This is a genomic window from Variovorax sp. Varisp41 (assembly GCF_047325085.1).
Classification (GTDB): domain Bacteria; phylum Pseudomonadota; class Gammaproteobacteria; order Burkholderiales; family Burkholderiaceae_C; genus Variovorax.
The window spans coordinates 3,958,197-4,067,529 of sequence record NZ_CP168540.1 but is presented as its reverse complement, the minus strand read 5'-3'; the positions used below and the strand labels follow the sequence as shown (position 1 = coordinate 4,067,529).

The 109,333-nt window shown below is 70.0% G+C and carries 108 protein-coding genes (2 of these 108 only partly in view); 71 read left to right on the top strand and 37 right to left on the bottom strand.

The features are described 5' to 3' along the window. The 4 genes from ACEN9J_RS18790 to ACEN9J_RS18775 all read left to right on the top strand — a co-directional run. Positions 1-1,025: the 3' portion of a GDSL-type esterase/lipase family protein gene (locus ACEN9J_RS18790; RefSeq protein ID WP_413761745.1), read on the top strand. Its footprint begins 445 nt before the window's first position; only the last 1,025 of its 1,470 coding nucleotides appear in the window; its start codon lies off the left edge, out of view; its stop codon occupies positions 1,023-1,025. A 60-nt stretch (positions 1,026-1,085) separates the two neighbouring features. Then, complete coding sequence (locus ACEN9J_RS18785) at positions 1,086-1,850, top strand: SDR family NAD(P)-dependent oxidoreductase (protein ID WP_057597807.1); 765 nt, start codon at positions 1,086-1,088, stop codon at positions 1,848-1,850. An 11-nt stretch (positions 1,851-1,861) separates the two neighbouring features. Beyond that, entirely contained in the window at positions 1,862-2,119 is a 258-nt protein-coding gene (locus ACEN9J_RS18780) for a hypothetical protein (protein WP_057597808.1), read from the top strand. A 173-nt stretch (positions 2,120-2,292) separates the two neighbouring features. Next, positions 2,293-2,691, top strand: a complete 399-nt coding sequence (locus ACEN9J_RS18775) for a hypothetical protein (RefSeq protein ID WP_413761744.1) — start codon at positions 2,293-2,295, stop codon at positions 2,689-2,691. A 15-nt stretch (positions 2,692-2,706) separates the two neighbouring features. On the opposite strand, the gene ACEN9J_RS18770 is transcribed toward ACEN9J_RS18775, so the two are convergent. Continuing rightward, on the bottom strand, positions 2,707-3,690 hold the full coding sequence (locus tag ACEN9J_RS18770) for a Bug family tripartite tricarboxylate transporter substrate binding protein (protein WP_261215100.1): 984 nt from the start codon (positions 3,688-3,690) through the stop codon (positions 2,707-2,709). A gap of 291 nt (positions 3,691-3,981) precedes the next feature. Here ACEN9J_RS18770 and ACEN9J_RS18765 point away from each other — a divergent pair, with 291 nt between their 5' ends. Beyond that, entirely contained in the window at positions 3,982-4,359 is a 378-nt protein-coding gene (locus tag ACEN9J_RS18765) for a VOC family protein (RefSeq protein WP_261215102.1), read from the top strand. A gap of 4 nt (positions 4,360-4,363) precedes the next feature. Here the strand turns inward: ACEN9J_RS18765 and ACEN9J_RS18760 are convergent, their stop codons facing one another. Genes ACEN9J_RS18760 through ACEN9J_RS18740 form a run of 5 tightly spaced genes read right to left on the bottom strand, consistent with a single transcriptional unit; the run spans position 4,364 to position 11,444 of the window. Next, on the bottom strand, positions 4,364-4,945 hold the full coding sequence (locus ACEN9J_RS18760) for a superoxide dismutase (RefSeq protein WP_413761743.1): 582 nt from the start codon (positions 4,943-4,945) through the stop codon (positions 4,364-4,366). Between the two features lie 49 nt (positions 4,946-4,994). Further along, a complete protein-coding gene (locus ACEN9J_RS18755) occupies positions 4,995-5,681 on the bottom strand; it encodes a helix-turn-helix transcriptional regulator (protein ID WP_413761742.1) in 687 nt (228 codons plus the stop codon). 50 nt (positions 5,682-5,731) lie between these two features. After that, on the bottom strand, positions 5,732-7,231 hold the full coding sequence (locus ACEN9J_RS18750; protein ID WP_412179429.1) for an efflux transporter outer membrane subunit: 1,500 nt from the start codon (positions 7,229-7,231) through the stop codon (positions 5,732-5,734). Continuing rightward, positions 7,228-10,338 carry a MexW/MexI family multidrug efflux RND transporter permease subunit gene (locus ACEN9J_RS18745; RefSeq protein ID WP_413761741.1) on the bottom strand — a complete coding sequence of 1,037 codons (3,111 nt, stop codon included), beginning with the start codon at positions 10,336-10,338 and terminating at the stop codon, positions 7,228-7,230. The genes ACEN9J_RS18750 and ACEN9J_RS18745 overlap by 4 nt, the downstream gene beginning before the upstream one ends. Then, on the bottom strand, positions 10,335-11,444 hold the full coding sequence (locus tag ACEN9J_RS18740; protein WP_057593589.1) for an efflux RND transporter periplasmic adaptor subunit: 1,110 nt from the start codon (positions 11,442-11,444) through the stop codon (positions 10,335-10,337). The genes ACEN9J_RS18745 and ACEN9J_RS18740 overlap by 4 nt, the downstream gene beginning before the upstream one ends. A 275-nt stretch (positions 11,445-11,719) precedes the next feature. Between ACEN9J_RS18740 and ACEN9J_RS18735 the strand changes: the two genes are divergently transcribed. After that, a complete protein-coding gene (locus ACEN9J_RS18735) occupies positions 11,720-12,046 on the top strand; it encodes an ArsR/SmtB family transcription factor (RefSeq protein ID WP_093355146.1) in 327 nt (108 codons plus the stop codon). Between the two features lie 22 nt (positions 12,047-12,068). On the opposite strand, the gene ACEN9J_RS18730 is transcribed toward ACEN9J_RS18735, so the two are convergent. Then, positions 12,069-12,485 (bottom strand): DsrE family protein, encoded by a 417-nt coding sequence (locus tag ACEN9J_RS18730; protein WP_261215120.1) that lies wholly within the window; start codon positions 12,483-12,485, stop codon positions 12,069-12,071. 124 nt (positions 12,486-12,609) lie between these two features. Here ACEN9J_RS18730 and ACEN9J_RS18725 point away from each other — a divergent pair, with 124 nt between their 5' ends. The 14 genes from ACEN9J_RS18725 (at position 12,610) to ACEN9J_RS18660 (ending at position 24,512) form a co-directional block, all read left to right on the top strand. Then, a complete protein-coding gene (locus tag ACEN9J_RS18725) occupies positions 12,610-13,563 on the top strand; it encodes an MBL fold metallo-hydrolase (RefSeq protein WP_413761740.1) in 954 nt (317 codons plus the stop codon). Next, positions 13,560-14,030, top strand: a complete 471-nt coding sequence (locus ACEN9J_RS18720) for a hypothetical protein (RefSeq protein WP_413761739.1) — start codon at positions 13,560-13,562, stop codon at positions 14,028-14,030. Before ACEN9J_RS18725 ends, ACEN9J_RS18720 begins: the two co-directional genes overlap by 4 nt. A gap of 155 nt (positions 14,031-14,185) precedes the next feature. Further along, a complete protein-coding gene (locus ACEN9J_RS18715; RefSeq protein WP_093355153.1) occupies positions 14,186-14,497 on the top strand; it encodes a c-type cytochrome in 312 nt (103 codons plus the stop codon). Positions 14,498-14,516: 19 nt separating this feature from the next. Next, positions 14,517-15,860 (top strand): sulfite dehydrogenase, encoded by a 1,344-nt coding sequence (soxC, locus tag ACEN9J_RS18710; RefSeq protein ID WP_413761738.1) that lies wholly within the window; start codon positions 14,517-14,519, stop codon positions 15,858-15,860. Continuing rightward, positions 15,844-16,902 carry a c-type cytochrome gene (locus tag ACEN9J_RS18705; protein ID WP_413761737.1) on the top strand — a complete coding sequence of 353 codons (1,059 nt, stop codon included), beginning with the start codon at positions 15,844-15,846 and terminating at the stop codon, positions 16,900-16,902. Before soxC ends, ACEN9J_RS18705 begins: the two co-directional genes overlap by 17 nt. Before the next feature lie 49 nt (positions 16,903-16,951). Further along, entirely contained in the window at positions 16,952-17,407 is a 456-nt protein-coding gene (gene soxY / locus ACEN9J_RS18700) for a thiosulfate oxidation carrier protein SoxY (RefSeq protein WP_057593578.1), read from the top strand. Between the two features lie 48 nt (positions 17,408-17,455). Further along, positions 17,456-17,767 (top strand): thiosulfate oxidation carrier complex protein SoxZ, encoded by a 312-nt coding sequence (gene soxZ, locus ACEN9J_RS18695; RefSeq protein WP_172705585.1) that lies wholly within the window; start codon positions 17,456-17,458, stop codon positions 17,765-17,767. A 9-nt stretch (positions 17,768-17,776) separates the two neighbouring features. Beyond that, a complete protein-coding gene (gene soxA, locus ACEN9J_RS18690) occupies positions 17,777-18,580 on the top strand; it encodes a sulfur oxidation c-type cytochrome SoxA (protein WP_057593576.1) in 804 nt (267 codons plus the stop codon). An 11-nt stretch (positions 18,581-18,591) separates the two neighbouring features. Further along, complete coding sequence (gene soxX / locus ACEN9J_RS18685; protein ID WP_057593575.1) at positions 18,592-19,257, top strand: sulfur oxidation c-type cytochrome SoxX; 666 nt, start codon at positions 18,592-18,594, stop codon at positions 19,255-19,257. A 22-nt stretch (positions 19,258-19,279) separates the two neighbouring features. Further along, positions 19,280-21,007 (top strand): thiosulfohydrolase SoxB, encoded by a 1,728-nt coding sequence (gene soxB / locus ACEN9J_RS18680; RefSeq protein ID WP_413761736.1) that lies wholly within the window; start codon positions 19,280-19,282, stop codon positions 21,005-21,007. Positions 21,008-21,057: 50 nt separating this feature from the next. Beyond that, on the top strand, positions 21,058-22,167 hold the full coding sequence (locus tag ACEN9J_RS18675) for a YeeE/YedE family protein (protein WP_093355170.1): 1,110 nt from the start codon (positions 21,058-21,060) through the stop codon (positions 22,165-22,167). An 82-nt stretch (positions 22,168-22,249) separates the two neighbouring features. Then, positions 22,250-23,290 (top strand): MerR family transcriptional regulator, encoded by a 1,041-nt coding sequence (locus ACEN9J_RS18670; RefSeq protein WP_413761735.1) that lies wholly within the window; start codon positions 22,250-22,252, stop codon positions 23,288-23,290. 50 nt (positions 23,291-23,340) lie between these two features. Then, the gene (locus tag ACEN9J_RS18665) at positions 23,341-24,048 is read left to right on the top strand and encodes a phytanoyl-CoA dioxygenase family protein (RefSeq protein ID WP_296732194.1); all 708 of its coding nucleotides are present in this window, start codon (positions 23,341-23,343) and stop codon (positions 24,046-24,048) included. 62 nt (positions 24,049-24,110) lie between these two features. Continuing rightward, positions 24,111-24,512 carry a PaaI family thioesterase gene (locus ACEN9J_RS18660; RefSeq protein ID WP_057593570.1) on the top strand — a complete coding sequence of 134 codons (402 nt, stop codon included), beginning with the start codon at positions 24,111-24,113 and terminating at the stop codon, positions 24,510-24,512. Positions 24,513-24,530: 18 nt separating this feature from the next. On the opposite strand, the gene ACEN9J_RS18655 is transcribed toward ACEN9J_RS18660, so the two are convergent. Beyond that, positions 24,531-26,672: a M14 family zinc carboxypeptidase gene (locus ACEN9J_RS18655; RefSeq protein ID WP_057598248.1), complete on the bottom strand. Its 2,142-nt coding sequence runs from the start codon at positions 26,670-26,672 to the stop codon at positions 24,531-24,533. Positions 26,673-26,806: 134 nt separating this feature from the next. On the opposite strand from ACEN9J_RS18655, the gene rrtA reads away from it, so the two are divergent. The 8 genes from rrtA to ACEN9J_RS18615 all read left to right on the top strand — a co-directional run bounded on the left by rrtA (position 26,807) and on the right by ACEN9J_RS18615 (position 32,874). Then, positions 26,807-27,403, top strand: coding sequence for a rhombosortase (gene rrtA, locus ACEN9J_RS18650; RefSeq protein ID WP_413761734.1), 597 nt, complete (start codon positions 26,807-26,809; stop codon positions 27,401-27,403). A gap of 122 nt (positions 27,404-27,525) precedes the next feature. Further along, entirely contained in the window at positions 27,526-27,648 is a 123-nt protein-coding gene (locus tag ACEN9J_RS18645) for a hypothetical protein (RefSeq protein ID WP_296732183.1), read from the top strand. Next, positions 27,645-27,743: a K(+)-transporting ATPase subunit F gene (gene kdpF / locus ACEN9J_RS18640; RefSeq protein WP_057593567.1), complete on the top strand. Its 99-nt coding sequence runs from the start codon at positions 27,645-27,647 to the stop codon at positions 27,741-27,743. Before ACEN9J_RS18645 ends, kdpF begins: the two co-directional genes overlap by 4 nt. Before the next feature lies 1 nt (position 27,744). Continuing rightward, positions 27,745-29,550 carry a potassium-transporting ATPase subunit KdpA gene (gene kdpA, locus ACEN9J_RS18635; protein ID WP_057593566.1) on the top strand — a complete coding sequence of 602 codons (1,806 nt, stop codon included), beginning with the start codon at positions 27,745-27,747 and terminating at the stop codon, positions 29,548-29,550. Between the two features lie 13 nt (positions 29,551-29,563). Next, positions 29,564-31,741, top strand: a complete 2,178-nt coding sequence (kdpB, locus tag ACEN9J_RS18630) for a potassium-transporting ATPase subunit KdpB (protein ID WP_296732176.1) — start codon at positions 29,564-29,566, stop codon at positions 31,739-31,741. A gap of 12 nt (positions 31,742-31,753) precedes the next feature. Then, complete coding sequence (gene kdpC / locus ACEN9J_RS18625; protein WP_057593564.1) at positions 31,754-32,335, top strand: potassium-transporting ATPase subunit KdpC; 582 nt, start codon at positions 31,754-31,756, stop codon at positions 32,333-32,335. Between the two features lie 28 nt (positions 32,336-32,363). Continuing rightward, positions 32,364-32,747: a hypothetical protein gene (locus tag ACEN9J_RS18620; RefSeq protein ID WP_057593563.1), complete on the top strand. Its 384-nt coding sequence runs from the start codon at positions 32,364-32,366 to the stop codon at positions 32,745-32,747. Continuing rightward, positions 32,737-32,874, top strand: coding sequence for a hypothetical protein (locus tag ACEN9J_RS18615; RefSeq protein WP_172705584.1), 138 nt, complete (start codon positions 32,737-32,739; stop codon positions 32,872-32,874). The genes ACEN9J_RS18620 and ACEN9J_RS18615 overlap by 11 nt, the downstream gene beginning before the upstream one ends. Before the next feature lie 35 nt (positions 32,875-32,909). On the opposite strand, the gene ACEN9J_RS18610 is transcribed toward ACEN9J_RS18615, so the two are convergent. After that, complete coding sequence (locus tag ACEN9J_RS18610; protein ID WP_413761733.1) at positions 32,910-34,274, bottom strand: MFS transporter; 1,365 nt, start codon at positions 34,272-34,274, stop codon at positions 32,910-32,912. A gap of 113 nt (positions 34,275-34,387) precedes the next feature. Between ACEN9J_RS18610 and ACEN9J_RS18605 the strand changes: the two genes are divergently transcribed. The 3 genes from ACEN9J_RS18605 to fusA (ACEN9J_RS18595) all read left to right on the top strand — a co-directional run bounded on the left by ACEN9J_RS18605 (position 34,388) and on the right by fusA (ACEN9J_RS18595) (position 40,407). Continuing rightward, the gene (locus ACEN9J_RS18605; protein ID WP_261215173.1) at positions 34,388-37,126 is read left to right on the top strand and encodes a DUF4118 domain-containing protein; all 2,739 of its coding nucleotides are present in this window, start codon (positions 34,388-34,390) and stop codon (positions 37,124-37,126) included. A 5-nt stretch (positions 37,127-37,131) separates the two neighbouring features. Next, a complete protein-coding gene (gene kdpE, locus ACEN9J_RS18600; RefSeq protein ID WP_093355193.1) occupies positions 37,132-37,824 on the top strand; it encodes a two-component system response regulator KdpE in 693 nt (230 codons plus the stop codon). A gap of 564 nt (positions 37,825-38,388) precedes the next feature. Beyond that, the gene (gene fusA, locus ACEN9J_RS18595) at positions 38,389-40,407 is read left to right on the top strand and encodes an elongation factor G (RefSeq protein ID WP_413761732.1); all 2,019 of its coding nucleotides are present in this window, start codon (positions 38,389-38,391) and stop codon (positions 40,405-40,407) included. Positions 40,408-40,488: 81 nt separating this feature from the next. Here fusA (ACEN9J_RS18595) and ACEN9J_RS18590 read toward each other — a convergent pair whose 3' ends face one another. The 7 genes from ACEN9J_RS18590 to ACEN9J_RS18560 all read right to left on the bottom strand — a co-directional run bounded on the left by ACEN9J_RS18590 (position 40,489) and on the right by ACEN9J_RS18560 (position 48,460). Next, the gene (locus tag ACEN9J_RS18590; RefSeq protein ID WP_413761731.1) at positions 40,489-41,958 is read right to left on the bottom strand and encodes an IS1182 family transposase; all 1,470 of its coding nucleotides are present in this window, start codon (positions 41,956-41,958) and stop codon (positions 40,489-40,491) included. Positions 41,959-42,058: 100 nt separating this feature from the next. Continuing rightward, entirely contained in the window at positions 42,059-43,189 is a 1,131-nt protein-coding gene (locus ACEN9J_RS18585) for a zinc-binding dehydrogenase (RefSeq protein WP_057593558.1), read from the bottom strand. 112 nt (positions 43,190-43,301) lie between these two features. Beyond that, a complete protein-coding gene (locus ACEN9J_RS18580; protein WP_413761730.1) occupies positions 43,302-43,904 on the bottom strand; it encodes a dual specificity protein phosphatase family protein in 603 nt (200 codons plus the stop codon). Continuing rightward, positions 43,901-44,392, bottom strand: a complete 492-nt coding sequence (locus tag ACEN9J_RS18575; protein WP_057593557.1) for a hypothetical protein — start codon at positions 44,390-44,392, stop codon at positions 43,901-43,903. Before ACEN9J_RS18575 ends, ACEN9J_RS18580 begins: the two co-directional genes overlap by 4 nt. Next, complete coding sequence (locus ACEN9J_RS18570; protein ID WP_093355200.1) at positions 44,389-45,537, bottom strand: MGDG synthase family glycosyltransferase; 1,149 nt, start codon at positions 45,535-45,537, stop codon at positions 44,389-44,391. Before ACEN9J_RS18570 ends, ACEN9J_RS18575 begins: the two co-directional genes overlap by 4 nt. 331 nt (positions 45,538-45,868) lie before the next feature. Next, positions 45,869-47,314: a nicotinate phosphoribosyltransferase gene (locus ACEN9J_RS18565; RefSeq protein ID WP_413761729.1), complete on the bottom strand. Its 1,446-nt coding sequence runs from the start codon at positions 47,312-47,314 to the stop codon at positions 45,869-45,871. Between the two features lie 72 nt (positions 47,315-47,386). Further along, positions 47,387-48,460, bottom strand: coding sequence for a bifunctional nicotinamide-nucleotide adenylyltransferase/Nudix hydroxylase (locus tag ACEN9J_RS18560; protein WP_057593554.1), 1,074 nt, complete (start codon positions 48,458-48,460; stop codon positions 47,387-47,389). A gap of 206 nt (positions 48,461-48,666) precedes the next feature. On the opposite strand from ACEN9J_RS18560, the gene ACEN9J_RS18555 reads away from it, so the two are divergent. From ACEN9J_RS18555 to ACEN9J_RS18530, 6 genes are all read left to right on the top strand, one after another. Next, positions 48,667-49,467 carry a pseudouridine synthase gene (locus ACEN9J_RS18555; protein WP_413764579.1) on the top strand — a complete coding sequence of 267 codons (801 nt, stop codon included), beginning with the start codon at positions 48,667-48,669 and terminating at the stop codon, positions 49,465-49,467. Beyond that, positions 49,434-50,573 carry a winged helix DNA-binding domain-containing protein gene (locus ACEN9J_RS18550; protein WP_413761728.1) on the top strand — a complete coding sequence of 380 codons (1,140 nt, stop codon included), beginning with the start codon at positions 49,434-49,436 and terminating at the stop codon, positions 50,571-50,573. Before ACEN9J_RS18555 ends, ACEN9J_RS18550 begins: the two co-directional genes overlap by 34 nt. A gap of 194 nt (positions 50,574-50,767) precedes the next feature. Then, complete coding sequence (locus tag ACEN9J_RS18545; RefSeq protein ID WP_057593551.1) at positions 50,768-51,424, top strand: response regulator transcription factor; 657 nt, start codon at positions 50,768-50,770, stop codon at positions 51,422-51,424. Beyond that, positions 51,421-52,806 (top strand): sensor histidine kinase, encoded by a 1,386-nt coding sequence (locus tag ACEN9J_RS18540; protein ID WP_057593550.1) that lies wholly within the window; start codon positions 51,421-51,423, stop codon positions 52,804-52,806. The genes ACEN9J_RS18545 and ACEN9J_RS18540 overlap by 4 nt, the downstream gene beginning before the upstream one ends. 124 nt (positions 52,807-52,930) lie before the next feature. Next, on the top strand, positions 52,931-53,263 hold the full coding sequence (locus ACEN9J_RS18535) for a hypothetical protein (protein ID WP_057593549.1): 333 nt from the start codon (positions 52,931-52,933) through the stop codon (positions 53,261-53,263). Positions 53,264-53,461: 198 nt separating this feature from the next. Beyond that, the gene (locus tag ACEN9J_RS18530; RefSeq protein WP_057593548.1) at positions 53,462-53,803 is read left to right on the top strand and encodes a hypothetical protein; all 342 of its coding nucleotides are present in this window, start codon (positions 53,462-53,464) and stop codon (positions 53,801-53,803) included. A gap of 82 nt (positions 53,804-53,885) precedes the next feature. On the opposite strand, the gene aqpZ is transcribed toward ACEN9J_RS18530, so the two are convergent. Together aqpZ and ACEN9J_RS18520 are read right to left on the bottom strand one after the other, a co-directional pair. Next, positions 53,886-54,629, bottom strand: a complete 744-nt coding sequence (gene aqpZ, locus ACEN9J_RS18525) for an aquaporin Z (protein WP_057593547.1) — start codon at positions 54,627-54,629, stop codon at positions 53,886-53,888. Positions 54,630-54,812: 183 nt separating this feature from the next. Further along, entirely contained in the window at positions 54,813-55,820 is a 1,008-nt protein-coding gene (locus ACEN9J_RS18520) for a zinc-dependent alcohol dehydrogenase family protein (RefSeq protein ID WP_413761727.1), read from the bottom strand. A gap of 98 nt (positions 55,821-55,918) precedes the next feature. On the opposite strand from ACEN9J_RS18520, the gene ACEN9J_RS18515 reads away from it, so the two are divergent. From ACEN9J_RS18515 to ACEN9J_RS18490, 6 genes are all read left to right on the top strand, one after another. Beyond that, positions 55,919-56,827, top strand: a complete 909-nt coding sequence (locus tag ACEN9J_RS18515) for a LysR family transcriptional regulator (RefSeq protein ID WP_413761726.1) — start codon at positions 55,919-55,921, stop codon at positions 56,825-56,827. Positions 56,828-56,881: 54 nt separating this feature from the next. Then, complete coding sequence (locus ACEN9J_RS18510; protein ID WP_413761725.1) at positions 56,882-57,922, top strand: ABC transporter substrate-binding protein; 1,041 nt, start codon at positions 56,882-56,884, stop codon at positions 57,920-57,922. Positions 57,923-58,069: 147 nt separating this feature from the next. Further along, positions 58,070-60,106: a molecular chaperone HtpG gene (htpG, locus tag ACEN9J_RS18505; RefSeq protein WP_057593543.1), complete on the top strand. Its 2,037-nt coding sequence runs from the start codon at positions 58,070-58,072 to the stop codon at positions 60,104-60,106. After that, the gene (locus tag ACEN9J_RS18500) at positions 60,103-60,795 is read left to right on the top strand and encodes a hypothetical protein (RefSeq protein WP_413761724.1); all 693 of its coding nucleotides are present in this window, start codon (positions 60,103-60,105) and stop codon (positions 60,793-60,795) included. Before htpG ends, ACEN9J_RS18500 begins: the two co-directional genes overlap by 4 nt. A gap of 4 nt (positions 60,796-60,799) precedes the next feature. Continuing rightward, the gene (locus ACEN9J_RS18495) at positions 60,800-61,843 is read left to right on the top strand and encodes a Bug family tripartite tricarboxylate transporter substrate binding protein (RefSeq protein ID WP_413761723.1); all 1,044 of its coding nucleotides are present in this window, start codon (positions 60,800-60,802) and stop codon (positions 61,841-61,843) included. 187 nt (positions 61,844-62,030) lie between these two features. Continuing rightward, positions 62,031-63,716 carry a hypothetical protein gene (locus ACEN9J_RS18490; protein WP_057595139.1) on the top strand — a complete coding sequence of 562 codons (1,686 nt, stop codon included), beginning with the start codon at positions 62,031-62,033 and terminating at the stop codon, positions 63,714-63,716. On the opposite strand, the gene ACEN9J_RS18485 is transcribed toward ACEN9J_RS18490, so the two are convergent. Genes ACEN9J_RS18485 through ACEN9J_RS18455 form a run of 7 tightly spaced genes read right to left on the bottom strand, consistent with a single transcriptional unit; the run spans position 63,713 to position 71,602 of the window. After that, on the bottom strand, positions 63,713-64,840 hold the full coding sequence (locus ACEN9J_RS18485; protein WP_413761722.1) for a hypothetical protein: 1,128 nt from the start codon (positions 64,838-64,840) through the stop codon (positions 63,713-63,715). The two genes, ACEN9J_RS18490 and ACEN9J_RS18485, sit on opposite strands and share 4 nt — an antisense overlap. 14 nt (positions 64,841-64,854) lie before the next feature. Next, complete coding sequence (locus ACEN9J_RS18480) at positions 64,855-65,613, bottom strand: hypothetical protein (RefSeq protein WP_413761721.1); 759 nt, start codon at positions 65,611-65,613, stop codon at positions 64,855-64,857. Then, on the bottom strand, positions 65,603-66,589 hold the full coding sequence (locus ACEN9J_RS18475; protein ID WP_057595136.1) for a hypothetical protein: 987 nt from the start codon (positions 66,587-66,589) through the stop codon (positions 65,603-65,605). Before ACEN9J_RS18475 ends, ACEN9J_RS18480 begins: the two co-directional genes overlap by 11 nt. 11 nt (positions 66,590-66,600) lie before the next feature. Further along, the gene (locus tag ACEN9J_RS18470; protein ID WP_413761720.1) at positions 66,601-67,659 is read right to left on the bottom strand and encodes a glycosyltransferase; all 1,059 of its coding nucleotides are present in this window, start codon (positions 67,657-67,659) and stop codon (positions 66,601-66,603) included. A gap of 37 nt (positions 67,660-67,696) precedes the next feature. Then, positions 67,697-68,833, bottom strand: a complete 1,137-nt coding sequence (locus ACEN9J_RS18465) for a CaiB/BaiF CoA transferase family protein (RefSeq protein ID WP_413761719.1) — start codon at positions 68,831-68,833, stop codon at positions 67,697-67,699. 58 nt (positions 68,834-68,891) lie between these two features. Next, on the bottom strand, positions 68,892-69,878 hold the full coding sequence (locus tag ACEN9J_RS18460) for a Bug family tripartite tricarboxylate transporter substrate binding protein (protein WP_413761718.1): 987 nt from the start codon (positions 69,876-69,878) through the stop codon (positions 68,892-68,894). Between the two features lie 35 nt (positions 69,879-69,913). Next, the gene (locus ACEN9J_RS18455; protein WP_413761717.1) at positions 69,914-71,602 is read right to left on the bottom strand and encodes an acyl-CoA dehydrogenase family protein; all 1,689 of its coding nucleotides are present in this window, start codon (positions 71,600-71,602) and stop codon (positions 69,914-69,916) included. 90 nt (positions 71,603-71,692) lie between these two features. Here ACEN9J_RS18455 and ACEN9J_RS18450 point away from each other — a divergent pair, with 90 nt between their 5' ends. From ACEN9J_RS18450 to ACEN9J_RS18440, 3 genes are all read left to right on the top strand, one after another. After that, positions 71,693-72,589, top strand: coding sequence for a LysR substrate-binding domain-containing protein (locus ACEN9J_RS18450; protein ID WP_057595131.1), 897 nt, complete (start codon positions 71,693-71,695; stop codon positions 72,587-72,589). A gap of 221 nt (positions 72,590-72,810) precedes the next feature. Beyond that, complete coding sequence (locus ACEN9J_RS18445; protein WP_413761716.1) at positions 72,811-73,554, top strand: AP2 domain-containing protein; 744 nt, start codon at positions 72,811-72,813, stop codon at positions 73,552-73,554. 55 nt (positions 73,555-73,609) lie between these two features. After that, positions 73,610-74,005, top strand: a complete 396-nt coding sequence (locus tag ACEN9J_RS18440) for a hypothetical protein (protein WP_057595129.1) — start codon at positions 73,610-73,612, stop codon at positions 74,003-74,005. On the opposite strand, the gene ACEN9J_RS18435 is transcribed toward ACEN9J_RS18440, so the two are convergent. The 7 genes from ACEN9J_RS18435 to ACEN9J_RS18405 all read right to left on the bottom strand — a co-directional run bounded on the left by ACEN9J_RS18435 (position 73,996) and on the right by ACEN9J_RS18405 (position 80,538). Continuing rightward, positions 73,996-75,045: a serine/threonine protein kinase gene (locus ACEN9J_RS18435; protein ID WP_413761715.1), complete on the bottom strand. Its 1,050-nt coding sequence runs from the start codon at positions 75,043-75,045 to the stop codon at positions 73,996-73,998. The genes ACEN9J_RS18440 and ACEN9J_RS18435 overlap by 10 nt on opposite strands. A gap of 35 nt (positions 75,046-75,080) precedes the next feature. Next, positions 75,081-76,199 (bottom strand): DUF2855 family protein, encoded by a 1,119-nt coding sequence (locus ACEN9J_RS18430; protein WP_413761714.1) that lies wholly within the window; start codon positions 76,197-76,199, stop codon positions 75,081-75,083. A 187-nt stretch (positions 76,200-76,386) separates the two neighbouring features. After that, positions 76,387-76,812, bottom strand: a complete 426-nt coding sequence (locus ACEN9J_RS18425; protein ID WP_057595126.1) for an organic hydroperoxide resistance protein — start codon at positions 76,810-76,812, stop codon at positions 76,387-76,389. A gap of 109 nt (positions 76,813-76,921) precedes the next feature. Beyond that, positions 76,922-77,371, bottom strand: coding sequence for a MarR family winged helix-turn-helix transcriptional regulator (locus tag ACEN9J_RS18420; RefSeq protein ID WP_057595125.1), 450 nt, complete (start codon positions 77,369-77,371; stop codon positions 76,922-76,924). A 94-nt stretch (positions 77,372-77,465) separates the two neighbouring features. Continuing rightward, on the bottom strand, positions 77,466-78,803 hold the full coding sequence (locus ACEN9J_RS18415) for a serine hydrolase domain-containing protein (RefSeq protein ID WP_413761713.1): 1,338 nt from the start codon (positions 78,801-78,803) through the stop codon (positions 77,466-77,468). A 39-nt stretch (positions 78,804-78,842) separates the two neighbouring features. Further along, positions 78,843-79,658: a crotonase/enoyl-CoA hydratase family protein gene (locus ACEN9J_RS18410; RefSeq protein WP_057595123.1), complete on the bottom strand. Its 816-nt coding sequence runs from the start codon at positions 79,656-79,658 to the stop codon at positions 78,843-78,845. A 31-nt stretch (positions 79,659-79,689) separates the two neighbouring features. Further along, complete coding sequence (locus tag ACEN9J_RS18405) at positions 79,690-80,538, bottom strand: 3-hydroxybutyryl-CoA dehydrogenase (RefSeq protein ID WP_057595122.1); 849 nt, start codon at positions 80,536-80,538, stop codon at positions 79,690-79,692. Positions 80,539-80,716: 178 nt separating this feature from the next. Here ACEN9J_RS18405 and purT point away from each other — a divergent pair, with 178 nt between their 5' ends. From purT to ACEN9J_RS18355, 10 genes are all read left to right on the top strand, one after another. Next, positions 80,717-81,919: a formate-dependent phosphoribosylglycinamide formyltransferase gene (gene purT, locus ACEN9J_RS18400; RefSeq protein ID WP_296737174.1), complete on the top strand. Its 1,203-nt coding sequence runs from the start codon at positions 80,717-80,719 to the stop codon at positions 81,917-81,919. A 190-nt stretch (positions 81,920-82,109) separates the two neighbouring features. Beyond that, on the top strand, positions 82,110-83,063 hold the full coding sequence (locus tag ACEN9J_RS18395; RefSeq protein ID WP_413761712.1) for an alpha/beta hydrolase: 954 nt from the start codon (positions 82,110-82,112) through the stop codon (positions 83,061-83,063). 122 nt (positions 83,064-83,185) lie between these two features. Next, positions 83,186-84,061 carry a helix-turn-helix domain-containing protein gene (locus tag ACEN9J_RS18390; protein ID WP_057595119.1) on the top strand — a complete coding sequence of 292 codons (876 nt, stop codon included), beginning with the start codon at positions 83,186-83,188 and terminating at the stop codon, positions 84,059-84,061. A 19-nt stretch (positions 84,062-84,080) separates the two neighbouring features. Continuing rightward, positions 84,081-84,956, top strand: coding sequence for a branched-chain amino acid ABC transporter permease (locus ACEN9J_RS18385; protein WP_057595118.1), 876 nt, complete (start codon positions 84,081-84,083; stop codon positions 84,954-84,956). 2 nt (positions 84,957-84,958) lie between these two features. Then, positions 84,959-86,035 carry a branched-chain amino acid ABC transporter permease gene (locus ACEN9J_RS18380; protein WP_413761711.1) on the top strand — a complete coding sequence of 359 codons (1,077 nt, stop codon included), beginning with the start codon at positions 84,959-84,961 and terminating at the stop codon, positions 86,033-86,035. Then, complete coding sequence (locus tag ACEN9J_RS18375; protein ID WP_203203899.1) at positions 86,032-86,853, top strand: ABC transporter ATP-binding protein; 822 nt, start codon at positions 86,032-86,034, stop codon at positions 86,851-86,853. The genes ACEN9J_RS18380 and ACEN9J_RS18375 overlap by 4 nt, the downstream gene beginning before the upstream one ends. Next, the gene (locus ACEN9J_RS18370) at positions 86,850-87,623 is read left to right on the top strand and encodes an ABC transporter ATP-binding protein (protein ID WP_093355294.1); all 774 of its coding nucleotides are present in this window, start codon (positions 86,850-86,852) and stop codon (positions 87,621-87,623) included. The genes ACEN9J_RS18375 and ACEN9J_RS18370 overlap by 4 nt, the downstream gene beginning before the upstream one ends. 5 nt (positions 87,624-87,628) lie before the next feature. After that, on the top strand, positions 87,629-89,512 hold the full coding sequence (locus tag ACEN9J_RS18365) for an AMP-dependent synthetase/ligase (RefSeq protein WP_413761710.1): 1,884 nt from the start codon (positions 87,629-87,631) through the stop codon (positions 89,510-89,512). Positions 89,513-89,574: 62 nt separating this feature from the next. Further along, a complete protein-coding gene (locus ACEN9J_RS18360; protein WP_057595113.1) occupies positions 89,575-90,735 on the top strand; it encodes an ABC transporter substrate-binding protein in 1,161 nt (386 codons plus the stop codon). Between the two features lie 64 nt (positions 90,736-90,799). Then, positions 90,800-91,261, top strand: a complete 462-nt coding sequence (locus ACEN9J_RS18355) for an EVE domain-containing protein (protein ID WP_057595112.1) — start codon at positions 90,800-90,802, stop codon at positions 91,259-91,261. 21 nt (positions 91,262-91,282) lie between these two features. Here ACEN9J_RS18355 and ACEN9J_RS18350 read toward each other — a convergent pair whose 3' ends face one another. Both ACEN9J_RS18350 and ACEN9J_RS18345 read right to left on the bottom strand, forming a co-directional pair. Next, the gene (locus ACEN9J_RS18350) at positions 91,283-91,930 is read right to left on the bottom strand and encodes a MarC family protein (protein WP_413761709.1); all 648 of its coding nucleotides are present in this window, start codon (positions 91,928-91,930) and stop codon (positions 91,283-91,285) included. Then, positions 91,930-92,679: an SDR family oxidoreductase gene (locus tag ACEN9J_RS18345; RefSeq protein WP_413761708.1), complete on the bottom strand. Its 750-nt coding sequence runs from the start codon at positions 92,677-92,679 to the stop codon at positions 91,930-91,932. The genes ACEN9J_RS18350 and ACEN9J_RS18345 overlap by 1 nt, the downstream gene beginning before the upstream one ends. A 139-nt stretch (positions 92,680-92,818) precedes the next feature. Here ACEN9J_RS18345 and ACEN9J_RS18340 point away from each other — a divergent pair, with 139 nt between their 5' ends. Beyond that, a complete protein-coding gene (locus ACEN9J_RS18340) occupies positions 92,819-93,430 on the top strand; it encodes a 2-hydroxychromene-2-carboxylate isomerase (RefSeq protein WP_413761707.1) in 612 nt (203 codons plus the stop codon). 69 nt (positions 93,431-93,499) lie between these two features. Then, the gene (locus ACEN9J_RS18335) at positions 93,500-94,183 is read left to right on the top strand and encodes a dienelactone hydrolase family protein (RefSeq protein WP_057595109.1); all 684 of its coding nucleotides are present in this window, start codon (positions 93,500-93,502) and stop codon (positions 94,181-94,183) included. A gap of 45 nt (positions 94,184-94,228) precedes the next feature. On the opposite strand, the gene ACEN9J_RS18330 is transcribed toward ACEN9J_RS18335, so the two are convergent. Then, positions 94,229-95,131, bottom strand: coding sequence for a LysR family transcriptional regulator (locus ACEN9J_RS18330; protein WP_057595108.1), 903 nt, complete (start codon positions 95,129-95,131; stop codon positions 94,229-94,231). Positions 95,132-95,246: 115 nt separating this feature from the next. Here ACEN9J_RS18330 and ACEN9J_RS18325 point away from each other — a divergent pair, with 115 nt between their 5' ends. Further along, the gene (locus tag ACEN9J_RS18325) at positions 95,247-95,621 is read left to right on the top strand and encodes an alpha/beta hydrolase (protein ID WP_261215248.1); all 375 of its coding nucleotides are present in this window, start codon (positions 95,247-95,249) and stop codon (positions 95,619-95,621) included. A gap of 204 nt (positions 95,622-95,825) precedes the next feature. Then, positions 95,826-96,194 carry a DUF4148 domain-containing protein gene (locus ACEN9J_RS18320; protein ID WP_057597508.1) on the top strand — a complete coding sequence of 123 codons (369 nt, stop codon included), beginning with the start codon at positions 95,826-95,828 and terminating at the stop codon, positions 96,192-96,194. A gap of 100 nt (positions 96,195-96,294) precedes the next feature. On the opposite strand, the gene ACEN9J_RS18315 is transcribed toward ACEN9J_RS18320, so the two are convergent. After that, positions 96,295-97,473: a magnesium transporter CorA family protein gene (locus ACEN9J_RS18315; protein ID WP_413761706.1), complete on the bottom strand. Its 1,179-nt coding sequence runs from the start codon at positions 97,471-97,473 to the stop codon at positions 96,295-96,297. A 59-nt stretch (positions 97,474-97,532) separates the two neighbouring features. Continuing rightward, entirely contained in the window at positions 97,533-98,549 is a 1,017-nt protein-coding gene (hemB, locus tag ACEN9J_RS18310; protein WP_413761705.1) for a porphobilinogen synthase, read from the bottom strand. A gap of 343 nt (positions 98,550-98,892) precedes the next feature. On the opposite strand from hemB, the gene ACEN9J_RS18305 reads away from it, so the two are divergent. From ACEN9J_RS18305 to ACEN9J_RS18255, 11 genes are all read left to right on the top strand, one after another. Further along, complete coding sequence (locus ACEN9J_RS18305) at positions 98,893-99,321, top strand: CopD family protein (protein ID WP_057597511.1); 429 nt, start codon at positions 98,893-98,895, stop codon at positions 99,319-99,321. Positions 99,322-99,326: 5 nt separating this feature from the next. Then, positions 99,327-100,445, top strand: coding sequence for a VanZ family protein (locus ACEN9J_RS18300; protein WP_057597512.1), 1,119 nt, complete (start codon positions 99,327-99,329; stop codon positions 100,443-100,445). Positions 100,446-100,488: 43 nt separating this feature from the next. Beyond that, on the top strand, positions 100,489-100,845 hold the full coding sequence (locus ACEN9J_RS18295) for a (2Fe-2S) ferredoxin domain-containing protein (protein ID WP_057597513.1): 357 nt from the start codon (positions 100,489-100,491) through the stop codon (positions 100,843-100,845). An 88-nt stretch (positions 100,846-100,933) separates the two neighbouring features. Continuing rightward, the gene (locus tag ACEN9J_RS18290) at positions 100,934-101,572 is read left to right on the top strand and encodes an alpha/beta hydrolase (RefSeq protein WP_413761704.1); all 639 of its coding nucleotides are present in this window, start codon (positions 100,934-100,936) and stop codon (positions 101,570-101,572) included. 45 nt (positions 101,573-101,617) lie between these two features. Next, positions 101,618-102,787, top strand: coding sequence for a D-alanyl-D-alanine carboxypeptidase family protein (locus tag ACEN9J_RS18285; RefSeq protein ID WP_057597515.1), 1,170 nt, complete (start codon positions 101,618-101,620; stop codon positions 102,785-102,787). Positions 102,788-103,007: 220 nt separating this feature from the next. Then, a complete protein-coding gene (gene rpsL, locus ACEN9J_RS18280; protein WP_057597516.1) occupies positions 103,008-103,385 on the top strand; it encodes a 30S ribosomal protein S12 in 378 nt (125 codons plus the stop codon). Positions 103,386-103,540: 155 nt separating this feature from the next. Beyond that, positions 103,541-104,014 carry a 30S ribosomal protein S7 gene (rpsG, locus tag ACEN9J_RS18275; RefSeq protein WP_007829591.1) on the top strand — a complete coding sequence of 158 codons (474 nt, stop codon included), beginning with the start codon at positions 103,541-103,543 and terminating at the stop codon, positions 104,012-104,014. 95 nt (positions 104,015-104,109) lie between these two features. After that, positions 104,110-106,209: an elongation factor G gene (gene fusA, locus ACEN9J_RS18270; RefSeq protein ID WP_057597517.1), complete on the top strand. Its 2,100-nt coding sequence runs from the start codon at positions 104,110-104,112 to the stop codon at positions 106,207-106,209. 142 nt (positions 106,210-106,351) lie between these two features. Then, positions 106,352-107,545: an elongation factor Tu gene (gene tuf, locus ACEN9J_RS18265; RefSeq protein WP_093356177.1), complete on the top strand. Its 1,194-nt coding sequence runs from the start codon at positions 106,352-106,354 to the stop codon at positions 107,543-107,545. Positions 107,546-107,566: 21 nt separating this feature from the next. Continuing rightward, positions 107,567-107,881 carry a 30S ribosomal protein S10 gene (rpsJ, locus tag ACEN9J_RS18260; protein WP_057596142.1) on the top strand — a complete coding sequence of 105 codons (315 nt, stop codon included), beginning with the start codon at positions 107,567-107,569 and terminating at the stop codon, positions 107,879-107,881. A gap of 331 nt (positions 107,882-108,212) precedes the next feature. Further along, positions 108,213-109,333, top strand: the 5' portion of a protein-coding gene (locus tag ACEN9J_RS18255; RefSeq protein ID WP_413761703.1) for a carboxypeptidase-like regulatory domain-containing protein. 289 nt of this gene lie beyond the right edge of the window; the window shows 1,121 of its 1,410 coding nt (coding positions 1-1,121); the start codon lies at positions 108,213-108,215; the stop codon falls past the right edge of the window.

The following is a 109,333-nucleotide window of genomic DNA, read 5'->3' as shown; positions in this document are numbered from 1 at the left end:
ACGGCGACGCCTCGGACCCGACGGCCATCGACCTCGGTACGCGCAAGGTCCTGACCTTCAACGGCAAGACGCTGGCCGAGGTTCCCGCGGGGACGGAGCTGCTGAGCGATCCCGTGTCGATGAACGTGCCGAAGCTTTCCGACCTGCTGATCACCCTGCATTTCCAGGGGAGCACCCAGTATGCGGACATGCACATGGAAAGTGCCGTCCCGCTTCCCAGGTACTTCGTGGTGAGGAAGCGCGATGTCTCGGGCGAAGCATCGATCAAGGCGGCGGCGCCGAACTATCAGACCTACGACGGGGCCTTCAGCCTCAGCGAGGTCAAGGTGCTCGCGCCCGCGCAAGCCCGGGTCGTGATTGCCATGAGCGAATCGATCACGGCCGGATTCGGCGCCAAGGACATTCAGGAGCCATGGCCCGCCGTCTTGTCGAAGCTGGCGAATTCCAATGGCGAACTGCTCGGCGTGGGCAATGCGGGCATCAGTGGCAATGCCATGATCAGCTTCGAAAACGGACCCTCCTTGCGCAGCCGGTTCGAGCGCGACGTGCTGTCCCGCGATCCGACCGACATCGTCATCCTGGCCGGCGACAACGACCTCAACCAGCGCAAGACGCCGGACCAGATCATCGAGCACTACAAGTATTTCGTTGAAACGGCCCGCGCCAGGAAGATCAAGGTCTATGGGGGCGTCAACACGCCGATCGGGAACATTCCCGGCATCGGGGAAGCGGGGAGGACCGGTTTTGTCGACGACCCCACCAACTACGGCAAGTGGCTCAAGATCAACGAATGGATCAAGACACCCGGAAACTTCGATGGCGTCATCGATTTCCCCGCGGTGGTGAGCAATCCCGCGAGCATGCCGCTCGCGCTCTCGAGCGATTGCTACATGCCGAGCAGTCCCATCCACCTGAACACGCGCGGTCTCGACGTGATGGGGACCCTGGCCTACGACGTCCTGTACGGAAAGAAGGAGAAGCCGGCCGCGCCTTGCAACGGGCTCGAATTCCCGCCATCCAACTGAACGGACCGGGCATGGAGGAGGGCGGCGGCGTCTCCTCGGCGCGATGACTATCATCGCCCCATGCCCACCTCCCACCTCTACCTCATCACCGGCGCATCGCGCGGCCTCGGCCGCGCCATGGCCGAACAGCTGCTGCAGCCCGGCCACGTCCTGCTGTGCATCTCGCGCCGCCAGAGCCCCGAGCTCGCCGAACAGGCGAAGGCGGCCGGCGTCGAACTCGTGCAATGGGAACAGGACCTGTCCGATCCCGTCGCCTCGGCCGCGCGCCTGCGCGAATGGCTGGCGGCGCAGGACGCCCAGCGCTTCGACGCCGTCACGCTGATCAACAACGCGGGCACGGTCGGCAATCCGGCGCCGCTCGCGGCCGCGGTCGATGCCGAGCTCTCGCAGGCGCTGCGCATCGGGCTCGAAGCGCCACTGCTGCTGACGGCGGCCTTCCTCGGCGGTACGCGCGGCTGGCGCGGCGCGCGCAAGGTGCTCAACATCTCCTCGGGCCTGGGCCGCAACGCGATGGGCAGCCAGGCACCGTACTGCGCGGCCAAGGCCGGCATGGACCACTACTCGCGCGCGGTCGCGCTCGAGGAGGCGAACCTGCCGAACGGCGCGCGCATCGTGTCGCTGGCGCCCGGCGTGATCGACACCGACATGCAGGTGCAACTGCGTGGCGCCTCGGCCGAGAACTTCCCCGACCGCACGCGCTTCGAGAAGCTCAAGAGCGAGGGCCTGCTCGACAGCCCCGCGAGCGCGGCCGCGAAGGTGCTCAAGTACCTCGCGCGCGCGGACTTCGGCGCCAAGCCGGTGGCCGACGTGCGCGATCCGGACTGAGCACCCGCGCCATGGCCACCGCCCAGGGCATCGACACCGGCGAGTACAAGCTCTTTCCCTCGCCGCGCAACCGGCACCGCGTCGTCTTCACGCACCAGGTCTTCGTGCCGTACCCGTACGCGCTGATCGTGATGGACGAATTCGGTTTCCAGGGCCGCTACAGCCTGTTCGCGGCCTGCCGCGCGAGCGACGGCAAGATGGGCCAGCTCGCGGCCTTCGAGCTCGAGTCGGACGTGGCGGTGTTCAACCGCAAGTTCGTGCCGGACTGAGACGGGCTCCGGATGACGAGAACGTAACCGGGCGGATAAGTCCGCGTCGGTTTGCTTTCCTAGTGTGTGGGCGTGGAGAGATCGACGCCCCGGATGGCACGCCCACGCACCTCGCCGTATCTCCACCCCCGCGCCTGACATCCAGCCGCGGGGAACAACCACAGGAGATATGCATGTCGAACAGAAAAATCCTCGCGCTCGCGGCCGCTTCTGCCCTGGCTGGCCTCGTGCCGGCCGTGGCCCTTGCCCAGCAGAGCGTGCAGCACGTCGATGCGCCTTCGCACTTCGCGGCCAACGAAGCGGGCATCAAGACCCATGCGGAACTGGCCGGCTCGGGCAAGTCGACGGACCAGGTCGGCCAGGAGCTGGCGACGGCGCGAAGCGATCCGAAATGGAAGAACTTCCTGGCCTACGGCACGCCGGTTCCGGCGACCAATGCCCAGCCGAAGACGCGCGCCGAAGTGACGGCCGAACTCGAGCGTGCGCAGCGGCACCCCGGATGGGACCGGGCTTCGCGCTCGGGCGCGCCGCTGGTGCTGCCCGCCGCGCCGATGCCCGTGTCGGCGCGCTGAGGTCCGGCGTCGCGCTTACTCGATGGTCGCGCCCGAGGCCTGCACGATGCCCTTCCACTTCTCGTAGTCGGTCTTGAGCAGCGTGCCGAACTGCTCGGGCGTCATGCTCTGCGGTTCGGCGCCCTGCGCGATGATCGCGGCCTGCATCTCGGGCGTGGCCAGCAGCTTGTTGACCTCGGCGTTCAGGGTGGCGATCACGTCCTTGGGCGTCTTGGCCGGCACGAACAGGCCGTACCAGGTGCTCACGTCGAAGCCCTTGTAGCCGAGCTCGGCCACGGTGGGCGTGTCGGGCAGCGAGCTGCTGCGCTTGGCCGAGGTCACGGCCAGCGGGCGCAGCTTGCCGGCCTTGATCTGGGCCATGGCCGAAGGCACCGACGACACCATCAGGTCGACGTTGCCCGCGAGCACGTCCATCATGGCTGCGTTCGAACCCTTGTAGGGCACGTGGCGCATCTTGATCTTGGCCGCGCCGTTGAAGATCTCGCCGGCCAGGTGGATGGTGGTGCCGTTGCCGGGCGAGCCGTAGGTGACGGTGTCGGGCGCGGCGCGCGCGGCCTTCACCACGTCGTCGAGCGTCTTGTACTTGGAGTTGGCCTGCGTGACGATCACCACGGGCGTGAAGGCCACGTGGGCCACCGCGGTCAGGTCCTTGGTCGGCTCGTAGCTGAGGTTCTTGTAGAGCCAGGGCGCGACGACCATGTTGTCCTTCTGGCCCATCACGATGTCGTAGCCCGTGGGCGCGGCGCGCGCGGCCTCGGCGATGCCGATGGTGCCGCCGGCGCCCGCGCGGTTGTCGGGCACCACGGTCCAGTGGTTGGTCTCGGTGAGCTTCTGGGCCACCAGGCGCGCCAGGATGTCGGTGCCGCCGCCGGGCGGGAAGGGCACGATCATGCGCACGGGTTTGGCGGGCCAGGCCTGGGCCTGGGCGGTGGAGGCGGCGCCGAAGGCCAGCGGAAGCGCCAGCGCGAGGGCCAGCGGACGAAGGAGTCTGCGGATCATGGGTGTTGTCTCTGCTCTAGGGGTTGGGGCCTGGCGCCGGCCACCGGGGCGGGTCTCGCCGCGCCGGGGATGCAGTGTGCCGGAAGCGCTCGGCGCGGGTTTTCGCGCTTCGCGATGGCCCTCGTCTCGGTGCGCGCTGGCCCGGGGACGGCGATTCTCTCCGATGAGCCCGCGCGGCGCCGCGGCAACGGCTTTGTGACGAGCCTTGACGCGGCTTGACAGGGCGCCCGGGGCGATCGAATACTTCACCGAACGGTTGAGTATTCATTGCTGCCCACAACAGGAGGCTCCATGCTCGGAAACATCGATGCCGTGGCCAATCTCGCGGTGAAGGACCTGGCGGCGGCGCGCCGCTTCTACGAGGACACGCTGGGCCTGGCCCAGGTCGACGCCGAGGGCGACGAGGTCATCGTCTACCGCAGCGGCAACACGCGCCTCAACGTGTACCGCTCGTCGTTCGCCGGCACCAACCAGGCGACGGCCGTCACCTGGCAGGTGGGGGCGGACATCGAGCGCCTCGTCGCCGCCCTCCGGGCCAAGGGCGTGCGCTTCGAGCGCTACGACATGCCCGGCACGCGGCACGAGGGCGACCTCCATGTCATGGGCGACATGAAGGTCGCGTGGTTCAAGGACCCCGACGGGAACATCCTGAACCTGATCAACGGCTGATCGATCAGCCGAAGTTCTTCTCGGCGAAGCCCCAGTTGACCAGCTTGGCCAGGAAGGTCTCGACGAACTTCGGACGCAGGTTGCGGTAGTCGATGTAGTAGGCGTGTTCCCAGACGTCGACCGTCAGCAGCGCCGTGTCGGCGGTCGTCAGCGGCGTGCCGGCGGCGCCGGTGTTCACGATGTCCACGCTGCCGTCGGCCTTCTTCACCAGCCAGGTCCAGCCCGAGCCGAAGTTGCCCACGGCCGACTTCACGAAGGCTTCCTTGAAAGCGTCGTAGCTGCCCCACTTGGCATCGATGGCCTTGGCCAGCGCGCCACTGGGAGCGCCGCCGCCTTGCGGCTTCATGCAGTTCCAGAAGAAGGTGTGGTTCCAGATCTGGGCCGAGTTGTTGTAGATGCCGCCGCTGGACTTCTTGACGATCTCCTCGAGCGTCATCGACTCGAACTCGGTGCCCTTCTGCAGGTTGTTGAGGTTCACCACGTAGGCGTTGTGGTGCTTGCCGTAGTGGTACTCGAGGGTCTCCTTCGAGTACTCGGGTGCCAGTGCGTCGAGGGCGTAGGGCAGGGGAGGCAGGGTGTGTTCCATCGTGGGGTCCTTCTGGTTGGTAAAAAAGAAAAAGATGCGGGTCGGGCGCTCAGCCGGCGCCCTTGCCCGCCTTGGGTACGACGCGGTACGCGCAGCGCCGCGCGCCCGCGAGCACGTGCTCGACGCGGCTCACGGCCACGTCGGGCCCGAGCACCTCGTCGAAGAGCTGCAGCTCGCTGCGGCAGAAGCCCGTGCAGGCGCGCGCCGCGGTACAGATCGGGCAGTGGTTCTCGATGAAGAGGAAGCCCTCGCCCTCGTCGTCGGGGCGGTACTCGGCCATGTAGCCCTCGCGGCTGCGCACCTCGGCCAGCCGCTCCAGCCGCGCGGCGATGCCGCGCGCGCCGCGCAGGGCCTCGCGGTAGCTGGCGCGCATGGCCTCCTCGCGCGCGCCGATCAGCTGGTCCATGCCCTTCTCGCCGAACACCTGGATCACGGCGCTGATCATCTGCACCGTCATCTCGGCATGCGTGTCGGGAAAGCGCGCGTGGCCCGAGGCCGTGAGCCGCCAGATCTGCGTCGGCCGGCCGCGCCCGGCGCTGCGGCTCTCGGCGTCGACCAGGCCCTCGGCCTGCAGCTTGGCCATCTGCTGGCGCACCGCCTCCACCGTGACCTGCAGCACCTTGGCGATGTCGGGGATGCCGAGCGCGCCGCGGGTCTTGAGCGTCGAGAGGATGCGGTCGGCCGGCTGGTGCGGGGTCCAGGCGGTCTTGGCGTCGGCGGTGTCGTTGGCGGACATGGCGCGGTCTTCGTGGGGAGCGGAACGTAAAGGCGGCAACCCTTGCATTGTCAGGTGCTCGGGGCGTCCTTCGCGGAAACGCCCGAAAGCCCCTTGGCCGCGCCCGCGTCGTGGCCCGCGGTCGGGGCGTCCGGCGCCTGCCATCCGCCGCCCACGGCCTTGTAGAGCGCGACCAGGCTGGTGTACGAGGCGGTCTCGGCCTCGGCCACCGCATCCTGCGCGCGCAGCAGCGTGCGCTGCGCATCGAGCACCGACAGGTAGGGCGCGGCGCCTTCGCGGTAGCGCACCTCGGCCAGCTCGGCCGCGCGCGCGCTCTGTTCCGAGGCCAGCACCAGGCTTTGCAGCCGCTGCTGGTTCTGGCCGTAGCCGGTGAGCGCGTTCTCCACGTCCTCGATGGCGCGCAGCACGGTCTGCTCGTAGGCCGCGCGCTCGCCCTGCGCGCGCGCCTGCGCGCCGCGCAGTTGCGCGCGCACCGAGCCCAGCCGCAGCGCGGGCCAGCTCAGGCCCGGCGTGAGGCTGAAGGCGCGGCTCGACCCGCTGCCCAGGTCCGAGCCGCGCAGCGCGATGAAGCCGAGGAAGCCACCGATGTCGAGCCGCGGGTACAGCGCGGCCGTGGCCGCGCCCACGTCGGCCGTGCTCGCTGCCAGGCCGCGCTCGGCGCGCAGCACGTCGGGCCGGCGGCGCAGCAGGTCGCCGAGGTCGCCCACCGGCAGCCGCTTGGCGAGCAGCCGCAGCGGGCGCGGCGCGAGCATCGGCTCGAGCTCGGCCGGCTGCAGTGCCGCGAGCACCGCCACGCGATGCGCGGCCTGGCGGCGCGCGGTCTCGAACAGCGGCAGCTGGGCCTCGGTGCTCGCGAGGTTGGCGCGCGCGCTCGCGAGGTCGCCCGCGAGGCCGCGGCCGATGCCGACCTGGGCCTCGGTCACGCGCAGGCTGTCGCGCAGACTCTGCAGCGTGCGCTGCGTCACCGCGAGCCGCTGCTCGGCACCGCGCATCTCGTAGTAGTTGCGCGCGAGCTCGGCCACCACCACGATGCGCGCCTGCTCGAGGTCGGCGGCCTGGGCCTCGGCGCGCGCGCTGGCGGCCTCGTCGAGCCGGCGCAGGCGGCCGAACAGGTCGATCTCCCAGCCGGCGTCGAAGCCCAGGCGGCTGCTCTCGGCCAGCGTGCGCGCCTCGGCCGGCACGCCGTTGCCCTGCGCGATGCCGCGGGTCTTGCTCGCACCCATCGTCACGGTGGGCCAGCGGTCGAGCTCGGCCTCGTCCTGCACGGCGCGGGCTTCGAGCAGCCGCGCCTGCGCGATGCGGATGTCGTGGTTGGCGGCCAGCGCGCGCTCGATCAGCGCGTCGAGCTGCGCATCCTCGAGCTGGCGCCACCAGTCGCGCTGCACCGCGTCGGGCGCGAACAGGTGGCGCTCGGGCGCGGCGATCGTCACCGGCGAGGTCTCGGGCGCCGCGTAGCGCGGGCCGACCGCGCAGCCGGCCAGCAGCAGTGCCGTGGCCAGCGTCGACAGGGAAAGGGTCAAGGCCTTCATGGTCGTTCTCCCGTGCTTCATGCGTGACTGCCCGCGGTGGCCGGTGTCGCCGGGCCGTCCTCGAGCGCCGCGAGCTCCGCCGCGCGCTTCGATTGCCCCGCGGCGCGGTGGTCGCGCGCGAGCAGCGTGTACATCGTGGGCAGCACGAACAGCGTGAACAGTGTGCCCACCAGCATGCCGACCACGATCACCAGCCCGATGCTGAAGCGGCTGTTGGCGCCCGCGCCGCTCGCGAACAGCAGCGGCACCAGGCCCACCACCATCGCGGCCGTGGTCATCAGGATCGGCCGCAGGCGGATGCGCGCGGCCTCCTCGATCGAGGCGCGGCGGTCGAAGCCCTTGCGCGTCTGGATCTCGTTGGCGAACTCCACCATCAGGATGCCGTGCTTGCTGATCAGCCCGATCAGCGTCACCAGCCCGATCTGGGTGTAGATGTTGATGGTCGCGAAGCCCAGCGCCAGCGGCACCAGCGCGCCGCAGATCGACATCGGCACGCTGACCAGGATGATCAGCGGGTCGCGCAGGCTCTCGTACTGCGCGGCCAGCACCAGGTAGATCACGACGATCGCGAACACGAAGGCCAGCACAAGCGCCGAGCCCTCCTGCGTGAACTGGCGCGCGTCGGATTGCCAGTCGTAGCTGAAGCCGGCCGGCAGCTTCTTCGCCTCGGCGCTCAGGAAGGCCACCGCGTCGCCCATGGTCACGCCGGGCATCGGAATGGCCTGGAAGGTGGCGGCGTTGAGCTGGTTGAACTGCGTGAGCTTGTTCGGGCCCACGCTGGTCGACAGCTGCACCAGGTTGGCCAGCGGCACCGGCTGGCCGCTCGCGCTCTTCACGAAGTAGCGCGACAGCGCCTCGGCCGTCAGCCGCTGCTCGCGCGGCGTCTGCGGGATCACGTCGTAGGAGCGGCCGTCCATGCCGAAGCGGTTGACGTAGTTCTCGCCCACCAGCACGGCCAGCGTGTCGCCGATGGACTTCATGGTCACGCCCAGGCTGTTGGCCTTGGCGCGGTCCACGCGCACCTCGACCACCGGGTTGTTGAACTCGAGGTCGCTGTCGACCACGGCGAACTTGCCGCTCTCGCGTGCCGCCTTCTTGAGCGCCTCCATGGCCTCGAACACGCTGCGGTGGTCGCCCGGGCTGCGGATCACCATCTGCACCGGCAGCCCGCCGGTGGAGCCCGGCAGCGAGGGCAGCTGGAAGGCGAAGATGTTGCTGCCTTCCACCGCGCCCATGCTTCCTTGCACCTCGTGCTGGATCTGGTCGGCGTTGCGCTGGCGGTCCTTCCAGTCGGACAGCTGCACGCCGCCGATCGAGTTCGACACGCCGTCGGAGCCGTTGATCAACCAGCGGCCGGTGTTCTCGGGCAGCGCGGCGAACACGTCGTCCCACTTCTTGCCGAACTTCTCGACGTAGTCGATGTTGGCGTGCTGCGGCGACTTGATCGCGGTCAGCACCATGGCCTGGTCCTCGCCGGGCGCGAGCTCGCGCTGCGCGGCGTTGTAGAGGAAGGGCAGGCTCGCGAGCACCACCGCGGCCAGCGCGCCCGTCACCCAGCGGTGGCGCAGCGACACGTCGAGCACGCGGCCGTAGCCGGTGGCCAGGCAGTGGAAGAAGCCCTCGGCCAGCCGCGCCATGCGCGTGCCGGTGGCGTCCTGCGGCAGCAGGAAGGAGCTCATCACCGGCGACAGCGTGAGCGCGATCACGCCCGACACCACCACCGCGCCCGCGAGCGTGAAGGCGAACTCCTTGAACAGCGAGCCGGTGAGTCCGCCCATCAGGCCGATCGGCGCGTACACCGCGGCCAGCGTGAGCGTCATCGCGATCACCGGGCCGGCCACCTCGCGCGCGCCGATCAGCGCCGCCTGCACGCGCGACTTGCCTTCCTCGATGTGGCGGTGCACGTTCTCCACCACCACGATCGCGTCGTCCACCACCAGCCCGATCGCCAGCACCATCGCCAGCAGGGTGAGCAGGTTGATCGAGAAGCCGAACAGCAGCATCAGCGCCGCGGCGCCCAGCATCGACAGCGGAATGGTCACCACCGGGATCAGCACCGCGCGTACCGAGCCCAGGCACAGGAAGATCACCAGCACCACGATCACCACCGCCTCGAGCAGCGTGTGGCGCACCTCGTCGATCGAGGCCTCGATGAAGCGCGCGAGCTCGAACGGCAGCTGCACCTCCACGCCCGCGGGCAGGTTTTGCTTGATGCCGGGCAGCAGTTCGCGGATGCGCTTCACGATCACCAGCGGATTGCCGTTGGGCGCGGCCTGCAGGCCGAGGTAGATGGCCTTGTCGCCGTCCATCATCGCGCTGACGTCGGCGCTCGCCGCGCCGAGCTCGACCGTGGCCACGTCGCCCAGGCGCACCAGCGCATCGCCGTCGCGCTTGATCACCATGTCGCGGAACTCGGCCACGTTCACCAGGTCGGTGTTGACGCGGATGTTCGACACCACGTACAGGCCCTTGACCTGGCCCGGCGCCGCCTGCACGTTGTTCTGGCGCAGCGCGTCGGCCAGCTCGCCGGCCGAGATGCCGCGCGCGGCCATGCGGTTGGCGTCGAGCCACACGCGCATCGCCAGCGTCTGGCCGCCCGAGACCTCCACGCCCGACACGCCCTCGATCGACGCGAACTGCGGCTGCACCACGCGCGAGAGGTAGTCGGTGAGCGCGGGCATGCCCATGGTCTTGCTCGAGAAGCCCACGTAGGCCACGGCCGTGGCCTCGCCCGAGGACTTGAGGATCACCGGGTCGAAGGCCTCCTGCGGCAGCCGGTACTTGACCTGGCTCACCTGCGCCATCGCCTGCGTGAGCGCCTGGTTGGCGTCGGCGTTGAGCTTCATGCGCACGGTGATCACGCTGCGGCCCAGCGTGGAGGAGGACGACAGGTAGTCGACGTTCTCGATCGTGGCCACCGCCTGCGCGATCGGCTGCGTGACGAAGCCCTGCATCAGCTCGGGCGAGGCGCCCGGGTACTGGGTGGTGATGGTCAGCGTGGTGCTCTCGGTCAGCGGGTACTGGCGCACCGGTAGCGAGCCGAGGGCACGCGCACCCAGCAGCAGGATCAGCGTGCTCACCACCAGCGCCAGCACGGGCCGGCGCACGAACAGGTCGGTGAATCTCATGACTTGCGCTCCCGCACGGCCAGCGTGTCCTTGTCCATCGGCTGCACCGCGGCGCCGCCGTACAGGCGCAGCTGGCCCGAGGTCACGACGCGCTCGCCGGCCTGCAGGCCCTTCTCGATCACCACCTGGCCGTCCTGCCGGTCGCCGGCCGTCACGAACAGCTGCTGCACCACGAAGCCCTCGCCCTTGTCGGCCGGGCGCACCACGTAGACCGAGTCGCCGTGCGTGCTGTAGGTGATCGCGGTCTCGGGCACGGTGATGGCGTCGGCGCGCGGCGGCAGCGCCACGCGCGCGCTCACGTACATGCCGGGCGCGAGCGCGCCGTCGGCGTTGTCGATCGCGGCCTGCAGCCGCACGGTGCGCGTGTCGCTGCCGATCTGCGGCTCGATCGCGCTGAGCCGGGCCTGGAAGGCGCGGCCGGGCCAGGCGTCGACGTTGAGCAGCACCTGCTGGTTGCGCTGGAGCGCGGGCAGGGCGGCCTCGGGCAGGGTGATGGTCGCGAGCAGCGTGCGGGCGTCGGTCAGCGAGACCAGTGCATCGCCGGCACGCACGAACTGCCCGAGGTTGACCTTGCGCAGGCCCAGCCGGCCGTCGAAGGGCGCCACGATGCGCTTCTGGGCGATCTGCGCCTGCACCCGCCGCAGCTCGCCGCTGGCCTGGTCGTAGCCGGCCTGCGCCTGGTCGAGCTGCTCCTGCGTGGCGGCCTGCTGCGGCAGCAGCCGGCGCGTGCGCTCGAGCAATGCCTTCGCATTGGCGCGCTGCGCCTGCAGCCGTTCGAGGTCGCCCTGCTCGGGCGCGTCGTTGAGCTGCACCAGCAACTGGCCCGCGCGCACCTCGGCACCCGCGGTGAAGAGGATCTTCGCGATCCGCCCCTCCACCTCGGCCGGCACCTCGACCTGCCGGTTCGCCTCCAGCGTGCCGATGCCGCTGAGGAAGCGCGGCAGTTCGGTCTGCCGCGCCGCGGCCACCGCCACCTGCGCCGGCGGCATGCCGCCGCCACCGCCGCCGTCGGCCGCTCTGGATTTCGCCACGAGGCCATAGCCGGCCCCTCCCACCACCACTGCCGCGAAGCCGGCACCGAGCCAGGCCCTTGATCGTGCGTTCATGATCATACCGTTATTAATCAAAGAAAGTACTTGGATTATTGGCGGGCTCGTGGCGGCCTGTCGAATAAAGGAAAGCAATGCCCCCGATGAAGGCGGGCTATCCGGGTCGTGTCGCGCATCTGGAATCTCCGAAGATCGAGCGGCACATGCCGCTGCAGCGAAGACGGGCGATGGGGAGGGTTTGTGACGCGCGCGATTCACCGGTCCGGCGGCCGTGCATTGCGCGCGGGGCCGGGGGCCGATGTACATTGCGGCCTGCTCAAAAATCTTTCAGCATGGCCACCAAGTCCCGAAAAAAGCCCGCGGCCGTCACCGAGGACGAGGTCTTCGACATCGCTGCCGAGCTGTTCCGGGCCATGGCCGCGCCCATGCGGCTGAAGATCGTCAGCCTGCTGTGCAACGGCGAGAAGAACGTGAGCGAGCTGCTGGCCGAGATCGACACCACGCAGCCCAACATGTCGCAGCACCTCAACACCCTCTACCAGGCGGGCGTGCTCGCGCGGCGCCGCGAGGGCGTGAGCATCTACTACAGCATCGCGAACGAGACCGTGGTGGCGCTGTGCCGCAGCATCTGCGTGCAGATCGCCATCGAGCAGGCCTGAGGCCCGTGGCGGGCCGCCGCCCTCAGGGCTTCAGGTAGACGTAGCCTTCCTGCGCCTGCAGCCGCGCCACCTCGGCCACGCCCGAGGGCACCACCTTCGCTTCCATCAGCAGCCGGCCCGCGTCGATGTTGCGCGTGGTCAGCGTGTTGTTGCAGACGTCGAACACCACGCCGCGCGCGGCCAGGGCGCTCACCGGGCCGCTGAACTCGCGGCCCTTGCTGTCCTTCGCGTCGCTCAGCAGGAAGTCGATGCCGGGGCCGTGCGTCACCACCACGATCTTCGCCTTCGGGTCGGCGTTGAGGTGGTTCGTGATGTTGGCGAGGATGGCCGCGCTGGTCTCGACGCCGGTGTTGACGTGATAGACCGCCTTGACCACCTGCTGCGCGCCGGCGAACGACGCCGCGATGGCCAGAAGGAACGCGATGAATGCCTGTCTCATGGGGAAACCCTCGGTTGTTGTTGTGGACCTCAAAATATCATCTTCTACTTATATTTACAGCCGGGCAAGTCCGGGGTCGCGCGGCGATGCATCGCGCGACGATGAAAAAAAGAGAGACGCCACGATGTTCCCGCTCCTTCTTCGCGCGCTTCTTCGCACGCTGTGGCCGCTGGCCTTCGGCCTCTTCGTGGCGAGCGCGGGTGCCGCGCCCGACATCGCGCCGCGCGCCGTCGCACCCGATGTCTACTACGTGCAGGGCGTGCCGGCACTGGGCTCGGCCGAGAACCAGAACTTCATCTCGAACGCGGGCTTCGTCGTCACGCGCGACAGCGTGGTGCTGATCGATGCGCTCGGTTCGCCGGCCGCGGCCGAGCGGCTGGTGCGGGAGATTCGACGCATCACGCCCAAGCCGATCAGCCACGTGATCCTCACGCACTACCACGCCGACCACATCTACGGCCTGCAGGTGTTCAAGGCGCTGGGCGCGCAGGTGATCGCGCATGCGCTGGCCAGGACCTACCTGTACTCCGACGCGGCGCGGCTGCGCCTCGAGGCCTCGCGCAAGGACCTGGCGCCATGGATCGACGACAGCACGCGGCTGGTGCCGGCCGATGTCTGGCTCGAGGGCCGCACCGAGATGACGATCGGCGGCACGCGCTTCGTGATCCAGCCCGCGGGCCCGGCCCACACGCCCGAGGACCTCGCGATCTACCTGCCGCAGCAGCAGGTGCTGTTCTCGGGCGACGTGGTGTTCCGCAACCGCATTCCCTACGTGGGCACGGCCGACAGCCGCCACTGGATCGCGGCGCTCGATGCGCTGCTCGCGCTCGATGCGCGCATCATCGTGCCGGGCCACGGGCCGGCCTCCTCCGATCCGAAGCAGGACCTGCAGCTCACGCGCGACTACCTCGTGTTCCTGCGCGAGGCCATGCGCAAGGCCGCGGCCGACATGACGCCCTTCGAGGAAGCCTATGCGGCCACCGACTGGTCGCGCTATGAAGCCATGCCGCTGTTCAAGGCCGCGAACCGCATGAACGCCTACAACACCTACCTGTTGATGGAGCAGGAGACGCGATGAACGCGCGCGGCCCCACGCGGCGCGGCGCCCTCGCTGGCATCGCGCTGTCGTGCGTCTGGCCCGTGGCGCATGCCGCCGAGTCGGCGCTGCCCGCGCCCGACTCTCTGGCCGATGCGCTCGCCAATGCGCTCGCGCGTTCGCAGCCGCTGGTCGTGATGGCCAGCCTGCGCGGCTGCCCCTTCTGCCGCATCGTGCGCGAGCACTACCTGATGCCCGAGCTGGCGACGGGCCTGCCCGTGGTGCAGATCGACCTGCGCGACCGCCGCATGGTGCGCGACTTCGACGGTGCGCCGCGCACGCACGAGGCCCTGCTCGCGGCCTGGGGCATCGCGGTCGCGCCCACGCTGCTGTTCTTCGGCCGCGGCGCGCGCGAGGTCGCCGAGCGGCTCGCGGGCGGGGCCTCGGATTTCTACGGTGCCTACCTCGAGCAGCGGCTGAACCAGGCCCGTACAGCCGTGCGCGCGTGATCGCGAGCTAGCGTTATGCATGAGCGTGCCGAGCGGGTTTCCCCCAGGCACGAAGCCCTTCCCATCGACGCGCGGACTCCTAAAATCAATACATAACGATTTACTTATTTAACGATGAAACTGGCAGCTTCGATGCGAGTTTCGAGGAGACGAAATTGAAGTTGTTGCCGTCGCTCGCGGTCGCCGCCGCATTGCTGATCTGCGTCCAGGCGCATGCGAGCAAGGAGCTGGCCCAGAAGAACGCCTGCCTCGCCTGCCACGCGACCGACAAGAAGCTCGTGGGTCCGGCCTACCAGGACGTCGCGAAGAAGTACGCGGGTCAGTCCGATGCGCTGGCCGTGCTCACCGCGAGCATCCAGAAGGGCAGCAGCGGCAAGTGGGGGCCGGTGCCGATGCCGGGCCAGCCGGCGTTGAGCGAGGCCGACGCCAAGTCGCTGGCCGCCTGGGTGCTGGGCGGCGCCAAGTAGGCAGTTGCGAAGGCCTGCGATGAGCAACATCCAGCAGCCCGGCCAGGTGCGCAAGGCGCCCGAGAACTTCGTCGACGCGCAGGGCGTGCGCACCGTGTTCTCGGAAGCGCGCAAGGGCCGCCGCGATTTCATCCGCGGCGCCTTCGCGGCCGCCGTCGCGGGCGGCGCGGCAACGGCGGCGCTCGCGCAGGCCGATGGCGATCCGGCGATTCTCCAGCTGCCAGCGCACAGCACCGGCCTCGGCCAGCCCGTGGTCACCGACGGCTACGGCAAGCCCTCGAAGTACGAGGCCAACGTGCAGCGCCGCCAGAGCCCCGGCCTCACGCCGACCGCGCAAGCCTCGGTCTCGTTCGCGCCGCTGCAGTCGCTGTTCGGCATCGTCACGCCCAGCGGCCTGCACTTCGAGCGCCATCACCAGGGCTGGTGGGACATCGATCCGTCCAAGCACCGCCTGATGGTCAACGGCCTCGTGAAGGCCGCCAAGGTCTTCACGCTCGACGAGCTGATGCGGCTGCCCTCGGTGTCGCGCTTCCACTTCATCGAATGCGGCGCCAACACCGGCATGGAGTGGGGCAACGTCGCCGTGCCCACCGCGCAGTACACGCACGGCATGCTGTCGTGCAGCGAGTTCACGGGCGTGCCGTTGATCACGCTGCTCGAGATGGCCGGCGCCGACCTCAAGGGCGAGCGCTTCGTGTTGGCCGAGGGCGCGGACGGCTCCTCGATGACGCGCACCATCCCGATGAGCCTGGTGCGCTCGGGCGAGGTGCTGGTGGCCTACGGCCAGAACGGCGAGATGCTGCGGCCCGAGCAGGGCTACCCGCTGCGCCTGGTGGTGCCGGGCGTGCAGGGCGTGAGCTGGGTCAAGTACCTGCGTCGCATCGAGCTCGGCGACATGCCCTACGGCACCAAGGACGAGACCGTGCACTACGTCGACCTGATGCCCGACGGCCAGCACCGCCAGTACACGAGCGTGCAGGAATGCAAGAGCGTGGTGACCACGCCCTCGGGCGGGCAGATGCTGCTGGACAAGGGCTTCTACAACATCACCGGCCTTGCCTGGTCGGGGCGCGGCAAGGTGAAGCGCGTCGACGTCAGCGTGGACGGCGGGCGCAACTGGCGCAGCGCGCGGCTCGAGTCGCCGGTGCTCTCGAAGTGCCTCACGCGCTTCAACATCGACTGGGTGTGGGACGGTTCGCCGGCCATCATCCAGAGCCGCGCGATGGACGACACCGGCTACGTGCAGCCCGGCTACCGCCAGCTGCGCGCGGTGCGCGGCACGCGATCGATCTATCACAACAACGCGATCCAGTCCTGGCAGGTGCAGGCGAGCGGGGAGGTGGCGAATGTCCAGCTCGGCTAGCCGCATCGTGCTGCGCGCGCTGCTGGCGCTCGCGGGCTGCGGCGTCTGCATCGCCACCTGGGCGCAGCCGAAGGCCGCCTACCCGGGCATCGGGCGCGACGCCACGCCGAAGGAAGTGGCGGCCTGGGACATCGACGTGCGTCCCGACTTCAAGGGCCTGCCCAAGGGCTCGGGCTCGGTCGCGCGCGGCCAGGACCTGTGGGAAAGCAAGTGCGCCTCGTGCCACGGCGTGTTCGGCGAATCGAACCAGGTGTTCAGCCCCATCGTCGGCGGCACCACGGCCGAGGACATCAAGACCGGCCACGTCGCGCGGCTCAAGGACCCGGCCTTCCCGGGCCGCACCACGCTGATGAAGGTGGCGAGCCTCTCGACCGTCTGGGACTACGTCTACCGCGCCATGCCCTGGAACCAGCCCAAGTCGCTGACGCCCGACGACGTGTTCGCCGTCACCGCCTACATGCTGAACCTCGGCGGCATCGTGCCCGACGACTTCACGCTGTCGGACCGCAACATCCGCGAGGTACAGGCGCGCATGCCGAACCGCGACGGCACCAGCACCGCGCACGCGATGTGGCCCGGCAACGAGTTCGGCCGCGCGGCGAAACCCGACGTGGCGGCGGTCGCCTGCATGCGCGACTGCGTGCCGGCCACGCAGACCGTGTCGCAGCTGCCGCCGCATGCGCGCGGCAGCCACGGCAACCTCGCCGAGCAGAACCGGCTGGTGGGCCCGCAGCGCGGCATCGACACCGCGCCGGCCGCGAAGGCCGGTGCCCCCGCCGCGGCGGCACCGGCCTCCAAGGCCCCGCTCGCCGTGCTCGAGAAGAACAGCTGCGTCGCCTGCCACGGCATGACGCAGAAGCTCGTCGGCCCCGCCTTCTCCGACATCGCGAAGAAATACCCGGGCCAGGTCGACCACCTGCTCGAGAAGATCAAGAGCGGCGGCAGCGGCGTATGGGGTGCGATCCCGATGCCGCCGCAGACCATCGGCGACGACGATGCCAGGGCCGTCGCGCGCTGGCTCGCCGAAAGCGCCGGGCCATGACGCGGCAGCCACGCACCCGGCCCACCATCGATTCGACAGGAGACACGCCATGAAGAACCGCAGACAGATCCTCCAGCAGTCCGCCGCGCTCGCGGGCCTCGCCGCCACCGGCGCCTGGCTGCCGGCCAGCGCGCTGGCCTACACCAAGGAAGCCTTCGAGGCCAAGAGCGTGGCCGACGCGCTCAAGGCCGTGGGCGCGGGCACGCCCACCGAGAGCAAGGAGGTCACGATCACCGGCCCCGACATCGCCGAGAACGGCGCCGTGGTGCCGCTCAGCGTCGCGACCTCGCTGGCCGGCGTGAAGCAGCTGATGCTGCTGGTCGAGAAGAACCCGAACGCGGTGGTCGCGATCTTCAACACCTCGGAGTTCGTCGAGCCGAACTTCACCACGCGCGCCAAGCTGGGCCAGTCCTCCGACGTGTACGCGATCGCCGTCATGAACGACGGCAAGGCGCTGTTCGCGAAGAAGGAAGTCAAGGTCACGCTGGGCGGCTGCGGCGGCTGACGCGCGCGCCGACCCCCACGAAGAAACAACGAGAGAAGGAGACCCACCATGGCAGATCCCATGCGCATCCGCGCCCAGGCCGCGGGCGACAAGACGACCGTCCGCATCCTGATGGCGCACGAGATGGAAACCGGCCAGCGCAAGGACGCCGCCGGCAAGACCATCCCGGCCTGGTTCATCCAGGAGGTCACGGCCTCGCTCAACGGCAAGACCGTGCTCACTGCCGACTGGGGCCCCGCGGTCTCGAAGAACCCGTTCATGCAGTTCACGCTCAAGGGCGCGAAGGCGGGCGACAAGATCTCGGTGACCTGGAAGGACAACCGCGGCGACACCCGCACCGACGAAGCCACCGTCAGCTAGGCGGCCGCCATGCGCAAGATCCCACTCCCGTGCCTGCTGCTGCTGGCGGGCAGCCTGTCGCTGCACGCCGCCGCGCAGAAGACCACCGCCGAAGGCATCGCCGAGTACCGCGCGCTGCTGCAGGACGGCAACCCGGCCGAGCTGTTCGAGGCCAAGGGCGAAGACCTCTGGAAGCAGAAGCGCGGGCCCAAGGGCGCCTCGCTCGAGAAGTGCGACCTCGGCAAGGGCCCGGGCGTGGTCAAGGGCGCGTTCGCCGAGCTGCCGCGCCACTTCGCCGACACCGGCCGCGTGCAGGACATGGAGTCGCGCCTGCTGACCTGCATGCAGACCCTGCAGGGCTTCGATGCCGCCGAGATCGCGAAGACGCCGTTCGGCAGCGGCGAGCAGAAGAACCTCGAGGCGCTGGTGGCCTGGATCTCGGCCGAGTCGAAGGGCATGGCGCTCAACCTGCCGCAGTCGCATGCGAGCGAGCGCCGCGCCTACGAGGTGGGCAAGCGCCTGTTCTTCCTGCGCGCCGGACCGCACGACTTCGCCTGCGCCACCTGCCACGGTGCCGACGACAAGCGCATCCGGCTGCAGGACCTGCCGAACCTCACGAAGAGCCCCGGCGCCGGCGACGGCTTCGGTGCCTGGCCGGCCTACCGCGTGTCCTCGGGCGAACTCTGGGGCATGCAGCGGCGGCTCAACGACTGCTTTCGCCAGCAGCGCTTTCCCTACCCGGGCTATGCCAGCGACGCGACCATCGCGCTGGCCGTGTACATGGGCGTCAACGGCAAGGGCGTGAAGACCACGGCCCCGGCCATCAAGCGCTGAAGGAACGCGACATGAATGCCGACCACATCCTGGGTGCCGTCGCGGCCGCCTGCGCGCTGGCCCTGTTCGGCTGCGCGAGCGCCGACAGCGCCGCCGACATCGACCGCTACACCGCCGAGGCTCTCAAGAGCTCGTTCCGCGACCAGGGCATCGCCAAGGTCGACCGCCTCGTGCAGGACCCGGCCAACCGCGCCTGCAGCGAGGCCGACGCCAGCGGCAAGCCGCTCGACGAGAAGACCGCCAAGGAGATCGAGGCGGCCAACATGAAGACCATCCGCTGGCCCGCCGACGGCAGGTTCGTCGGCGACTGGCGCGAGGGCGAGAAGATCGCGCAGAACGGACGCGGCCTGACCTGGACCGACGCGGCCGCCTCCGCCAAGGGGCCGGCCAACGGCGGCAACTGCTACAACTGCCACCAGATGTCGAAGGAGGAGATCTCCTTCGGCACCCTCGGTCCCAGCCTCTACCAGTACGGCAAGCTGCGCGGCGTGAGCGACCCGGCGGCCGCGGCCTCGAAGCCGATCGTCGAGTACACCTGGGGCAAGCTCTGGAACGCGCGCGCCTACAACGCCTGCTCGAACATGCCGCGCGTCGGCCACTCGGGCATCCTCGACGAAGCGCAGATCCGCGACGTGATGGGGCTGCTGCTCGATCCGAAGTCGCCGGTCAACCGATAGACGCAGAGGGCCCGCCGCTTCCATGAACCTTTCCAAGCGCGAGTTCCTGCAACTGCTGGGCGCCGGCAGCGTGGCCGGCCTGGGCCTGGGGCGCCACGACGGCGCCGGCGCGGCCGGTGCCGTCGATGCGATGTACGCGCTGCCGCGCTTCGGCAACGTGTCGTTGCTGCACATGACCGATTGCCATGCGCAGCTCAAGCCGCTGTACTTCCGCGAGCCCAGCGTGAACATCGGCCTGGGCAGCATGCGCGGCAAGGTGCCGCACCTGGTCGGCGAGCAGCTGCTCAAGGCCGCGGGCGTGGCACCGGGCACGCGCGTGGCGCATGCGCTCACGCACCTCGACTTCGATCGCGCGGCACAGCGCTACGGCAAGGTCGGCGGCTTCGCGCACCTCGCCACCCTGGTGAAGCAGCTCAAGGCCAGCCGGCCCGGCGCGCTGCTGCTCGACGGCGGCGACACCTGGCAGGGCTCGGCCACCTCGCTGTGGACCCAGGCGCAGGACATGGTCGATGCCTGCAAGCTGCTCGGCGTCGACGTGATGACCGGGCACTGGGAGTTCACCTACGGCATGGAGCGCGTGAAGGAGATCATCGACAAGGACTTCGCGGGCCGCGTCGAGTTCGTCGCGCAGAACGTCAAGACCGCCGACTTCGGCGACCCGGTCTTCAAGCCCTATGTGCTGCGCGAGATCAACGGCGTGCCCTGCGCCATCGTGGGCCAGGCCTTTCCTTACACGCCGATCGCCAACCCGCGCTACATGGTGGCCGACTGGACCTTCGGCATCCAGGACGACAACCTGCAGCGCGTGGTGGACGAGGCGCGTGCCAAGGGCGCGCAGGTGGTGGTCGTGCTCTCGCACAACGGCATGGACGTGGATCTCAAGATGGCCAGCCGCGTGCGCGGCGTCGACGCCATCCTCGGCGGCCACACGCACGACGGCACGCCCATGCCCACGCTGGTGAGCAATGCCGGCGGCCAGACCATCGTGGTCAACGGCGGCTCCAACGGCAAGTTCCTCGGCGTGCTCGATTTCGAGGTCAAGGGCAAGAAGGTCAGCGACTTCCGCTATCGCCTGCTGCCGGTGTTCTCCGACCTGATCCCGGCCGACCGCGAGATGGACGCGCTGATCGCGCGCATCCGCGCGCCCTACGAAGCCAAGCTGTCGGAGACGCTGGCGCACACCGACGGCACGCTGTACCGGCGCGGCAACTTCAACGGCACCGGCGACCAGCTGCTGCTCGACGCGCTGATGGAGGTGCAGGACGCGCCGATCGCCTTCTCGCCGGGCTTCCGCTGGGGCACCTCGCTGCTGCCGGGCCAGCCCATCACGCGCGAATGGCTGATGGACATGACCGCCACCACCTACTCGTACGCCACCGTCACGCCGATGAGCGGCGAGATGCTCAAGACCGTGCTCGAGGACGTCTGCGACAACCTGTTCAACCCCGACCCCTACTACCAGCAGGGCGGCGACATGGTGCGCGTGGGCGGCCTGCAGTACGCCTGCGACCCGACGGCCGCGATGGGGCAGCGCATCCAGGACATGCGCCTGGACGGCAAGCCCATCGAGGCCGGCCGCACCTACAAGGTGGCGGGATGGGCGCCGGTGAGCGAAGAGGCGCGCAGCGCCGGCAACAAGCCGGTGTGGGAGGTGATCGAGCCCTGGCTGAAGTCGCGCAAGGTGGTGGCCGCGCGCGCGCCCGAGGCGCCGGTGCTGAAGAACGTCGCGCCCAATCCGGGGCTGGCCTGAGGGCCGCGGGCGGGAGCGTGGCCGCACGCCGCGCTCCCTAGAATCGCCGCATGTCTGTCGAACAGGTCTCCCTCCTCACCTCGTTCGCGCTCGCGGCCGCCTTCGCGCTCTCGGCCGTGTTCGGCGCCGTGGCGCGCGCCACGCGCTTCTGCACCATGGGCGCGATCAGCGACGTGGTCAACCTCGGCGACTGGACGCGCGTGCGGCAATGGGCCGCGGCCGGCGGCGTCGCGCTGATCGGTTTCTCGGCGCTGGTGTTCGCGGGCTGGGTCGACGCCGACCGCACGCTCTATGCATCGAACCGCATCCTCTGGCTCTCGGCGCTGGTCGGCGGCCTGCTGTTCGGCTTCGGCATGGTGCTGGCCTCGGGCTGCGGCAACAAGACGCTGGTGCGCGTCGGCGGCGGCAGCCTCAAGGCGCTGGTCGTGCTGCTGGTGATGGGCATCGCGGCCTTCGCCACGCTCAAGGGCATCACCGCCGTGCTGCGCGTGGCCACCGTCGACGCGGTGCACCTGGAGCTGGCCGTCAATGCCTCGCTGCCCGAGGTGCTGGCCGGCGCGCTGCGCATGCAGGCCGCGCCGCTGCGGCTCGCGATCGGCCTGGTCGCGGGCGGCGCGCTGATCGCGTGGGCCGCCTGGGGCCGGCGCGATGCGCGCAGCCTCGCGGGCGGGCTCGCCATCGGCGCGCTGGTGGTGGCCGCCTGGTGGCTCAGCGGCCACTGGGCCGTGGTCGAGGAGCATCCGCTCACGCTCGAGCACGTGTTCCTCGCCACCAACTCCGGCCGCGCCGAGGCGCTGAGCTTCGTCACGCCCGTGGCCTATGCGCTCGACTGGCTGATGTTCTACAGCGACGCCAACAAACTGCTGACCCTGGGCATCGCCTCGGTGGCCGGCGTGATCGTGGGTGCCGCCGCGCAGGCGCTGTGGACGCGCGAGTTCCGTTGGGAGGGCTTCGCCGGCAGCGGCGACCTCGCGCACCATCTGGGCGGCGCCGTGCTGATGGGCATCGGCGGCGTCACCGCCATGGGCTGCACCATCGGCCAGGGCCTGAGCGCGCTCTCCACGCTGAGTCTCGCGAGCCTGCCCGCGATCGTCGGCATCGTCGCGGGTGCGGTGGCGAGCCTCAAGTACCAGGCCTGGCAGCTGCAGCGCGATCTTTGAGTGCGTGGGGCGCGCCATGCTTGACCCGGCCCCTGCGGCCACCTCGATAAAGACGGCATCGCAGCAAAACCGAGGTGATTCCGTGAACCCTTCGTCCCGTTTCCTGAACCCGTCCGAGGCCGCGCGCCGGCTCGGCGTGTCCGCCAAGGCCCTGCGGCTGTACGAGCAGCGCGGCCTGCTGGTGCCGGCGCGCACGGTGGCCGGCTGGCGTTCCTACGGGCCCGCCGAGATGGCGCGTGCCACCGAGATCGTCGCGCTGCGCGCGCTGGGCCTGAGCCTCGCGCAGGTGGCGCGCGTGCTCCAGGGCGACGCGCAAGGCCTGGCACCAGCCCTGGCGGCGCATCAGGCGGCGCTCGAAGCCAAGGCGCGAGAGCTCGACGCCACGCTGGACAGAGTGCGCGGCCTGCGCGACGAACTCGCGCGCGGACGCCTGCCCGCGCCCGGCGAACTCGCGCGCCTGCTGCAGCCCGACACCCGACCCGCGCTCGAATTCGAGCTGCCCTGGCCCTGGGGCGGCGAACGCTTCGCGCTCAACGACATCCGGCCCATCAACCACATCGTCGGCCCGCTGGGCAGCGGCAAGACGCGGCTCGCGCTGCGCATCGCCGAACGTTTTCCGGGCGCGGTCTTCCTGCCGCTGGACCGCGCCGAGGGCGATGCCACCGCCACGCGGTTGCGCGAGGACGCCGGCCTGCGCGCGCGCGTCGATGCCGCGCTGGCCTGGCTCGTGGAGGACGGTGCCACCGGATCCGAAGCCCTGGTCGCGCTGCTGGCCGGCCTCGAAGCCGAAGGCCCAGCCGCCATCGTCGTCGACATGGTGGAACAGGGCCTCGACCACGCGACCCAGGAAGCGCTGATCGCCCATCTGCGCCGCCGCGGCGCCGGGGCGCGGCCGCTGTTCCTGCTCACGCGCTCCAGTGCCTTCCTCGATCTCGCGGCGGTCGGCGCGCTCGAGTCGATCCTGCTGTGCCCGGCGAATCACAGCCCGCCGACCTATGTCGCGCCGTTCGAAGGCGCACCCGGTTACGAGGCCGTCGCCACCTGCCTCGCGACACCCGAGGTGCGCGCGCGCACGCAGGGCGTGATCGCGTGGCGGCCGACGGTGTCGGATCCCGCCGGCTGACTCCGGGCCGCCAGCGTGTTCCACTGGCGGCAGTTGCTCCCGATGCTTCCATGAGCCCCACGCAGATCGATCGTTTCAAGACCCACGGCTGTCTCCACCTCGAAGGCTTCCACCCGAAGTCCCGCGTGGCCCCGCTGCGCGAGAAGCTGCGCGACGAACTCAAGCGCATGGCTGGCGCCAAGGGCGGGATGGGCGCGGTGCGGCGCCTGCCGCTGTTCCAGCAGATCGGCAAGCTCTCCGCGCTCGTCAACGTGCCCGGCCTGCATGAAGCCCTGGTCACGCCGGCGCTGCTCGATCTCGTCGCCGAGCTCGGCGGCCTCGCGTCGCCGCCCGCGGCGGGCCCCCAGGGCACGCAGCTGCTGCTGTCGCCGCCAGGGCAAGGCGACTGGACCCTGCAGGCCCTGAACTGGCATGTGGACCTCGCGGCGCGGCCGCAGGATCCGCTGCCCGGCGTGCAGGCCTTCTTCCTGATCGACGACGTGGCACCGCATGGCGGCGCCACGCTCGCGCTCGCGGGCTCGCACCGCATCGACACGCGTCGGCCGGCCTCGGATTCGCAACCCGCGCTGCGCGAGCTGCTCAAGGACCCGATGGACCTGGAGCGCCGCCTGGGCGAGCAGGGCCTGGCCATCGTCGAGATGTGCGGCCGCGCCGGCGACGTGTTCCTGATGGACATGCGCGTGCTGCACACGCCCTCGGTCAACGCGACGAGGCAGCCGCGGATGATGGCGACCACGCGCTGCATCTTCGGCACCTGACGCGCCGCGACAAGACGCCGAGGCGTCATGGCGCGGCGCACCGGCCACGCGAAAATTCCTGCATGGATAACGAAAAATTCCCGAGCGCGCTGATGCACACCATCGGCTTTTCGCAGCTGCTGCGCAGCGATGCCGAGGCCGGCCTCGCGCGCGTGCGTTTCGTGGCGCGGCCCGAGTTCGCGCACAGCAACGGCACGGTGGTGCAGGGCGGGCTGGTCACCGCATGGCTCGATTGCGCGATGGCCTTCGCGGTGAACGCGAAGGACGCCGAGGCCGGCCTCGCGAGCCTCGAGCTCAAGATCTCGTTCCTCGACCGGGCCGACGTCGCCAGCTTCGAGGCCGAGGCGCGCATCCTGCGCTGGGGCCGCAGCGTGGTGTTCCTCGAGGCCGACCTCTGGGCGCTCGACGGCCGGCTGATCGCGCGCGCCTCGTCCACGGGCAAGCTGGTCCGGCGAGGCGCCTGACCCGCTTGCCTCGCGCGATCAGCGACGACGCCGGCGCGCGGCCACCAGGCCCGCCACGCCGAGCGCGGCCAGCGCCAGGTCGACCAGGTCCAGCGCCCCCCCGCTCTTGCGGAAGGGGAACGCGATCGGCATCACCGGCTGCTCGGGTTGCTCCGGTGTGACCCCGGGCGCGGCCTTGACGTTCAGGAACGCGGCCGACACCGAGCCGGGCTTGTCGTCCTCGTTGATGCCCTGCACGTAGACCATGTGGCGGCCCGGCGCGAGGCCCGTGGTGTCGAGCATGCCGCTCGCGGTCCGGGTCGCTTCCTCGAAGCCGGGGCTGGCCTGGTCCGAGGCCGAGAGCGCCAGCGGGATGCCGACCGCGCCGGCCTCCCACGGCAGCTTGCCGACATAGGCCAGCGCGGTCTTGATCTTCTTGACGACCGGGACCGGCGGCGCCGGAATGTCCGACTGCCCGGGCTTCGAATAGAGGTAGCGGTTGTCGTCCACGGTCGCGGTGACTTGCGCCTTCGCGCCCACCTGCACGGCCTCGGCGTCGATCTTCACGTCGACCGTGTCCGGTCCCTGCGGCAGCTGGTAGGGCCGGTACAACACGCGGCTCAGGTAGTGGAAGCCGTTGAAGTTCTCGGGATAGACCTCCTTGTTGAAGTTGTCGCAGCTCTCGTAGAAGGAGCGGCCCATCTCCACCGTGTACGAAGGCGCGCCCAGGTAGCCGTAGATGGCGTCCTTGGTCGTGCCCTCGGTGTCGTAGCCCAGCACCTGCTGCGCCGAGTACTTGTTGTGATAGGCCATGCGCTGCGCGATGGTGGCCAGCCCGAGGTTGTTGGGCGTCTGGATGTTGTTCTCGTTCTCGGAGCGCCGCACGCCCCAGGACCAGAGGATGGCGCGTGCCGCGCTGTGCAGGTCGATGAACACCCCGCCGCCGTAGTTCTCGTCGGCGCCGGTCTTCCAGTCGAATTCGCCGGCACCGCCGTTGTCGCGGTTCTGCGCGTTGCAATAGGTCGCGCTCTTGGGCCGGCCGTCGGGCAGCGCGCCGCCCTCCCACTTGCAGGCCGCCTGGTTCCAGCTGCCGCGCACGTAGTCGAGCACCACCTGCGTCTCGGGCTCGGAGACGGCCGCGGTGCCGCGGTAGTCCTCGGCGCACTGGTTGTCGGAAGCACCGGGCCCGCCCGTGCGCCAGCCGAAGGGGTAGTTGCGGTTCAGGTCGACCCCGCCGCTGCGCACCGTGCTGCAGGCCGCCGTGGCGTAGTTGGTGTTCTTGCGCTGCCGGGCCGTGATCTGCTGCTCGGCGATCGAGCGGCCGTCGGGGTTGTGGACGATGAAGTGGTAGCGGTTGCTGTCCAGCATCATGCGGGCGTTCGCGTCGGTCTCGTAGTTGTCGAGCAGCCACTCGATGTACTTCATGCCGACTTCCTGCGGGGCGTATTCGCGCGCGTGGATGCCGCCGGTCCAGACCATGTTCGGCGGCTTGGCCGCCTGCGCGTCCTGCTTCTCGAAGTTGCCGGCCACGATCACGCGGATCGGGTAGGGCTCGGTGGGAAACAGGCTCAGGTTGAAGGTGTTGAGAACGCTCGCGGGCAGGTACTTGACCAGCAGGTTGACCCAGGACGAATTGGCGTTGTTGTCGGAGTCCGTGCCGGGCTTCTGGTACTGCCCGCCCATCCAGGTCTTGCCGAGGGTCTGCACCTTCACCAGCTTCGGGTACTTGGCGGCCAGCTCGTCGAAGCTGGTGTAGACCTGCCCCACGGTGCGGTAGCAGGCCGCGTGCGAACCGCCGTCGGAGATCTTCTTCGTGCCCGGCGTGGTGTCCGGTGCGGGCGAGGCCTGCTTGCCCACGCCCTTGGTGATGTAGTCGCGGATCCGGGCCGTCTCGGCCTCGTTGATCTGCACGGGAAGGCCCAGCATCCGCAGCTGCGCCAGTTCGCCCGGGCCGACCTCCGCCGACACCGTACGGGCCTTCTGGTCCACGTAGGCATGGTCCAGCAGCCGGGTCAGGGCGTTGAGATCGTTGTCGTTGGAGTAGGGCACGACGATCGAATAGACCTGAACCCAGTCGGCGGTGTCGGGCGACTGCGCCGACACCGGATGGCCGGCCACGAGGGCGGCCGCGAGCGCGATGGACCATTGCGCGGGACGTGAGATGCGATGACTGATCCTCATGACAATTCCCCTTGTTTTGTTGAACAAAAATTGGCCGACCACAGCTTGAAGGCCCCTCCGCCGGGGTTCGATAGTGATTACCCGGATTTCGCGCGCGGGCAGGCTGTGCAAGTCGCGCCGATACACTGCCGCGCATGCAAGACCCGCCGTCCTCCTCGCCGGTGCCCGCGCGCTGGCGCGGCCCCCTGGTGCTTGCGTGCCTGATGCTCGCGCTGCAGGCGGGCGGCGAACCGGTGTACGAGGCGCTGCGCTACGAGCGTCCGGCCGTGCTCGGCGGGCAGCTCTGGCGTTTGCTCACGGCGCACCTGGTGCACCTCGGCTGGATGCATTGCCTGCTGAACCTCGGCGGGCTGGCCCTGTGCGCGGCGTTCGCGAAGGACCGCGCCGGCGCGCGCGCCTGGGCCGGCGCCTTCGTCGCGCTGGCGCTCGGCGTGAGCGCCCTGCTGCTGGTGGCATCGCCCCGGGTCGCTGACTACGCGGGGCTGTCGGGCGTGCTCTATGGCCTGTTCGTCTGGGTGCTCGCGCCGCAGGCCTGGCGCGGCGACCTGGTGGCCCGCGTCGCGCTGGCGGTGGTCGTGGTCCGCATCGGCTGGCAGCTGTGGAGCGAGCCCACCGAGGCCCAGCGTGCATTGATCGGCGGCGAGGTGCTGGTGCAGGCGCATCTCTATGGCGCGGCCTGCGCCGTGCTGCTGGTTCTCGCACAGGCGCTGCGCGGCCGCTCCAGCGCCTGATCCGAAGCCGCCCCGCGCGGGCGTTTTTACGCATTCTTTACGGCCCCCCACCGACTCTTTCCCCCGTTTTGACGCGCATCTGCCGAGACTGCCATTCATCTTTTTGATAGCAGGAGTGATGCATGGACATCGTCTGGATGGGCGCCTTGCTGGCGCTGTGGGTCGTGGTGGCGGCCATGGTCGTCGGGCTGAACCGGCTCGAGGGACCGAACCCGCCGGCGGCGAAAGAGGGAGAGGCATCGTGATCGGCCTCGACGTCCTCTACGGCTTCGGCGCGCTGATCGCCGTGGTGCTGTTCGCCTACCTGGTCTTCGCGCTGATCTGCGCCGAGGAATTCTGAAATGACGGGTTCCGCCTGGGGCCTGCTGGCCCTCTTCTTCGCGCTGCTGCTGCTGCTGGCCTGGCCGGTCGGCCGCTTCCTCGCGGCGCTGTGCAACGAACGCGTGCCGCGCTGGATGGCGCGCGTGGAGTCCCCCTTCTACAAGCTGGCCGGCGTGGCGCCGGCGCAGTCGATGAGCTGGCGCGTCTATGCGCTGGCGCTGCTGGCCTTCAACACGGTCGGCGCGATCGTGGTCTACGGCCTGCAGCGGCTGCAGGGCCTGCTGCCGCTCAACCCGGCCGGCATGGGCGCGGTGTCGCCCGACTCGGCCTTCAACACCGCCGTGAGCTTCGTCGCCAACACCAACTGGCAAGGCTACGCGGGCGAGTCGACGATGAGCTACCTCACGCAGATGCTCGGCCTCACGGTGCAGAACTTCGTGTCGGCCGCGACCGGCATCGCGGTGGCGTTCGCGCTGGTGCGCGGCTTCGCGCGCCGCGGCGAGGGCCAGGGCCGCGGCCTGGTCGGCAACTTCTGGGCCGACATCGTGCGCATCACGCTGTGGGTGCTGGTGCCGATCTCCTTCGTGCTGGCGGTGGCGCTGGTGGGCCAGGGCGTGATCCAGAACTTCGACGCGTACAAGGCCGTCGACACGCTCGAGACGACCGCGTTCCAGCAGCCCAAGGCCGGCCCCGACGGCCAGCCGCTGAAGGACGACAAGGGCGCGCCGGTGATGGAGGACGCCACCACCGCGACGCAGACGCTGGCCATGGGCCCGGTCGCCTCGCAGGAGGCGATCAAGATGGTCGGCACCAATGGCGGCGGCTTCTTCAACGCCAACTCGGCGCATCCCTACGAGAACCCGACCGCGCTGTCGAACCTGCTGCAGATGCTCGCGATCTTCCTGATCCCGGCCGCGCTGTGCTTCACCTTCGGCCGCGTGGTGGGAGACATGCGCCAGGGCTGGGCGGTGTTCGCGGCGATGGCGGTCATGTTCGTGGTCGCGGTGGCGGTGCTCACGTCGGCCGAGCAGGGCGGCAACCCGCTGCTCGCGCCGCTGGGCGTCGACCAGGCCGCGGGCGCGCTGCAGTCGGGCGGCTACATGGAAGGCAAGGAGGTGCGCTTCGGCATCGATGCCTCGGCGCTGTTCGCCGCCGTGACCACGGCCGCCTCGTGCGGCGCGGTCAACCTCATGCACGACTCGCTGACGCCCATCGGCGGCCTGGTGCCGCTGGTGCTGATGCAGCTCGGCGAGGTGGTGTTCGGCGGCGTCGGCTCGGGCCTGTACGGCATGCTGATCTTCGCGATGCTCGCGGTGTTCATCGCCGGGCTGATGATCGGCCGCACGCCCGAGTACCTCGGCAAGAAGATCGAGGTGCGCGAGATGAAGCTGCTGTCGATCGCGATCCTGGTGACGCCGATCCTGGTGCTCGTGGGCACCGCCATCGCGGTGGCCTCGGGCGCGGGCAAGGCCGGCATCGCCAACCCCGGCGCGCACGGCTTCTCCGAGATCCTCTATGCGCTGACCTCGGCCGCCAACAACAACGGCAGCGCCTTCGCGGGCCTGTCGGCCAACACGCCCTTCTACAACGCGCTGCTGGGCCTGGCGATGTGGTTCGGCCGCTTCGCGATGATCGTGCCGGTGCTCGCCATCGCGGGTTCGCTGGCCGCCAAGAAGCGCCTGCCGGTCACGGCCGGCACGCTGCCCACGCACGGGCCGCTGTTCGTTTCCCTGCTGATCGGCACCGTGCTGCTGGTCGGCCTGCTCAATTACGTGCCGGCGCTGGCCCTCGGGCCGATCGTCGAGCACCTGGTGCTCTGGAAGTAAGGAGGAGCACGCCATGACCCCAACCAAGACTTCCCTGTCGCTGTTCGACGCGGCATTGGTGCGCCCCGCGCTGCGCGGCGCCTTCGCCAAGCTGAACCCGCGCACCCAGTGGCGCAACCCGGTGATGTTCATCGTCTACATCGGGAGCATCCTCACCACGCTGCTGTGGATCCACACGCTGAGCTTCCCGGGCGACACCGGCATGTCGCCGACCTTCGTGCTCGCGGTCACCGTGTGGCTCTGGTTCACGGTGCTGTTCGCCAACTTCGCCGAGGCGCTGGCCGAGGGCCGCAGCAAGGCCCAGGCCGCCTCGCTGCGCGGCCTGCGCAAGGACACCTGGGCCAAGAAGCTGGCCGAGCCGCAGCGCGATGCGAAGTGGCTCCCGGAGCAGGCGCCCAACCTGCGCAAGGGCGACGTGGTGCTGGTCGAGGCCGGCGACGTGGTCCCGCTCGACGGCGAGGTGATCGAGGGCGTGGCCTCGGTCGACGAGAGCGCCATCACCGGCGAATCGGCACCGGTGGTGCGCGAATCGGGCGGCGACTTCTCGGCCGTGACCGGCGGCACCCGCGTGCTGTCCGACTGGCTGGTGGTGCGCATCGCGGTGAACCCGGGCGAGTCCTTCCTCGACCGCATGATCGGCATGGTCGAGGCCGCGCGCCGCCAGAAGACGCCCAACGAGATCGCGCTGACCATCCTGCTGGTGGCGCTCACGCTGGTGTTCCTGATGGTCACGGTCACGTTGCTGCCGTTCTCGGTGTTCAGCGTGGAAGCCGCGGGCGCCGGCACGGTGGTCTCGCTGACCGCGCTGGTCGCGCTGCTGGTGTGCCTGATCCCCACCACCATCGGCGGCCTGCTGTCGGCCGTGGGCGTGGCGGGCATGAGCCGCATGATGCAGGCCAACGTGATCGCGACCTCGGGCCGCGCGGTGGAAGCCGCCGGCGACGTCGACGTGCTGCTGCTCGACAAGACCGGCACCATCACGCACGGCAACCGCCAGGCCAGCGCCTTCCTGCCGGCGCCCGGCGTCACCAAGGCACGGCTCGCGCGCGCCGCCATGCTGGCCTCGCTGGCCGACGAGACGCCCGAGGGCCGCAGCATCGTGGAGCTCGCGCGCCGCGACGGGCTGGAACCCGCGCCGGTCGAGAACGCGCGCTTCGCCGACGGGCCGTCCCGAGGCGAAGCCGCCCCCTCGGGGGGCAGCGAAGCACACGCAGTGGCGAGCGTGGGGGCTCGTTTCGTGGCCTTCACCGCGCAGACCCGCATGAGCGGCGTCGACCTGCCGGCCGCGCCGAACAGCCTGGACACCGATCCCATCGTGCTGCGCAAGGGCGCGGTCGAGGCGGTGCGCCGGCACGTCGAGGCGCTCGGCGGCACGATGGCGCCCGAGCTGCTGCGCGCCGCCGAGGAGGCCTCGCGCCGCGGCAGCACGCCGCTGGCGGTGGCCGAGCGCGACCGCGTGCTCGGCATCGTCGAGCTCAAGGACATCGTGAAGACCGGCATCAAGGAGCGCTTCGCCGAGCTGCGCCGCATGGGCATCAAGACGGTGATGATCACCGGCGACAACAAGCTCACCGCCGCCGCGATCGCGGCCGAGGCCGGCGTGGACGACTTCCTGGCCGAGGCCACGCCCGAGGACAAGCTGGCGCTGATCCGCAAGTACCAGGCCGAGGGCCGGCTGGTCGCGATGACCGGCGACGGCACCAACGACGCGCCCGCGCTCGCGCAGGCCGACGTGGCGGTGGCCATGGGCAGCGGCACCCAGGCCGCGAAGGAGGCCGGCAACATGGTCGACCTGGACTCGAACCCGACCAAGCTGCTCGAGGTGGTGGAGACCGGCAAGGCGCTCCTGATGACGCGCGGTTCGCTGACCACCTTCTCGATCGCCAACGACGTGGCGAAGTACTTCGCGATCATTCCCGCGATCTTCGTCTCGACCTATCCGCAGCTCGCGGCGCTCAACGTGATGCGCCTCGCGAGCCCGTCGTCGGCCATCCTGTCGGCGGTGATCTTCAACGCGCTGGTGATCGTGTTCCTGATCCCGCTGGCGCTCAAGGGCGTGCGCTACCGGCCGGTGGGCGCCGCCGCGCTGCTGCGCCGCAACCTCGCCATCTACGGCCTGGGCGGCCTGCTCGTTCCCTTCATCGGCATCAAGCTGATCGACTGGCTGCTGGTGGCAGTCCACCTGGTCTGAGGAGTCCCCATCATGAGCAACACCACCGGCGGCATCGTCCGCCCCGCCATCGTCGTCTTCGCGCTGCTGAGCGCGCTCACCGGCCTGATCTATCCGATGGCCGTCACCGGCGCCGCCAAGGCAGCCTTCCCCGCGCAGGCGGCCGGCAGCCTGATCGTGCTCGACGGCACCACCGTCGGCTCGAAGCTGATCGGCCAGAACTTCAGCGACCCCAGGCACTTCTGGGGCCGCCCCTCGGCCACCGCGCCGCAGCCCTACAACGCCAGCGCCTCGGGGGGCGCGAACCAGGGCCCGCTGAACCCGGCCCTGACCGACGCCGTGAAGGCGCGCGTGGAAGCGCTGCGCGCGGCCGACCCGGGCAACACCGCGCCGGTGCCGGTCGACCTGGTGACGGCCTCGGGCAGCGGCCTCGACCCCGACATCAGCCCGGCCGCGGCGCGCTACCAGGCACCGCGCGTCGCGCGCGAGCGCGGCCTGCCGCTGGGGGAAGTCAACGCGCTGATCGATCGCCAGACCCAGCAGCCGCTGTGGGGGCTGCTCGGCGAGCCGCGCGTGAACGTGCTGGCGCTGAACCTCGCGCTCGACAAGCGCTGAACCCCGGACCCAGGCAAAGGAGACCTGTATGGCCTACGCCGCTTATCGCGAACATCCCGTGTATTTCCGAAGTCCCGCCGCGGCCGGTGCCGCGATCGCGGCCGCCCGCAGGACGGCCGCCGACAGCTTCCATGTGCTCGACGTCACCGTGAGTTGCGCCGACGCGCTGCGCGTGCGCCGCAGCCTCGCGGGCTGCGCCGATGCCGGCGTGGTGCGCTGCGAGCCGCTGCTGCACGGTTGCAGCTCGCAGGAGAGCGACGCGCCCTGCGTGCGGCTGATGATCCGCCTGCCGATGCGCAGCTACGCCGAGGTGCTGCACCGGTTGATCGAATGCGTGCCCTCGGGCGAGATCGGCCGGCTGGTGAGCTGGCGCGAACATCTCGCGCGCTGCGGACTGCGCCATGGCCACTGACTGGCTCCATGCGCTGCTCGCGCTGGCGGCGCTGTTCGTGCCGCTGGGCTTCGCCTGGCTGGTGCTGTCGCGCACGGCGCGGCGCCACGAGCATCGTGCCCGGCGCAAGAACGGAGCTTCCCGTTGATGTGGCCGCTTGCGCGACCGATGTCCGCTGCCGGTTCAGCGCGGCCGCGCGGTGCGCCACGCGCTGGCGGCGCAGCCGGCCTGCACCGCCGCGCCCGCGAGCATCGCGCAGCGCAGGCCCGCGGCGCCGCCGCCCGCCATGGCATAGAACGCACCCAGCGCGGCGACGCCGATCGTCGCGCCCGCGATGCGCGCGACATTGATCAGCGAGCCCGCGGTGCCCGAGCGCGCGGCATCGACCGCGCCCACGGCCTCGGCCATCAGCGGCCCGGTGGCCAGTCCCATGCCGAGGCCCGCGAGCGCCAGTCCGGCCTCGGCCCAGGCGATGGACGCGTGGCCCGCGCCCAGCGCCACCAGCAGCAGCCCGCCGGCGATGACCGCCACGCCCGCGCAGCTGACCGCGCGCGCACCGAGCCGCGCCACGATGCGGCCGCTGAACGGCGACAGCGCGACGAACAGCAACGCCATCGGGATCAGCGCGAGGCCGGCCCGCGTGGCGTCGAGCAGGCCCGCCTGCTGCCAGTGCAGCGGCAGCAGGAACAGCAGGCCGTACATGCCGAAGGTCATGCCGGCGGTGGCGATCATCGCGGCGCGGAAGGCGGGCAGGCCGAACAGGTCGAGCGGCACCAGCGCGGTCGCGCCGCGCCGGCCTTCGATGCGCACGAACAGCACGAACGCCGCCAGCGCGACCGCCAGCGCCGCGATCGCGACCCGCGGCGCCTCGTGCGACTCGATCGCCGCGAAGGCGAGCGCGCCGAGCGCGAGGCCACCGGCGAGCTGCGCGCCCGCGTCGAGGCTGCGCCCGCGCGGATCGGACGACTCGGGGATCGAGGGCCGTGCCAGCAGCAGCGCGGCGAGGCTGAACGGCAGCACCGCGAGGAAGATGCCGCGCCAGCCGAAGCGGTGGATCAGCACGCCGCCCAGCGGCGCGCCGATGGCCATCGCCAGGCCGTTGCAGGCGGCCCAGATGCCGAGCACGCGGCCGCGCTCGCGCGCGTCCTGCCACACCACGCGCACGATCGCGAGCGAGGCCGGCATCAGCAGCGCGGCGCCCAGGCCGGCCAGCGCGCGGCCCGCGACCAGCATCCAGACCGAAGTGGCCGCGGCGCACAGCACGGTGGCACCCGTGAAGACGGCCGCACCGAGCATGAAGATCCGGCGCCGTCCGTACAGGTCGGCCAGCAGGCCGCCGGTGAGCAGCAGCACCGCGTAGGCGAGGTTGTAGCCGTCGACCACCCATTGCAGGGCGGTCACGCCGGCGCGGAAGTGCTCGCCGATCGGCCGGGTGCCGAGGTTGACCACGGCCATGTCGACCTGCGCCACCAGGACCGCAAGGCACAGCGTGAGCAGGGCGAGGCCGCGGCGCGGCGCGGCCGGGCGGTCGGGATGTCTGTCGTTCATGGGGGAACAGCCTTCTTGGAACCAGACGGCCCATTGTGCGAAGCCGGCGTCGCCATGCTTCGGCGCGCACCGAAGCGTCGGTGCGCGGGGCGATGCGCTAACCTGCGCTCCCGATGAGCGAGCTGTCCCGCCCCGACCCCGACGCGCTGATCGCCCAGCTGCGCAGCGACGAGGCGCGCGCGCGGCGCGGCAAGCTGCGCATCTACTTCGGCGCCAGCGCCGGCGTGGGCAAGACCTGGGCCATGCTGAGCGCCGCGCAGCGCGAGCGCAAGGCCGGGCGCGACGTGCTGATCGGCGTGGTCGAGACCCATGGCCGCGGCGAGACCGCGGCGCTGCTGGCGGGGCTCGATGCCCTGCCGCTGCGCGAGATCGCCTACCGCGGCCGCACGCTGGCCGAGTTCGACCTCGATGCAGCGCTGGCGCGCCGGCCCGCGGTGCTGCTGGTCGACGAACTGGCCCACACCAACGCGCCCGGCTCGCGCCATGCCAAGCGCTGGCAGGACGTGCAGGAGCTGCTGGCCGCGGGCATCGAGGTCTGGTCGGCGCTCAACGTGCAGCACCTCGAGAGCCTCAACGGCACGGTCGGCGCCATCACCGGCGTGCGGGTGCACGAGACCGTGCCCGACTCGGTGCTCGACGAGGCCGACGAGGTGGTGCTGGTCGACGTCACGCCCGACGAGCTCACGGCGCGGCTCGCGGCCGGCAAGGTCTACCTGCCGCAGCAGGCCGAGCGCGCGGCGCAGAACTTCTTCCGCAAGGGCAACCTGATCGCGCTGCGCGAGATCGCGTTGCGCCGCACCGCCGAGCACGTGGAGGACGACGTGCGCGGCTGGCGCGTCGAGCAGTCGGGCCCGGGCACCGGCCTGCAGGCCTGGCACACCTCGGGCGCGATCCTCGCGTGCGTCGGCCCGCACGAGGGCGCGGCGCAGACGGTGCGCACCGCGGCGCGGCTCGCGGGCCAGCTCAACGTGCGCTGGCATGCCGTGTATGTCGAGACGCCGCGGCTGCAGCGGCTGGCCGCGGCCGAGCGCGACCGCATCCTCGCGGTGCTGAAGCTGGCCGAGGAACTGGGCGCTGCCACCGCGGTGCTGACCGGCGACGACGTGGCCGCGCAGCTCGCCGAGCAGGCGCGCCGGCTCAACTGCGCGACGCTGGTGCTCGGGCGCGCCGAGCCCGCGACCGGCTGGCGCCGCCCGTGGATGGCGGCGCGGGTGCCGCTGGCGCGCGCGCTCGCGCAGCTGGCACCCGCGCTCGACATCCTCGAGGTGGGCCGCGCCGACAGCGCGCGCCGGCTGTCGCGCTCGCCGCTGGGCGTGGCGGGGGCGCGCATCGACAGCGACGACCACGAGCAGGCGCCGATCCACTGGCCCGGCTATGCCTGGGCCGCGGCCACCAGCGTGGCGCTCACGCTGCTGTGCACGCCGCTGACCGGCGTGCTCGAGCTGTCGAACATCGTGATGCTGTTCCTGCTCGGCGTGGTGGGCGTGGCGATGCGCTTCGGGCGCGGGCCCTCGGCGCTGGCGGCGCTGCTCAACGTCGCGGCCTTCGACTATTTCTTCGTGCCGCCGCGGCTGTCGTTCGCGGTCAGCGACGTGCAGTACGTGCTGACCTTCGCGATCATGCTGGGCGTGGGCCTGCTGGTGGGCCAGCTCACGGCCGGGCTGCGCTTCGCGGCCGGCGTGTCGACCAGCCGCGAGCGCCGCGCGCGCTCGCTGTTCGAGCTCACGCGCGAGCTCTCGGCCGCGCTCGAGAGCACGCAGGTGGTCGCGCTCGGCGCGGCCGCGGTGCAGGGCCACTTCGGCGGCCATGCGCTGGTGCTGGTGACCGATGCCGCCGACCAGCTGGTGGCGCCGGCCGATCCGCCGCCGGGCTTCGACGCGCAGGTGGCCGACTGGGCCTTCCGCCATGGCCAGAGCGCGGGCCTCGCCACCGCCACCCTGGCCGCGCAACCCTGGCACTACGTGCCGCTGCAGGCGCCGATGCGCGTGCGCGGCGTGCTCGCGCTCGAACCGGCGCAGCCGCGCTGGCTGCTGATCCCCGAGCAGGCGCAGCAGCTCGACACGCTGGCGCGGCAGATCGCGATCGCGCTCGAGCGCGTGCACTACGTGGAGGTGGCGCAGCAGGCGGTGGTCGAGATCGAATCGGAGCGGCTGCGCAACGCGCTGCTGGGCGCGATCTCGCACGACGTGCGCACGCCGCTGACCGCGCTGATCGCGCTGGCCGAATCGCTGCAGACCTTGCCGGCGGAAGAACACGCCGAGGCGGCGCGCGCGATCGTCGCGCAGGCGCACGAGCTGCATGCGCTGGTCAACAACCTGCTCGACATGGCGCGGCTCGAGAGCGGCATCGCGGGCGGCGCGGTCAACCTGCGGCGCGACTGGCAGTCGGTCGAGGAGGTGGTGGGCTCGGCCATCCGCGCGGCGCGCACCGCGCTCGGCGCCACCGTGGTCCAGACCGCGCTCGATGCCGGGCTGCCGCTGGTCGAGTTCGACGCGGTGCTGATCGAGCGCGTGCTGGTGAACCTGCTCGAGAACGCCACCAAGTACGGCGCGCCGCCGATCGTGGTGGGCGCGCGCGCCGAGCCCGGCACGCTGGTGCTGAGCGTGCGCGACCACGGCCCGGGCCTGCCCGCGGCGCTGCTGGGCCACGAGCAGAAGCTGTTCGACAAGTTCACGCGCGGCGAGGTCGAGTCGGCCACGCCGGGCGTGGGGCTGGGCCTGGCGATCTGCAAGGCGGTGGTGAGCGCCCATGGCGGCGAGATCGTGGCCGCCAACGCGCGCGGCGGCGGTGCAGAATTCACGGTCACGCTCCCGCGCCGGGAGCCGCCCGAACCGGCCGAAGCGCCGCTCTGACTCCCATGCCTGCCCCCACCGCCATCGTGATCGAGGACGAGCCGCAGATCCGCCGCTTCGTGCGCGGCGCGCTCGAGGCCGAGGGCTGGCTGGTGCACGAGGCCGGCACGCTGCGCGACGGCCTCGCCGCGGCCGGCACGCGCCAGCCCGACCTGCTGGTGCTCGACCTGGGCCTGCCCGACGGCGACGGCGTCTCGTTGATCCGCGACGTGCGCGGCTGGTCGGCGGTGCCGATCATCGTGCTGTCGGCGCGCAGCGACGAGGCCGACAAGATCGCCGCGCTCGACGCCGGCGCCGACGACTACCTGACCAAGCCCTTCGGCACCGGCGAACTGCTCGCGCGCGTGCGCGCCAACCTGCGGCGCCCGCGCGCGGCCAGCAGCGAGGAGGTGCCCGAGGCACTGTTCCGCTTCGGCGAGATCGAGCTCGACCGCGCCGCGCGCATCGTGCGCCGCGCGGGTGCCGAGGTGCATCTCACGCCGACCGAGTACCGGCTGCTGTCGGTGCTGGCCGCGAACGCGGGGCGCGTGCTGACGCAGCGCCAGTTGCTGCGCGAGGTCTGGGGGCCGTCGCACACGGACCAGAGCCACTACCTGCGGATCTACATGGGGCATCTGCGGCAGAAGCTCGAGGACGATCCGGCGCAGCCGCGGCATCTGTTGACCGAGACTGCGGTGGGGTATCGGCTGGTCGTGTAGCTCCTTGTCGATGACGGGTGGGGGCGCGTGCACAGGACAGCGGGTACTCCCCGCAGCGAAATAAAGGAGGAGCCGAAGGCGGGGGACATTCGCGGAGGGGAGTACCCCGTCGGCGTGAGCCCGTCCCGATGCGTCGTGGTGTCGTCCCAACACGCGCATTCAACAAGGCTTGTCTTGATTGAAGAGCACACCCACAATCCGCCCCACCATGAAATTCACCCAAGCCATCGAAGCCGGCCTCACCGCCACCTGACATCGCCTTCGATCGCGTTCGGAAGGCGTTGCGCCTTCCGGTACTGAAAACCCCGGCAGGCCCGTCCTCCGGGGTTTTGTCTTTTCCGCCTCTCACTTCTTCATCGCCATGCGTACCTACGACAAGCTGATCGCCACGATTCGCCTCCGCCGGAGCGTGGCTTCCGTGCGCCCGGGCTCCGGCCGCCGCATCAGCAGATTGCACGACACCGTTCGTCGCTAGCCCTCAGGCGAATCCTTTCCGCCTGGGGTTGGCACATGCCCACCAGGCGCTCGAAGCCGTGCTTCGAGCCAGAGAAAGAAAGATTCGCCATGACCCACACACCCAGGAACCTGCGCAACATCGGCATCATTGCCCACGTCGATGCCGGCAAGACCACCACCACCGAACGCATCCTGTTCTACGCCGGCGAGAGCCATCGCATCGGCGACGTGAGCCGCGGCACCGCGCGCATGGACTTCGATGCGCAGGAGCGCAAGCGCGGCATCACCATCAGCAGCGCCGCCATCACGCTGCAGTGGAACGCGACCCAGATCAACCTGATCGACACGCCGGGCCACATCGATTTCAACATCGAGGTGAACCGCTCGCTGCGCGTGCTCGACGGGGCCGTGGTCGTGTTCGACGGCGTGGCCGGCGTGGAGCCGCAGACCGAGACCAACTGGCGCCTCGCGGACCGCTATCGCGTGCCGCGCATCGCCTTCGTCAACAAGCTCGACCGCCTGGGCGCGGACTTCCCGCGCGTGGTCGCGATGATGGAAGAACGCCTGGGCGTGAAGGCCGTGGCGGTGCAGTGGCCGATCGGCGCGGAAGGCGACTTCCGCGGCGTGGTCGACCTGCTGGGCCTGCGCGCGCTGGTCTGGGACCTCGACGATGCGAGCCGGCCGTACCGCGTGACCGAGGTGCCCGCCGAGCTGATGGCCACCGTGTTGCAACAACGCGCGCGGCTGGTGGAGCTTGCCGTCGAGCAGGACGAGGCCGCGATGGGGGCCTACCTGAACGGCGAGGAGCTGCCGGCCGAGGTGCTGCGCGCTTGCATCCGCAAGGGCGTGCTGGCCGGTGCCTTCGTGCCCGTGCTCGCGGGCTCGGCCTTCCGCAACCGCGGCGTGGAACCGCTGCTCGACGCCATCGTCGACTGGCTGCCGAAGCCCGGCGAGGTGGCGCTGCCCTGCGATCCGCGCGCGCCGTTCGCGGCGCTGGCGTTCAAGGTGGCGAGCGACGACCACGGCGCGATGGTGTTCGTGCGTGTCTACAGCGGCCGCTTGCGGCGCGGCGACAGCCTGCTCGACGCCACCACCGGCCGCATCGAGCGCGCGGCACGGCTGTACGAGGTGCAGGCGGGCGACCGCATCGAACGCGACGAACTGGTGGCCGGCGACATCGCCGGCATCGTCGGGCTGAAGGACACGTTGACCGGCCACACGCTGTGCGACCGGCAGCATCCGGTGCAGCTCGAACAGATCGGCGTGCCCGAGCCCGTGCTCCACGTCGCGATCGAGCCGAGGGCGCAGGCCGACCAGCAGGCGCTGGCGAAGGCGCTGCAGGTGCTGCTGCGCGAGGACCCGAGCCTGCGGCTGCGGCAGGACGCCGAGTCGGGCCAGACCATCGTGTCGGGCATGGGCGAGCTGCAGCTCGAGGTCTCGATCGAGAAGCTGCGCGAGCGCTTCGGCGTCGAAGTGTCGGTAGGACGGCCCCAGGTCGCCTGCCGTGAAACGGTATCGAAGGAAACGGAGGTGCACCATGTGCACAGGAAACAGAACGGCGGCCAGGGCCAGTTCGCGGAGCTGAAGCTGCGCATCGCCCCGCGCGGGCGCGGCGAAGGCATCGCGTTCGAGAACCGGGTGGTGGGCGGCGCGATCCCGCGCGAGTTCATCCCCGCGATCGAGGCCGGCATCCGCCGTGCCGCGCAGTCGGGCGTGCTGGCCGGCTATCCCTGCGTGGACTTCGTGGTCACGCTGCTCGATGGCAGCCACCATGAACGCGACTCGTCGGCGATGGCCTTCGAGTTCGCGGCCGCCGCGGCCTTCCGCGAAGCGGCGGCGCAGGCCGGGGGGCAGTTGCTCGAGCCGGTGATGGCCGTGGAAGTGACCACGCCCGCCGAGCACGTGGGCGACTGCATCGGCGACCTGCACCGGCGGCGCGGCATGGTGCGCGGCCAGGCGATGCGCGGCAACGCAATCGTGGTCGAGGCCCATGTGCCGCTGGCGCGGATGTTCGGCTACATCGGCAACCTGCGCGCGCTGTCCTCGGGCCGCGCGCAGTACGCGATGCAGTTCGACCACTACGCCGTGGTGCCCGCGGGCGAGATGGCCGGGCTCGTGAAGAGCTGACGGCCCCAGAGGGCGACCCGCGAGGGTCGCCCTCAGGCTGCTGACGAACCCCATGTTTTCCGGAACATGGGGTTTTGTCTTTCAAGCGAAGCCGATTTCTGCGCGGCGCTCGCCCCATCGAGCTGCAACGAGGTCCGAGCAGGCCTGGATGCGCTGTTGCGCAGTCAGAACGCGCCTGCGATGACGTAAAAGCGCCCTCAGACGCGCCAGCAGCAGCGCGATCTTCTTGATGTTCTGCGCAGCCGCCGCCAGCAAGCACTGCTCGGCCACCTTGCGCAGCCCTCGCATGCGTGCGTAGCGATGCCCGTGCAGCTGCTTGGCATCGGCGAAGCTGCGCTCCACCGTCTCCTTGCGCCGCGCATACAGGCGCTTGCCCTCTTCGGTCAGACGCCTGGTGTCCACCCGCTCCTTGGCCCACTCCCAGACGTGGCGCACCACCACCTTCACCGCATTGGCGCTGCTCGTGCACTGCCCGCGCAGCTCGCAGCGTCGGCAGATTGCCGGATCGGACTTGTACTCGCGATAGCCCACCCGGCTGGTCGTGCTGTACGCCAGCGCCTGCCCCGCCGGGCAGACATACTCGTCGCGGTAGCGGTCGTATTCGTACTGGCGCTTGTAGAAGGTGCCCGGCTTGTGGGTCGGCGTGCGGTAGCCCATTACCCCGGCGATGCCACGCGTCTCCAGTCCCTGGCAGATCGCCGGTGTGAAGTAGCCCGCATCCAGGCCCACGGCCTGCACCTGCAGGCCGAAGCGCTCTCGCTGATGGTCCAGCCGCCCCAGGTACGGCTGGCTGTCGTGCACCGAGGCCGGCGTGACGTGGGTGTCGGTGATGATGGCGTGCTTGGCGTCGACCGTGCGGTGGTCCAGGTAGAAGAAGCCTCGAGGCTTGTCGTCGCGCACCATGAAGCCGCTGTCGGGATCGGTGCGGCTGCGCTTGACTTCCTTGCTCGGCGGCGGGGTATCGTCGTCATCACGCTTCAAGGGCTTCTTGCCCTGCGCGGCGCGATCCGCATCGACCGCCGCGTCCAGCGCTCCCAGGTAGGCCGAGGGTGTCTGCTGGACCTGCACGAGGTCGAACTTGTTCTTGTTGGCGTTGGCCTTCAGGTGGGTGCTGTCGGTGTACAGCACCCGGCCATCGACCATGCCGTGGCCGATGGCCTGGCGCACGATCTCGTCGAAGATCTCCTGGTACACGGTGGTGTCGCTGTAGCGGCGGCGCCGGTTCTGCGAGAAGGTGGAAGCGTCGGGGACCTTGTCGGTCAGGCGAAAGCCGGCAAACCAGCGGTAGGCCACGTTGACCTGCACTTCGCGCATCAGCTGCCGCTCGCTGCGTACGCCGAACAAGTAGCCCACCAGCAGCAGCTTGAACATCACGACCGGATCGAGCGCCGGGCGGCCGTTGTCGGCGCAGTACAGGTGAGCGACCTTGGCCCGGATGAACTCGAAATCGATCGCCGCTTCGATCTTGCGCAGCAAGTGGTCCTGCGGCACCAGCATCTCCAGCGTCACCATCTCGAGTTCTTGCTGCGCGGGGGTGGGGCTCTTGAGCATCCCGCCATTTAAAAGCACAAAGCCCTCGCCGGGGGCGAGGGCTTGGGGTTTGTCAGCAATCTGAGGGCGACCCGCGAGGGTCGCCCTTTTTTTGTCTATCTCAGGCCGCGATGCCCTTGTTGGGATTGAGCAGGAACTTCTCGCCCGTCGCCTGCTTGCCGTAGACGCCGATCGCATCGAGCTGCAGCGCCTCGGTCAGCGAGACCTCGCGCGTGTAGCGGCTCGCGAAGGTGGTCTTGAGCTCGGCCACCACGCGTGCGCGCAGCCGCTGCGTGCCTTCGGCGCCGAGCTTCTGCAGGAACGGGAACAGCAGCCAGCCGCCCATGCCCCAGGCCATGCCGAAGTTGCGCACGAACTCGGTCGGGCCGCGGTCGAGGCCGCCGTAGATGTAGACCTGCTTGTGCGTGGTCGAGCCGTAGCGGCTGTACTCCTTGGCGGTGCGGTTGAGCGCCGCTTCCATGCAGCCGAGGATCTGGCCCGCGAGCTTGCCGCCGCCGGTGGCGTCGAAGGCCAGGGTGGCGCCGGTCTCGACCAGGGCCTGCGTGAGATCGTCGAGGAAGGTGGGCGAGGCGGCGTTGCAGACGTACTTGGCGCCGAGGCCGCGCAGCAGCGCTTCCTGCTCGGGCTTGCGCACGATGTTGACGAGCGCGATGCCGTCCTTCTGGCAGATCTTGTTGAGCATCTGGCCGAGGTTGGAGGCGGCTGCCGTGTGGACCAGCGCGGTGTGGCCTTCGCGCTTCATGGTCTCGACCATGCCGAGCGAGGTCAGCGGATTGACGAAGCACGACGCGCCATCGGCCGGCGCGGTGCCTTCGGGCAGCTCGAGGCATTGCGCGACGGCCACCGCGCGGTACTGCGAGTACATGGCGCCGCCGATCGCGGCCACGGTCTTGCCGAGCAGGGCCTGGGCCTCGGGCGACGAACCGGCCTTCACGACCGTGCCCGCGCCCTCGTTGCCCACGGGCATCGACTGGTCGAGCCGGCCCGCCATCGCGGGGCGCGCGCGCTCGGGCACGGTGGCGGTGACGACCGGGCGCTCGGCGCTGCCCGAGGCCTTGGCGGTCGCCATGTCGGCGGCACCGAACAGCAGGCCGAGGTCCGAGGGATTCATCGGCGAAGCCTCGACGCGGATCACGACCTCGTGGGCCTGCGGTTCGGGGATGGGTTCGTCGTGCAGCGAGAGTTCGAGTTCGCCGTTCGAACGGACGAGCGAGCGCAGTTGGAGTGCCATGGCGGATGCCCCTTGTGAAGCGGATGAAGCGTGTGCGGAGGGTGGGTGCGACCGGCCGCCCGGGGCCGGCGCGGGCCAGTATAGGAGCGGGCCGCGAAGCCTGCTGGCGCGTTCAGGACAGCCCTGGAGCCGCCGGCACGGCCGGTGCCTGGGCCAGCGCGTGGCGCATCTTCTCGGGGTCCACGCGCTCGATGTAGCGCGGGATGTTGCGCCACAGCGTGTGGTAGCCGTAGCCGCCGCGCAGCATCTCCTGGCGCGCGGCCTCCTTGTCCCAGCCCTGCAGCGCCATGCGGTAGACGGCGGAGACGACACCGGTGCGGTCGGCGCCGTGCATGCAGTGGATCAGCACCGGCCCGTCGTGCTCGGCCGCGAGGATCGCGCGCAGCGCGCGCTGCACCTTCGCGTCGTCGATGTCCCAGGTGTTGATCGGCACGCGCACCAGCCGGATGCCGCTGCCCGCGAACACCTCCCGGTCGTCGTTGAAGGAACGCAGGCTGACCACGGTGCGGATGCCGAGCGAGCGCAGCGCCGCCACGTCCTTCGCGCGCGGCTGGGCGCTGCGGTAGAGCGTGGGCGTGAGGCGGTGCAGGTTCTCCACGCCCAGCGCATCGAGCGGATCGGCCCAGTGGCCGGGCCGCTCCACGGGCGCGGCCTGCGCCTCGCGCTGCGCCCGGCGGGCCTCGCGCATGCGGCGCACGATGTTCGCGCGGCTCATCGGCGCGGCCAGTGCCGGCGCACCAGGATCAGCGCGGCGACCGCGAGGCCGCCCCAGTAATCGACCGGCGCGCCCCACATCCAGTGCTTGTGCCAGAAGGCCTTGGTGGGGTTGAAGTTGTCCCAGCCGAAGGCCGGGTTGATGAGGAACCAGAGGAAGTCCTCGCAGACCCAGAACACGATCAGGCCCGCGAGCGCGAGGCCCCAGTCGCGCAGCTTCCAGCGGCCCGAGAAGGCCAGCGGCGAGAAGAACACCAGCGCCATGAAGGTGAAGACCCAGGCGTGGTAGCCGGTCATCGCGCGGCCGCCCCAGAAGATGTCGAGCCAGATGCTGTTCTCGATGCGCCAGGTCGGCAGCGAGGTGGCCCAGCCGGCGCCGCCCTCGATCTGGATCTCGGCATTGGCGAAGAAGAAGGCCATGGTGACGACCCAGAGCAGGTACACCAGCGTTCGGCCCACGGTGGGCTTGTCTTCGTTTCTCCAGCTCATGCCGAGGGCCCCAGCACGCGATCGAGCACCGCGCGCGCGGCCCGTGGCTTGCCCAGCGCCTTGCTGCGCTGGGCCATGTGGGCGAGCTTGGCCGGATCGGCCATCAGCCGCGCGACCTTGTACTCGAGGCCGATGGCATCGTAGGCAAGCCAGCCCGCGCCTTCCTCCATCAGGAAGCCGGCGTTGTGCTCCTCCTGCCCGGGGATCGGCGAGATCAGCAGCATGGGCTTGCCGAGCGCGAGGCATTCGGAGACCGTGAGGCCGCCGGGCTTGGTGACGACGAGGTCGGACGCGGCCATGAGCTTGTGCATCTCGTTGGTGAAACCGACGGCCACCACGCGGCCCGGATGGCGCGCCGCGAGGGCCTGCAGCCGGCCGTGCATCTCGGCATTGCGGCCGGCCACGGCGATCACCTGGAAGCGGCCGCCGGGTTCGTCGCCGGCGCCGAGCGCGAGCACGCGCTCGACCATGCTCGAGAGATCGCCCACGCCGGCGCCGCCCGAGACCATCAGCAGCACGGGCCGCGCGGGATCGAGGCCGAGCGCGGCGGCGCAGGCGTCGCGTTCCAGCGCATCGGGTTCGGAGAAGGCGGGCATGACGGGAATGCCGGTGACGTGGATGCGCTCGGGCGGAATGCCGCGCGCGCGCAGCCGGAACGCGACCTCCTCGGTGGCCGCGAGGTAGCCGGTCATGCCCGGCACCAGCCACATGTTGTGCAGGTCGTAGTCCGTGACCTGCAGCCACACCGGATACTCGATGCGCCCGCGGTTGCGCTCGCGCATCAGCAGCTCGGCCGGCAGGAAGTGGGTGCAGATCACCGCATCGGGCTTCTCGCGCCGAATCTCGCGCACCAGCGCGACGGTGCTCAGCCGCTCGATGCCGCGGCGCATGCGCTGCGAGGGCGCGTGGTGCGGCGTGACGTCGGTGCGCTGGTGCAGGTACGACCAGAGCTCGGGCGCGCGGTTCACGAGCTGGATGTACCAGTCGGTGTAGACCTTGCGAAAGCCCGCGGGCACGTGGGCCATGGCGTCGATGTGGACCGCCGGGCAGGGCGGGCTGAGGGATTGGGCGGTGGCGGCAAGGGCCTGGGCGGCCCGCACGTGGCCGTTGCCCGCGCTCACGCTGAGGATCAGGAGTTTGGTCATGTGTTCGGCGGTCTGCGCGGATTATGGCGAGGGCTTGTGGCAGTGCGGAATCGGGGGCCGGGGCGCCGGGGTGGGCTCACGCCGACGGTGTGCTCCCCTCCGCGAATGTCCCCCGCCCTTCGGGCTCCTCCTTGATTTCGCTGCGGGGAGCACACCATCGACGTGAGCCTGGACACCGGCGGTAGAACCGGCCGCACAACCAGAGCGCGTCTCGTGCACAGGGCAGTGGGTGCTTCCCGCAGCGAAATAAAGGAGGAGCCGAAGGCGGGGGACATTCGCGGAGGGAAGTACCCGCTGTCCTGTGCACGCGCCCCCGCCCCAAACAAGCCGATCAGAGCGGCGCCCGAGAAGTAACCAACCGCCCCACCCCAGAAGCGGCAAGTCCACGGATCCCTTCGAAGCTGCTCTCCCGAACGATCCGCCCGTTCTCATACACGGTCTCGAGCAGATCGACCTGTCCAGGCTCCAGAACTTGCTCGGCACGTTGCGTACGCACTTCGCCGTCGGCGGAAGCCGCCAGCACCAGCCGCCCCTTCTTCGAGGTCTTGCTCGTGTCGCCCACGGGCGCCTTGTAGACGTCGCGCCATTCGCCGTCGACCTGCATCGCCGAGCACTTCATCGCCCATTGCATGGTGTCGCGGTTCACCTGCTGCAGCAGCCCGCCGCCCATGCCGAAGGCGATGTTCTCGGCCGAGAAGCCGTTGTGGAAGAAGTTCGAGAGGCACAGCCGCAATGAATCGAGCGTCACCCCGTCGCCCTGGATGATGCGCACGTTGTTCAGCACCCGGAAGCCCTTGGCGTTGGTGGTCGTGCCGAAGCGCTCGGCCAGGATCTGCGCCACCTTCAACGTCGTCTCGGCCGGGTCGCCCGAGTCGGGGCGCACCACCAGCGTCGCGCCCGAGCGGATCACCTCCTCCCGCAGCGCATCGCCCCACAGGCGGGCACAGGCGTTGAAGATGTCGTAGCTGTCGCTCACCACCGCGAAGATTGCGCCCGGCTTGCCGAACTGCGCCACCATGTTGCGATAGGCATCGGCCTCGTGCTCGCGGCCCCAGCCCGTGATGGTGCTGTGCTCGGCCGCGGGGATCGAGAAGCCCGCCACGTCGCAGTCGTAGTAGCGGCGCGCGGCCATCAGCGCGCTCAGCGTGTCGGTGCCCATGAAGTTGACCAGGTGCGCCATGCCGCCGAGCGCGGCCGATTCGAGGCTGGAGACCCCGCGCGCGCCGAAGTCGTGCAGCTTGAACGCGATCTGGCCCTGCGGATCGTCGCAGGTGGCCTCGAGGTAGCGCAGCAGGGTGGTCTTGGCCGCGGCCGAGACCGTGGCCACGGTGGTCGGGTACCAGATCGCGCGCAGAAGTTCGGTCTCGAGGAAGCTCGTGACCCAGAAGAACTCGGGGTCTGTGTTCTCGATCGTCGCGAGCACGTTGTGCACCGGCAGCACGCTGCCCTCGGGCACCGCGCGGATGCGCACCGGCATCAGCCCGCCGTGCTTCTCGATCAGCCGCAGCCAGCCTTCGCGGTTGAAGGGCTCGCCGTGCACCGCCATCAGCGCGGCGGCTTCGTCCACGTCGTCGCGCGTCACCGGTGTCTGCAGATATTCGCGCAGATAGGCCTGCAGTCCGAAGAACAGCGAATGGCTGAAGAGCCCGCCGCGCGACTCGATGTAGCTGAACACCGTCTGCGTGCCCGGCGGGTATTGCATCCAGTGCGACACCTTGTAGGAGTCGGTGCGCAGCAGCAGGTTGCTGCCGAGGGAGGGAGAGAGCGTGCGGTTCATGTGAAAGCTCCTTTCACGGTGGCACCCGTCAACCGGGGCCGTTCTTGCCGACAAGGCTTGGGCCAGGTTCTCTCAGGACTTGCCCAGGCCACCCAGGAAATGATTGGCGATGAAGAAGTGGTCTTCGTAGACCCGCTCCTGCATGCCGAGGAATTCGGCGATCGGCACCCAGCGCACCGCGGCCGCGTCGTCGTCGGCGCGCACGTCCGACAGGCCCGCCCACTGGTTGTGCGCGAGCTCGAAGAAGAAGCCGTGCGTGATGGTGCGGCCGCGCTGCGAGCGCTCGGGCGCGTCGAACACGTGGCTGCCCTTCATGCTGCCGTGGAGCACGGGCACCGGCACCTTGAGACGGGTTTCCTCCTTGAGTTCGCGCACCGCGGCATCGAGCAGCCGCTCCTGCTGGCCCACGAAGCCGCCGGGCAGCGCCCAGGTGCCGCGCCCCGGATGGAACTTGCGCTGCACCATCAGGATGTGGCCGGCCTCGACCACCACCGCGTCGACCGTGGTGTAGATCGGCGGGAAGTCGCTGCCCGCGTAGCGGTACTTGTCGCGGTAGTCGGCGAGGAAGGCGCGCTCCTCGCAGAGCTCGGCATAGTCGGCCGTCGATGCGAAGCGCTCGAGAAAGGCCGCGCTGCCCTCGGGCAGGTCGGCGCGCGCGAGCTGGCCGCGGTTCTCGGGATCGAAGTAGAGGTTTCGCACGTCGGTGGCGTTGAGGCTCTCGACGTTGTGCTGGCCCACGAACTCCCAGTGCGGGAACAGCTTGAGGTAGTAGCTGGAGGCGTCTTTGAGGTGCCCCACCAGCGCGACCCTGGCCTGCGCGGGCGCGAGGCCGTCCTGCAGGATCAGCCGCTCGACCGCCGACTGGATCGACGCGATCCACAGCTGGTCGTTGTAGGGCGAATCGCCGACGCCGACCACGCTCACGCGCATCTGGTCGCCGCCGCGCAGGCAGGCGCGCACCATGCGTTCGCGTTCGTCGAAGGTGAAGGGGTTCTTGACGCTGCGCGGCGTGCGGTCGGAGCCGACCACCACGATCACGCGATCGGCCGCGCGGGCGGCTTCCTCGATGAGTCTCTGGTGACCGAAGTGGACGGGCTGGAAGCGCCCGATGACGATGGCGTAGTGGTACTTGCGTGCGGTGCTCATTTGGGAATCCCCCAAAAAGGGCGCGATCAACTCGCGCTTGCCGCCACGATAGCACCGGCCTCGCATGCGGCGCAAGCCGGACAAAAGGCTTACGCCCTGCGCGCTGGCGATAATCGGCCATGCCCGCGCCTCCTCCTTCCAACGGTCCGTCCTCCTTTCGCCGCGCACCCGCGCCGCAGTCCGCGCAGGCCTCGGCCGACGGCCCCATGCGGCTCAACAAGCGCATGGCCGAACTCAAGATCTGCTCGCGCCGCGAGGCCGACGAATGGATCGCCAACGGCTGGGTCAAGGTCAACGGCAAGCCGGCCGAGATGGGCGTCAAGGTCACGCCCGCCGACCGCATCGAGATCGACAAGGCGGCCAAGGGCCAGCAGGCCAACCAGGTCACCATCCTGATCAACAAGCCCATCGGCTACGTCAGCAGCCAGGCCGAGGACGGCCACGAGCCCGCGGTCACGCTGTTCACGCCCGCCAACCGCTGGGCCGAGGACAACGCGCGCTTCTTCTTCAACCCGCAGCAGCTGCGCGGCCTCGCGCCCTGCGGCCGGCTCGACATCGATTCCATCGGCCTGCTGGTGATGACGCAGGACGGCCGCGTCGCGCGCCAGCTGATCGGCGAGGACTCGACGATGGAGAAGGAGTACCTGGTGCGCGTGGCCTACCACGGCCTGGGCCAGCCCGCGCCCACGGGCCAGCTGGTGCGCATGGACGACGACGACCCGGTCACGACCAACGTGCAGGCCGTGTTCCCGCCTGCCATGCTCGCCAACTTGCGCCACGGCCTGAGCCTCGACGGCCAGGCGCTCAAGCCCGCGCGCGTCGAATGGCAGAACCCCGAGCAGCTGCGCTTCGTGCTGACCGAAGGCAAGAAGCGCCAGATCCGCCGCATGTGCGAGCTGGTCGGCCTCAAGGTGGTGGGGCTCAAGCGCGTGCGCATCGGCAAGGTCATGCTCGGCAACCTGCCGCTGGGTCAATGGCGCTACCTGGCACCGCACGAGAAGTTCTGAGCCTGCGCGCGCTGAACCGCGCCACCTTGGCGCGGCAGCTGCTGCTGGCGCGCCAGCGCCTGCCGGTGGCGCAGGCCATCGAGCGACTCGCGGGGCTGCAGGCGCAGGCACCCAATCCGCCCTATGTCGGCCTCTGGAGCCGGCTCGAGGATTTTCCGCGCGAAGCCCTGACCGAGGCACTGCGCCGGCGCCGGGTGGTGCGACTGTCGATGATGCGCGCGACCCTGCACCTGGTGAGCGCGCGCGATGCGCTGGCCTGGCGGCCGCTGCTCGATGCGGCGCATCAGCGTGGGCTGCTGGGCAACCACAAGCGCGCGCTCGAAGGCGTCGACCGTGCCCAGGCGCTGGCCATGGGGCGCGCCCTGCTCGACGAGCGCGCACGCACCAGCACTGAGCTCGGTCAGGCCTTGCTCGAACGCTGGCCGCGCAGCGAACCTGCCTCGCTCGCCGGGCTGATCCGCAACAACCTGCCGCTGGTGCACCTGCCGCCCGCGGGCAGCTGGAATTCGCACCAGAACGCGCTGCTGCAGCGCCTCGGCAGTTGGCTCGGCAAGGACGAGGAAGAGGAAGAGCAGGGCGCTGCCACGCAGGACGACCTGCTGCTGCGCTACCTCGCCGCCTTCGGCCCCGCGACCCTGGCCGACGCGGGCGCGTGGTCGGGCCTCACGGGCTGGAAGGCCGTGGCCGAGCGGCTCGGCACGCGGTTGCGCCGCTTCGAGGGCCCGCAGGGCGAAACGCTGTTCGACCTGCCGCGCGCGCCGCGTCCCGACGAAGCCACGCCCGCGCCGCCGCGCCTGCTCGCCGAGTGGGACAACCTGCTGCTCGCGCACGAGGACCGCGGCCGCGTGCTCGACGAGGCGCATCGCCCGCGCGTGTTCACCATCAACGGCATCGTGCGCGGCACGGTGCTGATCGACGGCTTCGTCGCCGGCACCTGGAAGATCGAGCGCGCGAAGGGCGCCGCCACCGCCGTGCTCGAACCCTTCGCGCGCTGGCCCGAGGCCGGGCGCGAGGGCGCCGGGCAGGAGGCGCTGCGCCTTCTGGCCTTCGCCGCCGACGCGCCCGGCGAACGCCATGCGGTGCGCGTCGCGCGGCCCGCTGCCTGAGCGGCGCCTGACCCCACGGCGCGCCCGCCGCCTAAGCACCGTCTAAGTATTCGCCCCTAGTCTGCGCCACGGCGCAGGCACTACCGATCATCCCGTTCGCGTGCTACCTTGCGGCCCGGACCCGACGCCCCCTGGCGCACGGCCGCGCCGCGAGGCGGTGCGGCGCTTTCTGCGTGAATTGAGGAGTCGCTGCGATGCGCGTTCTGCTGGTGGAAGACGATGAAATGATCGGGCGCAGCCTGAAACAGGCGCTCGAGGGCGCGGGCTGGTCGGCCGACTGGGTGCGCGACGGCGAGCTCGCGCAGAGCGCGCTCGGCGACGGCGGCTACACCTGCGTGCTGCTCGACCTGGGCCTGCCGCGTCAGGATGGCACCGAAGTCCTGCGCCGCGCGCGCGAGCGCGGCGATGCCACGCCGGTGCTGGTGCTCACGGCGCGCGACGGCCTCGACGACCGCATCCACAGTCTCGACCTTGGCGCCGACGACTACCTGCTCAAGCCCTTCGAATTTCGCGAATTGCTCGCGCGCATGCGCGCCATCGTGCGCCGCCGCGACGGCGCCGCGCATTCGCTGGTGGGCAGCGGCGCGCTGCAGCTCGACCTCACGACGCGCGAGGTGGTGGTCAACGGCAACCGCGAGGCGCTGACCGCGCGCGAGTTCGCGCTGCTGCATGCGCTGCTCGAACGCCCGGGCGCGATCCTCTCGCGCGAGCAGCTCGAGAACCGCATCTACGGCTGGGGCGAGGAGGTCACGAGCAACGCGATCGACGTGCTGATCCACGGCATGCGCCGCAAGCTCGGCGCCGAGTCGATCCGCAACGTGCGCGGGCTCGGCTGGCGCGTCGCCGCGTGAGCGCCGGCAAGGGTGGCTGGCGCCGGCCGCGCTCGCTGCGCACCCAGCTGCTGCTGTGGCTCATCACGCTGCACCTCGCGGCAGCGGTGCTCACGGCCTGGTTCTCGTTCCTGGCCTACGGCAACCTGGTGCACAACGCGCTCGACGACCAGATGCGGCTGGTGGCCGAGTCGTACGCGGGCGGCGACCAGTCGCGCACGCCGCGCCTCGTGAACAGCGACGCCGTGCTCGAGCGCGGCGCCTTCGTGGTGCAGATCTGGAGCCCCGACGGCAGCCGGCTGCTCAGCAGCTCCTGGCCCGACCTGCCGATGCCGCTGCAGCCGCGCCCTGGCTTCGGCGACCTGCGCACCGGGCCGCAGGCCTGGGCCCATTGGCGCGCCTTCACCGCCGAGCCCGGCACGCATGCCGACCAGCGGCGCGTGCAGGTGCTGCAGAACGAGGACTACCGGCGCCGGCGCGCCCTGCGCCGCGCGCTGCTCGAAGGCCTGCCGATCACGCTGCTGCTGCCGGTGGCGCTGCTCGCGCTGTGGCTGATCGTCTCGGCCGCCTCGCGCTCGCTGCGCGCGGTGGCGCGCGACGTGGCCTCGCAGGACGAGCGCAGTCCCACCGACCTGCCGCTGGCGCGCGTGCCCGACGAGATCGCGCCGCTGGTGGCCTCCTTCAACCACCTGCTGGGCCGCGTGCGCAGCGCCTTCGCCACGCAACGCCGCTTCGTGCAGGACGCAGCGCACGAGCTGCGCACGCCGATGGCCGCGATCGGCCTGCAGATCGAGAACCTGCGCGCCCACATCCCGGCCGGCGAGGCCACCGAGCGCTTCGTGCAGCTCGAGGCCGGCGTGACGCGCGCGCAGCACCTGATCGAGCAGCTGCTGAGCCTCTCGCGCCAGGACGCGCCGCGCCGCGCGATGGCGCGCGAGGCGGTCGACATCGAGGTGCTGCTGCGCGAGAGCGTGAGCCAGCTCATGGTGCTGGCCGATGCGCGCCAGGTCGACGTGGGCTTCGAGGGCAGCATCGCGCCCGTGGTGTTCGCGCCCGCGGCCGAGCTGCGCAGCGTGTTCGATAACCTGATCGACAACGCGCTGCGTTATGCGCCCGAAGGCGGCGTGGTCGACGTGAAGCTGCACGCGGTCGATGGCCATGGCGTGGTGGACGTGCTCGACAACGGGCCCGGCATTCCGGCCGATGCGATGGCGCGCGTGTTCGACCGCTTCTTCCGCGTGCCGGGCGCTGCCGCCGGCGGCAGCGGGCTGGGGCTCGCGATCGCGCGCACCGCGGCCGAGCGCAACGGGCTGCGCATCGAGCTCAGCAACCGCGAGCACGGGCGCGGCCTGCGCGCGCGCGTGCACCTGCCGGCCGAGCCCGAGGCGGCGGCGAAGGCGTAGCGAGGCCCTCACGCGGCGCGAAGTTTTTGCTCAGTGCCCGCTGAGACTCCAGGCCTAGAGTGATCTCCAGGGCCGAGGGGCCGCATGTCGCGGCCGTCGCGAGCCCGCATTCAAGGAGTTCGCCATGCAGATCGCATTCCTCTCTTCGCGCAGGCTCGCCCTCATCGCGGGCGCGATGGTGGCGCTGGCCCCGATGGTGGCCGCGCAGGCCGACGAGGCCGACGGTTCGGAGCACGCGTTGCAGTTCCAGTCGCAGCGCTCGCGTGCCGACCTCGCGCGCGATGCGGCCCAGGCCTCGCAGACCGCGACCGCCTCGCCGATGCTGTCGCAGGAGACCGCGCCGCCGATGGAGCGCGCGCAGCCGGGGCTCACGCGCGAGAGCGTCAGCGCGCTCGCGGCGCAGGCCGAGCGCGAGGGGCGCATTCCCTATGGCGAGCTCGGTGCCGCCGGCGAATGAATGCCTTCGTGCCCAGTGCGGCGCGCGCTGTAGGAAATTCGGCCAACGTCGGCGAAGAAGTCTTCAACGCCCGCTAAGGCCCTCGTAACTCTTTACTCACGCTGCCCTCAGTCGGCCTGCATAGAGTGCGTTCAGGCCTGCCGCGCGCCCATCGGCGCCGGCACGAGGCCGGGGACAACTGTGACCAGGAGAACACGCATGCGCACTTCCTTCAAGCTTCTCGCCGTCGCCTCCTTCGCCGCGCTCGCGGCGACGGGCGCGATCACCGCATCGGCCCAGGAAAAGATGGACGGTTCGGACTACCACCCGCTGCAGATGAATTCGCCCGCCAGCGCCGAGATCCAGGCCGCGGCCATGGCCGCCGCGCGCCCGAGCGGCACCGAGTCCATCGGCCAGTCGACCAGCGCGCCCGCGATGAATTCGGTGACGCCGGTGTCGGACATCCAGGCCGGCGCCTACGCGGCCTCGCATCCGAGCGGCACCGAGTCGATCGGCCAGTCGACCTCGGCGCCGCTGGTGAAGTCGGCCACCGGCAGCTGAGCGACCGGCGCGTCGGCACGACGAAAAAAGGGGGGAGGCAGCGATGCCTCCCCCCTTTTGTCGTTTGCGCGCCGCGCGTCGTTCAGAGCGCGCTGTCGCTGCCGCTTCCGCTGCCACCGTTGCCGCGCAGCCGCAGACCGCGGTAGATCAGCGCGCCGATCACGGCACCCGCGATCGGCGCCACCCAGAACAGCCACAGCTGCTCGACCGCGTAGCTCGGGCCGAACAGCGCCACGCCGGTGCTGCGCGCCGGGTTCACCGAGGTGTTGGTGACGGGGATCGAGATCAGGTGGATCAGCGTGAGGCACAGGCCGATGGTCAGGCCCGCGAAGTTCTGCGCCGCGCGGCGGCCGGTGGCGCCGAGGATCACGACCAGGAACACGGCCGTGAGCACCACCTCGATCAGCAGCGCCGACACCAGGTTGTAGCCGCCCGGCGAATGCTCGCCATAGCCGTTGGTGGCGAAGCCGCCGAGCTGCGCGCCGGCCTTGCCGCTGGCGACCAGGTAGAGCAGGCCGCCGGCGGCGATCGCGCCCAGCAACTGCGCCACGATGTAGGCCGCGAGCTGCGCCGGATTGAAGCGCCCGGCCGCGGCGAGGCCGATCGAGACCGCGGGGTTGAAGTGGCCGCCCGAGATCGGGCCGAGCGCATAGGCGCCGGTCAGCACGGTGAGGCCGAAGGCCAGCGCGACGCCCGCGAAGCCGATGCCCAGTTCCGGGAAGCCCGCGGCGAGCACCGCGCTGCCGCAGCCGCCGAAGGTGAGCCAGAAGGTGCCGATGAATTCGGCGGCCCATTTCTGCGGTGCACTGAAGTCCCTGCGTTCCATGTTCGATGTCCTCTCTCTGATGTTCTCGATGTCAACGAAAACGCCGGGAAGGCCCGGCGCGCGCGGATTCTGAAACGGGAAACGAAGGGGAAACGTTCGGGCGCCCGCACGGGGCCGGGAAAGCCGGGCAACTCTTCACGAAAACGCCGCGCTTTTCCGTGCCGCGCGGCGGTCGGCGCGGGCTCAGAGGGTCACGACGATCTTGCCGAAGGCGCCGCGCGCGAGGTGGTCGAGCGCCTGCGGCAGCGCGTCGAAGCCGTAGCGGGCGGCGATCGCCGGGCGCAGGCCGTTGGCGTCGACGGCGCGCACGAGGTCCTCGAGCGCGCGCCGGTGGCCCACACCGATGCCCTGCACCGTGACGCGGCCGAGCACCAGGCCGTAGAAGGAGGCGTCGAGCGTGGTGCCCTCGAGCATGCCGATGACCGACACCCGCGCGCCCTGGGCGGCGGCCTGCAGCGAGCGGTCGAGGTTGGGGCCGCTCGCGAGCTCGAGCACGTGCTCGGCGCCGCGCCCGCCGGTCAGGCGCCGCACCTCGGCGGGCCAGTCGCTGTCGCGCGCCAGCACATGGCTGGCGCCGAGGGCGCGCGCGGCCTCGTGCTTGTCGGCACTGCCCGAGACCACGATGGCCCGCGCCCCATGCAGCCGCGCGATCTGCAGCCCGAACAGCGCCACACCGCCGGTGCCGTGGATCAGCACCGTCTGGCCCGCGCGCAGCGCGCCGAGCTCGGCCAGCGCGAACCAGGCCGTGAGCCCGGCGCAGGGCAGGGTGCTGGCCTCGGCCAGCGAGAGCGTGGCGGGCGCGGCCACCGCGGCCTCGGCGTCGATGAGCACGTGCGAGGCCAGCATGCCCGGCCCGGGGCCGCCCGCGGGCACGGCATGGGCGGGCCAGTGGTGGTCGATCCAGCCGTTCCAGAAGGTGTTGATCACGCGGTCGCCGGGCGCGAAGCGGCGCACGCCGTCGCCGACCGCCTCGACCGTGCCCGCCATGTCCGAGCCCGGCGTGAACGGCAGCGCGAGCGGCATGCCCATGCCGTCCTCGGTCATCAGCAGGTCGCGGTAGTTGAGCGCGACCGCGCCGACGCGCACCAGGATCTGGCCGGGGCCCGGCGCGGGCAGCGCTGCCTGCACCTGTTCGAGATGGGTGCGGCCGTAGGCGGGAAGTTGCCAGCGGCGCAGGGTGGTTTCGGGCATGAAGGGCCTCCGCAAAAGAAAGAAGGCCTCATGCTATTGACGCTCGATAGGCATCGGTGGTGGATAATTTTCCCAAATTTGTTGCCTGAAATTCGCCAATGAGCCAGCGCCTGCAAGGCATCGAGGAATTCGTCGCCGCCGTCGAGGCCGGCAGCTTCGCGCTCGCCGCGCAGCGCCTGCACGTCACGCGCTCGGCGGTCGCCAAGAGCATCGCGCGGCTCGAGGCGCGGCTGCACACGCGGCTGTTCCTGCGCACCACGCGCAGCCAGAGCCTCACCGAGGAAGGCCATGGCTACTACGAGCGCTGCCGCAATGCGCTGGCCGAGCTCGAGGCGGCCGATGCCCTCGCCGATGCGGCGCGCAGCACGGCCTCGGGCGTGGTGCGGCTCAGCATGCCGGCCATGCTCGGGCGGCTCAAGGTCGGGCCGCTGCTGCTGGCACTGGCGCGCCGTCATCCGCAGCTCTCGCTCGAACTCGCGTTCAGCGACCGGCGCGTCGACCTCGCGGAGGAGGGGCTCGATCTCGCGATCCGCAGCGGCGATCTCGGCGACAGCGCGGCGCTGATCGCGCGGCCCGTGGGCACGCAGTGGATGGTGCTGTGCGCCGCGCCGTCCTACCTGGCCGAGCGCGGGCATCCCGAAGGCATCGAGGACCTGAAGCCGCCGCACGAGGCGGTGCTCTACGCGCGCGACGGCGAGGCCTCGGCCTGGCGCTTCCACACCGGCGATCGCCTCGCCGAGATCCTGCTGCCCTCGCGGCTGCGCTGCGACAGTGCCGAGGTGCTGCTCGAGGCGGCCATCGGCGGCATGGGGCTTGCGCGGCTGCCGGCCTGGCTCGCGGCCGAGGCGCTGGCGGCCGGCACGCTGGTGCGCGTGTTCGAGGAGCCGCGGCCCTTCGGCTTCGCGCTGCACGTGATCCGCGCGCGCAGCCGCTACCTGCCGCTGAAGACGCGCGTGGTGATCGACTGGCTGGCCGAGCATCTTCCGCCGCTGCTGGCAACCGACTGAACCCTGTCGGCGCCCGCGCGCACCGGCGCTATCCTGACCCCGAGGAGACCCACGATGCACTTGCTCGCCTTCACCCGCACATTCGCCGCGCTCGGCGCGGCCGCCACCCTGCTGGCCTTGGCGCCGCACGCGGCCGCGCAGGGCACGGTCAACGCGCTGTGCAGCACCGACGCCGGCTGGTGCGAGGCCGCGGCCGCCGCCTTCACGCGCGAGACCGGCATCAAGGTGCTGCAAGCCCACAAGGGCACCGGCGAGATCGGCGCCCAGCTGCGCGCCGAGGCCGCCAATCCAAAGACCGATATCTGGTGGGGCGGCACCGGAGACCCCTTCCTGCAGGCGGCCGAGCAGGGCCTGCTCGAGCCCTACCGCCCGGCCTACATCAACGACCTGCACGACTGGGCCGTGCGCCAGTACGCGCTGTCGCAGAACATGGTCGGCGGCTTCTACACCAGCGCGATGGGCTTCGGCTTCAACACCGAGCTGCTGAAGAAAAAGAAGCTGCCCGAGCCGCACTGCTGGGCCGACCTCGTGAAGCCAGGCTACAAGGGCGAGATCGAGATCTCGCACCCGGCCACCAGCGGCACGGCCTACACCATCATCGCGGGCCTGGTGCAGCAGATGGGCGAGGAGGCCGCCTTCGACTACCTGAAGAAGCTGCATCGCAACGTCACCAGCTACACGCGCAGCGGCCAGGCCCAGGCGCCCAACGTCGCCAAGGGCGAGGTCGCGGTCGGCGTGAGCTTCATCTTCGGCTTCGAGCGCTGGCGCCACGACGGCTTTCCGGTCAAGACCGCCGCGCCCTGCGAGGGCACGGGCTACGAGATCGGCGGCATCGCGCTGGTGAAGGGCGCGCGCAACAAGGAGAACGCGAAGCGCTACTACGACTGGCTCATGAGTCCCGCGGGCCAGTCCATCGGCGCCAAGGCCGGCAGCCTGCAGTCGCCGGCCAACAAGACCTTCAAGCCCGATCCGCGCATTCCCTCGATGGACGGCGTGAAGCTCATCAAGTACGACTTCCAGAAGTACGGCCAGGCGGCCGAGCGCAAGCGGCTGATCGACCGCTGGACGCGCGAGGTCGAGGCGCTGCCGCGCTGAAGCGCGGGCCCGCGGGCTTCTTCTCCCTGCCGCCGGCAGGGTGTTGTTTTTGCACGAGGCTGTCCCCATTTGCAAAAGTTGGCGAGCCGGCCGTCCTCCGCGGACGGGCCGACTTAGAATTTTTGGGCTTCGATCCTTATCTCACCCATGGCTGACTCCTCCAACACCAAACTCCCGTTCCAGGCCGAAGTCGCGCAACTGCTGCACCTCGTCACGCATGCGCTGTACTCGAACAAGGAAATCTTCCTGCGCGAGCTGATCTCGAATGCATCGGACGCCTGCGACAAGCTGCGCTTCGAGGCCATCGACCATCCCGAGCTCTACGAAGGCCAGTCCGAGCTCGACGTGCGCATCAGCTTCGACAAGGCCGCGCGCACCATCACCATCGCCGACAAGGGCATCGGCCTGTCGCGCCAGGAGGCGATCGACAACCTCGGCACCATCGCCAAGAGCGGCACCAAGGACTTCGTGAGCAAGCTCAGCGGCGACCAGAAGGCCGACGCGCAGCTCATCGGCCAGTTCGGCGTGGGCTTCTACTCGGGCTTCATCGTGGCCGACCGCATCACCGTCGAGTCGCGCCGCGCGGGCCTGCCCGCCGAGCAGGGCGTGCGCTGGGCCAGCGGCGGCGCCGGCGACTTCGAGGTGGCCGACATCGTGCGTGCCGAGCGCGGCACCAGCATCACGCTGCACCTGCGCGAGGATGCCGACGAATACCTCAACGCCTGGAAGCTCAAGCAGATCGTCGGCAAGTATTCCGACCACATCTCGCTGCCGATCCTCATGGAGAAGGAGGAGTGGAAGGAAGGCGAGAACGACCAGCCCGGCGACATGGTGAAGACCGGCGAATGGGAAACGGTCAACAAGGCCAACGCGCTGTGGAGCCGTCCCAAGAAGGACGTCACGACCGAGCAGTACGAAGAGTTCTACAAGAGCATCAGCCACGACTTCGAGGCGCCGCTGGCCTGGAGCCACAACCGCGTCGAGGGCAGCACCGAGTACACGCAGCTGCTCTACATCCCCGCCAAGGCGCCGTTCGACCTCTGGAACCGCGAGAAGAGCGCGGGCGTGAAGCTCTACGTGAAGCGCGTCTTCATCATGGACGACGCCGAGGCGCTGATGCCCAGCTACCTGCGCTTCGTCAAGGGCGTGATCGACTCGGCCGACCTGCCGCTCAACGTGAGCCGCGAGCTGCTGCAGGAAAGCCGCGACGTGAAGGCGATCCGCGAAGGCAGCACCAAGCGCGTGCTCGGCATGCTCGAGGACCTGGCCAGGAAGCAGAAGACCGGACCCGAGAGCGGCGAGGGCCGCATCGACGTGGGCTCGGGCGAATCGGTGCCCACGCCTGAGCCGACCGAGGCCGTGACGGACGTGGTCGACAAGAACGCACCCACCGCGGCCGAGACCGCCGCCGCGGCGGCCGACGACGCAGGCAAGTACGCCAGGTTCTACGCCGAGTTCGGCGCCGTGCTCAAGGAAGGCCTGGGCGAGGACTTCGGCAACCGCGAGCGCATCGCCAAGCTGCTGCGCTACGCCTCGACCACCACCGATGCCGTGAGCGTGAGCTTCGCCGACTACAAGGCGCGCATGAAGGACGGCCAGGACGCGATCTACTACATCACGGCCGACACGCTGGCCGCCGCCAAGAACAGCCCGCAGCTCGAGGTCTTCAAGAAGAAGGGCATCGAGGTGCTGCTGATGACGGACCGCGTCGACGAGTGGGCGCTCAACTACCTCAACGAGTTCGACGGCACGCCGCTGCAGAGCGTGGCCAAGGGCGCGGTCGACCTCGGCAAGCTGCAGGACGAGGACGAGAAGAAGGCCGCCGAGGAGGCCGCCGAGTCGTTCAAGCCGCTGCTCGAGAAGCTCAAGGAAGCGCTCAAGGACAAGGCCGAGGACGTGCGCGTCACCACGCGCCTGGTCGACTCGCCGGCCTGCCTCGTGGTGCAGGACGGCGGCATGAGCACGCAGCTCGCGCGCATGCTCAAGCAGGCCGGCCAGCCCGCGCCCGAGCTCAAGCCGGTGCTCGAGGTCAATGCCGAGCACGCGCTGGTCAGGAAGCTCGAGGGCTCGGCCCACTTCGACGACCTCGCGAACATCCTGTTCGACCAGGCGCTGCTCGCCGAGGGCGGCCTGCCGGCCGATCCCGCGGCCTACGTGCGGCGCGTGAACGCGCTCCTGGTGTGAGCACGCGGCCGCGCACCCGCATCGCGGCCGCCGGCCTTCCGGCCGGCGTGCTGCTCGCGCTGCTGGTGAGCGGCTGCTCCCACTACCGCATCGGCATTCCGATCGCGCCCGGCCTCGCGATCGGCCTGGGCGCCACCAAGGACGGCAACTTCTCGGTCGGCCTCAACACCGGCTTCGGCCCGCTCGGCGCGGGCGTCGCGGTGCACAACAGCGGCGTGGTCGCGGGCTCGGTCGGCATGGGCGCGGGCATCGGCCCCGCCGGTGTCGGCGTGGGCCAGAGCGTGGTGCTGCACGATCCCAACGCGGGCCAGGCCAATGCCCTGCCCACCGCGCCCGTGACCAGCATGAGCGCGGGCGTCGGTGGCGCCGGGCTCGGCATGGGCGTGACGAAGACGCTGCTGCCGGGCGATGGCTCGCAGCCCGCGGCCGAGCCGCTGCCCTTGCCCTCGACCGCCACCGCGTCGACGGCCTTGCCTGCCGCCGCCTCGGCGCCGGCCGTGCGCGGCCGTGGCAACGGCGTGGTCGTTCGCCGCGGCACCGGCGGCGCATCCTCCGCGGCGGCGCCACCGGTGCGCATCGTCCACAGGCCGCCCGAGGCCGTGGCGTCCGCGCCCGCGGCCTCGGGCGCCGGCCCGGCGCGCGAGATCGTCCCCGCGCTCGGCTCCCCGGCCAACCCGATCGCGCCCTGAAGCGATGGCATCGAACGCGGCACGGGCATCGGCGCGGTCCGCGGAATCGACGGCGATCGACCCATGCCGCCGCCGCGCGGCCCTCGCGATCGGCCTCGCGCCCGCCTGGCTGCTGGCCGGCGTGCCCGCCACCGCGCGGGCCCAGCGCGAATTCCCCGAGCGGCCGATCCGCTGGATCGTGCCCTACCCCGCGGGCGGCGGCTCCGACTTCCTCACGCGCATCGTCGGCCACCAGCTCGCGATCGACACCGGCCAGCCGGTGGTGGTCGAGAACCGCACCGGCGGCAACACCGCGCTCGGCGCCGCCGAGATCCTGCGCGCGCCGGCCGACGGCTACACCGTGCTGTCGGCCGACAACGGCACGCTGGTCTTCAACCCGCTGCTCTACCGCAACCTCGGCTACAACCCGCAGCGCGACTTCGCGCCGGTCACGCTGCTCGGCCGCTTCCCGATGGTGCTGCTGGTCGGCCCCGCGAGCGGCGTGCGCGACGCGCGCGCCTTCCTCGAGGACGCGCGCGCCTACCCCGGCAAGCTCAGCTTCGCCTCGGCCGGCACCGGCAGTCCGCACCATCTCGCGATGGAGCTGCTCGAGCGGCAGGCCGGCCTGCGCATGCAGCACGTGCCCTACCGCGGCGCCGCGAACGCGGTGGCCGATCTCGCCGGCGGCCAGCTGCAGACCATGATGTGCGACCTCGCCGCGGCGCTGGGCTTCATCCGCAGCGGCCGCGTGCGCGCGCTCGCGGTCGCCGACAGCGTGCGCCTGCCGCAGCTGCCCGGGGTGCCGACCTTCGCCGAGCTCGGCATCGCGGGCGTCGAGGCCGCGGCGCTGGTCGGCGTGGTGGCCTCGGTGCGCACGCCGGCCGAGCTGGTGGCGCGGCTGCAGCAGGCGATCGCGAGCGCGATCCACAACCCCGCGGTGCATCGCCGGCTCGCGGCCTACGGCATCGAGCCGGTGGGCGGCACGCCGGCGCAATTCGCCACGCTGTTGCATCAGGAATCCGAGCGCTGGGACGGCCTGATCCGCGAGCTCAACCTGACGCTCGACTGAACCGCCCGCGTACTTTGCGTGCCGTTCACGCACGGCGCGCGCTTTACGCGGCCTTTGCATGAACTTTGCGCGCGCGGGACGCGCGGCTCACCGCCCGCTAAGAGTGCGGTCCTAGATTGGCGCCTCCACCTCAGCCACCGGCCGGCGAGGCGGCCCGCAGGGCCTCCGGCACCGACCGTCCCACGCCATGCCAGCACGCCGGTTCCACCAGGTCATCTTCGCGGACGATCTCTTCCGCTCGCCCGCCAACGGGCTCAACCACTTCCCCGCCAACCGCCGTTTCCTCAAGGGCTTCTTCGGCTCGGCGCTCGGGCGGCTCGGCCTGCCGATGCGCGAGATCGCGCCACGCTCGCACGGCGGCGCGATCGACGTGGCGCGCGCGATGGCGCTCCTGGGCCTGCCGGCCACGCCGGCGGGCTGGGCCCGCGCCTGCATCGCCGACCTCGCGCCGCTGCGGGAGCTCGAGGGCTGGCCCGCCTTCGGCCCCGGCTGCCTGGTGATCGGCTGGGGCCTGACGCCCGCGCTGCAGCACGCGATCGACCGCGGCGGCGCGAGCTACCTCGACATCGAGATCGACCCGCGCCGCTTCACCGAGCACCTGCACTTCTGCGCGCGCACCAACGACGCGCGCATCCGTGCCGCGCTCGAGGCCCGCGCCATCGGCGAGGAGCTGTTCTGGAACCACGCGGCCTCGCTGCAGGGCTTCTTCGCGCGCCGCGGCGCGGGCGCGCTGTTCGATCCGCGCCTGCGCGTGGGCGTGTTCTTCGGCCAGAGCCTGGTCGACCTGTCGCTGGTGAGCGGCGGGCGCAGCCAGCATCCGTCGGCCGTGATCGGCGCGCTGCGCACGCTGGCGCAGGAGGTCGACCTGCTGGTGGTGAAACCGCATCCCTACGAGCCCGCGCTGCACGACCTCGCGCCGATCGCGCGCGCCATTCCCAACGTCGCCTGGACGCGCGAGAACAGCTATGCGCTGCTGTCGGCCGACAACGTGCGCTTCGTCGCCGGACTGTCGTCGAGCGTGCTGACCGAGGCGCGCTACTTCCTCAAGCCCACGCGCGCGCTGATCCGTGCCGACCGCAACGCGCCCGAATGCCTGCCCGCGGGCTGCTCGCCGTGGATGCCGGTGGGACCGGAGCTCGGCTCGCTCGACTTCGTGCTGGAGGCCTGCCAGGCGCCCGAGTCGCAGGGGCTGATCGCAGCATCGACCGGCGATGCCGGCGCCTGGCCCGCGGATGCGATCGAACGCGCCTTCTCCACGCGCTGGGGCCTCGACGACGACAGCCCGGGCCTGCAGCCGCTGCCCGAGCTCGTGCTCGGCCGCGACTACGCCTTCCGCACCGGCAATCCGGCCACGGCCTGGCTGGCCCATGGCTGGGCGGCACCCGACGACGTCGACACCTGGAGCGAAGGCGCGCTGGCCTGCCTGGCGATCCCGCTGCCGCCCGCGGCCGTGTTCGCGCACCCGCTGCAGGCGCCGGCGCAGCGCTTGCGCGTGCGCATCGACTACCGCTGCGAAGCCAAAGGCACGCGCGTGGTGGCGCTGCTCGACGGCGCGATGCTGCCGGGCCAGCGTACGACGGGCGCATGGCGGCGCAGCCTGGTGTTCGAGCTCGTGCCCTCGCCGCAGCGCAAGTGCCTGGTGCTGCAGTTCTTCGTCGGCGAGGCGGCCGGCGCGGAGGTGGCCGACGGCACGCAGGCGCCGGTGGTGCGCTCGGGCTTCACCTTGCGCCGGCTGCGCGTGTCGATGAGCGCGACCGGCACGGGCGGGGTCGCGGCGCTGCCGCAGCCCGAGGCCACGGCGGCGGCGCCCGGTCGCGTGCTCGACCGGATGCTGCGCGTCTTCCTTCAGTCCGGCCGGCGCGCGGCCGGCTAGGAGTCTGCGCCCGCGCGGGCCGGGGCGGCCTGCGTGGCCAGCTCCAGCAGCAGCTGGCGCCACGGCTGCAGCCGCTCGAGCGCCGCTTCACGGCCCTGCGCGGCGGTGGCCTCGGTGCGCGCGCCCAGCTCGCGCGCCGCGGCCGCCACGTCGTTCGCGAACGCGGCCGCATCGCCGCGCCACACCACCGTGCGGTGATGCAGCCCGAGTTGCGCGGCGCGCTCGGCATTGCTCGCCTGCTCGGGCTGGTCGGTCAACAGCAGCAGGATCGGCTTGCGGTAGACCTGGGCCACCGACAGCGCCGCCATGCCCGGGGCCGAGACGATGAAGGCGCTGCGCGCCGCGCTGTCGATCCAGTGCGCGTCCTGCGGCTGCCAGCCGGCGCGCCCGGCATAGCCCTCGCCCACGCAATGCGCGTTCAGGCCCGCGGCGGCCAGGCCGCGTTCGAGGCCGTCGGCCAGCGCCGTGTCCCTGAAGTGCGGGTTGAGGTAGACCGCGGCTCGCGGGGCAACGGGCCCGGCCTCCTCGCCCGAGGCCACGGCCACCGGCGTCGCGAGCCGGTGCGTGCCATGGCCCTCGTGCGCCGGCGCTCCCTGCGCGAAGTCGTGCGCGATGCGCGCGCGGCTGCGCCCGATCTGCCAGGCCACGATGCGGCCGAAGGCACGCGCCGTCCAGCCCGGCAGCCGGCCGCTGAAGTTGCCTTCGAGCGCGCGCCGCAGGCTCGCGCCGTACACGTGCACCACCTTGTGCCGCCACGGCGGCAGCGCGCCCATGAACAGCAGCGCGGGATGAAAGGAGTCGTTGACCACCAGGTCGGCCTCGCGCAGCCGGCCGTGCAGCCGCACGATGTCGCGCAGCATGCGGCCGGGCCGGAACACGTAGTGCGCCACGTTGCGGTCGGTCTCGCGGCGCAGCATGTTCTGCCGCGCGTCGAACTGCACCGCGTAGTGGCGCGAGAGCACGGGCGCCTCGATGCCGAAGCCGGCGAGGAAGAGCGCGCCCTCGTCGGAGGTGGTCAGCACCTGCACTTGCGCGCCGGCCGCGCGCAGCGCGTGCGCGAGCAGCTGCGAGCGCATCAGGTGGCCGCGCGCGTCCGCGGTCGCGAGGTAGAGGATGCGCGGCATGGCTCAGCCGACGCTCAGCCCACGTGCGGCGCGAGCCGCAGCACCGCGCCTGCGCACCACATGCCGAGCGCGCCCGTGACGCCGAAGCCGCGCTCGATGGCGCGCACCTCGTCCATCAGCCGCGCGAGCCGCGCGCGCTCGTGCGGCGCCACGCAGCGCCGCAGCGTGTGGCTGCACAGCCGCACATGGCGCTGTTCGTCGGCCCACACGCGCGCGAGCAGCGGATGCAGCGCATGCGCGGGCCCGATCAGCGCGCAGTGACGCTCGAGGATGCGCGAGGCCATCTGCTCGGCCGCGAGGCCGATCGCATAGGCCGGCACCAGGCCGCCGTGCGCGAAATGCGGCGCGTGGCGCCGGATCAGCGCCTGCCAGCGCGCGAGCTTGCGCCGGCTGAACCAGTCGGGCCGCGGCTGCTCGCCATCGAGGGCACCGGCCCGTGCGCGCCCGCCGCGTTCGGCGATGGCCTCGGCGAACAGCCGCGCATGCAGCTGCTCGTCGGCCAGGTGCTGGTCGAGCTGGCGCGCGAGCCAGTCGGGCGCGGCGGCGCGCAGTTCGCGCTGCAGCGCCTGCTCCGACGATTCCTCGCCCACGAGGTAGAAGCGCAGCAGCAGCGCCTCGCCCGCGCGGCTGGCATGCAGTTGCCGCAGCGCGGCGCGCTTCACGCGGTGCACCAGCGCGGCCTGCAGCGCGGGCCAGCCGCGCAGCGATGGCGGCGCGAGGCTCTCGAAGCCCGGGGCTTCGGTCTCGGCCTGCGCGTACGGCTCAGCGGCCATTCGGCCGCGCCTTCGCGTCCAGTGCCACGGGCTGCAACTGCTGTTGCTGCCAGCCGAGCACCAGCCCCAGGAAGCTGCCCTGCAGGAAACCGCGCGCCGTGGCGTCGGCGCCCGCGAACTCGCGCTGCTGCCCGTCGTAGCGCACGAAGCCCTTGCCGCCGGCGGCACCGATCGCGAGCGTCTCGTTCTTGCGGAAGCCGCGCTGCAGCAGCGGCTGCAGCAGCGACTGCGATTCGAGCCCGTAGAGGAACAGGTCGCGCTGCACCACCTGGCGCGGGATCCGGCCGCTGAGCGCCTGCAGCTCGAGCGACCAGTTGCCCTCGCGCATCGCCTCGGCCAGCGGCTGGTTGCGCGTCGTGGCGAAGCGCGTGCGCGCCACCCACTTGACGGCCTTCGACACGCCGAGCCCGACCGTGATGTCGGCGTCGCGCGCGGCGCTCTCGCGGTTGTCGCGCACCTGCACCAGCTCGTCGGCCAGGCGCGCCGTCAGCGAGGGCCTGGCGAGCGCCTCCATGACCTGCGCGCTGCTGAACAGCACGCGCTCGCCGCCGGCCTCGCCGACCACGAGCTGCCAGGGATCGATGCGGATCTCGGAGAACTCGCCGCGCACCGGCGCATGCGCATGGCTGCTGAACGACCAGTCGTTGCCCGAGCGGCTCAGCAACGCATGGAAGCTCAGCGGCACGCGCTGGCCGTCGGCCGTGCGGCCCGAACCCTGCAGCACCACGTCGCCGACGATGCGCTTGCTGTCGTAGCCGAAGCCATTCGAGAAGCGCAGCGTGTGCGTCGCCTCGTCGAGCGTGGCGCGCGTGTGCTCGTCGTCGAGCGCGAGCCGGTTGCAGTCCTCGCCGCCGTTGGCGAGAGGGCAGCCGCTGCCCGAGCGGAAGGCGAAGACGCCGCGGCCCGAGAACTCGGCCGAGGCCGCGAGTCCGGGGGCGAGCAGCGCGAGGGCGGCGAGAACGAGCATGCGTGCCATGGTCGCGGGCCTCAGGGGCGGTGGTATGACAGCGCCTGCGCATCGGCATGCGCGCGGCCCGTGGTGTGCAGGCCGATGCCGCGCGCGAAGGCGCCGAGCATGTCGACGGCCGAGAAGCCCAGGATCAGCAGCACGCCGAGCGCCCAGCGCGCGCCGCGCAGCGGCGGCAGGTCCTGCCGGTTGAGCGCGCGCAGGCTGAAGCCCAGCCGCGTGACGAGCACGCACAGCGGGCCGATCGGACCGCTCTTCGCGAGCCATTGCCAGCGCGGCGAGACGTAGCTGCGCAGCAGGTACGGCGTGAGCGAATACGTGTCCTGCCCGCGCATCCAGCGCAGCTTGAGCGCCTCGCGCCGCGTGTCGGGCAGGCGGTGCTCGGTGTGGGCGCGCGCCGCGTAGTGCAGCGGGATGCCGGCCGCGCGCAGCCGCATGCCGAGCACCTGGCAGTGGGCGCGGTACACGCCGTCGAGCGCCTGGTAGCCGTGGGTGTCGAAGACCTCGCGCCGGAACGCCACGTTGTTCGCGTAGAAGTTGCTCGTCGCGCCCGCGTGCTCGTTCGGGAAGTACATGAAGTCGATGGTGGTGAGCGCGGTGCCCACCACGTTGGCCGCGTAGCTGGTGCGGCCCGCCACCACGGCCGGCGCGTCGGCGCGCGCGAAGGGCGCGAGCAGCTCGCGCAGCCAGTCCTCGTCGGGCAGGCAGTCGGCATCGGCGAACACCACCCAGTCGCAGCGCGCCGCGTCGGTGGCCGCGAAACCGGTGTTCTTGGCGTCGTAGTAGCCGGTGCTGGCGTCGATGCGCACGAAGTCCACGGGCCGCTGGGCCAGTCGCTGCACTTGCTCGCAGGTGGCGGCATCGAGGCCGTCGTGCGTGATGACCACCTGGGCCAGCGTGAACAGCGGCTGCTTCTGACGCGCGAGCAGCGCGATGAGCCGCTGCAGGCTGGCGGCGGTCCTCGCCTGCGCATCGGCGCCGCCGCGCAGGTTGTTGGTCTCGAGGACCAGCGCGGTGCGTGCCGCCACGCGCGCGATGGCGCCGTCCGTTCCGGGAGGAACCGCAGGAGTGGATTGCATCCCGCCTTTATCGCACAAGGCGGGAACGGCGGGGGCTTCAGCGCGCCGGCGTGTCCGCCTCGCGCGGCAGGAAGGCATCGCCCGGCGTCAGCGGCGCATGCCGGTAGCTCGCGGGCGTGCGGCCCAGCTTCACGGGTGCGCCGATGCCGCGATAGCCACCTTCGAGCTCGACCACCATGCCGCGATGCGCCGTGTGCGGATGCTCGAGCGCGGCGGCCACGGGCAGCACGGGCGCGGCCGGCACGCCCGCGGCCATGAGCTGCTCGACCAGCACGCGGCCGTCCAAGGCGGCCATGGCGGTCTCGAGTTGCTGCTTGAGCGCGTCGCGGTTCACCGAGCGCGCGCCCGCGGTGGCGAAGCGCGGATCGGTGGCCAGCGCGGGCAGGCCGACGCAGCCGCACAGGCTCGCGAACTGGCGGTCGTTGCCGACGGCGACGAACACGGGGTCGGTGCCGGTGGCGAGGGCGTCGTAGGGATAGATGTTGGGATGGGCGTTGCCGGTGCGGCGCGGCGCGCTGCCGTCCATGAACCAGTTGGCGGCGTGCGGATGCAAGAGCGAGATGCCGCTGTCGTAGAGCGCGGCCTCGACGAACTGGCCGCGTCCGCTGCGCTGGCGTTCCTGCAGCGCGAGCAGCACGCCGATGACGGCGTTGAGGCCGGTCACCATGTCGACCACGGGCAGGCCCACGCGTAGCGGCCCGCCCTCGGCCTCGCCGTTGACGCTCATGATGCCGGTCATGGCCTGCACGGCGGCGTCGTAGCCGGGCAGCGCACCGAGCGGACCGTCGGCGCCGAAGCCCGAGACGCGGCACCAGACCAGGCGCGGAAAGCGCTGCGACAGGGTCTCGTAGCCGATGCCCCAGCGTTCCATGGTGCCGGTCTTGAAGTTCTCGATCAGCACGTCGGCCTCGGCCACCAGCGCGAGCAGGGCGGCGCGGCCTTCCTCGGTCGAGAAGTCGAGGTGCTGCACGCGCTTGTTGCGGTTGAGGCCGTGGTAGTAGGAAGCCACGCCATCCTTGAACGGCGGGCCCCAGGTGCGCGTGTCGTCGCCCTGCGGCGGCTCGATCTTGAGCACGTCGGCGCCATGGTCGCCGAGGATCTGGCCGCAGTAGGGGCCGCCGAGGATGCGGGAGATGTCGAGCACGCGGATGCCCGCGAGTGCGCCTTGTGTCATTTCTTGTTCCCTTTGTCTTGTCGTTCGGGGCACGTGCGGCGGATCGGTTGCGGATGCGCTAGTCGAGTTGCGCGCCCGACTTCTTGACCACGTCCTTCCACTTCGCCGACTCGCTCGCGATGAACTGGCCGAGCTTTGGCGGCGAGGTGTCGGCGCTGGCCTCGAGGCCCTGGGCCGCGAACATCTGCTTGACCTTGGGCGAGTTCAGCACCTCGGCGAAAGCATGGTTGAGCTTCGCCACGCGATCGGCCGGCGTGCCCGCGGGCGCGACGATGCCGAAGAACACGCTCACGTCGTAGCCCTTGTAGCCCTGCTCCGAGATCGTGGGCACCTCGGGCAGCGCCTGCGAGCGCGCGAGGGTGGCCACGCCCAGCGCGCGCAGCTTGCCGGCCTTGACGTAGGGCAGCGCGGTGAGGATGTCGGTGAAGGTCATGCTGACCTGGCCGCCGAGCAGGTCGTTGAGCGCGGGGCCGGTGCCCTTGTAGGGGATGTGCTGGAAGTCGGTGCCGGCAATCGAGTTGAACAGCACGCCCGCGAGGTGCGAGGAGGCACCGTTGCCCGAGGAGGCATAGCTGAGCTTGCCGGGGTTGGCCTTGGCATAGGCGACGAGCTCGGGCACGGTCTTCACCGGCAGCGCGGGATTCACCACCAGGATGTTCGGCAGGTAGCCGACCTGGATCACGGGCGCGAAGCTCTTGACCGGGTCGTAGTTGATCTTGCGGTAGAGGCTGGCGTTGATCGCGAGCGGGCCCGAGGTGCCGAACAGCAGCACATGGCCATCGGCCTCGGCACGCGCCACGTACTCGGCGCCGATGTTGCCGCCCGCGCCGGCGCGGTTCTCCACGATCATCGGCTGGCCCATGCGGTCCTTCATCTCGGCCGCGAGCGTGCGCGCCATCGCGTCGGTGGGACCGCCGGGCGGGAAGGGCACGACCAGCATCATCGGCTTGGACGGGAAGGCGGTGTCGGCCTGCGCGGCGGGCGCCGCGGCCAGCAGGCCGGCGCAGGCGGTGGCCAGCGCGAGGACGGAAGCGAGGTGTTTCATAGAGGAGGTCTCCGTTCTTTGTTCGAGGGAAGGGCTCAGGCCGCGGTCCAGTCCGCGGGCAGCGCATCGGGCGCGAGCGGATCGCGCGGCAGCACGCGGTGCAGCAGCGCGAGCTGCGACCAGCGCAGCCGCGCGGCCGAGCCGGTGCGCGCGGCCTCCCAGGCCATCGCGCTCGCGCTGGTGCAGTGGTAGAGCGCCGAGGCGGCCTGGCGCGCGAGCACGTCGCCGCCTTCGCGCGCGGCCGTCTCGGCCAGCGTGGCGGCGCGCGCCAGCGCATCGCGCAGCGCCTGGGCGAAGGCCGGGGCCGGTTCGGCTTCGGCGATCAGCTTTTCGCAATGGGCGCGCAGCACCGGCAGCGAGCCCTCGCGCTTGACGGCGCGGATCACGTCGAGCGCGACGATGTTGCTCGTGCCCTCCCAGATCGAGCCCAGGTGGGCATCGCGCACCAGCCGCGGATCGCTCCATTCCTCGATGTAGCCGCAGCCGCCGCGCACCTCCATCGCGTCGCCGGTGACCTTGCGCGCATCGCGGCAGGCGCGGAACTTGATGAGCGGCGTGAGGATGCGCAGGAGCGCGTAGGCATCGGGCTCGCCGGCATCGGAGCGCGCGAGCGCCAAGGCGGTCTGGCAGACCATGGTGCGCGCCTGCTCGGCCGGCACGCGCAGCTTGTCGAGCTGGCGCTGCATCAGCGGCATCCGGTCGAGCGTGCGGCCGAAGGCCTGGCGCTCGGCCGCGATGTACTCGGCCTCGGCCACCGCGCGGCGCATCAGGCCCGCGGCGCGCACGCCGTTCGACAGCCGCGAGTTGTTGACCATGTCGGCCATCTGCACGAAACCGCGGCCTTCCTCGCCGACCAGGAAGGCGAGCGCGCCCTCGAGCCGGATCTCGCCGCTGGCCATCGAGCGCGTGCCGAGCTTGTCCTTGAGCCGGATGATCCGGTAGTGGTTGAGACTGCCGTCGTCGAGCCGGCGCGGCAGCAGGAACAGCGACACGCCCTTCATGCCGGCCACGCCGTCCTCGGCGCGCGCGAGCACCATCGCGAAGTCGGCGTCGGGGTTCGAGCAGAACCACTTGTCGCCCGTGAGGCGCCAGCTGCCGTCGGCCTCGCGCCGCGCCAGCGTGGCGGTGGCGGCGATGTCGGAGCCCGCGGCCTGCTCGGTCATGAACATCGCGCCCTGCGCGAGTTCGTCGAAGTCGAGCGAGGTCAGGCGCGGCAGGTACTTTCGCACCAGCTCTGGCGCGCCGAATTTCTTGAGCGTGCGCGTGAGCGAGTCGGTCATCGAGACCGGGCAGCACAGGCCGAACTCGGCCTGCACGAACAGGTAGGTCAGCGCGTATTTCACGAGCGGCGGCATGCGGCCTTTCCAGCCCAGCGTCTCGTCGCGGTGCGAGATCGCGGCCAGCCCGAATTCGCTGAGCGCGAGGCGCTCCATCTCGACGTAGGCCGGGTGCTTGATCACCTGCTGTTCGTCGAGCCCGGTGCGCGTGCGCTGCTTCAAGGTGGGCGGGTTGCGGTCGGCGGTGCCGGCCAGTTCGTCGAGCCTGCCGCCCGCGAGGCCGCCGAGGCGCTCGAGCTGCGGCCGCAGGTGGCGCAGCAAGTCCTCGGGCAGGTAGAGCGCGAGCAGCGACTGCAGCTCGGTGTCGACGGTGTAGAGGTTCTGACCGTGGCGGTCGGGGATGGGGTGAACGGCGGGCGCTGCAGGCACGGCAGACGTCTGGGGCATGGCTTGTCTCCTGGATTCGCGCCATTGTTCAAGCCGTGACGATCCGTGTCTAATATCGTTTGGGTCTTGCTCGATTCGATTTTCCTATTCATGGAACTGCGTCACCTGCGCTATTTCTCCGTGCTCGCCGAGGAGCTGCACTTCGGGCGCGCGGCGCGCCGGCTCTCGATCTCGCAGCCGCCGCTGTCGGTGGCGATCCGCCAGCTCGAGGACACGGTGGGTGCGCGCCTGTTCGAGCGCAACAGCAAGGAGGTGCGGCTCACGCCCGCGGGCGATGCGCTGCGCGTGTCGGCGCGCCGGCTGCTTCAGCAGGCCGAGGAGGCCGCGCTCGAGGCGCGTGACATCGCGCAGGGCTCGGCCGGCCGGCTGCGCATCGGCTTCGTCGGCGCGATGCTCTACCGCGGCCTGCCGCAGGCGCTGCGTGCGTTCCAGGCCAAACATCCGGCGGTGCGCATCACGCTGGCGGAACTCAACTCGGGCGTGCAGATCGCCGAGCTGATGCACGACCGGCTCGACCTCGGCTTCGTCCACACCGCGCGCATGCCGCCCGAGCTGCAGCACCGGCTGCTGCTGACCGAGCCTTTCGTCTGCTGCCTGCCCGCGGGCCATGCGCTGGCGCGGCGGCGCGCGCTCGCGCCGGCCGAGCTGCGCGGCGAACCCTTCGTGCTGTTCTCGCGCGAGGCCTCGCCCGACTACCACGAGCGCATCCTCTCGATCTGCGCCGACGCGGGTTTCCATCCCGAGGTGCGGCACGAGGTGCGGCACTGGCTCGCGGTGGTCTCGCTGGTGTCGCAGGGCATGGGCGTGGCGCTGGTGCCGCAGGCGATGCGGCACTCGGCGTTGAGCGGTGCGGTGTTCCGTCCGCTCGACCGCGAGGTCACGCCGTCGGAGGCCTACGGCGTGTGGCGCGCGGGACCGCCGAACATGCTGGTGCAGCGGCTGCTCGACGGGCTCGCGAAGAGCCTGCGCGAGAGCGCGAAGCGCTGAACGCGGACGCCGTTCTGCACCGTCTTCGTGGCAGGGCGGTGACCATGCGGGACATCGACCCCGCGCCGCGCCGGGCTACCGGAACCGGTGATGCCCAAGGCCTTGCGAAGGCTTTAGTATTCCCGCCAACCTCGCCGTGGCCCGGGCCTTCAAGAGCACGCCAGAAAAAAGGGGTGCCGCCAGGGGGTTCAGATCAACGACATGGCCGAGTCGACGCCAGCATGCCCAAAGGTATCCCCAATTCCGCCGCCATGTACGGCATCTTCACCCGGCCCTGGGGCTACGAGGTCTCCGTCATGCGCAACGGAACCCGCCATTACCGGCAGTTCGGCCAGGCCAGCTACGGCGGCGCCGAACAGGCGCTCGCGCATGCGCAGGACTGGCGCGACGCCATCGTGCGGCAGCACCCGCCGATCGCGCGCCGCGCGCGGGCCGAGCAGCCGCGCGCCAACAACAGCACCGGTGCGCCCGGCGTCTACAGCCGCGTCGCGCCCGACGGCCGCGTGCGTGCCTGGCTCGCCAAGACCTACATCGCCGAGGACCAGATCCTGCAGACCTATTTCTCGGTCGACGGCGCCGATCGCGCGGCCCATGCGGCGGCGCTGGCCGAGCGCGCGCGCCAGCTCGCGCAGATGACCGGCCTGGCGCACGTGCACCCGGCCGAGGAGGCGATCCGCCGCGAGACCGATGCCGCGCCGCGCGCGCGCACGGCGCGGCTCTCGCGCGCGGAGATCGTGCGGCGCAACAACTCGAGCGGCACCAGCGGCGTGCAGTTCAAGTCGCCGCGGCCCGACCATCCGGGCTACTGGATGGCGATCACCTTCATCGCCGGGCGCGGCACCGTCAGCAAGGCCTTCTCGGTGAAGACCCATGGCGAGCAGGCGGCCAAGCGGCTCGCGATCGCCGAGCGCGAGACGCAGCTCGCGCTCAAGCGGCAGCTCGACGGCGCGGAGCTGGCGTCCTGATGGCGGCGCGTGCGTGCAAGGCCGGGCCGGCGGGCACGGCCGGGGCGGTGCTGCCATGAGCCTCAAATCGTTGAACCGGCTGCTGCGCGTGGCCTCGCACCTGCTCGACCAGGCCGCGGCCGACGTGCGGGCCTGCGGCCTCGAGCCGGCCACCGAGCAGGTGCACCGCATCGGCCGCGCGATGGTCGAGCTGATCGAGGTGCAGCGCCGGATCTATGCCGAGCAGCCCGAGCTGCAGCCGCGCACGCTCGCGGCCTCGCGCCGCGAGGCCGATGCCAACCGGCTGTTCACGCAACTGATGCTCGAGGCGCTGGACCTCGAGGACGCGGGCAACGTCGCGGCCGCGCTCGAGAAGTACACGCAGTTCATCGGTCTCTCGCCCTCGCACCATCACCGCGAGATCGTGCGCGAGGAGATCCGCCGGCTGTCGGCGCCGACGGTTCAGGCGTAGATCGGGTCCTCGGCCATCGCCTCGCACTGGTCCTGCAGCATCTGGACCTGGCCCTTCCAGTAGTCGCTGCTGCCGAACCAGGGGAAGTTGATCGGGAAGATCGGGTCTTCCCAGCGCCGCGCGAGCCAGGCGCTGTAGTGGATCAGGCGCAGCGTGCGCAGCGGCTCGATCAGCGCGAGCTCGCGGCGGTCGAATTCGCGGAACTGCTCGTAGCCGTCGAGCAGCCCCGAGAGCTGCGCGGTGCGCTGGGCGCGCTCGCCCGACAGCAGCATCCACAAATCCTGCACCGCGAAGCCGGTGCGCGCATCGTCGAGGTCGACGAAGTGCGGGCCGCCGTGGGGGCGGTCGGTCGGCGTCCAGAGGATGTTGCCGGGGTGCACGTCGCCATGCAGGCGCAGCTTGCGCGGCCCGTCGCCAGCGGCGGCCGAGCCTGAAAGCGGGGTCGCGGCGATCATCTCGAGCGCCTCGTTGCAGGCCTTCTCCCAGTCGCGCTGCACGTCGAGCGGCAGCTTGTCGTGCGCCAGCAGCCAGTCGCGCGAGGCGGTGCCGAAGTTCCGCAGGTCGAGCGCGGGCCGCGCCTCGAAGGGGCGCGCGGCGCCCACGGTGTGGATGCGCGCGAGAAAGCGCCCGACCCATTCGAGCACCTCGAAGTCGTCGAGCTCGGGCGCGCGGCCGCCGCGGTAGGGGCTCACGCTGAAGGCGAAGCCGGCATGGCGGTGCAAGGTGGCGCCGCCGAAGGCCAGCGGCGGCACGGCGGGGACCTCGGCCGCGGCGAGTTCGAGCGAGAAAGCGTGTTCCTCGAGGATCTCGGCCTCGCTCCAGCGGCCGGGCCGGTAGAACTTGACCACCACGGCCGGGTGCGGCTGCGGGTCCTCGAGGTGCACCTGGTAGACCCGGTTCTCGTAGGAGTTGAGCCCGGTGAGCCGGCCGTCGCCGTGCAGGCCGAGGCCCGCGAGCGCGTCGAGCACCACGTCGGGCGTGAGGCTCTCGTAGGGATGGGCAGGGTGGCCGGCGGGCGCCGCGGGGGAATCGGGAATCATGCGGCGATTGTCGTCGCCCGCACCCCGCGCGTTTTTCAGAGGCCGCCGGGGTGCGCGTGCAGCGACAGGATGTGGCCGGTGCGCGGATCGCCCTTGCCGGCCAGCACTTGGCGGTAGGCCGCCTGCGTGGCCGCGCCGCCGTGGTGGTGCTCGGCGCGCAGCCAGGGGCTGGCGGCATCGGTCGCGCGCGCGGTGAAGGCCTGCCAGGCCGCCACCATGCGGCGGCTGAATTCCTCGGCGCCCCATTCGGCGGTGCGCTTCTTGATCTGCGCGGGCGCGAAGAACAGCGTGGCGCGCGGGCCCGCGAGCTCGCGGGTGGCGCCCTTGGAGGCCAGTTCCTCGACATGCGTGCCGCCGATCGCGCAGCTGTAGCGCAGGCCGGTGAAGCGCGCATGGATCGCCTCGCGCAGCGCGCCGTTGCCCGCGAAGTCGATGTAGACGCAGGGCGTGTCGGCCGGCAATTCGTCGAGCGCGTCGTAGCGCAGCACGCGGTGGTAGCAGCCCAGGCTCTCGCAGTAGCCGACGTTGGCGGCCGAGGTCAGGCCGACCACCTCGATGCCTTCGCGCTGGTGCAGCTGGAACGCGGTGCCGTAGGCCGTCTTGCTCGAGGCGCTCGACAGCAGCATGGTGCGCGCGCCGAAGAAGTCGTTGTCGGCCATGAAGTCGTCGATCAGCCAGGAGGTGATGAACAGCGGGCGCAGCAGCGCCTGCGTGTCCTCGCTGTCGGCGGTGTAGAGCGGGTCGGCATTGCAGCGGAAGTACTGGTTGTAGACCGCCGGCAGCTCGGCGCGGTGCGCGGCGCCGTCGGCGAAGCGCTCGGGCGAGAGCCGCGTCGGGCTCAGCACCGCGCCGGTGGCCATGGGCCAGTAGCCGTAGAGGCGCTCGCCCACGGCCACGCCCGGATGCAGCGACTGCACCACGCTCGCGAAGCCCCACACGGGGATGTTGCCCCAGGCCTCGTCGCCGGTGGGGAAGAAGCGCCAGTAGCTCATGGCGTCGCCGAAGGCGGCGTAGGTGATGTTGTTCGAGGTCAGCGCGAAGCTGTCGATGCGCACGCGCACCTGGCCGTCGGCCAGCGGGGTGTCGGTGCTGTCGTCGAGGCGGGTGTCGCCCAGTCGGCTCTTGCGGATCTGCAGGCTGAGGGTGGTGCTCATGGCGTGTCGAGGCTCCGTGGCTGCGCGGCGTTCCGGCCGCTGGGGTGGCAAGGGGTGCGTCCACGTGACATTAGCCAAGCTTCGTGAAAGGCGCCATCGCGCAGGTCGCCGGCGCGTCACGCGCGGGACAAGCGCGCGCACGCAAAAAAGCCCCGCGAGCGGGGCTTCGTCATGGAGCGCGGGAGGCTCAGGCGATCGTCAGTTCGACGTCGATGTTGCCGCGCGTGGCGTTCGAGTACGGGCAGACCTGGTGGGCCGTGTCGACCAGCTTCTGCTTCTGTTCGGCGTCGAGGCCGGGCAGCGTGATCGCGAGCTTGACCGCGATGCCGTAGGCGGCGCCGCCATTCGTCGGGCCGAGGGAGACGCTGGAGTCGATCGCCACGTCGTCCGGCACCTTGACGCCGATCTTCGGGCCCACGGCCTTCATCGCGCCGATGAAGCAGGCAGCGTAGCCGACCGCGAACAGCTGTTCGGGGTTGGTGCCGGGCTTGCCCGAACCGGGCGAGCTCAGCTGGACGTCGATCGCGCCGTCGCTGGATTTGCCGGCGCCGTCGCGGCCGCCCGTGGTGTGGGCCTGGGCGGTGTAGAGCACTTTGTCGAGCTTGGTGGTCATGGTGATGTTTCCTTGGTCGAAGTGGAACGGTGGTTGAAGAAAGCCGTCGTGGTCCGGAATGGCACGCGGCGGGAGAAACCTGTTGTAGTGATTGAAATGGCTTGCTTGCTCAGGCGGCCTTGCGGATGCGGTCGCGCAGCGCTTGAATCTGGTGGGTGAGGTCCACGAGCTCGGGCACCGAGCATTCGGAGGCCGCGAGCAGGCATTCGGGCACGTGGCCCGCGCGCGCCTTGAGGCGACGGCCCGCGGCCGTGAGCGTGATGTGCACGCGGCGCTCGTCGGCCACGTCGCGCACGCGGGCCACGAAGCCGTTGGCCTCGAGGCGCTTGAGCAGCGGGGTGAGCGTGCCCGAGTCGAGCGAGACGCGCTCGCCGAGCTCGGAGACCATGGGACCGTCTTTTTCCCACAGGGCGAGCATCACCAGGTACTGCGGGTAGGTGAGGCCGAGCTTGTCGAGCAGGGGCTTGTACAGGCGGGTCATGGCCAGCGAGGCGGAGTACATGGCGAAGCAGAGCTGGTTGTCCAGCTTCAGGAGTTCGTCTTGCGTGAGGGAGGGCATGGGCGAATTATGGCACTCAATTAAATTGTGTGCAAAGTATTTCGTGCCACGGGGTTTTCAGGCGCCCTCTCCCGGCGGGAGAGGGCAGGAAAAATCAGGGGCGCTTCATCAGCGCATCGGCCACCGCGGCGAAGCCCGGCAGCGTCAGCGGGTCGTTGCCGGCATTGGCGGCGATCGGGTGCGCCGCGTAGCGCACGATCACCATCTGTGCCGCCGGGTCCACGTAGATGCTCTGGCCGTGGATGCCGCGCGCCATGTAGGCGCCGTGCGCGTTGTTCGACACCCACCACATGTTGCGGTACGACCAGCCCGGCAGCAGGCCGTAGCCGGCCTTCGCGAACTTGGCGGTGTCGCCGCCGCGGCGGATGTCGTCGACCACCGCCTTCGGGATCACCTGCTGCCCGTTGGGCGCGCGGCCGCCGTTGCGCAAGGTCTCGCCGAAGCGCGCGAGGTCGCGCAGCGTGGTGTTGAGGCCGCCGCCGCCCGATTCGGTGCCGATGCTGTCGACCATGAAATAGGCGTCCTGCTCGGCGCCGATGCGGCGCCAGATCTTCTCGCTGAGCAGGTCGGCCAGCGACTGGTTGCTGGCGCGGCGCAGGATCCAGGCCAGCACCTCGGCATTGATGGTCTTGTAGCCGAAGGCCTCGTCGTGCGTGCCTTCCTTCTTCTGCAGCGCAAGGAACTCGTAGAAGGTCTTCGGGCCGCTGTAGCCGGGCGCGCGCGGGATGAAGCCGCCGGCGCGCGAGTAGTCCCAGATCTCGGCCTTGGGGTCGGCGTAGTTCTCGGAATAGCGCACGCCGATGGTCATGTCCATCACCTGGCGCACCGTGGCGTCGCCGTAGGCGCTGTCCTTGAGCTCGGGCACGTATTGGGTCACGGGCGCCGCGGGGTCGAGCTTGCCCTCGTCGGCGAGGATGGCCGCGAGCGTGCCGACGAAGGACTTGGTGACCGACATCGCGAGGTGCGGCCGCTCGGGCGTGAGCGCGCCGAAGTACTTCTCGTACACCACCTGGCCGCGGTGCAGCACCAGGAAGCCGTCGGTGTAGGTGTTGGCGATCATCTGGGCGACGGTGCTGTCCTCGCCCGACAGCGACTTGAAGCGGATGCCCTCGATCTGCTCGGGCGTCACGCCCGTGGCGGCCGGCAGCGGGCTCGCGGCGCCGCTGCCGCGCCACACGTTGGCGGTGGGCACGACCTCGCGCACGTGCGAGAAGGTCCAGCGGTTGCGCGGGAAGGCGTTGCCGGCGGGGTTCTCGAAGGTGATCAGCTTGTCGGGCGGCGGCGGGAAGCCGCGCATCCAGCCGAGCGCGTCGACGGAGGTGGCCGCGGGATCGGGCAGGGCCGCGGGCGCGGCCGGTGCCTGGGCGTGGAGGGAGGTGTTCACGGCGGAGAGGGTCAGGGCGGCCAGGGCCGCGCGCAGTCGCAGGGTCATGGTGAGAGGGGAAGAAGAGGGGAGGAGCGGGGGCGTTCGTCAGCGCCCGCTGAAGCGCGCGGGCCGGCGCTCGATGAAGGAGCGCACGCCCTCGGCCGCGTCCTCGCTGTTCGACAGCCGCTTCTGCGTCTCGATGAACTCGCCGACCGCGGCCAGCGGTCCGTGCTCGATCGCCTTGAGCACGTTGAGGCGCGTGGCCACCACCGCCAGCGGCGCCTGCGCGGCGATGCGCTGCGCGATCGCGAGCGCCTCGTCGAGCTCCTGGCCCGCGGGCACCACCTTCTGCACGAAGTTCAGCCGATAGGCCTCGGCGCTGCCGAACTCGTCGGCCGTCAGCAGGTGCAGCATCGCGTTGCCGAGGCCCGCGCGCTCGGCCATGCGCAAGGTGGCGCCGCCCGTGGCCATGATGCCGCGCTGCACCTCCATCTGCGAGAAGCGGCAGTTGTCGGCCGCCACCACGATGTCGGCGCCGAGCATCAGCTCGATGCCCACCGTGAAGCAGATGCCCTTGACCGCCACCACCATCGGCTTGGTGCGCCGGCGGTAGCCCTCGAGGCCGAAGTCGTGCGGCTCCACCAGGCCCTGCGGGATCGCCTTCTCGCCGCGCTTCATGTAGTCGGCCACCGCGGGCAGGTCGAGGCCGGCCGTGAAGTGGTCGCCGAAGGCATGCAGCACGCCCACGCGCAGCTTCGGATCGTCGTCCAGGCGCGTGTAGGCCTCGGCGAGCTGGCGGAACATCGGCGGCGTCCAGCCGTTGCGCTTGGCGGGCCGGTTGATGCCGATCAGCAGCACGTGGTCGAGCACCTGGGTGTCGATGCAGCCTTCGGTCGGCGGGGTGGTGGGCGTGGCGGTCATGGCGTTCCCTGTCTCCTCGTTCTTCGGCGCGTCAGTAGGTGTAGACGCCGCGGCCGGTCTTGCGGCCCAGCTGGCCGGCGGCGACCATTTCCTTCAGCAGCGGGCAGGGGCGGTATTTGGAGTCGCCGAACTGGTCGAGGTAGACCTCCATCACCGCGAGGCAGACGTCCAGGCCGATCATGTCGGCCAGCGCCAGCGGGCCGATCGGCTGGTTGCAGCCCAGCTTCATGCCGGCGTCGATGTCCTCGGCGGTCGCGATGCCCTCGGACAGCACGAAGAAGGCCTCGTTGATCATCGGCACCAGGATGCGGTTGACCACGAAGCCCGGCGCGTTCTTCACCGTGATCGGCGACTTGCCCAGGCGCTCGGCCAGTTCCTTCACCGTGTCGTGGGTGGCGTCGCTCGTGAGGTAGCCGCGGATCAGCTCGACCAGCGCCATCATCGGCACCGGGTTGAAGAAGTGCATGCCGATGAAGCGGTCGGCGCGCGAGGTGGCGGCGGCCAGCTGCGTGATCGAGATCGAGGAGGTGTTCGAGGCGATGATGACCTCGGGGCCCACGAGCTCGTCGACCTGCTTGAGGATCTTGAGCTTGAGCGCGTGGTTCTCGGTCGCGGCCTCGATCACGAGCTGCGCGCCCTTGAGGTCGTCATAGTTGGTCGAGCCCTGGATCAGCGCCAGCGCGGCCGCCTTCTGCTCGGCGGTGAGCTTTTCCTTCTTGATCAGCCGGTCGAGGCTGCCCGAGACGGTGGTCAGGCCCTTGTCGACCGCCGCCTGCGCGACGTCGATCATCACCACCTTGACGCCCGCCACCGCACAGGCCTGCGCAATGCCGTTGCCCATCGTGCCGGCGCCGATGATGCCGACGGTCTGAATCGCCATGAGAAATGCTCCTTGAGAAAACGAAAGGGGAAGAAAGAAGAAGGCGGGCCAGCCGCCGTGCCGTCCATTGTGGATCAGCCCCGCCGGCGCGTCGTTGCCGCGGGCGACACGGGTGGCTTACAGTGCGCGCTCGCGCTTTTCCCCTCTTTTTCTCCCTCCCGAACCGACAGAAGCCGCCATGACCACCCTCGGCACCCCCCTCTCCCCCTCGGCAACCCGCGTGATGCTCCTCGGCTCCGGCGAACTCGGCAAGGAGGTGCTGATCGCCCTGCAGCGCCTGGGCGTCGAGACCATCGCCGTCGACCGCTACGAGAACGCACCCGGCCAGCAGGTGGCCCACCATGCGCGCACCATCGTCATGAGCGACCCCGCGCAGCTGCAGGCGCTGATCGAGGCCGAGAAGCCGCAGCTCGTGGTGCCCGAGATCGAGGCCATCGCCACGCCGATGCTGCAGCAGCTCGAGGACGCGGGCACGGTGCGCGTGATCCCCACGGCCCGCGCCGCCCGCCTCACGATGGACCGCGAAGGCATCCGCCGCCTGGCGGCCGAGACGCTGGGCGTGCCCACCAGCCCCTACAAGTTCTGCGATTCGCTCGCCGAGTTGCAGGCCGCGATCGACGGCGGCATCGGCTACCCCTGCATCGTGAAGCCCGTGATGAGCAGCTCCGGCAAGGGCCAGAGCAAGATCGACGGCCCGTCCGATGTGCAGAAGGCCTGGGACTACGCCATGGCCGGCGGCCGCGTGAGCCACGGCCGCGTGATCGTCGAGGGCTTCATCGACTTCGACTACGAGATCACGCTCTTGACCGTGCGCGCCAAGGACGCCGGCGGCGCCGTGAGCACCCGGTTCTGCGAGCCCATCGGCCATGTGCAGGTCAGCGGCGACTACGTCGAGAGCTGGCAGCCGCACCCGATGGCGCCCGCCGCGCTGCGGAAGGCGCAGCAGATCGCCGAGGCGGTCACGACCGACCTCGGCGGCCAGGGCCTGTTCGGCGTCGAGCTGTTCGTCAAGGGCGAGCAGGTCTGGTTCAGCGAGGTCAGCCCGCGCCCGCACGACACCGGCATGGTCACCATGGCCACGCAGTGGCAGAACGAGTTCGAGCTGCATGCGCGCGCGATCCTCGGCCTGCCGGTGGACACCACGCTCAAGAGCCCGGGCGCCAGCGCGGTGATCTACGGCGGCGTCGATGCCCAGGGCATCGCCTTCGACGGCGTGGCCGAGGCGCTGCAGGTGCCGGGCGTGGACCTGCGCCTGTTCGGCAAGCCCGAGAGCTTCGTCAAGCGCCGCATGGGCGTGGCGCTGGCGCATGCCGCCGACGTGGAGACCGCGCGCGCCAACGCCAAGGAAGCGGCTTCGCGCGTGAAGCCGCGCCAGGCCTGAACGCTTCGGCCGCCCGGTTGCGCGCGCGACAGCGGTAGCCAGTTTTCGCAAGCCGCGCCGCGCAGGCGCAGGCATGGTGCCGGGGCTGACGAAAGACGCCGGCCCTGGGGAGGCATGCGGGTGCATGCGGATACCGTCCGCGCGCGCCGCGCTCCACACTGGGTCGATCGATCGATCCACCGGAGACACCATGCTGCATCCCCAGGCCCGCGCGCTGCTCGACTTCATCGAGGCGCGCGGCATCCCGCCGACCCACACGCTGTCGCCCGCCGACGCGCGCGCCTTCTACCGCGAGCGCCGCGCCGCCACCCAGCCGCTGCCGGCCGAAGTGGCCGAGGTGCGCGACCTCGCGGCCGACGGGCCGCACGGCCCTATTCCCGTGCGCATCTACCGGCCGCTGGCCTCGGGCGCCGGCCCGCTGCCGGTGCTGGTGTATTACCACGGCGGCGGCTGGGTCATCGGCGACCTCGACACGCACGACGTGCTGTGCCGCGAACTGGCCAACGACGCGGGCTGCGCGGTGGTGGCGGTCGACTACCGCATGGGCCCCGAGCACCGCTTCCCGGCCGCGGTCGACGACGTGCTGGCCGCCACGCGCTGGGTGCTGCGCGAGGCCGCGGCGCTGGGCGTGGACGCGAGCCGCATGGCGGTGGGCGGCGACAGCGCCGGCGGCAACCTCGCGGCGGTGGTGGCGATCGCCGCGCGCGACAGCGCCGACCTGCCGCTCGTGTTCCAGCTGCTGATCTACCCGGCCACCGACATGCGGCGCGGCCATCCGTCGCACCAGACCAACGGCCAGGGCTACCTGCTGACGCGCGACACGATGACCTACTTCCACGACCACTACATCACCGATGGGAAGCACGACCTCGACTGGCGTGCCTCGCCGCTGCTGCACGGCGATCTGTCGCGGCTGCCGCCGGCGCTGGTGCTCACGGCCGGCTACGACCCGCTGCGCGACGAGGGCCTGGCCTATGCCGAGGCGCTGACCGCGGCCGGCAACAGCGCGAACTACGTCTGCTTCGAGCGCCAGATCCATGGCTTCGTGACCATGGGCAAGATGCTCGACGAGGCCAACACCGCGGTCGCGCTTTGCGCCACCGAGTTGCGTCGCGCGTTCGCGGCCGCGAAGCCGCAGGCCTAGGGAAAGTCCCCGCGCAAATGGGCCCCGCGCCGCGCGCGTGCCCCGCTACGATCAGCCCCACAACGACGCCGACCCAGGGCCCGTGCCCTGGCCCAGGCCCCCGAATGCAGGAGACAGACACCATGCAGGGAACGAGGATGGCGCCGTCGACGCAAGGCGGTGCCCGCGAGGGTCGCGGCCAGGGCGAACGCCTGATGTGGCTCACCACGCAGCGCGTGTTCTACGCCGGCCTGCTGGGCCGTGCCGCCGTGCGCACCATGGGCGGCCATGGCGTCTATATCTCTCCCGCGGGTGCACCGCCCAACCGCCTGCGCGTGGGCGGCGGCGCCTGGCAGAGCGGCGAACTGCTGGTGGTGCCGCCGCAGGTGCCGATCGAGATCGAGAGCGCGCATCCGCTGATCCTCAACCTGCTGATCGAATCGGAGTCGGTCGATCCCGCGCGCATGCCCGACTGGCTGCAGCACTGCGGCCCGGTGCAGGCACCGGCCTTCGTCCAGCGCGTGCGCGAGAGCCATGCCCAGCTGCTGGCCGCCTCGGCGCGCGGCCAGCGCTTCGACGGCCTGGACTTCGACCGCCAGTTCTTCGGCGCGCCGCTCGCGCCGCGCGCGCTCGATGCGCGCATCCGCAAGGTCATCGACACGATCAACGCCGATCCCGCGGCCGCCACCTCGGCCGAGGAATGCGCGGCCTCGGTGCACCTCTCGTTCTCGCGCTTCCTGCACCTGTTCAAGCAGGAGACCGGCATGGCTTTCCGCGCCTTCCGCGCCTGGAAGCGCGCGCGCAGCCTGCTGCGCTACGTGCGCCAGACCGCCACCCTGACCGACATCGCGCTCGAGGCCGGCTATCCCGACTCCACCCATTTCAGCCATTCGATCCGCCAGGTCTATGGCCTGAAGCCCAGCGACATCCTGGCCGGCTCGCGGCGCCTCGCGCTGCACGACGCCGCCGGCGCGGCCTACCGCCCCTTCACGTCCCCGTTCCGTCACCTGCGCCAGTAAGGCCAAGGAGGTTCCCGTCGTGCAGATCCTCCAGCTCCTGCTGTCGGGCATCGCGCAAGGCTGCATCTACGGCCTGATCGCGCTCGGCTTCGTGCTGATCTACAAGGCCACCGAGACGGTGAGCTTCGCGCAGGGCGACCTGATGATGCTTGGCGCCTTCGCCGCGTTCGCGGGCATGTCGCTGTTCGGCATGCCGTTCTGGCTCGCGGCCGTGCTCGCCATCGCCGCGATGGCGGCCTTCGGCGTGCTGCTCGAGCTGGTGGTGATCCGCCCGATCCTCGGCCAGCCGCAGTTCTCGATCGTGATGCTCACCATCGGCATCGCCTACGTGGCGCGCGGCCTGGTCACCATGGTGCCGGGCATCGGCACCGAGACCCATGCGCTGGCCGTGCCCTACAAGGACCGGATCTGGAAGCTCGGCGAGCTGGTGGTGAACCTCGAGCAGCTCGTGATCATCGTCGCCACCGCGATCCTCTGCGGCCTGCTGTTCGCGATGTTCCGCTACAGCAAGCTCGGCATCGCGATGCAGGCCTCGTCGCAGAACCAGCTCGCGGCCTACTACATGGGCATTCCGGTCAAGCGGCTCAACGGGCTGGTGTGGGGGCTGGCGGCCGCGGTCGCGGCGATCGCCGGCATGCTGCTCGCGCCGATCACCTTCGTGCACGCCAACATGGGCTTCATCGGCCTCAAGGCCTTTCCGGCGGCGGTGGTCGGCGGCTTCGGCAGCCTGCCCGGCGCGATCGTCGGCGGGCTGGTGATCGGCATCGTCGAGTCGTTCGCGGGCTTCTATCTGCCCGACGGCTTCAAGGACACGGCGCCGTACATCGTGGTGCTCTTGATGCTGATGATCAAACCGAACGGTCTGTTCGGCGAGAAGCTGCGCAAGAAAGTCTGAACATGCGCTACATCTTCAAGACTTCCTACGACCAGGACATCCGGCTCGCCAAGCATGGCGGCCAGGTCTTCTGGTATGGCCTCTTGTGCGTCTTCCTGCTGGCCGCGCCGTGGGTCATCGACGAGTACTGGCTCGCGCAACTGACCTTCGTGCTGATCTACGGCATCGTCGGCCTGGGCCTGATGCTGCTCGCGGGCTTCACGGGCCAGTTCTCGATCGGCCACGCGGCCTTCCTCGGCACCGGTGCCTACACGCAGGGCGTGCTGACCAACCTCGGCGTGCCGTTCCCGCTCGCGCTGGTCGCGGCCGCGGCGCTGTCGGCCGGCGTGGGCGTGGTGGTGGCGCTGCCGGCGCTGCGCGTGAAGGGCATCTACCTGGGCATCGCGACGCTTTCGTTCGGATTCATCGTCGAGGAGGTGTTCGCGCGCTGGGAGAGCGTGACCGGCGGCAACGCGGGCCTGCACGTGAAGTCGCCGCAGCTCTTCGGCTGGTCGCTGGGCTCGGGCGACGGCTTCTACTTCCTGTGCCTGCTGGTGGCGGTGCTCAGCACGCTGGGCATCCTGAACCTGCTGCGCTCGCCGACCGGCCGCGCCTTCGTGGCGATCCGCGACTCGGAGATCTCGGCGCAGAGCATGGGCATCCATCTCGCGCGCTACAAGACGATGTCGTTCGCGATCTCGGCCGCGCTCGCGGGGCTCGGCGGCGCGCTCTATGCGCACAAGCTGAGCTTCATCTCGCCCGACCAGTTCAACATCCTGCAGTCGATCGACCTGCTGCTGATGGTGGTGATCGGCGGGCTCGGCTCGGTGCATGGTGCCTTCCTCGGCGCGATCTTCCTGATCGCGATGCCGCAGCTGATCTCGATGGGCAAGGACTGGCTGCCCGCGGTGATCGGCCAGGCGCCGGGCCTGCAGGGCTTCGTCTACGGGGTGGTGCTGATCGTGTTCGTGCTGTTCGAGCCGCTGGGGCTGTACGGGCGCTGGCTCAAGGTGCGCACCTACCTGCAGCTGTTTCCGTTCTACCGCAAGGGCCTGTTCAAGCGGCAGAAGTCCTTCACCAAGTCGGATCGCCTGAGATGAGCGGCGGCGACATCCTTCTCTCGGCCCGGGACCTGAGCGTGCGCTTCGGCGGCGTGCTCGCGGTCAACAAGGTCAGCTTCGACGTGCGGCGCGGCGAGGTGTTCACGCTGATCGGGCCGAACGGCGCGGGCAAGACCACGGTGTTCAACCTGATCAGCCGCATCTACACGCCGACCTCGGGCCAGATCACCTGGCATGGCGAGGCCGGCGGCGCGGTGGCGCTGACCAGCCAGGCGCCGCATGCGATCGCGGCGCTCGGCATCGCGCGCACCTTCCAGAACATCGAGCTGTTCGAGCATGCGACGGTGCTGCACAACCTGCTGATCGGCCGCCACACGCACCGGCGCAGCGGCTTCTGGCGCGAGCTGTTCTTCACGCCGGCCACGCGGCGCGCCGAGATCGAGGCGCGCGAGAAGGTCGAGCAGGTGATCGAGCTGCTCGACCTGCAGCACCACCGCGACGCGATGGTGGCGGGCCTGCCCTACGGCGTGCGCAAGGTGGTGGAGCTGGCGCGCGCGCTGTGCACCGAGCCGAAGCTGCTGCTGCTCGACGAACCCTCGTCGGGCCTCAACGTCGAGGAGACGGCCGACATGGCGTTCTGGATCCAGGACATCCAGCACGAGCTCGGCGTGTCGGTGCTGATGGTGGAGCACGACATGTCGCTGGTGTCGAAGGTGTCGGACCGCGTGCTCGCGATGAACCAGGGCGAGGTGCTGGCCACGGGCTCGCCGCGCGAGGTGCAGGCCGATGCGCGCGTGGTGGAGGCCTACCTCGGCACGGTCGACGACGTGAGCAGCCTGCGGAGGGTTCGAGCATGAGCGACGTGGTTCTTCAGTTGCTCAACGTCGAGAGCGCCTACGGCCCGATCAAGGCCATCCGCGGCGTGAGCCTCCAGGTGCGCCAGGGCGAGATCGCGACCGTGCTGGGTTCCAACGGCGCCGGCAAGACCACCATCCTCAAGACCATCTCGGGAATCATCGATCCGCGCAAGGGCAGCATCGAGTTCCAGGGCCGCGACATCACGGCCAGGGACCCGGCCCACATCGTGCAGCAGGGCCTGAGCCACGTGCCCGAAGGCCGCGAGGTGTTCCCGCTGCTGTCGGTGCGCGACAACCTGCTGATGGGCGCCTACACGCGCCAGGACCGCGACGGCGTGGCGCGCGACATCGAGACCGTGTTCGGCTACTTCCCGATCCTGCGCGAGCGCGCCACGCAGGACGCCGGCCTGCTCTCGGGCGGGCAGCAGCAGATGCTCGCGATCTCGCGCGCGATCATGGCGGCGCCGCAGCTGATCCTGCTCGACGAGCCCAGCCTCGGCCTGAGCCCCAAGCTCACCAAGGAGATCTTCGAGATCGTGGTGCGCATCAACCGCGAGCGCGGCACCACCATCCTGCTGGTGGAGCAGAACGCCAACATGGCGCTCAACGCGGCCGACCACGGCTACGTGCTCGAGAACGGCCGCATCGTGATGGAGGACAGCTGCGAGCGGCTGCGCGAGAAGGAGGACATCAAGGAGTTCTACCTCGGCGTGAAGGACGAGGGCGTGCGCGGCGAGCGGCGCTGGAAGAAAAAGAAGACCTGGAGGTAGCACCGATGAGCAGCACCTTCGCACTGCGCGCGCCGGCCGGCCTCTGGGACCTGGCGCACCTGCAGCCCCGCACCGAGGTGGTGGTGCCGGGCGACACCATCCCGGCCGTGTTCTGGAAAGCGGTCGAGTTGCGCCGCGACAAGGTCTGGATGCGGCAGAAGGAGTTCGGCATCTGGCGCAGCTGGACCTGGGGCCAGACCGCCGAGGCGGTGCGCGAGATCGCGGGCGGCCTGATGGCGCTGGGCTTCGCGGCCGGCGAGTGCGCCTCGGTGCTGTCGAACACCGTCATCGAATGGGTGCTGGCCGACGTGGCCGTGCTCAGCTGCGGCGGCGTCTCCAACGGCATCTACCCGACCGACGCGGCCTCGCAGGTGCAGTACCTGTGCGAGGACTCGCGCACCACGGTGCTGTTCGTCGAGGACGACGAGCAGCTCGACAAGGCGCTCGAGGTGCGCGCCGCGCTGCCGCTGCTGCGCAAGGTGGTGGTGTTCGACATGGAGGGCCTGCGCGAGCTCGACGACCCCGACGTGCTGAGCCTGCAGGCACTGCGTGCCCTGGGCCGCGCGCACCTGGCCGCGCATCCGCAGGCGCTCGAGCAGCGCGTGGCCGCCTGCCGCGCCGAGGACCTCGCGATCCTGGTCTACACCTCGGGCACCACCGGCAAGCCCAAGGGCGCGATGCACAGCCACGGCGGGCTGGTCTACACCATGCGCGGCTACAACACGCTGCTGGCGCAGGACGAGAGCGACGAGCGCATGTGCTTCCTGCCGCTGTGCCACATCGCCGAGCGCATGGGCGGCGAGTACTTCGCGATGTACACCGGATCGATCCTCAACTTCGTCGAGAACCCCGAGACCGTGCCCGAGAACGTGCGCGAGATCGCGCCTACGGTGTTCACGGCCGTGCCGCGCGTGTGGGAGAAGTTCTACTCGGGCGTGATGATCGCGCTCAAGGAGGCCAGCCGGCTGCAGCAGGCGGCCTACGGCTGGAGCATCGGCGTGGGCCAGCAGATCGCGCAGCGGGTGCTCGAGGGCCGGCCGGTGGGCGCGGGGCTGCGCCTGAAGTTCCGCCTGGCGCGCTGGCTCGCGCTCGACAACGTGCGCAAGCTGATCGGCATCCACCGCGCGCGCTTCCTCGTGACCGGTGCCGCGCCGATCTCGCCCGAGCTGGTGCGCTGGTACCTCGCGCTCGGCGTGCCGATGCTCGAGGTCTGGGGCATGACGGAGTCGTGCGGCGCTTCCACCGGCGTGCCGGTCACGCGCATCATGCCGGGCTCGATCGGCCCGGCGGCCGGCTACAACGAGGTGCGCCTCGATCCGCAGACCGGCGAGATCCTGGTGCGCGGCCCGAACGTCTTCATGGGCTACCTGAACCTGCCCGAGAAGACCGCCGAGACCATCGACGCCGAGGGCTGGCTGCACACCGGCGACGTCGGCACGGTCGACGCGGAAGGGTATTTCCGCATCACCGACCGCATGAAGGACATCATCATCACGGCAGGTGGCAAGAACATCACGCCGAGCGAACTCGAGAACGAACTCAAGTTCAGCCCCTACGTCACCGACGCGGTGGTGATCGGCGACAAGAGGCCCTACCTGACGGTGATCGTGATGATCGACCAGGAGAACGTCGAGAAATTCGCGCAGGACAACGACGTGCCGTTCAGCAACTACGAAAGCCTCACGCGCACGCAGGAGGTGCTCGACCTGATCCAGGGCGAGATCGACCGCGTCAATGCGAAGTTCGCGCGCGTGGAGCAGATCAAGAAGTTCTTCCTGCTCGAGACGCAGCTGAGTGCCGAGGACGAGGAGCTGACGCCGACCATGAAGCTCAAGCGCAAGCTGGTGCAGACCAAGTACGCGCCGCGCATCGAGGCCATGTACCGCTGAGCGCATCGAAAAAACGTTCCGATCGCCACCCGATTCTTTCGCCAACCCGAGGAGACAAGCGCATGAAGCTCAAGACACCGACGATGCTGGCCGTGCTGGGCCTGGCCGCGACGCTCGCGTCCGCGCAGCAGGGCGTGACCAAGGACGAGATCCGCATCGGCACGATCCAGGATCTCTCGGGGCCGCTCGCCGGCTTCGGCAAGCAGGCGCGCAACGGCATGCAGCTGCGCGTGGACGAGCTCAACGAGCAGGGCGACGTCAACGGCCGCAAGCTCAAGCTCTACGTCGAGGACTCGGGCTACGACCCGAAGAAGGCCGTGCTGGCGGCGCAGAAGCTGGTGAACCAGGAGAAGATCTTCATCATGGCCGGCCACATCGGCACGGCGCAGAACATGGCGGCGATGCCGGTGCAGTTCGACAAGAACGTCGTCAACTACATGCCGATCACCGCGGCGCGCGAGATGTACGAGCCGCTCAACCGCCTCAAGTACTCGTTCGCCGCCACCTACTACGACCAGATCCGCCTGGCGCTGCCGAAGATGGTGAAGGACAAGGGCGCTAAGAAGGTCTGCACCATCTACCAGGACGACGAGTTCGGCCTCGAGGTGCAGCGCGGCGCCGAGGCCGGCCTCAAGACCGTCAACATGGAGCTGGCCGAGAAGACCTCGTTCAAGCGCGGCGCCACCGACTTCAGTTCGCAGGTCGCGAAGATGAAGGCCGCCAACTGCGACCTGGTGGTGCTCGGCACCATCATCCGCGAGACCATCGGCACGGTGGGCGAGGCGCGCAAGACCGGCTTCAACCCGACCTTCCTGGGCTCGAGCGCGGCCTACACCGACCTGATCCACAAGCTCGGCGGCAAGGCCATGGACGGCATCTACGCGACCATGACGGTGCAGAACCCCTACACCGACGAGCAGTCGCAGCCGCTGCGCTTCTGGGCCAACAAGTACAAGACCAAGTTCAACGAGGACCCGACCGTGTTCTCGGTCTACGGCTACGTGATCGTCGACTCCTTCATCAAGGCGGCGCAGAAGGCCGGCCCGAACCTCACGACCGACAGCTTCATCAAGGCCATGGACAGCATCACCTTCGAGCCCGACATGTTCGGCAGCCCGAAGAGCACCTACACCGCCACCAAGCGCCTGGGCAACGACCAGTCGCGGCTGTCGCAGATCAAGGACGGCAAGTGGGTGGTGGTGTCGGACTACGTGGCACCCTGAGGCCGGGCCCCGGCGGCGGGGCGGGCGGCTATATTGCGCGGCATCCCATCCTCGCGAGAACGCCATGCCCCAGTACTGGCTGATGAAATCCGAGCCCGACGAGGTCTCGATCGACGATGCGCTGGCCGCGCCCGACGCCACCGTGGCGTGGACCGGCGTGCGCAACTACCAGGCCCGCAACTTCATGCGCGACGGCATGAAGGTCGGCGACGGCGTGCTGTTCTATCACTCGAGCTGCCCCGAGCCCGGCATCGCCGGCCTCGCGCGCGTGGCCTCGGGCATCAAGCCCGATCCCACGCAGTTCGACCCGAAGTCGCCCTACTACGACGCGGCCTCGAAGCAGGACGATCCGCGCTGGCTGCTGGTGGACGTGCAGGCGCTGCGCAAGACGCGCCTGCTGGCGCTGCCCGAGCTGCGCGCGAAGCCCGAACTGGCCGAGCTCACGATCCTGCGAAAGGGCAACCGGCTGTCGATCACGCCGGTGGAGCCGGCGCACTGGAAGATCATCGAGAAGATGCTGGGCTGAGCCGGCCCGCATCCGGTCGCGCTACTTGGCGAGGATCGGGAACAGCTTGCCGAGGCCGTCGGTCATCACCTCGACCGCCAGCGCCGCGAGGATCAGGCCCATGAGCCGGGTCATGATGTTGATGCCGGTCTTGCCGAGCACGCGGGCGATCGGCTGGGCGAGCGAGAAGGCGATGGCCGTGGCCAGCGCCACCACCACGCCGTAGCCCACGAGCACCGCGAGCTCCCACAGGTGCCTGGCCTTGTCGGCGTAGATCACCACGGTGGAGATGGTGGCCGGGCCGGTGAGCAGCGGGATGGTCAGCGGCACCACCGCGATGGAGGCGCCCATCGAGGCCTTGACCTCGGTGGCGCGCAGCTCCTCGACGTTGGTCTTGCTCTCGGCCGGCTGCGCGTTGAGCATCGACAGCGAGCTCATCAGCAGCAGCAGGCCACCGCCGACCTGGAAGCTCGCGATCGAGATGCCGAAGAAGGACAGGAGCTGCAGGCCGATCAGCGCGCTGACCGCGATCACCACGAAGGCGCTGAAGGCCGACATGCGCACCGTGCGGCGGCGCTGCGCGTCGGAGTAGCCCTGCGTGTAGTGGATGAAGAAGGGCACGATGGCCAGCGGGTTGACGATCGCCACCAGCGTGACCAGCGGCTTGATCAGGTCCATCGAGGTGCTCATCAGCGTCCTCCCGAGACGTCGAGCAGGGCCATGGTGGTGTAGCTGGCCTCGTCGGACAGCAGCCACACGATCGCGTTCGCCACCTCTTCCGCGCTGCCGGGGCGCTTCATCGGCACCGAGGCGGCGAGGTCGAAGGCCCGGTCGGGCATGCCGCCCGAGGCATGGATCTCGGTGTCGATCAGGCCCGGGCGCACCGCGTTGACGCGAATGCCCTCGTCGGCCACTTCCTTGGCCAGGCCGAGCGTGAAGGTGTCGATCGCGCCCTTGCTCGCGGCGTAGTCCACGTACTGCTCGGGCGAACCCAGCCGCGAGGCGGCGCTCGAGAGGTTGACGATCACGCCGCCCGTGCCGCCGTGGCGCGTGCTCATGCGGCGCACCGCCTCGCGCGCGCAGACGAAGCTGCCGACCACATTGATGCGGAACATGCGTTCCAGCCGCGCCGCGCTCATCTCGTCGGCGCGCGCGCGCACGTCGACCACGCCGGCGCTGTTGACCAGCGCCGTGAGCCGGCCGAGCCTGGCGTCGACCTGCTCGAACATGGCCATCACCTGCGCTTCGTCGCCGACATCGGCCTGCACCGCGATCGCTTTGCCGCCCGCGGCGCGGATCGCGCGCACGACTTCGTCGGCCGCGAGCGAGTTGCTCGCGTAGTTGACCGCCACGGCATGGCCGCGCCGCGCCGCCAGCAAGGCGGTGGCGGCGCCGATGCCGCGTCCGCCCCCCGTGACCAAGAGCACCTGCTGGTTCAATTCCGATCTCCTGCACAAAAGCTGCGCGTCAGTTAAAACCGTCGGTCCGGATTACATCACCGAGGGTGGCTCGCAAGTCGCGGGCCTTACCCGCAGTACCGGGATGTTCCGGCGGCGCTTCGTGCGCGGAGGTGAATTCATGAGCAAGACCATCGACTACTACTTCCCCCCCCAAAGCCCCTGGACCTACCTGGGCCATGCGCGCTTCGCCGCGATCGCGGCCGCGGCCGGCGCCACGGTGCGCGTGCGACCGGTGGACATGGGCAGCATCTTTCCGGTCTCGGGCGGGCTGCCGCTGGGCAAGCGCGCGCCGCAGCGGCAGGCCTACCGGCTGGTCGAACTGGCGCGCTTCTCGAAGCACCTGGGCATTCCGCTGCATCCGAAGCCGAAGTTCTTTCCGGTCGCGGGCGACGACGCGGCGCGGCTGATCATCGCGGTCGATCTCAACGACGGCTGCGAGGCCGCGATGCGCATGTGCGCGGCGGTGTTCGGCGCGGTGTGGGCGCAGGAGCGCAACATCGGCGACCCCAAGGTGCTCGAGGCGCTGGTGGCCGAATGCGGCCTGCCGGCCAAGCGCGCCGAGCAGGCGCAGAGCCAGGCGGTGCAGGAACGGTACGAGGCCTACACGCAGGAGGCCATCGACATCCAGGTCTTCGGCGCGCCGAGCTACGTGATCGACGGCGAGATCTTCTGGGGCCAGGACCGGCTCGATTTCGTCGAACGCGCGCTGCGCGCGGGGCCGGCGGGCTGAACGCCGCCGACACGCACCGGACACGCATTCCCTCCATCCTTCCCATTGCCATCAAAGGAGCAACAACTCATGGGTCAATTCATCGATCTCACAGCCAAGGACGGCTTCGTCTTCCCCGCCTACGTGGCCGAACCCGCCGGCACGCCGCGCGGTGCCGTCGTCGTGGTGCAGGAGATCTTCGGCGTCAACTCGCACATCCGCTCGGTGGCCGATGGCTACGCGGCCGCGGGCTACCTGGCCGTCGCGCCCGCGACCTTCCACCGCGTGAAGCCGGGCGTCGAGCTGGGCTACAGCGAGGACGACATGAAGACGGGCTTCGGCCTGAAGACGGCCGTGGAGGCGCTGCCCGCGCCCGGCGTGCTGCAGGACATCGAGGCCGCCGTGGCCTACGCGGCCAAGGCCGGCAAGGTCGGCATCGTCGGCTACTGCTGGGGCGGCCTGCTGACCTGGCGCGCCGCCGCGCTGGTGCCCGGCCTCTCGGCCGCCGCGCCCTACTACGGTGGCGGCATGACCTCGCCCGAGGAAACCGCGCGCCAGCCCAAGGTGCCGGTGCAGGCCCACTTCGGCAACCAGGACCACTGGATCCCGCTCGACACCATCGAGAGCTTCAAGAAGGCCCATCCCGAGGTCGAGGTGCACGTGTACCCGGTGGGCCACGGCTTCAACTGCGACCAGCGCGGCTCGTACGACGCCGACGCGGCCAAGCTGGCGCGCGAGCGCGTGCTGGCCTTCTTCGCGCAGCACATCGGCTGAGCACGCTCGCTTCGTCGCATGGGAGCCCGGCGCCGCCGGGCTTTTTCATTTCTTGAGGCCGGGCTTGTCGCCCACGCGGGTCTCGAGGAAGTCGAGCAGCGCGCGCAGCGCGGCGCTGTTGTGGCGCCGCTGCAGGTAGACGGCCGACAGCCACATGTCCTTGCGCGCATAGTCCTGCAGCACCGGCACCAGCTCGCCCTGGTCGATGTGCGACTGCACCAGGATCGAGGGCAGGTAGATCACGCCGAAGCCGCGCATCGCGATGCGGATCAGCGGCGCGCCCTCGGTGCAGTCCATGCGGCTCCTGACGTGTACGTCGAGCGGCTCGCCGCCGTCGTCGAAGCGCCAGACCGGCTGGGCGCCGAGCAGCGAGTGGGTGAGCGCCTCGTGGTCCGCCAGGTCGCGCGGATGCTCGGGCTTGCCGTGCTTCTTCCAGTAGACCGGCGAGGCGCACACCACCATGTTCATGAGCCGCAGCTTGCGCATGATCAGGTTGGCGTCCTCCACCGGGCCGCTGCGGATGTCGACGTCGATGCCTTCCTCGGCGAGGTCGACCGTGCGGTTGGTCAGCTGCAGGCTGATGCGCACGTCGGGGTAGTGGCGCATGAAGTCGGCCAGCAGGTTGGGGAACTCGCCGTTGCCCATGCCGTGCGGCGCCGAGATGCGCAGCCGGCCGCCGGGCTGGCTCGCGCGCTCCTGCAGCTCGGCCTGCGTGAGCTCGACCATCTCGAGCACCGGCGTGCTGCGCTCCAGCAGCAGCTGGCCGGCGTCGGTGAGGCTCACCGAGCGCGTGGAGCGGTTGAGCAGGCGCACGCCGAAGCGGGTCTCGAGTTCGGCGACATACTTGCTGACCGTGGCCTTGGACATGTCGAGCCGCTTGGCCGCCTGCGAGAAGCTGCCATGCGCCGCGACTTCGCGAAAGGTTCTGATCAGGTCGAGGCTGTCCATGGATGTCGTGCCGGTAGCGCTGGGCGATGGCGCGATTCTCAAGGGTTTTTCTTAGCATGGCCGCGCGGCACTTTCGTGGCGCGCCGCGACTCGCACGCAGGCAAGGATGCATTCGATGACACGTACTTTTCGATTCCATGCGGCCCTCGCGCCGGCGATGCTGGCACTGGCGGCCCTGTGGCTGCCGGCCGGCGGGGCGCTCGCCCAGGCCTTCGATCCGATCCGGCCGATCGGCCCCGGCGCGGACCGCGCCGCGCTGGCCGCCGAAGCCGCCGCGGCGGCGCGCGCCGGCAATGCGTATGGCGACGTGGAGGCCGAGCGGCCGCTCGCCGCGCCGCGCACCGGCGGGCGCGACCGCGCGGCGGTACGCGCCGAGGCGGTGGCGGCCTCGCACGACCCGAGCCTGAACCTCGACCGCCGCGCCTTCGTCAACAGCGAGATCCCGCCGCAGATCAAGGCCGTGCCGGGCACGCCGCGTACCGGGCGCTGAGCATGCGGCGGGGCGGAATGGCCCGCTGCGCGCCCAGGTTAATGACTGAACGGTCGACCTGACATTGTTTCAATACCGGAAACACCGTGTCTCTGAACCGGGTGTTTTCCCGAACGATTTCGCCTTGAAACTCGCCGCACAGGCGAGCCGATTCGCGCGCCTGGTGGCTAAACCCTCCGACGTACCGTATCAAGGACAAACGAAATGAAGACCTCGCACATCATCGCCGCCGCCGCTCTGGCCCTCGTTGCCGCCGCTGGCGCCCAAGCCGAAACCTATGAAGGCGTGACCCAGGCCGTCTCGACCAAGAGCCGCGACGAAGTCAACACCGAAGCCGTGCGCGCCGCCGCCGCTCCGAACCAGAACGTGACCCGCGGCTCGCGCGGCCCGGAAACGGTCGCCGTGTCGAAGGACCGCGCCCTGGTCGAAGCCGAAGCGATCCGCACCGCCGCCGCTCCCGACCAGAACGTGACCTCGGGTTCGCGCGTGAACAGCAAGGTCATCTCGACCATGCAACACCCGCTCGACGCACGCGTCCAGGCCCAGCAAGGCACCGGCGCCACCGCCAAGTAAGCTGTCGCACGGCACCGGGCGGCCTTCGGGCCGTTCGCATCCGGACGAGAAAAAGCCACGCGGAGATCGCTCCGCGTGGCTTTTTTTCATGCGCGTTCGGTCAGCGCGTGCGCGCGAGGTAGCGCTTGCGCCAGAAGATCAGCACCAGCAGCACCGCGATCGCGAGCATCGAGCCCATGGCGATCCAGAAGCCGTCGGCCTTGTGCACCAGCGGGATGAACTCGAAGTTCATGCCGAAGATGCCGGCGATCAGGTTCAGCGGCAGGAACACGGCGGTGAGCACCGTCAGCACCCGCATGATGTCGTTGGCCCGGTGGCCCTGCACGCTGAAATGCATCTGCACCGCGGTCTCGGCGTTCTGCTCGAGCCGGCGCACGTGGTGCACCACGCGCTCGATGTGCTCGAGCACGTCGCGGCTGCGGATCATCACCAGCTCGCGCTCGCGCCCCTCGGCCGCGTCCTTGGGCGGCGGCAGGGTCTCGAGGTTGTCGAGCCAGTCCTGCATGGCGGCGCGCTGGTCCTCGCAGATCTCGTCGAGGTGGTGCAGCGACTGGCGCGATTCCATCAGCGCGCCCCAGTTGGTGAAGCGGCTGCGCGGGTCGATGAGCTCGGCCTGCCAGTGGTCGAGCTGCTTCGTGAGCTCGCGCCGCAGGTCGAGGTAGCCGTCGACGATCTGGTTGATGACGCGCAGCATCAGGTCGGCCGGGCTGGTGGGCACGCGGTTCGTGACCGCGCGCACGTCGAGCGCCGGCGTACCGCGGTCGCCGGGCGCGGCGGCCGCCAGCAGGCGCGCGGCGAAGACGTCGCGCACCGCGCCGTCCTCGGGATGCACCGACAGCAGCACGCGGTCGAACACGGCGAAGCCGACCGGGCGGGTGTCGATGCGGCGCAGCACGGGCGGGCCGCCGCGCGGGCGCGGGGCCGGGGCGGCGGCGGTGGCGGTGGCGGTGGCGGTGGCGGGTGGCGCGGTCGAAGCGGGCGGCGCCGGCTGGCCGTTGCCGCTCGCGAGCCGGCGGAACACCAGCACGTCGTACTGCGAGGTGTAGTCGCTGTGCGAGGGCAACTGGTCGTTCAGCAGGTCGGCCACGTGCAGGTCGACCAGCTGGGTCTGGCACAGGGTCTGCAGGATCTGCTGCACCTCGGGCAGCGAGGCGCGGAATTCGTCGCGCGTGAGCGAGATCCAGAGATAGCTGGCGGCGCTGCAGGAGCCGGGCAGGGCCAGCGGCGCCAGCGCGGCATGCTCGCTGACCTGCGAGCTGTTGATTTCGAAGATTCGCATCGCGCGCCCCCGTGCTTGCTCAAGATGGCCTGGACCGAAGGCCGGGCGGCCCCATTGTGCTACTTAGTTTGTAGCAGGCGGGCAGCGTCGAGCGCGAAGTAGGTGAGGATGCCGTCGGCGCCCGCGCGCTTGAAGGCCAGCAGGCTCTCGAGCACCACGGCGTCGTGGTCGAGCCAGCCGTTCCGGGCCGCGGCCTTGAGCATCGCGTACTCGCCGCTCACCTGGTAGGCGAAGGTCGGCACGCGGAACTCGTCCTTCACGCGGCGCACGATGTCCAGGTAGGGCATGCCGGGCTTCACCATCACCATGTCGGCGCCCTCGGCGATGTCGATTCCCACCTCGCGCAGCGCTTCGTCGCTGTTGCCCGGGTCCATCTGGTAGACCTTCTTGTTGCTCTTGCCGAGGTTGGCGGCCGAGCCGACCGCGTCGCGGAACGGGCCGTAGAAAGCGCTCGCGTACTTGGCGCTGTAGGCCATGATCCGCGTGTGCACGTCGCCGCGCGCTTCGAGCGCCTGGCGGATCGCGCCGATGCGCCCGTCCATCATGTCGCTGGGCGCCACGATGTCGACGCCGGCCTGCGACTGTGTGAGCGCCTGCTTCACCAGCACTTCGACCGTGGGGTCGTTGAGGATGTAGCCGCTGTCGTCGAGCAGGCCGTCCTGGCCGTGGCTGGTGTAGGGGTCGAGCGCGACGTCGGTCATCACGCCCAGTTCGGGAAAGCGCGCCTTGAGCGCCGTCACCACGCGCGGGATCAGGCCGTCGGGGTTGAAGGCCTCGTCGCCGGACGGGGTCTTGAGGCTCGCGTCGATCACCGGGAACAGCGCCATCACCGGGATGCCGGCCGTCACGCACTGCTCGGCCACGGGCAGCAGCAGGTCGAGGCTCAGGCGTTCCACGCCCGGCATCGAGGCCACCGCGTCACGCCGGCCGCTGCCTTCCTGCACGAACACCGGGTAGATCAGGTCGTGCGTGGTGAGGGCGTTTTCCCGCACCAGGTTGCGCGTGAAGGCGTCGCGGCGAAGGCGGCGCGGGCGCCCGGCGGGGAAGGCGGCGAAGGAGGAAAGGGAGGAGCTCATGCGGAAAATTGTGCCCGAACTAAAGTTCCTGACCTGTTGTCGCGGATGGGACCAGTTGTCCGACAACTACGGAAATTAGTAGTACCAAAGTAATAAATTTTTACCCGAGAATGTTAATTAAAGCGCAGCAGTCGCTTGAAACCTTGTTTCGTCTTTGTTAAATTCTGCCCCGGACGGCTTGCCGTCCCCCGCTTTTCCTCCCTGAGCGGGTGCCTTGATGTGTGACAGCAAAAGGGCTTCCCAGCCCGACGTGAAGACGTCGGGCTTTTTTTTGTCCGCCGCTTTCGTGGGGCCGCCGAAGCCGGGTGCCTGGGGGCGGGGAGCGGCCACTAAACTGGCCGCCATGCTCTGGGTCAAGTCCTTCCACATCGTCTTCATCGCCAGCTGGTTCGCCGGCCTGTTCTACCTGCCCCGGATCTTCGTCAACCTCGCGATGGTGCCGCCCGAGTCGCTCGCCGAGCGCGAGCGCCTGCTGCTGATGGCGCGCAAGCTGCTGCGCTTCACCACCTTCCTGGCCGTGCCGGCGCTGGGCTTCGGCCTCTGGCTGTGGCTGGGCTACGGCATCGGGCGCGGCCCGGGCAACGGCTGGATGCACGCCAAGCTGGCGCTGGTGCTGGTGGCGATCGGCTACCACCACGGCTGCGCGGTGCTGCTGCGTCGCTTCGTGGCCGGCGAGAACCGGCGCAACCATGGCTGGTACCGCTGGTTCAACGAGCTGCCGGTGCTGCTGCTGCTGGCGATCGTGATCCTGGTCGTGGTCAAGCCCTTCTGACGGCGGTGGCGACGCAGCACAAGTCCGCCGCGCTGCCCCTTGCGCTGGCCTATGCGGCGCTGATCGTCTACGCGAGCCTCTATCCCTTCGCCGACTGGCGCGACCAGGGCATCGCGCCCTGGGCCTACCTGTGGGCGCCCTGGCCCAAGTACTGGACCGGCTTCGACTTCGCGATCAACGTCGCGGGATACGTGCCTTTCGGATTTCTCTGCGCGCTGTCGGTGCTGCGCACCCGCAGCACGGCGAGCAACGGCCGCGCCGTGCTGCGCGCCACGCTGGCGGGCGTGGCGGTGTCCTTCGCGATGGAAACACTGCAGAGCTACCTGCCGGTGCGCATTCCCTCGAACGTCGACCTGGGCCTGAACAGCGCCGGCGCGCTGCTGGGCGCCGTGCTGGCGGTGGCGCTCGAGCGCTTCGGCGCGGTCGCGCACTGGGGGCGGGTCCGGGCGCAATGGTTCGGCGACGACGCCCGCGGCGCGCTGGTACTGCTCGCGCTGTGGCCGTTCGCGCTGCTGTTCCCGGCCGCCGTGACCTTCGGCCTGGGCCAGGTGTTCGAACGGCTCGAGGCGGCGATCTCCGAATGGCTGCTCGACACCCCGTTCATCGACTGGCTGCCGGTGCGCCAGTTCGAGCTCGAGCCGCTGGTGCCGGCGGTCGAGCTGCTGTGCGTGATGCTGGGCGCGCTGGTGCCCTGCCTGCTCGGCTATCTGGCGGCGCGCACGGTGGTGCAGCGCGCGGTGCTGTTGCCGCTGATCCTGCTGACGGGCGTGGCGGCCTCCGGGCTGTCGGCCGCGCTGAGCTACGGCCCCGACCATGCCTGGGCCTGGCTCGGGTTGCCGGCGCAGGTCGGCATCGCGGCGGCGCTGTTCGCCGGGGTGGCGCTGCTGTTCGCGCCGCGGCGCCTGTGCGGCGCGCTGCTGCTGGTGGCGCTGGTGCTGCAGCTGAGCCTGCTGAACCAGGCGCCCGAGAGCGCCTATTTCGCGCAGACGCTGGCGACCTGGGAGCAGGGGCGCTTCATCCGCTTCCACGGGCTGGCCCAGTGGCTGGGCTGGTTCTGGCCCTTCGGGGTGCTGGCCTACGTGATCTTCCTGCTGTCGCGGCGCAGCCGGGCGCCGGCCGCCTGAGGGGAAGGTCCGGGCGCGCGGGCGGCGGTCCTAGAATCCGCCGATGTCCACCCCCGCCAGCCACGCCGCGCCTTCGGGCTACTACGGCCGCCACATCTTCTTCTGCCTCAACGAACGCAAGAACGGCGAGGATTCCTGCGCCATGCACAACGCCCAGCAGGGCTTCGACCGCTGCAAGTCCAGGGTCAAGGAGGAGGGGCTCTCGGGGCCCGGCAAGGTGCGCGTCAACAAGGCCGGCTGCCTCGACCGCTGCGCCGGCGGCCCGGTCGCCGTGGTCTATCCCGAGGCGGTCTGGTACACCTTCGTCGATGCCGACGACATCGACGAGATCGTCGACTCGCACCTGAAGAAGGGCGAGATCGTCGAGCGCCTGCTGCTGCCGCCCGACGTCGGGCGCTGAACTTTTCGCCCGGGCCTGCGCTCGTACCGTGCTCGCCGCAGGCACCCCTCTCACTGTCGGCCTGCCGGCCCGTTCCACTCCGAGCCTCATGAATTCCCAGACCGAAAAGATCAGCCTCCAGGGCGCCGCCGGTGCCATCGAGGTGCAGCGCGACCAGCCGGCCGAGGCCGCGCGCGGCATCGCCGTCATCGCCCATCCCCATCCGCTGTTCGGCGGCACCATGGACAACAAGGTGGTGCAGACCCTCGCGCGCGCCTTCATCGCCTGCGGCTGGACCGCGGTGCGCTTCAACTTCCGCGGCGTCGGCGCCAGCCAGGGCGTGCACGACGAGGGCCGCGGCGAGCTCGAAGACATGCTGAACGTCGTCGGCCAGCTCGCGCCCGAGGGCCCGCTGGCGATCGCCGGCTTCTCGTTCGGCGCTTTCGTCGCGAGCGGCGCGGTCGAGAAGCTCTGGGCCGCGCGCGACGTGCGGCAGATCGTGCTGGTCGGCACCGCCGCCGCGCGCAACACCGTGGCCGTGCTGCCGCCCGAGGCCCACGAGCGCACGCTGGTGGTCCACGGCGAGGCCGACGACACGGTGGCGCTGTCGGCCGTCATGGACTGGGCGCGGCCGCAGTCACTTCCTGTCACAGTCGTCCCCGGGGGCGGCCATTTCTTTCACGGACAATTGCCGCTGCTCAAGAGCCTGGTCTCGCGCCATCTGCGCGCGGACAACCCGGCCGCCTGAAAGCCTGGCTTGCAGGCACGTCTTCGTTTCTTTCCCATCGCTCCCATGAATCGCTTCCTCCACGGTGCCCGCGCGCTGTTGCTCGCCGCCGCCGCTTCCGTCTGCCTGATCGCCGCCGCCCAGGTGCCCGCACCCCCCGAGATCGCCGCGCGCAGCTACCTGCTGCTCGACGTGACGGCCAACCAGATCCTCGCGCAGAAGGACATCGACAGCCCGGTCGAGCCCGCATCGCTGACCAAGCTGATGTCGGCCTACATCGTGTTCGACGCGCTGCGCGCCAAGAAGATCACCCTGACGCAGACGATGCCGGTCAGCCCGCGCGCCTGGAAGATGCCGGGCTCGCGCATGTTCATCGACCCGAAGATGCAGGTGCCGGTGGAAGACCTGATCAAGGGCCTGATCGTGCAGTCGGGCAACGACGCCACCGTGGCGCTGGCCGAGGGCGTGGGCGGCACGGTCGAGCATTTCGTCGAGATGATGAACGCCCAGGCCAAGGTGCTGGGCATGAAGAACACCACCTACAAGAACCCCGAGGGCCTGACCGCGCCCGGCCACACCACGACCGCGCGCGACCTCAGCATCCTGGCGACCCGGCTGGTGCGCGACTTCCCCGAGGAAGCCAAGTACTACGCGATCAAGAAGTACCGCTACCCGGGCACGCCCTCGACCAACGACACCAACCGCAACCTGCTGCTGTTCCGCGATCCGACCGTCGACGGACTGAAGACCGGCCATACCGAAGCCGCCGGCTACTGCATGATCGCCACCGCCAAGCGCGACTTCCCGAACCTGACCGGCGGCCGCCGCCTGCTGTCGATCGTGCTCGGCACCTCGGGCGAGACCGTGCGCGCCAACGAATCGCAGAAGCTGCTGAACTGGGGCTACACCGCCTACGACGCCGTGCGCCTGTTCGACGGCGGCCAGCCCGCGGCCACGCCGGCGGTCTGGAAGGGCAAGCAGAATGTGCTCAAGCTCGGCCGCCCCGAGCCGATCGTGGTCGCCGTGCCCGCGGGCACCGCCAGCAAGCTCAAGACCCAGATCGCGCGCCCCGACCCGCTGGTGGCGCCGTTCACCAAGTACCAGCCCGTGGGCACGCTCAAGGTCACGCTCGACGACCAGCCGGTGGCCGAGGTGCCGCTGGTGGCGCTGGAGCCGGTCGAGCAGGCCGGCATGCTGGGCCGCGCCTGGGATGCGGTCCGACTCTGGATCAAGTAACCGGCAGGGCAGGGAGCCGGCGGTTTCAGGCCGGCGGCAGGGGGCGGAATGCCTCCAAAGCCGGCTGACTTTGCCGTTTCACGAGCCCGCTGCTATACTCGTGGGCTTTTCGGAAAATTCCGAAGGGATTCACGTTTGCGTCATCTCCCGGTTCCTGAGTCACGATCAGGGCGCCGCAAGGCAGTTCCGGGGTATTTCTCGTTTTGGGACTAATTCATTCATGCCAACCATCAATCAACTGGTGCGTCAGGGCCGGACGGTCGAAAAGATCAAGTCCAAGAGCCCTGCCATGCAGAACTCGCCGCAACGTCGCGGTGTCTGCACTCGGGTCTACACCACGACCCCCAAAAAGCCGAACTCGGCACTTCGTAAAGTTGCCAAGGTCCGCCTGACCAATGGCTTCGAAGTCATCTCCTACATCGGCGGCGAAGGCCACAACCTGCAGGAACACAGCGTCGTGCTGGTTCGCGGCGGTCGTGTCAAGGACTTGCCCGGTGTGCGCTACCACATCGTGCGCGGTTCGCTCGACCTGCAAGGCGTGAAAGACCGCAAGCAGTCGCGTTCCAAGTACGGCGCGAAGCGTCCCAAGAAGGCCTGATCGGGTTCTTCTTTCAGTAGTTGTTTCATCGGTGTTCGAGTGCCTTGGCGGGCATGTCGAGCGTAGTGACCCGCAGTTGGGTCGAGTAAGTGAGGGTCCGAGTCGACTCTCGCGGTGCCGGAGACGGTGCCAACTGAAGCAAAGAGGTTAAGAAAATGCCACGTCGTCGCGAAGTCCCCAAACGTGAAATCCTGCCGGATCCCAAGTACGGCAATGTCGAGCTGTCGAAGTTCATGAACGTGATCATGGAAGGCGGCAAGAAGGCTGTTGCCGAGCGCATCATCTATGGCGCGCTCGACTTCATCGAGAAGAAGAACCCGGACAAGGACCCCCTCGAGGCGTTCACCGTTGCCATCAACAACGTGAAGCCGATGGTCGAAGTGAAGTCGCGCCGCGTCGGCGGTGCGAACTATCAAGTGCCGGTCGAAGTCCGTCCCGTCCGCCGCCTCGCCCTGTCGATGCGCTGGATCAAGGAAGCCGCCCGCAAGCGCGGCGAGAAGTCAATGGCCCTGCGTCTGGCCAACGAACTGATGGAAGCCACGGAAGGCCGTGGCGGCGCGATGAAGAAGCGCGACGAAGTGCACCGCATGGCGGAAGCCAACCGGGCGTTCAGCCACTTCCGCTTCTAAAAACCAAACTTCGCTTGGGCGTTGGGTGTCGGGTGTCGGGCGTATGGCCTGCCCCGGGGCCCAGCGCTCAACGCATTTCAACCCGAAAGTAAATCATGTCCCGCAAGACCCCCATCGAGCGCTACCGCAACATCGGCATCTCCGCGCACATCGACGCTGGCAAGACCACGACGACGGAACGTATCCTGTTCTACACCGGTGTGAACCACAAGATCGGTGAAGTGCACGACGGTGCCGCCACGATGGACTGGATGGAGCAGGAACAAGAGCGCGGCATCACGATCACCTCGGCTGCCACGACCTGCTTCTGGAAGGGCATGGCCCAGAATTTCCCCGAGCACCGCATCAACATCATCGACACCCCCGGCCACGTGGACTTCACCATCGAGGTGGAGCGTTCCATGCGCGTGCTGGACGGCGCCGTGATGGTCTATGACGCCGTCGGCGGCGTGCAGCCCCAGTCGGAAACCGTCTGGCGCCAGGCCAACAAGTACAAGGTTCCCCGTCTCGCGTTCGTCAACAAGATGGACCGCACCGGCGCGAACTTCCTGCGCGTGCGCCAGATGATGATCGACCGCCTGAAGGCCAACCCCGTCGTGATCCAGATCCCGATCGGCGCCGAAGACAAGTTCCAGGGCATCGTCGACCTCGTGAAGATGAAGGCCATCATCTGGGACGAGGACAAGGGCGTGACCTTCACCTACGGTGAAATCCCGGCCGACCTGGTCGACGTCTGCAACGAGTACCACGAGAAGCTGGTCGAAGCAGCCGCCGAAGCGAGCGAAGAGCTCATGAACAAGTACCTCGAAGGCGAAAAGCTCTCCGAAGAGGAAATCAAGAAGGCCCTGCGCCAGCGCACCATCGCCGGCGAAATCCAGCCGATGCTGTGTGGCTCGGCCTTCAAGAACAAGGGCGTGCAGGCCATGCTCGACGCCGTGATCGAGTACATGCCCGCTCCGACGGACATTCCCCCGGTTGCCGGCACCGACGAAAGCGACGCACCGGTGGTGCGTCAGGCCGACGACGAAGAGAAGTTCTCGGCGCTCGCCTTCAAGCTGATGACTGACCCGTTCGTGGGCCAGCTGACCTTCGTGCGCGTCTATTCGGGCGTGCTTTCGAAGGGCGACAGCGTCTACAACCCGGTGCGCGGCAAGAAGGAACGCATCGGCCGTATCGTGCAGATGCACGCGAACAACCGCGAGGAAGTCAGCGAAATCCGCGCCGGCGACATCGCCGCCTGCGTGGGCCTGAAGGAAGTGACCACCGGCGAGACGCTGTGCGATCCCGATTCGGTCGTGACCCTCGAGCGCATGGTGTTCCCGGAGTCGGTGATCTCGCAGGCCGTCGAGCCGAAGACCAAGGCCGACCAGGAAAAGATGGGCATCGCCCTGCAGCGCCTCGCGCAGGAAGACCCGTCGTTCCGCGTCAAGACCGACGAGGAATCGGGCCAGACCATCATTTCGGGCATGGGCGAGCTCCACCTCGAAATCATCGTGGACCGCATGAAGCGCGAGTTCGGCGTGGAAGCCAACGTGGGCAAGCCGCAGGTGGCCTACCGCGAAACGATCCGCAAGACCGTCGAGGAAGCCGAAGGCAAGTTCGTTCGCCAGTCGGGCGGCAAGGGCCAGTACGGCCACGTCGTGCTGAAGATCGAACCCCAGGAAGCCGGCAAGGGCTTCGAGTTCGTCGACGCCATCAAGGGCGGTGTGGTTCCCCGCGAATACATCCCCGCGGTGGAAAAGGGCGTGGTGGAAGCGCTGACGCAAGGCGTGCTGGCGGGCTACCCCGTCGTGGACGTCAAGGTCACGCTGCACTTCGGCTCGTACCACGACGTGGACTCGAACGAAATGGCGTTCAAGATGGCCGCGATCTTCGGTTTCAAGGAAGGTGCCCGCAAGGCCAACCCCGTGATCCTCGAGCCGATGATGGCCGTGGAAGTCGAGACGCCCGAAGACTACGCCGGCAACGTGATGGGCGACCTGTCGTCCCGCCGCGGCATGGTGCAGGGCATGGACGACATGGTCGGTGGCGGCAAGGCCATCAAGGCCGAAGTGCCGCTGTCGGAAATGTTCGGCTACTCGACCACGCTGCGCTCGATGTCGCAAGGCCGCGCCACGTACACGATGGAGTTCAAGCACTACGCCGAAGCTCCGCGTAACGTCGCCGAAGCCATCGTGGCTGCCCGCGCGAAGTAAGCGTTTCAGGAATGCAGGGCCGCGCAGTGCGCGGCCCTTCTTGTCTGCGATCCGGTGCCGCCTCGTTCCCGTGCGAGGCGATCCAGCAACCGGATGCAGACATAAAACCAATACACGGGACTGCTCTTTCAAGGATTGAAAAATGGCAAAAGGTAAATTCACCCGCACGAAGCCGCACGTGAACGTGGGCACGATCGGTCACGTTGACCATGGCAAGACGACGCTGACGGCCGCGATCGCGACGGTGCTGTCGTCGAAGTTCGGCGGCGAAGCGAAGGCCTACGACCAGATCGACGCTGCGCCCGAAGAAAAGGCCCGCGGCATCACGATCAACACCGCGCACGTCGAGTACGAAACGGCCAACCGCCACTACGCACACGTCGACTGCCCCGGCCACGCCGACTACGTGAAGAACATGATCACCGGCGCCGCCCAGATGGACGGCGCGATCCTGGTGTGCTCGGCCGCCGACGGCCCGATGCCCCAGACGCGCGAGCACATCCTGCTGGCTCGCCAGGTGGGCGTGGGCTACATCATCGTGTTCCTGAACAAGTGCGACATGGTCGACGACAAGGAACTGCTCGAGCTGGTCGAGATGGAAGTTCGCGAACTCCTCGACAAGTACGAATTCCCCGGCGACGACACCCCGATCATCCACGGCTCGGCGAAGCTGGCCCTGGAAGGCGACAAGGGCGAGCTCGGCGAAGGCGCGATCATGAAGCTGGCCGAAGCCCTGGACACGTACATCCCGACGCCCGAGCGCGCCGTGGACGGCACGTTCCTGATGCCCGTGGAAGACGTGTTCTCGATCTCGGGTCGCGGCACGGTGGTGACCGGCGCTGTCGAGCGCGGCGTGATCAAGGTCGGTGAAGAAATCGAAATCGTGGGCATCCGCCCGACGGTCAAGACCACCTGCACCGGCGTGGAAATGTTCCGCAAGCTGCTGGACCAGGGTCAAGCCGGCGACAACGTGGGCGTGCTGCTGCGCGGCACGAAGCGCGAAGAAGTCGAGCGCGGCCAGGTGCTGTGCAAGCCCGGTTCGATCAAGCCGCACACGCACTTCACCGCCGAGGTGTACGTGCTGTCGAAGGACGAAGGCGGCCGTCACACGCCGTTCTTCAACAACTACCGTCCGCAGTTCTACTTCCGCACGACGGACGTGACCGGCGCGATCGAGCTGCCGAAGGACAAGGAAATGGTCATGCCTGGCGACAACGTCAGCATCACCGTGAAGCTGATCAACCCGATCGCGATGGAAGAAGGCCTGCGCTTCGCCATCCGCGAAGGCGGCCGTACCGTGGGTTCGGGCGTCGTGGCCAAGATCCTCGACATCTAAGCCGAACGCAAAGGAAACACCATGGCAACCAAGCAAAAAATCCGCATCCGCCTGAAGGCGTTCGACTACAAGCTGATCGACCAATCGGCCGCCGAGATCGTTGACACCGCGAAGCGCACCGGCGCGATCGTCAAGGGCCCGGTGCCCCTGCCGACTCGCCTGAAGCGTTTCGACATCCTGCGCTCGCCGCACGTCAACAAGACCAGCCGCGACCAGCTCGAGATCCGCACGCACCAGCGCCTGATGGACATCGTCGACCCCACCGACAAGACCGTGGACGCGCTGATGAAGCTCGACCTGCCGGCCGGCGTCGACGTCGAGATCAAGCTGCAGTAAGCAGCATCGAACGAAGCCCGCTCGCGCGCCGAGCGCGGCATCGCTCCTCGAGGCCCGTTCACAGAAATGTGAGCGGGCCTTTGTCATTTGCGCGTCGTCTGTGGCATCCTCGCGCACCACCGGCCATCGATGCGTTGGCCGGAGCTGAATGAGGGCAGCACAAGCTATGAGCCACAGGATTCTTTCTGGTATCGGTTCGGCGTCGATTGCCGCGGCGCTCCTCGCAGGTTGCGGTGGAGGCGGCGGTGGTGGCGGCGGTGGAATCCCGATCGGTTTTCCGCCCCCGGTAATCGGTGGGGTCACTCTCAGCGGCAAGGCCACCTACGACTCGGTGCCCAACAACAGCGGGCCGCTGGTCTATTCGGCCACCGTCGCGAAGCCGGTGCGCGGCGCCTTCGTCGAGGTGCTCGATGCACTGTCGAACCAGGTCGCGGTGACGGCCACCGACGCCAACGGCAACTATTCGGTGTCGGTGCCGGCGAACAGCACGGTGAGCGTTCGTGTCCGAGCCCAGCTCCAGACCGCGGCGTGGGACGTCAGCGTGCGGGACAACACCGGCGCCAACACACCGCTCTACTCGATGCAGTCGGCCGCCTTCGCGACCGGCTCCGCGGCGCTGACGCGCGACCTGCGCGCGGATTCGGGATGGGGCGGCTCGAGCTATACCGGGCCCCGCGTATCGGCACCGTTCGCGGTGCTCGATACGGTCTACACCTCGATGCTGAAGGTGCTGTCGGTGGCGCCCGCGACGAACTTCCCGCCGCTGAAGGTGTTCTGGAGCCCGAACAACGTGCCGAGCGGCGGCAGCCTCGCGCTCGGTCAGATCGGCAGCACCTTCTTCACCAACCGCAGCACCGGCCGCGAGATCTACGTGCTCGGCAAGGAGAACGTGGACACCGACGAGTTCGATGCGCCGGTGATCGCGCACGAGTGGGGGCACTACTACCAGTCGTCCTTCAGCCGGGACGATTCGGTCGGTGGATCGCACGACCTGAGCGACCGCCTCGATCGCCGAGTGGCCTTCTCCGAAGGCTGGGGCAACGGCTGGTCGGGCATTGCGCTCGGCCGCAGCAACTACGTCGATTCCCGCGGCGAAGGGCAGGTCGCGCCCGACGTCAGCGTGTCGATCAACCTGGCGGCGGGGCCATCCAGCAATCCGGGCTGGTACCGCGAGCGCTCGATCCACTCGATCTTCTGGAATCTCAACCAGCAGGTGGGCTTCAAGCCGATCCACGATGCGATGACCAGCGCGCAGTTCAGGGGCGGCGCCGCCGTGACCTCGATCCATCCGTTCACCGCGGCCTTCAATGCGGCGGCGCCCGGCAGCGCGTCGGCGTTGGCGGGCCTCCTGAGCGCGCAGAACATCAGCGCCGGTGCCAACGATCCGTTCGGGGAAGCCGAAGGCAACGGCGGTGGAACGCCGAGCGTGCCGAACGCACTGCCCCTGTACGG

Excerpts from the sequence above, each read along its gene's own strand:
- ACEN9J_RS18450 (WP_057595131.1), top strand. The coding sequence starts at position 71,693 with ATGGAACTGCGTCACCTGCGCTATTTCTCCGTGCTCGCCGAGGAGCTG.
- kdpC (WP_057593564.1), top strand. The coding sequence starts at position 31,754 with ATGAGCAACACCACCGGCGGCATCGTCCGCCCCGCCATCGTCGTCTTC.
- ACEN9J_RS18435 (WP_413761715.1), bottom strand. The coding sequence starts at position 75,045 with ATGATTCCCGATTCCCCCGCGGCGCCCGCCGGCCACCCTGCCCATCCC.
- ACEN9J_RS18290 (WP_413761704.1), top strand. The coding sequence starts at position 100,934 with ATGAATTCCCAGACCGAAAAGATCAGCCTCCAGGGCGCCGCCGGTGCC.
- ACEN9J_RS18285 (WP_057597515.1), top strand. The coding sequence starts at position 101,618 with ATGAATCGCTTCCTCCACGGTGCCCGCGCGCTGTTGCTCGCCGCCGCC.
- ACEN9J_RS18570 (WP_093355200.1), bottom strand. The coding sequence starts at position 45,537 with ATGACCAAACTCCTGATCCTCAGCGTGAGCGCGGGCAACGGCCACGTG.
- ACEN9J_RS18655 (WP_057598248.1), bottom strand. The coding sequence starts at position 26,672 with ATGAGGATCAGTCATCGCATCTCACGTCCCGCGCAATGGTCCATCGCG.
- ACEN9J_RS18460 (WP_413761718.1), bottom strand. The coding sequence starts at position 69,878 with ATGAAACACCTCGCTTCCGTCCTCGCGCTGGCCACCGCCTGCGCCGGC.
- soxB (WP_413761736.1), top strand. The coding sequence starts at position 19,280 with ATGAACCTTTCCAAGCGCGAGTTCCTGCAACTGCTGGGCGCCGGCAGC.
- ACEN9J_RS18705 (WP_413761737.1), top strand. The coding sequence starts at position 15,844 with ATGTCCAGCTCGGCTAGCCGCATCGTGCTGCGCGCGCTGCTGGCGCTC.
- ACEN9J_RS18390 (WP_057595119.1), top strand. The coding sequence starts at position 83,186 with ATGCAGGGAACGAGGATGGCGCCGTCGACGCAAGGCGGTGCCCGCGAG.
- ACEN9J_RS18370 (WP_093355294.1), top strand. The coding sequence starts at position 86,850 with ATGAGCGACGTGGTTCTTCAGTTGCTCAACGTCGAGAGCGCCTACGGC.
- ACEN9J_RS18355 (WP_057595112.1), top strand. The coding sequence starts at position 90,800 with ATGCCCCAGTACTGGCTGATGAAATCCGAGCCCGACGAGGTCTCGATC.
- ACEN9J_RS18515 (WP_413761726.1), top strand. The coding sequence starts at position 55,919 with ATGAGCCAGCGCCTGCAAGGCATCGAGGAATTCGTCGCCGCCGTCGAG.
- ACEN9J_RS18465 (WP_413761719.1), bottom strand. The coding sequence starts at position 68,833 with ATGACACAAGGCGCACTCGCGGGCATCCGCGTGCTCGACATCTCCCGC.
- ACEN9J_RS18545 (WP_057593551.1), top strand. The coding sequence starts at position 50,768 with ATGCGCGTTCTGCTGGTGGAAGACGATGAAATGATCGGGCGCAGCCTG.
- rpsG (WP_007829591.1), top strand. The coding sequence starts at position 103,541 with ATGCCACGTCGTCGCGAAGTCCCCAAACGTGAAATCCTGCCGGATCCC.
- ACEN9J_RS18475 (WP_057595136.1), bottom strand. The coding sequence starts at position 66,589 with ATGGCACGCATGCTCGTTCTCGCCGCCCTCGCGCTGCTCGCCCCCGGA.
- ACEN9J_RS18750 (WP_412179429.1), bottom strand. The coding sequence starts at position 7,231 with ATGAAGCACGGGAGAACGACCATGAAGGCCTTGACCCTTTCCCTGTCG.
- ACEN9J_RS18410 (WP_057595123.1), bottom strand. The coding sequence starts at position 79,658 with ATGACCGCCACGCCCACCACCCCGCCGACCGAAGGCTGCATCGACACC.
- ACEN9J_RS18430 (WP_413761714.1), bottom strand. The coding sequence starts at position 76,199 with ATGAGCACCACCCTCAGCCTGCAGATCCGCAAGAGCCGACTGGGCGAC.
- soxY (WP_057593578.1), top strand. The coding sequence starts at position 16,952 with ATGAAGAACCGCAGACAGATCCTCCAGCAGTCCGCCGCGCTCGCGGGC.
- soxZ (WP_172705585.1), top strand. The coding sequence starts at position 17,456 with ATGGCAGATCCCATGCGCATCCGCGCCCAGGCCGCGGGCGACAAGACG.
- ACEN9J_RS18615 (WP_172705584.1), top strand. The coding sequence starts at position 32,737 with ATGGCCACTGACTGGCTCCATGCGCTGCTCGCGCTGGCGGCGCTGTTC.
- rrtA (WP_413761734.1), top strand. The coding sequence starts at position 26,807 with ATGCAAGACCCGCCGTCCTCCTCGCCGGTGCCCGCGCGCTGGCGCGGC.
- ACEN9J_RS18340 (WP_413761707.1), top strand. The coding sequence starts at position 92,819 with ATGAGCAAGACCATCGACTACTACTTCCCCCCCCAAAGCCCCTGGACC.
- ACEN9J_RS18360 (WP_057595113.1), top strand. The coding sequence starts at position 89,575 with ATGAAGCTCAAGACACCGACGATGCTGGCCGTGCTGGGCCTGGCCGCG.
- ACEN9J_RS18480 (WP_413761721.1), bottom strand. The coding sequence starts at position 65,613 with ATGGCCGCTGAGCCGTACGCGCAGGCCGAGACCGAAGCCCCGGGCTTC.
- ACEN9J_RS18785 (WP_057597807.1), top strand. The coding sequence starts at position 1,086 with ATGCCCACCTCCCACCTCTACCTCATCACCGGCGCATCGCGCGGCCTC.
- ACEN9J_RS18415 (WP_413761713.1), bottom strand. The coding sequence starts at position 78,803 with ATGACCCTGCGACTGCGCGCGGCCCTGGCCGCCCTGACCCTCTCCGCC.
- soxC (WP_413761738.1), top strand. The coding sequence starts at position 14,517 with ATGAGCAACATCCAGCAGCCCGGCCAGGTGCGCAAGGCGCCCGAGAAC.
- ACEN9J_RS18335 (WP_057595109.1), top strand. The coding sequence starts at position 93,500 with ATGGGTCAATTCATCGATCTCACAGCCAAGGACGGCTTCGTCTTCCCC.
- ACEN9J_RS18555 (WP_413764579.1), top strand. The coding sequence starts at position 48,667 with ATGCGGCTCAACAAGCGCATGGCCGAACTCAAGATCTGCTCGCGCCGC.
- ACEN9J_RS18420 (WP_057595125.1), bottom strand. The coding sequence starts at position 77,371 with ATGCCCTCCCTCACGCAAGACGAACTCCTGAAGCTGGACAACCAGCTC.
- ACEN9J_RS18495 (WP_413761723.1), top strand. The coding sequence starts at position 60,800 with ATGGCATCGAACGCGGCACGGGCATCGGCGCGGTCCGCGGAATCGACG.
- ACEN9J_RS18675 (WP_093355170.1), top strand. The coding sequence starts at position 21,058 with ATGTCTGTCGAACAGGTCTCCCTCCTCACCTCGTTCGCGCTCGCGGCC.
- ACEN9J_RS18740 (WP_057593589.1), bottom strand. The coding sequence starts at position 11,444 with ATGAACGCACGATCAAGGGCCTGGCTCGGTGCCGGCTTCGCGGCAGTG.
- ACEN9J_RS18375 (WP_203203899.1), top strand. The coding sequence starts at position 86,032 with ATGAGCGGCGGCGACATCCTTCTCTCGGCCCGGGACCTGAGCGTGCGC.
- rpsJ (WP_057596142.1), top strand. The coding sequence starts at position 107,567 with ATGGCAACCAAGCAAAAAATCCGCATCCGCCTGAAGGCGTTCGACTAC.
- ACEN9J_RS18530 (WP_057593548.1), top strand. The coding sequence starts at position 53,462 with ATGCGCACTTCCTTCAAGCTTCTCGCCGTCGCCTCCTTCGCCGCGCTC.
- ACEN9J_RS18405 (WP_057595122.1), bottom strand. The coding sequence starts at position 80,538 with ATGGCGATTCAGACCGTCGGCATCATCGGCGCCGGCACGATGGGCAAC.
- ACEN9J_RS18755 (WP_413761742.1), bottom strand. The coding sequence starts at position 5,681 with ATGTCCGCCAACGACACCGCCGACGCCAAGACCGCCTGGACCCCGCAC.
- ACEN9J_RS18440 (WP_057595129.1), top strand. The coding sequence starts at position 73,610 with ATGAGCCTCAAATCGTTGAACCGGCTGCTGCGCGTGGCCTCGCACCTG.
- ACEN9J_RS18550 (WP_413761728.1), top strand. The coding sequence starts at position 49,434 with ATGGCGCTACCTGGCACCGCACGAGAAGTTCTGAGCCTGCGCGCGCTG.
- ACEN9J_RS18575 (WP_057593557.1), bottom strand. The coding sequence starts at position 44,392 with ATGAGCTGGAGAAACGAAGACAAGCCCACCGTGGGCCGAACGCTGGTG.
- ACEN9J_RS18765 (WP_261215102.1), top strand. The coding sequence starts at position 3,982 with ATGCTCGGAAACATCGATGCCGTGGCCAATCTCGCGGTGAAGGACCTG.
- kdpA (WP_057593566.1), top strand. The coding sequence starts at position 27,745 with ATGACGGGTTCCGCCTGGGGCCTGCTGGCCCTCTTCTTCGCGCTGCTG.
- ACEN9J_RS18770 (WP_261215100.1), bottom strand. The coding sequence starts at position 3,690 with ATGATCCGCAGACTCCTTCGTCCGCTGGCCCTCGCGCTGGCGCTTCCG.
- ACEN9J_RS18775 (WP_413761744.1), top strand. The coding sequence starts at position 2,293 with ATGTCGAACAGAAAAATCCTCGCGCTCGCGGCCGCTTCTGCCCTGGCT.
- ACEN9J_RS18665 (WP_296732194.1), top strand. The coding sequence starts at position 23,341 with ATGAGCCCCACGCAGATCGATCGTTTCAAGACCCACGGCTGTCTCCAC.
- ACEN9J_RS18320 (WP_057597508.1), top strand. The coding sequence starts at position 95,826 with ATGAAGACCTCGCACATCATCGCCGCCGCCGCTCTGGCCCTCGTTGCC.
- purT (WP_296737174.1), top strand. The coding sequence starts at position 80,717 with ATGACCACCCTCGGCACCCCCCTCTCCCCCTCGGCAACCCGCGTGATG.
- ACEN9J_RS18470 (WP_413761720.1), bottom strand. The coding sequence starts at position 67,659 with ATGCAATCCACTCCTGCGGTTCCTCCCGGAACGGACGGCGCCATCGCG.
- ACEN9J_RS18325 (WP_261215248.1), top strand. The coding sequence starts at position 95,247 with ATGACACGTACTTTTCGATTCCATGCGGCCCTCGCGCCGGCGATGCTG.
- ACEN9J_RS18585 (WP_057593558.1), bottom strand. The coding sequence starts at position 43,189 with ATGGCACTCCAACTGCGCTCGCTCGTCCGTTCGAACGGCGAACTCGAA.
- ACEN9J_RS18330 (WP_057595108.1), bottom strand. The coding sequence starts at position 95,131 with ATGGACAGCCTCGACCTGATCAGAACCTTTCGCGAAGTCGCGGCGCAT.
- hemB (WP_413761705.1), bottom strand. The coding sequence starts at position 98,549 with ATGAGCTCCTCCCTTTCCTCCTTCGCCGCCTTCCCCGCCGGGCGCCCG.
- ACEN9J_RS18580 (WP_413761730.1), bottom strand. The coding sequence starts at position 43,904 with ATGAGCCGCGCGAACATCGTGCGCCGCATGCGCGAGGCCCGCCGGGCG.
- htpG (WP_057593543.1), top strand. The coding sequence starts at position 58,070 with ATGGCTGACTCCTCCAACACCAAACTCCCGTTCCAGGCCGAAGTCGCG.
- ACEN9J_RS18350 (WP_413761709.1), bottom strand. The coding sequence starts at position 91,930 with ATGAGCACCTCGATGGACCTGATCAAGCCGCTGGTCACGCTGGTGGCG.
- ACEN9J_RS18395 (WP_413761712.1), top strand. The coding sequence starts at position 82,110 with ATGCTGCATCCCCAGGCCCGCGCGCTGCTCGACTTCATCGAGGCGCGC.
- ACEN9J_RS18725 (WP_413761740.1), top strand. The coding sequence starts at position 12,610 with ATGTTCCCGCTCCTTCTTCGCGCGCTTCTTCGCACGCTGTGGCCGCTG.
- ACEN9J_RS18645 (WP_296732183.1), top strand. The coding sequence starts at position 27,526 with ATGGACATCGTCTGGATGGGCGCCTTGCTGGCGCTGTGGGTCGTGGTG.
- ACEN9J_RS18295 (WP_057597513.1), top strand. The coding sequence starts at position 100,489 with ATGTCCACCCCCGCCAGCCACGCCGCGCCTTCGGGCTACTACGGCCGC.
- kdpB (WP_296732176.1), top strand. The coding sequence starts at position 29,564 with ATGACCCCAACCAAGACTTCCCTGTCGCTGTTCGACGCGGCATTGGTG.
- ACEN9J_RS18490 (WP_057595139.1), top strand. The coding sequence starts at position 62,031 with ATGCCAGCACGCCGGTTCCACCAGGTCATCTTCGCGGACGATCTCTTC.
- soxX (WP_057593575.1), top strand. The coding sequence starts at position 18,592 with ATGAATGCCGACCACATCCTGGGTGCCGTCGCGGCCGCCTGCGCGCTG.
- fusA (WP_413761732.1), top strand. The coding sequence starts at position 38,389 with ATGACCCACACACCCAGGAACCTGCGCAACATCGGCATCATTGCCCAC.
- ACEN9J_RS18605 (WP_261215173.1), top strand. The coding sequence starts at position 34,388 with ATGAGCGAGCTGTCCCGCCCCGACCCCGACGCGCTGATCGCCCAGCTG.
- ACEN9J_RS18535 (WP_057593549.1), top strand. The coding sequence starts at position 52,931 with ATGCAGATCGCATTCCTCTCTTCGCGCAGGCTCGCCCTCATCGCGGGC.
- ACEN9J_RS18425 (WP_057595126.1), bottom strand. The coding sequence starts at position 76,812 with ATGACCACCAAGCTCGACAAAGTGCTCTACACCGCCCAGGCCCACACC.
- ACEN9J_RS18620 (WP_057593563.1), top strand. The coding sequence starts at position 32,364 with ATGGCCTACGCCGCTTATCGCGAACATCCCGTGTATTTCCGAAGTCCC.
- ACEN9J_RS18510 (WP_413761725.1), top strand. The coding sequence starts at position 56,882 with ATGCACTTGCTCGCCTTCACCCGCACATTCGCCGCGCTCGGCGCGGCC.
- ACEN9J_RS18305 (WP_057597511.1), top strand. The coding sequence starts at position 98,893 with ATGCTCTGGGTCAAGTCCTTCCACATCGTCTTCATCGCCAGCTGGTTC.
- ACEN9J_RS18780 (WP_057597808.1), top strand. The coding sequence starts at position 1,862 with ATGGCCACCGCCCAGGGCATCGACACCGGCGAGTACAAGCTCTTTCCC.
- ACEN9J_RS18565 (WP_413761729.1), bottom strand. The coding sequence starts at position 47,314 with ATGAACCGCACGCTCTCTCCCTCCCTCGGCAGCAACCTGCTGCTGCGC.
- ACEN9J_RS18760 (WP_413761743.1), bottom strand. The coding sequence starts at position 4,945 with ATGGAACACACCCTGCCTCCCCTGCCCTACGCCCTCGACGCACTGGCA.
- ACEN9J_RS18445 (WP_413761716.1), top strand. The coding sequence starts at position 72,811 with ATGCCCAAAGGTATCCCCAATTCCGCCGCCATGTACGGCATCTTCACC.
- ACEN9J_RS18610 (WP_413761733.1), bottom strand. The coding sequence starts at position 34,274 with ATGAACGACAGACATCCCGACCGCCCGGCCGCGCCGCGCCGCGGCCTC.
- ACEN9J_RS18660 (WP_057593570.1), top strand. The coding sequence starts at position 24,111 with ATGGATAACGAAAAATTCCCGAGCGCGCTGATGCACACCATCGGCTTT.
- ACEN9J_RS18560 (WP_057593554.1), bottom strand. The coding sequence starts at position 48,460 with ATGAGCACCGCACGCAAGTACCACTACGCCATCGTCATCGGGCGCTTC.
- ACEN9J_RS18745 (WP_413761741.1), bottom strand. The coding sequence starts at position 10,338 with ATGAGATTCACCGACCTGTTCGTGCGCCGGCCCGTGCTGGCGCTGGTG.
- fusA (WP_057597517.1), top strand. The coding sequence starts at position 104,110 with ATGTCCCGCAAGACCCCCATCGAGCGCTACCGCAACATCGGCATCTCC.
- ACEN9J_RS18520 (WP_413761727.1), bottom strand. The coding sequence starts at position 55,820 with ATGCCCGAAACCACCCTGCGCCGCTGGCAACTTCCCGCCTACGGCCGC.
- aqpZ (WP_057593547.1), bottom strand. The coding sequence starts at position 54,629 with ATGGAACGCAGGGACTTCAGTGCACCGCAGAAATGGGCCGCCGAATTC.
- ACEN9J_RS18365 (WP_413761710.1), top strand. The coding sequence starts at position 87,629 with ATGAGCAGCACCTTCGCACTGCGCGCGCCGGCCGGCCTCTGGGACCTG.
- ACEN9J_RS18485 (WP_413761722.1), bottom strand. The coding sequence starts at position 64,840 with ATGCCGCGCATCCTCTACCTCGCGACCGCGGACGCGCGCGGCCACCTG.
- ACEN9J_RS18315 (WP_413761706.1), bottom strand. The coding sequence starts at position 97,473 with ATGCGAATCTTCGAAATCAACAGCTCGCAGGTCAGCGAGCATGCCGCG.
- ACEN9J_RS18720 (WP_413761739.1), top strand. The coding sequence starts at position 13,560 with ATGAACGCGCGCGGCCCCACGCGGCGCGGCGCCCTCGCTGGCATCGCG.
- tuf (WP_093356177.1), top strand. The coding sequence starts at position 106,352 with ATGGCAAAAGGTAAATTCACCCGCACGAAGCCGCACGTGAACGTGGGC.
- ACEN9J_RS18455 (WP_413761717.1), bottom strand. The coding sequence starts at position 71,602 with ATGCCCCAGACGTCTGCCGTGCCTGCAGCGCCCGCCGTTCACCCCATC.
- ACEN9J_RS18735 (WP_093355146.1), top strand. The coding sequence starts at position 11,720 with ATGGCCACCAAGTCCCGAAAAAAGCCCGCGGCCGTCACCGAGGACGAG.
- ACEN9J_RS18730 (WP_261215120.1), bottom strand. The coding sequence starts at position 12,485 with ATGAGACAGGCATTCATCGCGTTCCTTCTGGCCATCGCGGCGTCGTTC.
- ACEN9J_RS18590 (WP_413761731.1), bottom strand. The coding sequence starts at position 41,958 with ATGCTCAAGAGCCCCACCCCCGCGCAGCAAGAACTCGAGATGGTGACG.
- kdpE (WP_093355193.1), top strand. The coding sequence starts at position 37,132 with ATGCCTGCCCCCACCGCCATCGTGATCGAGGACGAGCCGCAGATCCGC.
- rpsL (WP_057597516.1), top strand. The coding sequence starts at position 103,008 with ATGCCAACCATCAATCAACTGGTGCGTCAGGGCCGGACGGTCGAAAAG.
- ACEN9J_RS18380 (WP_413761711.1), top strand. The coding sequence starts at position 84,959 with ATGCGCTACATCTTCAAGACTTCCTACGACCAGGACATCCGGCTCGCC.
- soxA (WP_057593576.1), top strand. The coding sequence starts at position 17,777 with ATGCGCAAGATCCCACTCCCGTGCCTGCTGCTGCTGGCGGGCAGCCTG.